This window comes from Bacillus sp. R86525 (assembly GCF_042466195.1).
Classification (GTDB): Bacteria; Bacillota; Bacilli; order Bacillales; family Bacillaceae_G; genus Bacillus_A; species Bacillus_A nitratireducens.
The window spans coordinates 5,167,501-5,282,843 of record NZ_JAXHPX010000007.1; the positions used below are offsets into that span (position 1 = coordinate 5,167,501).

General features: G+C 37.0%; 118 protein-coding genes, 20 tRNA genes, 3 rRNA genes, 4 pseudogenes and 3 riboswitches (2 of these 148 only partly in view). Of the genes and pseudogenes, 29 read left to right on the plus strand and 116 right to left on the minus strand.

Annotated elements, in window-relative coordinates; genetic code table 11:
* From SJY24_RS29105 to SJY24_RS29160, 12 genes are all read right to left on the minus strand, one after another.
* Positions 1-16: transfer RNA gene (locus SJY24_RS29105), tRNA-Pro, on the minus strand; it reaches 61 nt to the left of the window's first position.
* Positions 17-19: 3 nt separating this feature from the next.
* Positions 20-96: transfer RNA gene (locus SJY24_RS29110), tRNA-Arg, on the minus strand.
* Positions 97-194: 98 nt separating this feature from the next.
* Positions 195-277 (minus strand) — tRNA-Leu (locus SJY24_RS29115).
* A gap of 16 nt (positions 278-293) precedes the next feature.
* A tRNA-Lys gene (locus SJY24_RS29120) sits at positions 294-366 on the minus strand.
* A 5-nt stretch (positions 367-371) separates the two neighbouring features.
* Positions 372-446 (minus strand) — tRNA-Gln (locus SJY24_RS29125).
* An 87-nt stretch (positions 447-533) separates the two neighbouring features.
* Positions 534-609, minus strand: a tRNA-Asp gene (locus SJY24_RS29130).
* 3 nt (positions 610-612) lie between these two features.
* Positions 613-689: transfer RNA gene (locus tag SJY24_RS29135), tRNA-Met, on the minus strand.
* 24 nt (positions 690-713) lie between these two features.
* Positions 714-789: transfer RNA gene (locus tag SJY24_RS29140), tRNA-Val, on the minus strand.
* 4 nt (positions 790-793) lie between these two features.
* A tRNA-Glu gene (locus tag SJY24_RS29145) sits at positions 794-868 on the minus strand.
* Between the two features lie 8 nt (positions 869-876).
* A tRNA-Ser gene (locus SJY24_RS29150) sits at positions 877-967 on the minus strand.
* 3 nt (positions 968-970) lie between these two features.
* A tRNA-Asn gene (locus SJY24_RS29155) sits at positions 971-1,045 on the minus strand.
* A 114-nt stretch (positions 1,046-1,159) separates the two neighbouring features.
* On the minus strand, positions 1,160-1,621 hold the full coding sequence (locus tag SJY24_RS29160; RefSeq protein WP_377867108.1) for a SprT family protein: 462 nt from the start codon (positions 1,619-1,621) through the stop codon (positions 1,160-1,162).
* Positions 1,622-1,831: 210 nt separating this feature from the next.
* On the opposite strand from SJY24_RS29160, the gene cmpA reads away from it, so the two are divergent.
* On the plus strand, positions 1,832-1,948 hold the full coding sequence (gene cmpA / locus SJY24_RS29165; RefSeq protein ID WP_001143642.1) for a cortex morphogenetic protein CmpA: 117 nt from the start codon (positions 1,832-1,834) through the stop codon (positions 1,946-1,948).
* Between the two features lie 57 nt (positions 1,949-2,005).
* Here the strand turns inward: cmpA and SJY24_RS29170 are convergent, their stop codons facing one another.
* The 6 genes from SJY24_RS29170 to acpS all read right to left on the minus strand — a co-directional run bounded on the left by SJY24_RS29170 (position 2,006) and on the right by acpS (position 7,951).
* Positions 2,006-4,174 carry a Tex family protein gene (locus SJY24_RS29170; RefSeq protein WP_377867320.1) on the minus strand — a complete coding sequence of 723 codons (2,169 nt, stop codon included), beginning with the start codon at positions 4,172-4,174 and terminating at the stop codon, positions 2,006-2,008.
* A 68-nt stretch (positions 4,175-4,242) separates the two neighbouring features.
* Entirely contained in the window at positions 4,243-4,593 is a 351-nt protein-coding gene (gene ndoA / locus SJY24_RS29175) for a type II toxin-antitoxin system endoribonuclease NdoA (protein WP_000635965.1), read from the minus strand.
* Between the two features lie 4 nt (positions 4,594-4,597).
* Positions 4,598-4,885, minus strand: a complete 288-nt coding sequence (locus SJY24_RS29180; RefSeq protein WP_000004570.1) for an antitoxin EndoAI — start codon at positions 4,883-4,885, stop codon at positions 4,598-4,600.
* A 311-nt stretch (positions 4,886-5,196) separates the two neighbouring features.
* Complete coding sequence (gene alr / locus SJY24_RS29185) at positions 5,197-6,366, minus strand: alanine racemase (RefSeq protein WP_377867109.1); 1,170 nt, start codon at positions 6,364-6,366, stop codon at positions 5,197-5,199.
* A gap of 118 nt (positions 6,367-6,484) precedes the next feature.
* The gene (locus SJY24_RS29190; protein WP_002100392.1) at positions 6,485-7,435 is read right to left on the minus strand and encodes a LolA family protein; all 951 of its coding nucleotides are present in this window, start codon (positions 7,433-7,435) and stop codon (positions 6,485-6,487) included.
* A 156-nt stretch (positions 7,436-7,591) separates the two neighbouring features.
* Positions 7,592-7,951 carry a holo-ACP synthase gene (acpS, locus tag SJY24_RS29195; protein ID WP_000635042.1) on the minus strand — a complete coding sequence of 120 codons (360 nt, stop codon included), beginning with the start codon at positions 7,949-7,951 and terminating at the stop codon, positions 7,592-7,594.
* Positions 7,952-8,043: 92 nt separating this feature from the next.
* On the opposite strand from acpS, the gene SJY24_RS29200 reads away from it, so the two are divergent.
* On the plus strand, positions 8,044-8,592 hold the full coding sequence (locus SJY24_RS29200) for a rhomboid family intramembrane serine protease (RefSeq protein WP_377867111.1): 549 nt from the start codon (positions 8,044-8,046) through the stop codon (positions 8,590-8,592).
* A gap of 69 nt (positions 8,593-8,661) precedes the next feature.
* Here SJY24_RS29200 and uvsE read toward each other — a convergent pair whose 3' ends face one another.
* The 14 genes from uvsE to SJY24_RS29270 all read right to left on the minus strand — a co-directional run bounded on the left by uvsE (position 8,662) and on the right by SJY24_RS29270 (position 20,503).
* Positions 8,662-9,624 (minus strand): UV DNA damage repair endonuclease UvsE, encoded by a 963-nt coding sequence (gene uvsE, locus SJY24_RS29205; RefSeq protein ID WP_377867113.1) that lies wholly within the window; start codon positions 9,622-9,624, stop codon positions 8,662-8,664.
* A 93-nt stretch (positions 9,625-9,717) separates the two neighbouring features.
* Complete coding sequence (gene cshA / locus SJY24_RS29210) at positions 9,718-11,316, minus strand: degradosome RNA helicase CshA (protein ID WP_377867114.1); 1,599 nt, start codon at positions 11,314-11,316, stop codon at positions 9,718-9,720.
* A 304-nt stretch (positions 11,317-11,620) separates the two neighbouring features.
* On the minus strand, positions 11,621-12,997 hold the full coding sequence (murF, locus tag SJY24_RS29215) for a UDP-N-acetylmuramoyl-tripeptide--D-alanyl-D-alanine ligase (protein WP_377867115.1): 1,377 nt from the start codon (positions 12,995-12,997) through the stop codon (positions 11,621-11,623).
* Positions 12,998-13,059: 62 nt separating this feature from the next.
* Positions 13,060-14,148, minus strand: coding sequence for a D-alanine--D-alanine ligase (locus SJY24_RS29220; protein ID WP_377867116.1), 1,089 nt, complete (start codon positions 14,146-14,148; stop codon positions 13,060-13,062).
* 302 nt (positions 14,149-14,450) lie between these two features.
* Complete coding sequence (locus tag SJY24_RS29225; protein WP_377867117.1) at positions 14,451-15,725, minus strand: MDR family MFS transporter; 1,275 nt, start codon at positions 15,723-15,725, stop codon at positions 14,451-14,453.
* Between the two features lie 233 nt (positions 15,726-15,958).
* Positions 15,959-17,131 carry a homogentisate 1,2-dioxygenase gene (locus SJY24_RS29230; RefSeq protein ID WP_098501236.1) on the minus strand — a complete coding sequence of 391 codons (1,173 nt, stop codon included), beginning with the start codon at positions 17,129-17,131 and terminating at the stop codon, positions 15,959-15,961.
* The gene (locus SJY24_RS29235) at positions 17,097-18,053 is read right to left on the minus strand and encodes a fumarylacetoacetate hydrolase family protein (RefSeq protein WP_377867118.1); all 957 of its coding nucleotides are present in this window, start codon (positions 18,051-18,053) and stop codon (positions 17,097-17,099) included. The genes SJY24_RS29230 and SJY24_RS29235 overlap by 35 nt, the downstream gene beginning before the upstream one ends.
* A gap of 66 nt (positions 18,054-18,119) precedes the next feature.
* Positions 18,120-19,238: a 4-hydroxyphenylpyruvate dioxygenase gene (hppD, locus tag SJY24_RS29240; protein WP_377867119.1), complete on the minus strand. Its 1,119-nt coding sequence runs from the start codon at positions 19,236-19,238 to the stop codon at positions 18,120-18,122.
* 386 nt (positions 19,239-19,624) lie between these two features.
* Entirely contained in the window at positions 19,625-19,735 is a 111-nt protein-coding gene (locus SJY24_RS29245; protein ID WP_001083699.1) for a DUF3948 family protein, read from the minus strand.
* A 42-nt stretch (positions 19,736-19,777) separates the two neighbouring features.
* Complete coding sequence (locus SJY24_RS29250; RefSeq protein WP_000664237.1) at positions 19,778-19,885, minus strand: DUF3948 family protein; 108 nt, start codon at positions 19,883-19,885, stop codon at positions 19,778-19,780.
* Between the two features lie 43 nt (positions 19,886-19,928).
* Positions 19,929-20,045: a DUF3948 family protein gene (locus SJY24_RS29255; protein ID WP_000654250.1), complete on the minus strand. Its 117-nt coding sequence runs from the start codon at positions 20,043-20,045 to the stop codon at positions 19,929-19,931.
* Between the two features lie 34 nt (positions 20,046-20,079).
* Positions 20,080-20,190, minus strand: a complete 111-nt coding sequence (locus tag SJY24_RS29260; protein WP_001058533.1) for a DUF3948 family protein — start codon at positions 20,188-20,190, stop codon at positions 20,080-20,082.
* Positions 20,191-20,232: 42 nt separating this feature from the next.
* Complete coding sequence (locus SJY24_RS29265) at positions 20,233-20,343, minus strand: DUF3948 family protein (RefSeq protein WP_001058534.1); 111 nt, start codon at positions 20,341-20,343, stop codon at positions 20,233-20,235.
* Between the two features lie 43 nt (positions 20,344-20,386).
* Positions 20,387-20,503 carry a DUF3948 family protein gene (locus SJY24_RS29270; protein ID WP_025988984.1) on the minus strand — a complete coding sequence of 39 codons (117 nt, stop codon included), beginning with the start codon at positions 20,501-20,503 and terminating at the stop codon, positions 20,387-20,389.
* A gap of 443 nt (positions 20,504-20,946) precedes the next feature.
* Here SJY24_RS29270 and SJY24_RS29275 point away from each other — a divergent pair, with 443 nt between their 5' ends.
* The gene (locus tag SJY24_RS29275; protein ID WP_377867120.1) at positions 20,947-21,819 is read left to right on the plus strand and encodes a Cof-type HAD-IIB family hydrolase; all 873 of its coding nucleotides are present in this window, start codon (positions 20,947-20,949) and stop codon (positions 21,817-21,819) included.
* 39 nt (positions 21,820-21,858) lie between these two features.
* On the opposite strand, the gene SJY24_RS29280 is transcribed toward SJY24_RS29275, so the two are convergent.
* The 5 genes from SJY24_RS29280 to SJY24_RS29300 all read right to left on the minus strand — a co-directional run bounded on the left by SJY24_RS29280 (position 21,859) and on the right by SJY24_RS29300 (position 27,536).
* Complete coding sequence (locus SJY24_RS29280) at positions 21,859-22,824, minus strand: ABC transporter ATP-binding protein (RefSeq protein WP_377867121.1); 966 nt, start codon at positions 22,822-22,824, stop codon at positions 21,859-21,861.
* Positions 22,821-23,801: an ABC transporter ATP-binding protein gene (locus SJY24_RS29285; RefSeq protein WP_377867122.1), complete on the minus strand. Its 981-nt coding sequence runs from the start codon at positions 23,799-23,801 to the stop codon at positions 22,821-22,823. The genes SJY24_RS29280 and SJY24_RS29285 overlap by 4 nt, the downstream gene beginning before the upstream one ends.
* 10 nt (positions 23,802-23,811) lie before the next feature.
* Positions 23,812-24,735, minus strand: coding sequence for an oligopeptide ABC transporter permease (gene opp4C / locus SJY24_RS29290; protein WP_377867123.1), 924 nt, complete (start codon positions 24,733-24,735; stop codon positions 23,812-23,814).
* Positions 24,736-24,748: 13 nt separating this feature from the next.
* Positions 24,749-25,705: an ABC transporter permease gene (locus SJY24_RS29295; protein WP_377867125.1), complete on the minus strand. Its 957-nt coding sequence runs from the start codon at positions 25,703-25,705 to the stop codon at positions 24,749-24,751.
* A gap of 103 nt (positions 25,706-25,808) precedes the next feature.
* Complete coding sequence (locus SJY24_RS29300) at positions 25,809-27,536, minus strand: ABC transporter substrate-binding protein (RefSeq protein WP_377867126.1); 1,728 nt, start codon at positions 27,534-27,536, stop codon at positions 25,809-25,811.
* A 351-nt stretch (positions 27,537-27,887) separates the two neighbouring features.
* Here SJY24_RS29300 and SJY24_RS29305 point away from each other — a divergent pair, with 351 nt between their 5' ends.
* Positions 27,888-28,085 carry a hypothetical protein gene (locus SJY24_RS29305; protein ID WP_377867127.1) on the plus strand — a complete coding sequence of 66 codons (198 nt, stop codon included), beginning with the start codon at positions 27,888-27,890 and terminating at the stop codon, positions 28,083-28,085.
* Between the two features lie 14 nt (positions 28,086-28,099).
* On the opposite strand, the gene SJY24_RS29310 is transcribed toward SJY24_RS29305, so the two are convergent.
* The 7 genes from SJY24_RS29310 to SJY24_RS29340 all read right to left on the minus strand — a co-directional run bounded on the left by SJY24_RS29310 (position 28,100) and on the right by SJY24_RS29340 (position 35,718).
* On the minus strand, positions 28,100-29,278 hold the full coding sequence (locus SJY24_RS29310; protein ID WP_377867128.1) for an ABC transporter permease: 1,179 nt from the start codon (positions 29,276-29,278) through the stop codon (positions 28,100-28,102).
* 11 nt (positions 29,279-29,289) lie between these two features.
* Positions 29,290-30,486 (minus strand): ABC transporter permease, encoded by a 1,197-nt coding sequence (locus SJY24_RS29315; protein ID WP_377867129.1) that lies wholly within the window; start codon positions 30,484-30,486, stop codon positions 29,290-29,292.
* Positions 30,487-30,501: 15 nt separating this feature from the next.
* Positions 30,502-31,434, minus strand: coding sequence for an ABC transporter ATP-binding protein (locus tag SJY24_RS29320; RefSeq protein WP_377867130.1), 933 nt, complete (start codon positions 31,432-31,434; stop codon positions 30,502-30,504).
* 138 nt (positions 31,435-31,572) lie between these two features.
* Entirely contained in the window at positions 31,573-32,229 is a 657-nt protein-coding gene (locus SJY24_RS29325) for a response regulator (RefSeq protein WP_377867131.1), read from the minus strand.
* Positions 32,226-33,419, minus strand: coding sequence for a sensor histidine kinase (locus SJY24_RS29330; protein WP_377867132.1), 1,194 nt, complete (start codon positions 33,417-33,419; stop codon positions 32,226-32,228). The genes SJY24_RS29325 and SJY24_RS29330 overlap by 4 nt, the downstream gene beginning before the upstream one ends.
* A 153-nt stretch (positions 33,420-33,572) precedes the next feature.
* Entirely contained in the window at positions 33,573-35,459 is a 1,887-nt protein-coding gene (gene abc-f / locus SJY24_RS29335; RefSeq protein WP_377867133.1) for a ribosomal protection-like ABC-F family protein, read from the minus strand.
* Positions 35,460-35,583: 124 nt separating this feature from the next.
* Complete coding sequence (locus SJY24_RS29340) at positions 35,584-35,718, minus strand: RAxF-45 family protein (protein WP_079999070.1); 135 nt, start codon at positions 35,716-35,718, stop codon at positions 35,584-35,586.
* A gap of 420 nt (positions 35,719-36,138) precedes the next feature.
* On the opposite strand from SJY24_RS29340, the gene SJY24_RS29345 reads away from it, so the two are divergent.
* Both SJY24_RS29345 and SJY24_RS29350 read left to right on the plus strand, forming a co-directional pair.
* A complete protein-coding gene (locus SJY24_RS29345; protein ID WP_098501249.1) occupies positions 36,139-36,267 on the plus strand; it encodes a spore coat protein B in 129 nt (42 codons plus the stop codon).
* Between the two features lie 135 nt (positions 36,268-36,402).
* Positions 36,403-37,197: a DUF4931 domain-containing protein gene (locus SJY24_RS29350; RefSeq protein WP_483861731.1), complete on the plus strand. Its 795-nt coding sequence runs from the start codon at positions 36,403-36,405 to the stop codon at positions 37,195-37,197.
* 11 nt (positions 37,198-37,208) lie between these two features.
* On the opposite strand, the gene SJY24_RS29355 is transcribed toward SJY24_RS29350, so the two are convergent.
* Entirely contained in the window at positions 37,209-37,742 is a 534-nt protein-coding gene (locus SJY24_RS29355) for a transglycosylase SLT domain-containing protein (RefSeq protein WP_377867135.1), read from the minus strand.
* Between the two features lie 247 nt (positions 37,743-37,989).
* Here SJY24_RS29355 and SJY24_RS29360 point away from each other — a divergent pair, with 247 nt between their 5' ends.
* Complete coding sequence (locus SJY24_RS29360; protein WP_377867136.1) at positions 37,990-39,639, plus strand: DUF2334 domain-containing protein; 1,650 nt, start codon at positions 37,990-37,992, stop codon at positions 39,637-39,639.
* 31 nt (positions 39,640-39,670) lie between these two features.
* Here the strand turns inward: SJY24_RS29360 and SJY24_RS29365 are convergent, their stop codons facing one another.
* The 5 genes from SJY24_RS29365 to SJY24_RS29385 form a co-directional block, all read right to left on the minus strand.
* Positions 39,671-40,441, minus strand: coding sequence for a TatD family hydrolase (locus SJY24_RS29365; RefSeq protein ID WP_377867137.1), 771 nt, complete (start codon positions 40,439-40,441; stop codon positions 39,671-39,673).
* A gap of 747 nt (positions 40,442-41,188) precedes the next feature.
* Positions 41,189-41,545 carry a YxeA family protein gene (locus SJY24_RS29370; protein WP_377867138.1) on the minus strand — a complete coding sequence of 119 codons (357 nt, stop codon included), beginning with the start codon at positions 41,543-41,545 and terminating at the stop codon, positions 41,189-41,191.
* A 138-nt stretch (positions 41,546-41,683) separates the two neighbouring features.
* Complete coding sequence (locus SJY24_RS29375) at positions 41,684-42,520, minus strand: YitT family protein (protein ID WP_098501255.1); 837 nt, start codon at positions 42,518-42,520, stop codon at positions 41,684-41,686.
* Positions 42,521-42,637: 117 nt separating this feature from the next.
* Entirely contained in the window at positions 42,638-42,967 is a 330-nt protein-coding gene (locus SJY24_RS29380) for a PH domain-containing protein (protein WP_377867139.1), read from the minus strand.
* A gap of 160 nt (positions 42,968-43,127) precedes the next feature.
* Positions 43,128-44,105, minus strand: coding sequence for a LacI family DNA-binding transcriptional regulator (locus SJY24_RS29385; RefSeq protein ID WP_377867140.1), 978 nt, complete (start codon positions 44,103-44,105; stop codon positions 43,128-43,130).
* 306 nt (positions 44,106-44,411) lie between these two features.
* Here SJY24_RS29385 and SJY24_RS29390 point away from each other — a divergent pair, with 306 nt between their 5' ends.
* Entirely contained in the window at positions 44,412-44,522 is a 111-nt protein-coding gene (locus tag SJY24_RS29390; protein WP_377867141.1) for a DUF3948 family protein, read from the plus strand.
* A gap of 80 nt (positions 44,523-44,602) precedes the next feature.
* On the opposite strand, the gene SJY24_RS29395 is transcribed toward SJY24_RS29390, so the two are convergent.
* Positions 44,603-45,208: a lysophospholipid acyltransferase family protein gene (locus SJY24_RS29395; protein WP_000277793.1), complete on the minus strand. Its 606-nt coding sequence runs from the start codon at positions 45,206-45,208 to the stop codon at positions 44,603-44,605.
* A gap of 336 nt (positions 45,209-45,544) precedes the next feature.
* On the opposite strand from SJY24_RS29395, the gene SJY24_RS29400 reads away from it, so the two are divergent.
* On the plus strand, positions 45,545-45,640 hold the full coding sequence (locus SJY24_RS29400; protein ID WP_098501259.1) for a DUF3948 family protein: 96 nt from the start codon (positions 45,545-45,547) through the stop codon (positions 45,638-45,640).
* A gap of 60 nt (positions 45,641-45,700) precedes the next feature.
* Here the strand turns inward: SJY24_RS29400 and SJY24_RS29405 are convergent, their stop codons facing one another.
* Together SJY24_RS29405 and SJY24_RS29410 are read right to left on the minus strand one after the other, a co-directional pair.
* On the minus strand, positions 45,701-45,841 hold the full coding sequence (locus tag SJY24_RS29405; RefSeq protein WP_377867142.1) for a YrzO family protein: 141 nt from the start codon (positions 45,839-45,841) through the stop codon (positions 45,701-45,703).
* A 21-nt stretch (positions 45,842-45,862) separates the two neighbouring features.
* Complete coding sequence (locus SJY24_RS29410; protein ID WP_377867143.1) at positions 45,863-46,831, minus strand: DMT family transporter; 969 nt, start codon at positions 46,829-46,831, stop codon at positions 45,863-45,865.
* Between the two features lie 128 nt (positions 46,832-46,959).
* Between SJY24_RS29410 and SJY24_RS29415 the strand changes: the two genes are divergently transcribed.
* Positions 46,960-47,826, plus strand: a complete 867-nt coding sequence (locus SJY24_RS29415) for a LysR family transcriptional regulator (RefSeq protein WP_377867145.1) — start codon at positions 46,960-46,962, stop codon at positions 47,824-47,826.
* Between the two features lie 255 nt (positions 47,827-48,081).
* Positions 48,082-48,183 (plus strand): DUF3948 family protein, encoded by a 102-nt coding sequence (locus SJY24_RS29420; protein ID WP_001021632.1) that lies wholly within the window; start codon positions 48,082-48,084, stop codon positions 48,181-48,183.
* Positions 48,184-48,248: 65 nt separating this feature from the next.
* On the opposite strand, the gene SJY24_RS29425 is transcribed toward SJY24_RS29420, so the two are convergent.
* Entirely contained in the window at positions 48,249-49,196 is a 948-nt protein-coding gene (locus SJY24_RS29425; RefSeq protein WP_377867146.1) for a substrate-binding domain-containing protein, read from the minus strand.
* Positions 49,197-49,329: 133 nt separating this feature from the next.
* Between SJY24_RS29425 and modA the strand changes: the two genes are divergently transcribed.
* From modA to SJY24_RS29460, 7 genes are all read left to right on the plus strand, one after another.
* Complete coding sequence (modA, locus tag SJY24_RS29430) at positions 49,330-50,136, plus strand: molybdate ABC transporter substrate-binding protein (RefSeq protein ID WP_377867147.1); 807 nt, start codon at positions 49,330-49,332, stop codon at positions 50,134-50,136.
* Between the two features lie 5 nt (positions 50,137-50,141).
* Complete coding sequence (gene modB / locus SJY24_RS29435) at positions 50,142-50,816, plus strand: molybdate ABC transporter permease subunit (protein ID WP_377867149.1); 675 nt, start codon at positions 50,142-50,144, stop codon at positions 50,814-50,816.
* 300 nt (positions 50,817-51,116) lie between these two features.
* Entirely contained in the window at positions 51,117-51,968 is an 852-nt protein-coding gene (locus SJY24_RS29440) for a GRP family sugar transporter (RefSeq protein WP_088265795.1), read from the plus strand.
* Between the two features lie 212 nt (positions 51,969-52,180).
* Complete coding sequence (gene proC / locus SJY24_RS29445; protein WP_377867151.1) at positions 52,181-52,984, plus strand: pyrroline-5-carboxylate reductase; 804 nt, start codon at positions 52,181-52,183, stop codon at positions 52,982-52,984.
* 1 nt (position 52,985) lies between these two features.
* Positions 52,986-53,819 carry an aldo/keto reductase gene (locus SJY24_RS29450; RefSeq protein WP_000176914.1) on the plus strand — a complete coding sequence of 278 codons (834 nt, stop codon included), beginning with the start codon at positions 52,986-52,988 and terminating at the stop codon, positions 53,817-53,819.
* Between the two features lie 152 nt (positions 53,820-53,971).
* Positions 53,972-54,076: riboswitch (SAM riboswitch) on the plus strand.
* A gap of 134 nt (positions 54,077-54,210) precedes the next feature.
* Positions 54,211-55,851, plus strand: coding sequence for a peptide ABC transporter substrate-binding protein (locus SJY24_RS29455; protein ID WP_377867152.1), 1,641 nt, complete (start codon positions 54,211-54,213; stop codon positions 55,849-55,851).
* A 328-nt stretch (positions 55,852-56,179) separates the two neighbouring features.
* The gene (locus tag SJY24_RS29460; RefSeq protein ID WP_377867153.1) at positions 56,180-57,820 is read left to right on the plus strand and encodes a peptide ABC transporter substrate-binding protein; all 1,641 of its coding nucleotides are present in this window, start codon (positions 56,180-56,182) and stop codon (positions 57,818-57,820) included.
* A gap of 41 nt (positions 57,821-57,861) precedes the next feature.
* Here the strand turns inward: SJY24_RS29460 and SJY24_RS29465 are convergent, their stop codons facing one another.
* From SJY24_RS29465 to SJY24_RS29475, 3 genes are read right to left on the minus strand one after another with little or no spacing between them, the layout of a single operon-like run.
* The gene (locus tag SJY24_RS29465) at positions 57,862-59,001 is read right to left on the minus strand and encodes a YhgE/Pip domain-containing protein (RefSeq protein WP_377867154.1); all 1,140 of its coding nucleotides are present in this window, start codon (positions 58,999-59,001) and stop codon (positions 57,862-57,864) included.
* A gap of 58 nt (positions 59,002-59,059) precedes the next feature.
* Positions 59,060-59,641, minus strand: coding sequence for a TetR/AcrR family transcriptional regulator (locus tag SJY24_RS29470; protein ID WP_377867156.1), 582 nt, complete (start codon positions 59,639-59,641; stop codon positions 59,060-59,062).
* A gap of 55 nt (positions 59,642-59,696) precedes the next feature.
* Positions 59,697-59,891, minus strand: a complete 195-nt coding sequence (locus SJY24_RS29475; protein WP_377867158.1) for a hypothetical protein — start codon at positions 59,889-59,891, stop codon at positions 59,697-59,699.
* A gap of 153 nt (positions 59,892-60,044) precedes the next feature.
* Between SJY24_RS29475 and SJY24_RS29480 the strand changes: the two genes are divergently transcribed.
* Positions 60,045-60,512: a YusW family protein gene (locus tag SJY24_RS29480; protein WP_044739090.1), complete on the plus strand. Its 468-nt coding sequence runs from the start codon at positions 60,045-60,047 to the stop codon at positions 60,510-60,512.
* Positions 60,513-60,528: 16 nt separating this feature from the next.
* Here the strand turns inward: SJY24_RS29480 and SJY24_RS29485 are convergent, their stop codons facing one another.
* The 5 genes from SJY24_RS29485 to SJY24_RS29505 are packed head-to-tail and all read right to left on the minus strand — an operon-like array spanning position 60,529 to position 65,828.
* Complete coding sequence (locus SJY24_RS29485; protein WP_377867159.1) at positions 60,529-62,139, minus strand: peptide ABC transporter substrate-binding protein; 1,611 nt, start codon at positions 62,137-62,139, stop codon at positions 60,529-60,531.
* A 13-nt stretch (positions 62,140-62,152) separates the two neighbouring features.
* Positions 62,153-62,926 (minus strand): ABC transporter ATP-binding protein, encoded by a 774-nt coding sequence (locus SJY24_RS29490; RefSeq protein WP_377867160.1) that lies wholly within the window; start codon positions 62,924-62,926, stop codon positions 62,153-62,155.
* Positions 62,923-63,933: an ABC transporter ATP-binding protein gene (locus tag SJY24_RS29495; protein WP_377867162.1), complete on the minus strand. Its 1,011-nt coding sequence runs from the start codon at positions 63,931-63,933 to the stop codon at positions 62,923-62,925. Before SJY24_RS29495 ends, SJY24_RS29490 begins: the two co-directional genes overlap by 4 nt.
* The gene (locus SJY24_RS29500; RefSeq protein WP_377867163.1) at positions 63,890-64,894 is read right to left on the minus strand and encodes an ABC transporter permease; all 1,005 of its coding nucleotides are present in this window, start codon (positions 64,892-64,894) and stop codon (positions 63,890-63,892) included. Before SJY24_RS29500 ends, SJY24_RS29495 begins: the two co-directional genes overlap by 44 nt.
* A gap of 16 nt (positions 64,895-64,910) precedes the next feature.
* Positions 64,911-65,828, minus strand: coding sequence for an ABC transporter permease (locus SJY24_RS29505; protein WP_377867164.1), 918 nt, complete (start codon positions 65,826-65,828; stop codon positions 64,911-64,913).
* A gap of 136 nt (positions 65,829-65,964) precedes the next feature.
* Positions 65,965-66,069, minus strand: a riboswitch (SAM riboswitch).
* Positions 66,070-66,241: 172 nt separating this feature from the next.
* On the opposite strand from SJY24_RS29505, the gene SJY24_RS29510 reads away from it, so the two are divergent.
* Positions 66,242-66,457 carry a DUF3951 domain-containing protein gene (locus SJY24_RS29510; RefSeq protein WP_000371386.1) on the plus strand — a complete coding sequence of 72 codons (216 nt, stop codon included), beginning with the start codon at positions 66,242-66,244 and terminating at the stop codon, positions 66,455-66,457.
* Between the two features lie 18 nt (positions 66,458-66,475).
* Here SJY24_RS29510 and SJY24_RS29515 read toward each other — a convergent pair whose 3' ends face one another.
* From SJY24_RS29515 to SJY24_RS29540, 6 genes are all read right to left on the minus strand, one after another.
* On the minus strand, positions 66,476-66,970 hold the full coding sequence (locus SJY24_RS29515; RefSeq protein ID WP_377867166.1) for a hypothetical protein: 495 nt from the start codon (positions 66,968-66,970) through the stop codon (positions 66,476-66,478).
* Between the two features lie 232 nt (positions 66,971-67,202).
* On the minus strand, positions 67,203-68,462 hold the full coding sequence (locus SJY24_RS29520; protein ID WP_377867168.1) for a multidrug effflux MFS transporter: 1,260 nt from the start codon (positions 68,460-68,462) through the stop codon (positions 67,203-67,205).
* Positions 68,463-68,579: 117 nt separating this feature from the next.
* Positions 68,580-70,298: a DUF3981 domain-containing protein gene (locus SJY24_RS29525; RefSeq protein WP_377867321.1), complete on the minus strand. Its 1,719-nt coding sequence runs from the start codon at positions 70,296-70,298 to the stop codon at positions 68,580-68,582.
* Positions 70,299-70,376: 78 nt separating this feature from the next.
* On the minus strand, positions 70,377-70,910 hold the full coding sequence (locus SJY24_RS29530; protein WP_002115372.1) for an MFS transporter: 534 nt from the start codon (positions 70,908-70,910) through the stop codon (positions 70,377-70,379).
* Positions 70,907-72,343 carry an FAD-binding protein gene (locus SJY24_RS29535; protein WP_377867170.1) on the minus strand — a complete coding sequence of 479 codons (1,437 nt, stop codon included), beginning with the start codon at positions 72,341-72,343 and terminating at the stop codon, positions 70,907-70,909. Before SJY24_RS29535 ends, SJY24_RS29530 begins: the two co-directional genes overlap by 4 nt.
* Before the next feature lie 118 nt (positions 72,344-72,461).
* Positions 72,462-73,226, minus strand: a complete 765-nt coding sequence (locus SJY24_RS29540; RefSeq protein ID WP_377867172.1) for a hypothetical protein — start codon at positions 73,224-73,226, stop codon at positions 72,462-72,464.
* Positions 73,227-73,383: 157 nt separating this feature from the next.
* Between SJY24_RS29540 and SJY24_RS29545 the strand changes: the two genes are divergently transcribed.
* From SJY24_RS29545 to SJY24_RS29560, 4 genes are all read left to right on the plus strand, one after another.
* Positions 73,384-74,292 carry an NAD(P)-dependent alcohol dehydrogenase gene (locus tag SJY24_RS29545; protein WP_377867174.1) on the plus strand — a complete coding sequence of 303 codons (909 nt, stop codon included), beginning with the start codon at positions 73,384-73,386 and terminating at the stop codon, positions 74,290-74,292.
* A gap of 80 nt (positions 74,293-74,372) precedes the next feature.
* Positions 74,373-74,486, plus strand: a riboswitch (SAM riboswitch).
* Between the two features lie 85 nt (positions 74,487-74,571).
* Complete coding sequence (locus SJY24_RS29550; RefSeq protein ID WP_377867175.1) at positions 74,572-75,384, plus strand: MetQ/NlpA family ABC transporter substrate-binding protein; 813 nt, start codon at positions 74,572-74,574, stop codon at positions 75,382-75,384.
* Positions 75,385-75,396: 12 nt separating this feature from the next.
* The gene (locus SJY24_RS29555; protein ID WP_377867176.1) at positions 75,397-76,437 is read left to right on the plus strand and encodes a methionine ABC transporter ATP-binding protein; all 1,041 of its coding nucleotides are present in this window, start codon (positions 75,397-75,399) and stop codon (positions 76,435-76,437) included.
* Complete coding sequence (locus SJY24_RS29560) at positions 76,412-77,080, plus strand: methionine ABC transporter permease (RefSeq protein WP_377867177.1); 669 nt, start codon at positions 76,412-76,414, stop codon at positions 77,078-77,080. Before SJY24_RS29555 ends, SJY24_RS29560 begins: the two co-directional genes overlap by 26 nt.
* A gap of 48 nt (positions 77,081-77,128) precedes the next feature.
* Here SJY24_RS29560 and SJY24_RS29565 read toward each other — a convergent pair whose 3' ends face one another.
* Positions 77,129-77,905 carry an SDR family oxidoreductase gene (locus tag SJY24_RS29565; protein ID WP_377867178.1) on the minus strand — a complete coding sequence of 259 codons (777 nt, stop codon included), beginning with the start codon at positions 77,903-77,905 and terminating at the stop codon, positions 77,129-77,131.
* 460 nt (positions 77,906-78,365) lie between these two features.
* Between SJY24_RS29565 and SJY24_RS29570 the strand changes: the two genes are divergently transcribed.
* The 3 genes and pseudogenes from SJY24_RS29570 to SJY24_RS29580 all read left to right on the plus strand — a co-directional run bounded on the left by SJY24_RS29570 (position 78,366) and on the right by SJY24_RS29580 (position 80,934).
* Positions 78,366-79,667, plus strand: coding sequence for a DUF5068 domain-containing protein (locus tag SJY24_RS29570; RefSeq protein ID WP_377867179.1), 1,302 nt, complete (start codon positions 78,366-78,368; stop codon positions 79,665-79,667).
* A 152-nt stretch (positions 79,668-79,819) separates the two neighbouring features.
* A pseudogene (locus SJY24_RS29575) lies at positions 79,820-80,176 on the plus strand (anti sigma factor C-terminal domain-containing protein); the annotation flags it as partial.
* 251 nt (positions 80,177-80,427) lie between these two features.
* Positions 80,428-80,934 carry a DoxX family membrane protein gene (locus tag SJY24_RS29580; RefSeq protein ID WP_377867180.1) on the plus strand — a complete coding sequence of 169 codons (507 nt, stop codon included), beginning with the start codon at positions 80,428-80,430 and terminating at the stop codon, positions 80,932-80,934.
* A 181-nt stretch (positions 80,935-81,115) separates the two neighbouring features.
* On the opposite strand, the gene SJY24_RS29585 is transcribed toward SJY24_RS29580, so the two are convergent.
* The 22 genes and pseudogenes from SJY24_RS29585 to SJY24_RS29690 form a co-directional block, all read right to left on the minus strand.
* Complete coding sequence (locus SJY24_RS29585) at positions 81,116-83,080, minus strand: S9 family peptidase (RefSeq protein WP_377867181.1); 1,965 nt, start codon at positions 83,078-83,080, stop codon at positions 81,116-81,118.
* 78 nt (positions 83,081-83,158) lie between these two features.
* Positions 83,159-83,387: pseudogene (locus tag SJY24_RS29590) on the minus strand (hypothetical protein); the annotation flags it as partial.
* A gap of 111 nt (positions 83,388-83,498) precedes the next feature.
* The gene (gene glmS / locus SJY24_RS29595) at positions 83,499-85,301 is read right to left on the minus strand and encodes a glutamine--fructose-6-phosphate transaminase (isomerizing) (RefSeq protein ID WP_377867182.1); all 1,803 of its coding nucleotides are present in this window, start codon (positions 85,299-85,301) and stop codon (positions 83,499-83,501) included.
* 12 nt (positions 85,302-85,313) lie between these two features.
* Positions 85,314-85,498: pseudogene (locus SJY24_RS29600) on the minus strand (hypothetical protein).
* 285 nt (positions 85,499-85,783) lie between these two features.
* Positions 85,784-87,130, minus strand: coding sequence for a phosphoglucosamine mutase (glmM, locus tag SJY24_RS29605; protein WP_002151225.1), 1,347 nt, complete (start codon positions 87,128-87,130; stop codon positions 85,784-85,786).
* On the minus strand, positions 87,123-88,610 hold the full coding sequence (locus SJY24_RS29610; protein WP_377867183.1) for a CdaR family protein: 1,488 nt from the start codon (positions 88,608-88,610) through the stop codon (positions 87,123-87,125). The genes glmM and SJY24_RS29610 overlap by 8 nt, the downstream gene beginning before the upstream one ends.
* Positions 88,603-89,424 carry a diadenylate cyclase CdaA gene (gene cdaA / locus SJY24_RS29615; protein ID WP_001115704.1) on the minus strand — a complete coding sequence of 274 codons (822 nt, stop codon included), beginning with the start codon at positions 89,422-89,424 and terminating at the stop codon, positions 88,603-88,605. Before cdaA ends, SJY24_RS29610 begins: the two co-directional genes overlap by 8 nt.
* 252 nt (positions 89,425-89,676) lie before the next feature.
* Positions 89,677-90,570, minus strand: coding sequence for an arginase (gene rocF / locus SJY24_RS29620; RefSeq protein WP_000711584.1), 894 nt, complete (start codon positions 90,568-90,570; stop codon positions 89,677-89,679).
* A 268-nt stretch (positions 90,571-90,838) separates the two neighbouring features.
* A complete protein-coding gene (locus tag SJY24_RS29625) occupies positions 90,839-91,984 on the minus strand; it encodes a glycerate kinase (RefSeq protein WP_377867184.1) in 1,146 nt (381 codons plus the stop codon).
* Positions 91,985-92,111: 127 nt separating this feature from the next.
* Positions 92,112-92,184, minus strand: a tRNA-Ala gene (locus tag SJY24_RS29630).
* A 10-nt stretch (positions 92,185-92,194) separates the two neighbouring features.
* A tRNA-Gly gene (locus SJY24_RS29635) sits at positions 92,195-92,266 on the minus strand.
* Between the two features lie 5 nt (positions 92,267-92,271).
* A tRNA-Lys gene (locus tag SJY24_RS29640) sits at positions 92,272-92,347 on the minus strand.
* A 5-nt stretch (positions 92,348-92,352) separates the two neighbouring features.
* A tRNA-Gln gene (locus SJY24_RS29645) sits at positions 92,353-92,427 on the minus strand.
* A gap of 65 nt (positions 92,428-92,492) precedes the next feature.
* A tRNA-Tyr gene (locus SJY24_RS29650) sits at positions 92,493-92,576 on the minus strand.
* Positions 92,577-92,592: 16 nt separating this feature from the next.
* A tRNA-Val gene (locus tag SJY24_RS29655) sits at positions 92,593-92,668 on the minus strand.
* A 5-nt stretch (positions 92,669-92,673) separates the two neighbouring features.
* Positions 92,674-92,748, minus strand: a tRNA-Glu gene (locus tag SJY24_RS29660).
* A 24-nt stretch (positions 92,749-92,772) separates the two neighbouring features.
* Positions 92,773-92,845: transfer RNA gene (locus SJY24_RS29665), tRNA-Thr, on the minus strand.
* Between the two features lie 4 nt (positions 92,846-92,849).
* Positions 92,850-92,924 (minus strand) — tRNA-Asn (locus tag SJY24_RS29670).
* 9 nt (positions 92,925-92,933) lie between these two features.
* Positions 92,934-93,049 (minus strand): 5S ribosomal RNA (gene rrf, locus SJY24_RS29675).
* 90 nt (positions 93,050-93,139) lie between these two features.
* Positions 93,140-96,060 (minus strand): 23S ribosomal RNA (locus SJY24_RS29680).
* A gap of 146 nt (positions 96,061-96,206) precedes the next feature.
* Positions 96,207-97,758 (minus strand): 16S ribosomal RNA (locus SJY24_RS29685).
* Together the 16S, 23S and 5S rRNA genes with 9 tRNA genes alongside form the textbook arrangement of a ribosomal RNA operon.
* 224 nt (positions 97,759-97,982) lie before the next feature.
* Positions 97,983-98,201, minus strand: coding sequence for a hypothetical protein (locus tag SJY24_RS29690; protein ID WP_377867185.1), 219 nt, complete (start codon positions 98,199-98,201; stop codon positions 97,983-97,985).
* A 193-nt stretch (positions 98,202-98,394) separates the two neighbouring features.
* Here SJY24_RS29690 and pdaB point away from each other — a divergent pair, with 193 nt between their 5' ends.
* A complete protein-coding gene (gene pdaB, locus SJY24_RS29695; RefSeq protein WP_377867186.1) occupies positions 98,395-99,159 on the plus strand; it encodes a polysaccharide deacetylase family sporulation protein PdaB in 765 nt (254 codons plus the stop codon).
* Between the two features lie 128 nt (positions 99,160-99,287).
* Here the strand turns inward: pdaB and kbaA are convergent, their stop codons facing one another.
* Positions 99,288-99,899 (minus strand): KinB signaling pathway activation protein KbaA, encoded by a 612-nt coding sequence (kbaA, locus tag SJY24_RS29700; protein WP_377867187.1) that lies wholly within the window; start codon positions 99,897-99,899, stop codon positions 99,288-99,290.
* Positions 99,900-100,038: 139 nt separating this feature from the next.
* On the opposite strand from kbaA, the gene gerD reads away from it, so the two are divergent.
* Positions 100,039-100,644: a spore germination lipoprotein GerD gene (gene gerD / locus SJY24_RS29705; protein ID WP_377867188.1), complete on the plus strand. Its 606-nt coding sequence runs from the start codon at positions 100,039-100,041 to the stop codon at positions 100,642-100,644.
* Positions 100,645-100,696: 52 nt separating this feature from the next.
* Here the strand turns inward: gerD and SJY24_RS29710 are convergent, their stop codons facing one another.
* The 24 genes and pseudogenes from SJY24_RS29710 to rpsH form a co-directional block, all read right to left on the minus strand.
* On the minus strand, positions 100,697-101,764 hold the full coding sequence (locus tag SJY24_RS29710) for an Mrp/NBP35 family ATP-binding protein (protein WP_071747335.1): 1,068 nt from the start codon (positions 101,762-101,764) through the stop codon (positions 100,697-100,699).
* Between the two features lie 143 nt (positions 101,765-101,907).
* Positions 101,908-102,621 (minus strand): N-acetylmuramoyl-L-alanine amidase CwlD, encoded by a 714-nt coding sequence (cwlD, locus tag SJY24_RS29715; RefSeq protein WP_000822448.1) that lies wholly within the window; start codon positions 102,619-102,621, stop codon positions 101,908-101,910.
* 66 nt (positions 102,622-102,687) lie between these two features.
* Positions 102,688-103,116, minus strand: coding sequence for a YbaK family protein (locus SJY24_RS29720; protein ID WP_001101006.1), 429 nt, complete (start codon positions 103,114-103,116; stop codon positions 102,688-102,690).
* Between the two features lie 162 nt (positions 103,117-103,278).
* Entirely contained in the window at positions 103,279-103,671 is a 393-nt protein-coding gene (gene rpsI / locus SJY24_RS29725; protein WP_000079986.1) for a 30S ribosomal protein S9, read from the minus strand.
* 21 nt (positions 103,672-103,692) lie between these two features.
* On the minus strand, positions 103,693-104,130 hold the full coding sequence (rplM, locus tag SJY24_RS29730) for a 50S ribosomal protein L13 (protein WP_001260795.1): 438 nt from the start codon (positions 104,128-104,130) through the stop codon (positions 103,693-103,695).
* A 152-nt stretch (positions 104,131-104,282) separates the two neighbouring features.
* Complete coding sequence (gene truA, locus SJY24_RS29735; RefSeq protein ID WP_002094769.1) at positions 104,283-105,026, minus strand: tRNA pseudouridine(38-40) synthase TruA; 744 nt, start codon at positions 105,024-105,026, stop codon at positions 104,283-104,285.
* Positions 105,027-105,040: 14 nt separating this feature from the next.
* Positions 105,041-105,835, minus strand: a complete 795-nt coding sequence (locus SJY24_RS29740; RefSeq protein ID WP_377867189.1) for an energy-coupling factor transporter transmembrane component T family protein — start codon at positions 105,833-105,835, stop codon at positions 105,041-105,043.
* Entirely contained in the window at positions 105,823-106,704 is an 882-nt protein-coding gene (locus SJY24_RS29745; RefSeq protein WP_377867190.1) for an energy-coupling factor ABC transporter ATP-binding protein, read from the minus strand. The genes SJY24_RS29740 and SJY24_RS29745 overlap by 13 nt, the downstream gene beginning before the upstream one ends.
* On the minus strand, positions 106,680-107,522 hold the full coding sequence (locus tag SJY24_RS29750) for an energy-coupling factor ABC transporter ATP-binding protein (protein WP_377867191.1): 843 nt from the start codon (positions 107,520-107,522) through the stop codon (positions 106,680-106,682). Before SJY24_RS29750 ends, SJY24_RS29745 begins: the two co-directional genes overlap by 25 nt.
* 103 nt (positions 107,523-107,625) lie before the next feature.
* On the minus strand, positions 107,626-107,988 hold the full coding sequence (gene rplQ / locus SJY24_RS29755) for a 50S ribosomal protein L17 (protein WP_000331490.1): 363 nt from the start codon (positions 107,986-107,988) through the stop codon (positions 107,626-107,628).
* Positions 107,989-108,023: 35 nt separating this feature from the next.
* Positions 108,024-108,967: pseudogene (locus SJY24_RS29760) on the minus strand (DNA-directed RNA polymerase subunit alpha).
* Positions 108,968-109,147: 180 nt separating this feature from the next.
* Positions 109,148-109,537 carry a 30S ribosomal protein S11 gene (gene rpsK / locus SJY24_RS29765; protein WP_002009745.1) on the minus strand — a complete coding sequence of 130 codons (390 nt, stop codon included), beginning with the start codon at positions 109,535-109,537 and terminating at the stop codon, positions 109,148-109,150.
* A gap of 24 nt (positions 109,538-109,561) precedes the next feature.
* On the minus strand, positions 109,562-109,927 hold the full coding sequence (rpsM, locus tag SJY24_RS29770) for a 30S ribosomal protein S13 (protein WP_000090792.1): 366 nt from the start codon (positions 109,925-109,927) through the stop codon (positions 109,562-109,564).
* A gap of 21 nt (positions 109,928-109,948) precedes the next feature.
* The gene (rpmJ, locus tag SJY24_RS29775) at positions 109,949-110,062 is read right to left on the minus strand and encodes a 50S ribosomal protein L36 (protein ID WP_000868344.1); all 114 of its coding nucleotides are present in this window, start codon (positions 110,060-110,062) and stop codon (positions 109,949-109,951) included.
* A 35-nt stretch (positions 110,063-110,097) separates the two neighbouring features.
* Positions 110,098-110,316, minus strand: coding sequence for a translation initiation factor IF-1 (gene infA, locus SJY24_RS29780; RefSeq protein ID WP_001029884.1), 219 nt, complete (start codon positions 110,314-110,316; stop codon positions 110,098-110,100).
* A 68-nt stretch (positions 110,317-110,384) separates the two neighbouring features.
* Positions 110,385-111,131, minus strand: coding sequence for a type I methionyl aminopeptidase (gene map / locus SJY24_RS29785; RefSeq protein ID WP_377867192.1), 747 nt, complete (start codon positions 111,129-111,131; stop codon positions 110,385-110,387).
* Positions 111,131-111,781: an adenylate kinase gene (locus SJY24_RS29790; protein ID WP_377867193.1), complete on the minus strand. Its 651-nt coding sequence runs from the start codon at positions 111,779-111,781 to the stop codon at positions 111,131-111,133. Before SJY24_RS29790 ends, map begins: the two co-directional genes overlap by 1 nt.
* A gap of 56 nt (positions 111,782-111,837) precedes the next feature.
* Entirely contained in the window at positions 111,838-113,139 is a 1,302-nt protein-coding gene (secY, locus tag SJY24_RS29795; RefSeq protein ID WP_000490151.1) for a preprotein translocase subunit SecY, read from the minus strand.
* Positions 113,139-113,579 (minus strand): 50S ribosomal protein L15, encoded by a 441-nt coding sequence (gene rplO, locus SJY24_RS29800; RefSeq protein ID WP_000766083.1) that lies wholly within the window; start codon positions 113,577-113,579, stop codon positions 113,139-113,141. Before rplO ends, secY begins: the two co-directional genes overlap by 1 nt.
* A gap of 33 nt (positions 113,580-113,612) precedes the next feature.
* Entirely contained in the window at positions 113,613-113,795 is a 183-nt protein-coding gene (gene rpmD, locus SJY24_RS29805) for a 50S ribosomal protein L30 (RefSeq protein ID WP_001085231.1), read from the minus strand.
* A gap of 13 nt (positions 113,796-113,808) precedes the next feature.
* Positions 113,809-114,309 (minus strand): 30S ribosomal protein S5, encoded by a 501-nt coding sequence (rpsE, locus tag SJY24_RS29810; RefSeq protein ID WP_000554646.1) that lies wholly within the window; start codon positions 114,307-114,309, stop codon positions 113,809-113,811.
* A gap of 21 nt (positions 114,310-114,330) precedes the next feature.
* Complete coding sequence (rplR, locus tag SJY24_RS29815) at positions 114,331-114,693, minus strand: 50S ribosomal protein L18 (protein WP_100062073.1); 363 nt, start codon at positions 114,691-114,693, stop codon at positions 114,331-114,333.
* A 31-nt stretch (positions 114,694-114,724) separates the two neighbouring features.
* Complete coding sequence (gene rplF / locus SJY24_RS29820; RefSeq protein ID WP_002115328.1) at positions 114,725-115,264, minus strand: 50S ribosomal protein L6; 540 nt, start codon at positions 115,262-115,264, stop codon at positions 114,725-114,727.
* A 32-nt stretch (positions 115,265-115,296) separates the two neighbouring features.
* Positions 115,297-115,343 carry the 3' portion of a 30S ribosomal protein S8 gene (gene rpsH, locus SJY24_RS29825; protein WP_002009764.1) on the minus strand. It continues 352 nt past the right edge of the window, so only the last 47 of its 399 coding nucleotides appear in the window; its start codon lies off the right edge, out of view — the gene reads right to left on this strand; the stop codon is at positions 115,297-115,299.

Consider the following 115,343-nt stretch of genomic DNA (forward strand, 5'->3'; position numbering starts at 1 on the left):
GCTGAGCCACTTCCCGTTATGGCGCGCCCGAGAGGAGTCGAACCCCTAACCTCTTGATCCGTAGTCAAACGCTCTATCCAATTGAGCTACGGGCGCTTATTCATGATGTTTTTTCTTCGTCGTCTTTTGGCGACTCAATCATCTTATCATACTACATTTTCAAATGCAAGTACTTTTTTAAAAAGATTTTTTGATGCGGCCGAGAGGACTTGAACCTCCACGGGGTTTCCCCCACTAGGCCCTCAACCTAGCGCGTCTGCCGTTCCGCCACGACCGCGCGGAAAAAACAAAAGTGAGCCATGAAGGATTCGAACCTTCGACCCTCTGATTAAAAGTCAGATGCTCTACCAACTGAGCTAATGGCTCGTAAATGGCTGGGCTAGCTGGATTCGAACCAGCGCATGACGGAGTCAAAGTCCGTTGCCTTACCGCTTGGCTATAGCCCATCGAAATACTTATCTTCTTTTCAAAGACAAATGTTATTGTACCATAATGTCCAATAAAAAACAACTGCCATATAGCAGAAGTTAAAATGGCGGTCCCGACCGGGGTCGAACCGGCGATCTCCTGCGTGACAGGCAGGCATGTTAACCACTACACCACGGGACCATTTGGTTGCGGGGACAGGATTTGAACCTGCGACCTTCGGGTTATGAGCCCGACGAGCTACCGTACTGCTCCACCCCGCGATAATATTACTTATATAATTTATATGGTGGAGGATGACGGGATCGAACCGCCGACCCCCTGCTTGTAAGGCAGGTGCTCTCCCAGCTGAGCTAATCCTCCGAAGTGGTGACCCGTACGGGATTCGAACCCGTGTTACCGCCGTGAAAGGGCGGTGTCTTAACCACTTGACCAACGGGCCAATATGTATGGCAGAGAAGAAGGGATTCGAACCCTCGCACCGCGTTAGCGATCTACTCCCTTAGCAGGGGAGCCCCTTGAGCCACTTGGGTACTTCTCTGTATGGCTCCGCAGGTAGGACTCGAACCTACGACCGATCGGTTAACAGCCGATAGCTCTACCACTGAGCTACTGCGGAATAATGAAGACAATTTGTATCTTATAAAAATTATCACCGTAAGTCAAGAAGTTTTTTCACAACATCTTGTGCAAACGTGACATGTTTATAATATACTGGATTGCGTTTTCACTGTCAAGATGTTTTCACTACCAGTTTTAGTTGCCCTTTACACTTTCCACATACATATCTTTGTGTATTTATTTGACGCCTTCTTACATATTGAAGTGAGCATCCCGTACATTCATACGTATAAACTTTTGTTTCCTTCTTCTCTTCATTAATCATTCGTTTACAAAAACGGGGTGCCCCTACCTTCTTTAATAACTCACGAAAATCTCTATCTCGGTGCTTATACCCTTTTCCTGTGATATGTAGGTGATAATGACAAAGTTCATGTTTAACAATCCCGACTAAATCTTCTTTGCCATACATTTCGTAATATCGATAATTCAGTTCTATATTATGAGTATTCAATAGATAGCGCCCACCAGTTGCACGTAACCTACTATTAAACATCGCTTTATGTAAAAACGGCATCCCAAAGTATTGTAACGATACCTCTTCCACTAACCTCTGAATTTCTTGCTCATCCATTCCTCATTCCTCCTAAACAAAAAAATATTTTTACACTTTTCTCCCTTCCTATACATATATTAAATAGTACATATACCCATCCTCATTCAAGAAGCGTGATTTCTAAAAATAAAGCATTGATAGAAATCCACTCACCAACCTCTCATCAATATTTCTTTAACTAATTAAGAAGAGATGTTTGAGAGCAGGATTAAACAAGGAGGGATTCCTATGCCTACATGGCTAAAGAAACAAATGCAACGTGCATACTTCGAAAAAAACCGGTATCAAATCAAATTACTAAATGAATGCTGGTTTTATTATAGTAAAATACATCAAAGCTCATAATCAACGAAACTTTCCTATCCATAAAAAGAGAGCAGTTTCATCTGCTCTCTTTACTTACTATTCAATTGGTAACATCGATAATGCAACACGACCTTTTTTCGTATCAATATCATCTACCCATACTTTTACAATTTGCCCTACGGATACAACATCTAACGGATGCTTTACAAACTGTTTGCTGATTTTAGAAATATGCACTAAGCCATCTTGCTTTACACCTATATCAACAAAGGCACCGAAATCAACAACATTACGAACCGTTCCCTCTAACTCCATACCACGCTTTAAATCTTCTAATTTCAAAATTCCTTTTTTCAGAAGTGGTTTTGGCAACTCATCCCTCATATCTCGTTCTGGACTAATTAAAGCATCGATAATATCAACCAAAGTCGGCTCGCCAATCTCCGTCTCTTGAGATAATTTAGAAACATCTACTCCCTCTAAACTCTTCTGCAAGTTCGATTTACCTACATCATTCTTTGATAATCCTAGACTTTTTAATAGCAATTCAACATTTTTATATTGTTCTGGATGAATCCCTGTGCGATCTAACGGATTCGCCCCTTCTAATATACGTAAAAATCCAATACATTGTTCATATGTTTTCGCACCTAAACGAGGAATTTTCTTTAATTCAGTACGCTTCGTAAATTTCCCATCTTCCTCACGCTTAGCTACAATATTTTTTGCAACTGTTTTTGATAATCCCGAAACATATTGTAACAATGCAACTGAAGCTGTATTTACATTAACACCAACTTGGTTAACAGCTGTCTCTACCACAAATGTTAACGATTCATTTAATCTTTTTTGTGATACATCATGTTGATATTGTCCTACCCCTACAGATTTAGGGTCAATTTTCACTAGCTCAGCAAGCGGATCTTGTAGACGTCTCCCAATAGAAACGGCACTTCTTTCTTCAACCTGTAAATCCGGGAACTCCTCACGAGCTAAATCAGATGCTGAATATACACTAGCACCCGCTTCATTTACAATAATATAAAATACATCACGTTTTACACTTTGTAGTACATCTACTATAAATTCTTCCGTTTCTCTGGAAGCTGTACCATTTCCAATTGCTATCATTTCAACTTGATATTTATCTATAATTGAAAGAACTTTCTTTTTTGCATCCTCATATTTACGAACAGGTGGATGCGGATAAATAACATCTATGTTAAGAACTTTCCCTGTATCATCTACTACTGATAATTTACAACCTGTTCTATATGCCGGATCTACCGCTAGCACAACTTTCCCTTTCATTGGAGGCTGTAATAATAAATTACGTAAATTCTCAGAGAAAATATGAATCGCTTGTTCTTCAGCGATTTCTGTTAATTCTTTACGAATTTCTCTTTCTATTGAAGGTTGGATTAATCGTTTATATCCATCTTCAATCGCTAATTGTACATAGTGCGCACTTTTAGAAACTTCATCACGAATCATTTTTTTATGTAAAAACTGATTAATTTCCTCAGTCGGTGTAACAACAGAAACTCTTAATACATCTTCCTTTTCACCACGATTCATCGCTAACACTCGATGAGGCACTATTTTTTGCAACGGCTCTTCATAGTCATAATACATTTCGTATATATTCTTTTCATCTTTTTCTTTATCTTTTACAGATGAAGACATAATCCCTTTTCGGAAAGTAGTATTCCGAATCCAACTACGATATGACGCATTATCCGAAACAAGTTCCGCAATAATATCTTGCGCACCCTGCAACGCATCTTCTGCAGATTCCACTTCTTTTTCTACATCAACAAATTCCATAGCCTTCTCTGCTGGATTTTCTTTTTTATATAACAATAGCCACTCAGCTAACGGTTCTAATCCCTTTTCTTTAGCGATTGTAGCTTTCGTTCTTCTTTTTTCTTTATAAGGACGATATAAATCTTCTACTTCCTGAAGTTTTGTTGCAGCAACAATATGACGACGCAATTCTTCGGTTAGTTTCCCTTTTTCACCAATAAGACGAAGAACCTCTTCTTTCCTATCTTCTAGTTGCATCATATATTGCCATCTTTCTAAGATTGCACGAATTTGCACCTCATCTAGAGATCCTGTCCATTCTTTTCGGTAACGAGCGATAAATGGAACTGTGTTACCTTCTTCTGTTAATTGAATAACATGACGAACTTGCTTTTCTGTAAAGCCTAATTCTTTCACTAACATTTTCATTAACCCTTGTCGATTATCTACCATTTCCATATCCAACCGTAACCTCCTCTATAATAAAAAAAAGTTGCCCTGTAAAGAGAGCAACTTAAACTGCCGATTTAAAAATCTATTAGTCCTAAACTAATTTGTAACGCTTCATCTACACGACTCATCATCACTTCATCCAAATGAGTGATTTTGTCCGTTAAGCGTTGCTTATCGATTGTTCGAATCTGCTCAAGTAAAATAACAGAATCTCTCTCAAAACCGTACTTTTTCGCATCAATTTCCACATGAGTGGGTAATTTCGCTTTTTGAATCTGTGCAGTAATAGCCGCTACAATCACAGTCGGACTAAAACGATTTCCGATGTCATTTTGAATGACAAGAACCGGACGAACGCCTCCTTGCTCAGAACCAACAACTGGGGAAAGGTCTGCAAAATACACGTCGCCGCGTTTTACAATCAAAATATTACCCCCCGCTAACTAAGCGTTCTACTGTATGAGCTGCTTCATACTCTGCTAAGAAAGCTTCAGATGCAATACCAAGATTAATTTTTCCCATTTCAATATACCCACGTCGCATTGATTCATGTTGGTAGCGTTTCTTCGTCTTATGTTGACGCAATAACAGTTGTGTTGCCTGGCAAATTAGTTCATGGCGATTCTTATTCTCTTGTTTTCCAATTCCGTCCAATTCCGTTACCATTTGCTTTGGCAACCGAACCACGATTTCAGTAGTTACACTTGATTCGGACACAAAAATACACCTCCACCGTCAACTACACACCCAAATATATATATGACACCTATTGTAATAATACCATTGTATGGAGCCTGTTGCAAAGACTTCCTTATTCCTTGCTTATGTTTTCCAATTCATAAATAAAACATTCATCTTCTTTTACTTTTTATCTCTTTCAAACAAGAAATAAAGCAATCCTTCAGTAATATTTCATTGTAACTTATATTAATAACAATTATAAAAAGAAGCTCTCCAGCGAAAAAGAGCCTATTCTTTATTAGTGAAACTCCTCCAAATGACGAGATGCTGAGTAATAATACCTTCTTCTATATATTGTTCAAATAATTGATTACTTCTACAATTTTACCATGTCGTATAAATATTCTCGGTACACGGAAGCTTATCGTTGCGATAATTTCATAATTAATAGTCCCGGAATATTCAGCAACCTCGGTAGCACTAATATACTCATCACCTTGGCTTCCAATGAGTGTAACTTTCGTACCAAGTGGCACTTCACAAGGCAGATGTATCATGAATTGATCCATTGTTACTCGCCCTACAATCGGTACCCTTTCACCATTTACAAGCACTTCAAATCCTTGCAATCTTCTAAGCCAGCCATCTGCATACCCAATCGCAACTGTCGCAATCCATTCTTCGGTTTTCGTTCGGTATGTGACATTATAACTAATCCCATCCCCTTTAATCACTTGCTTAATATGAGCAACTTTCGTATGAAGTGACAACGCCGGTTCCAATTTAAATGGTAAAAAAGGACGTATTTCTACAGATGGGGATAGTCCATACATCGCAATACCAATTCGCACTGCATTAAATGTAATCCCTTGAAACCTTAACGTTGCAGCACTATTGGCTGTATGGACAAATTTAGGGTTCACTCCAAATTCTTTCAACCAACTTAACTGCTGCAAGAACGTATTATATTGCTTATCAAAGTAAGAAGTCTCAACCTCATCGGATGTTGCAAAATGTGTATATACTCCTTCTAACTCTAAAAATGGCGCGCCTTCTAAACTCTTTAAGAACCCCTTTAATTCTTTGCACTCGCGTATTCCGATTCTCCCCATACCACTATCAAAATTAATATGGAATTTCATTATTGATGAACCATCCCAGAGCTTTATCGCGTCTTCTACCCATTCTTTTTGAAAAACAGTTAATGCTACATCATTTTCAGCAGCAACATTTACATCACGGGGAGGGGAAGGACCTAATACTAAAATCGGTGCAGTAATACCAGCCCTCCGAAGTACTAAAGCTTCATCTAAAAAAGCAACTGCTAATCTTGTTGCCCCTGCTTCTAATGCGGTTTTAGCTACCGGTACATAATCGTGCCCATATGCATTCGCTTTAACTACAGCAAAAATTTCTACATCACTTGGAATGAACTCTTTAATATGCGTAACATTGTTATAGATCGCATCTAAATCCACTTCCACCCAAGTGTCACGGTAAAACGGTGCTTCTTCCATAAATACACTTCCTTATACACGATATGCGAAGCTTATTCTTTTATATGCTTCTTTTTATGAAATCCACCTTCAAACTAAGAAAAGACGTGGTGCACATATATCACCACGTCTAAGAAGTTTACTTCACCTGCTTCGCTGTAACCGATCGAGCAACCATCAATAACTCATTCGGCTCTAAACCTTTAGACACGAGCATATATTCTACTCCATTATGCGACCATGTTACAGAATCTTTCGTCAATGCACCAATCGTGAAGCCAAGGTCAACTGGCTCTCCACTTACACTTACCGCTGATGAAGCCTCTGCAACTTTTGCCTTTTCTTGTATTAAAGTAAAAGATTTCTTACCTCCAGTATATGTGAGTATCGTACGCTTGCCACTGGCTGTCTTCAACTCTTCTTCCTCTTTCAACGTCATACCTTGCGGCGTGTCACGTGGATACAAAATAGCAAACGGTTTGTCTTCTTTCGCTGTTGTTTGAACATCTACTTGTGCTCTGGACATATTTTGTTTCGTATCAAATGCACCTTTATCAAACTTTGTATCAAACTTTACTTTAGTGAAATCTACTTTTACAAGGACATTTTGATCATTATCCATCAGCTTCACGGAAACTGGCGTTAAATCACTCTTCTTCAATGTAATCTCTTGTTTCGGTAACATATTTTGATGTTGATAGTTTGTTTTTGTTTTGAAAATATAATACTTATCTGTTTTCTCGAAAGTAAGGTTTTTCTTATCCTGCAAAATATCTCTCACAAGTGATTCATATAGGTAAGCCTGGCTACTATTTTGCGGCCAATCACTTTGAAAACGGAAGCTCTTATTAAGCGCAGGTGTTAATACAAATACGCCTTCATCATTTCTTAAAATAATTTGACTCTGATCCTTTTTCGCATTCTTTAAATTCACACGATAATACGAAGGTTCTTTATGCCAAATTTCTACACTATACTCCTGTGGCTCATTTCCTGTTTTAATAGATAATTTCGCTTCAGCTTGATAACTCTTCATACCTTTAACTTTTGCCTCTAAATCTCTCACAACATCTTCCTGTTTCTTTTCCATACAGCCCGCCAACACAAAAACGGTCAATAAACCGATGAGAACTAAAAACAGACGCCTTTTCATCACTTCAGCCCCTTTGCCCCTATAAATGAATGGAAGATATGCCTTCCTTATCGCTACCTCAAATATATGAGACAAAGATATAAAATATGCAGACTAGCGTGACGAGCTTTCTAAAACAACTTGGCTAACAGCAAATTCTTTACTATGGCTAATTGATAAATGAACAATATGCTCTGTATTTGCAATAAGAATCGGCTTACCTCTATCATCATTTCTTACTTCTATATCTAAAAAACTAACTTCTTTCCCAATTCCAGTCCCTACCGCCTTAGAATACGCTTCTTTTGCTGCAAATCTTCCTGCCACAAATTCTGTAAGACGACTTCCTTTCAGCTCCTTGGCAACATTACGTTCACTTTCAGTTAAAATACGTTCCATAAATTTAAGCTTTCCATCTAGCATTTTTTCAATTCGATTCAATTCAATAATATCGATTCCAATCCCTACAATCATTTCAAAATCCCCTTCTTCTATTTAGCTTTCTGCATTCATATTGTAAGAATAACAGAGAATCTTTCTGATGCAAAAGGAGTGATACTAACAACATGCTAATACCATCTACTCGTATGCTATTACAACCAGTCATCCTCTCTTTACTTCTTATACAATTAGTCACGATTATATTGGGTGACTTTTCCCTCTTTCACATGGCAGCCTACAATGAATATATCGCTAAAGGAGAATGGTGGCGTGTCATAACTTCCCTACTTGTACACGTAGACTTACAACATTTTCTTTCCAATAGTATTTGTTTATTTGTTCTTGGTTCTTCTATTGAAAAACAACTAGGACATTTTTCTTTCATCATTATTTTTTTCCTTTCTGGCATTATCGGCAATATTTCTTCTTATATTATTATGCCTCTTGAATATATTCACGCCGGAGCATCTGGTGGTATTTTCGGATTACTAGGCGCACAATTATTTTTATTGTATAGTCGGTATCGTTCTTCAAAACCAAGGGACATCGCTATTTTTTCAATCATGATACTTCTATTACTGCTATTTACTTTCTTTAATCCTTCTGCCAATCCTATAAGCCATTTAACCGGCTTAATAATCGGCGGCATTTGCACCCCTTTTTTAATAAAGTGAAACTTTAATCAGTGGGGGTTTTACGGGCAGCCCACAAATAGCGGGACAAAAAAATCGATGGTGCAGAGCTCATTTAATATAGAAGCTCGCACCATCGATAATTTCCACCTCTGTTTGTTTACTTAACTCTCTCATTAATTGAAATAAAGACTCATCCTTCTTCTTTGCCTCAATCATACAATCAATTTGCGGAACACTCCCCTTTATCTTTTTCAAAAAAGATAAGAAGGTATCTACATCAATAAAATCCGCATGTGCTCTCGGATCCTTTTCATCTCTAGGACTAGAGATGTGCATTTTAACTGGTAACAAAGACGATTCCCACGTATGTACAACACGTGCCCAATCTTCATGCCAATCTTCCTTGTCATTATTCATCATATGATGATGCAAATCAAACACGACTGGAATATCTAATTTCTCTCCTAAATACAATGTTTCTTCTAAAGAAAAAGTCGTATCATCATTTTCTAATATAATCATCTCTTGAATACCTCTTGGAACGGTTGACCAATTTTCTATAAAGCGTTCTAATGCGAGCTCCTTATCGTTATAACCTCCTCCCACATGTAATACACATCGTTGCTTATGTTCAATTCCCATACCCTTTAACAATTTTTTGTGCATCTGCAATGTCTTTACAGATTGTTTGAAAATACTCTCCTCGGGTGAATTTAGTACAACAAAGTGATCCGGATGGAAATCAATTCGCATATTCATACGAATAGCGTACTCACCTAGTACTTTTAAATTTTCTTTTAAGGGGCGAATATAGTTCCACTCTAATAACTCCTCATGATTCGCTAAAGGAATAAGCTTGGAACTAAGCCGAAAGAAAGATATATCATGCCCTTTATTATGCTTTAATAATCGTAAACAATTTTCCAAATTCGAATTAGCAATTCTTTCGAGCTTACGAATCGCAGCCTCTCGATCATCAATCCGCTGAAACTGTGCATATGTCATCGTTTGAGATGGAGATGCATTCTTCAAATGTACACTCATCGCAACATACCCGAGTCTTACAAGCATATGGCACCCCTTTTCTATACGAGTTATTATGTAGTATGCACAATTACAGAAATAAAAAAAGAGAATGCCAGCAAAGGGCATTCTCTTTTTTTATTAAGCTTGTGGACGGCTATGATGTTTTCTTTCGCCGCGTCCATTTGAAGAAGATCCAGGGCGACCTTGACCTTCACCTCTACGACCACGGTTACCATCACGGCTACCAGCATCACGATTGCGATCACGGTTACGGCCATCGCCACCGCCGCGTCCGTCACGATTGCGATCACGGTTACGACCATCGCCACCGCCGCGTCCGTCACGACTACGATTACGGTTACCATCACGGTATCCGCCTCCGTTACCACCGCGTTTTTTAGAACCGCCACCTCTTGAAACAACTGGTGGTTCTGATGTTAAAGCGATTGGAGTTGTGTCCGGCTCTTTTGTCATCATTTTTAAAGCAGCAGCTACTACAGTTACAGAGTCATTCTCTTCTAACATTTCTTCTGCAATACGCTTGTAGTATGATAAGTTATCATTTTCAATTGTGCTTTGAAGTTTTTCAGCGATTAAACGTTGTTGACCTTCTAATGCCTCGTCAAGTGTCGGTGCTTCCATACGGTCAACCTTACGGTTTGTTGTACGCTCGATATTTTTTAATTGTCCTGATTCACGTGGTGTTACAAATAACATTGCAATACCTTTTTTACCTGCACGGCCAGTACGACCGATACGGTGAACGTATGATTCTGGATCTTGTGGGATATCGAAGTTGTATACGTGTGTTACGCCTGAAATATCAAGACCACGTGCAGCAACGTCCGTTGCAACAAGAACTTCAATAGCACCTTCTTTAAATTTACGTAATACAGACATACGTTTCGCTTGTGTTAAATCACCATGAATACCTTCTGCTGCATAACCACGTAAGTTTAATGCTTCTGATAATTCATCAACACGACGCTTTGTACGACCGAATACGATTGCAAGCTCTGGAGATTGAATATCTAGTAAGCGTGTTAACACGTCAAACTTTTTCTTTTCTTGCACTTCTAAATAGAACTGCTGAATGTTTGGCATTGTTACTTCTTTTGCTTTTACTTTAATGTGTTGAGGCTCAGTCATGAAGCGCTCAGCAATACGACGGATTGGATCTGGCATTGTCGCTGAGAATAATAATGTTTGATGTGTTTCTGGCACATCTGTTAAAATCGCTTCAATATCTTCAATGAAGCCCATGTTTAACATTTCATCCGCTTCATCAAGAACAACAGTCTCAACGTTTTGTAAACGAAGTGTTTTACGGTTAATATGATCTAAAATACGACCCGGCGTACCAACAATAATGTGTGGGTGTTTTTTTAGAGCACGAATTTGGCGGTTAATATCTTGACCACCGTAAATTGGTAAAATACGAACACGTTTATGTTTACCAATTTTGTATAGCTCTTCTCCAACTTGGATTGCTAATTCACGCGTTGGCGCGATAACAATACCTTGAACTGCTTCTTTACGAGTATCTACTTTATCTAATAGCGGTAATCCAAATGCTGCTGTTTTCCCTGTACCTGTTTGCGCTTGCCCAATAATATCTTTACCTTGCAATGCATGTGGGATTGTTTCAGCTTGAATCGGCGTAGCCTCTTCAAAGCCCATACTTTCAACAGATTGCAATAAAGATTCACTTAATCCTAATTCTCGAAATGTTGTCAATGTTACTTCTCCTTTTCTATCCTATACTTATCATTTAAAAAAAGGCATTTTCCGAATTGGCGGAAAAGCCCTTTTCCTGAATGCTCACGTATATAAACGGGCGTATTTCTACACGAAAATACTTCTAAACGTTATTACACTTTATCAATTATAAGTTTTGTATGTGCAAAAAGCAAACCCAACTGTTACCTTATTTTCATATTCAGAGCTTTTTTCTTCACTTTTATTTTTTTATATTTACTGTAAGCGCTTATTATAAGTTTCCTCTATTTTCGTAACTATCATCCCTGTTTATATACACCAATTATTTCAACATCGTAATTACTTCTTCTAATTTCATGCCACGAGATGCTTTTACTAATACAACATCTTTCACATCAACCACTGCTTGTAACTCTTTTACTAGCTCTTCTTTATTATCATACGCCTTTACACGTTCATTAGGGAAGTTAATTTTCGCTCCTTCAGCAATTTGAGCCCCTAATCTACCATATGTGAATACATATGAAATTTTTGCTGGGTCGATTAATTTACCTACCTCATAATGGAATTGTACTTCTTGATCACCAAGTTCTAGCATATCACCAAGTACAACAATTTTTTTAGCAAATCCATCTAAACCATTCATTAGGTGGAACGCTGCTTCCATAGCCGTTGGACTTGCATTATAAGCATCATTGATCATTGTTAAACCACTATTTGTTTTTACAATTTCCATACGCATGCCTGTCATTTGAAGTGTTACTAAACCCTTTTTCATTTCTTCCCACGTTACACCAAAATGTTTCGCAATTGCCATTGAAGCAAGTGTATTATACACATTATGTTTCCCTAACACTGGTATATAGAATGAAATATTTTCTTCTCTATTCATTTTAAAATGCGTTCCAGTTGCCTGTAATGTTACAGTAGTTGGATAATAATCATTTGCTCTCGCATCACCAAATGTAACTGTTTCAGCTGCTAAATTCATTTCTGGGACACGATTCGTTAATAATGGCTCATCTCCATTGTATACGAATACTCCACCTTCTTGTAAGCCTGTAACAATTTCTAACTTCGCTTCTGCAATTGCCTCACGAGAGCCTAAATCCATTAAATGCGCCTCACCAATATTCGTGATAATAGCTGCATTAGGACGAGCTAACTTAGATAGGAATTCAATTTCTCCGCGGCTTGACATACCCATTTCTAATACAGCTACTTCTGTATTTTCTTCTAGGTTTAAAATAGTAAGAGGTAAACCGATATGATTATTGAAATTACCTTCTGTTTTTTGAACTTTAAATTTAGTTGCAAGAAGACTCGTTACAATATCTTTCGTAGACGTTTTACCGTTACTACCTGTTACACCAACAACTTTAACATCCAGTTGATCGCGATAGTTTTTCGCTAACGTTTGTAACGCTGATAGCGTATCCTCTACAAAAATAACAGGAAGATTCTCAGGCGGATTTGCTACACCTTTCATCCACAATGTAGCAACAGCTCCACTTTCAACAGCTCTATCTACAAAAGCATGTCCATCGAAACGTTCACCTTGAATCGGAACATATAAGTTTCCCTTTTCAATTTTTCTCGTATCAATAGACACTCCTTTTATAGTAATCCCCTCATACTGCTTTGCTAATCCAGTACCATTTATCATCTGTTCTACTTGTTTTAACGTTCGGTTTATCATATAGAAACACTCCTTACATAGAGGAAGCACTATTCCTTCGAATAGTGCTTCCTCCTTTTTTGTTAGATTGTATATTTAATTTTTTGTTTTTCTTCGTGACGCTCAATTGCTAAATTAATTAGCTCTTCAATTAATTCTGGATACGGTAATCCAGTATGTTGCCATAATAAAGGGAACATACTAAACGGCGTAAATCCTGGCATTGTGTTCACTTCGTTAATATATACTTCTCCGTCTTTCGTTAAGAAGAAATCAGCTCGTGTTAAGCCAGCACCATCTAATGATTGGAATGCAACGATTGCATCTCGCTTAATTACATCAGACTCTTCTTCTGTCATTTCAGCTGGAATAATTAGTGCTGTATCACCATCGATGTATTTCGACTTATAATCATAGAAGTCCTTTTTCGGTACGATTTCACCTACAACTGAACATTTTGGCTCATCATTACCTAATACACCAACTTCTACTTCACGCCCAACAATATTTTCTTCTACAATAATTTTGCGGTCAAATTGGAATGCCTCTTCGAATGCATTCTCAAGCTCTTCACGATCTTTACACTTATTAATACCAACACTTGAACCAAGGTTTGCTGGTTTTACGAAGCAAGGATATCCTAATACTTCTTCTACTTTTTCATACGCTGTTTCACGATCTTTTTCCCATGCGCTACGAATGAAAGATGCATATTTCGCTTGTTTTAAACCAGCTTCTGCAAAGATATTTTTCATAACGACTTTATCCATCCCAGCAGATGATGCTAATACACCGTTACCTACATATGGAATGTTTAGTAATTCTAATAACCCTTGTACTGTTCCATCTTCACCATTCGGTCCATGTAATAATGGGAAAATAACATCAATTACATCTTCTTGTTTAGAATTTGCAGTTGGAATAATTTCTGTACTTAATGATACCGGAGAAATTGTATTTTCTTCCCCACTCATTTGTAATGCCTCAACATTTTTTACTTCGCCTTCAATACGCTCTCCACGCATCCATTGGCCTTGTTCTGTAATATAAATTGGATGAATCTCGAATTTATCTTGATTTAATGCTTTAATAGCAGCAAGAGCCGTTTGTAACGAAACTTGATGCTCAGCTGATTTTCCACCGTATAATAAACCTAATTTAATTTTTGTCACTGAAATCACCCTAACCAATTGTTTTCATTTTTCTATTTTAGCACTTTTTATAAAAATAGGTAGTTCCTATTTGAAATAAAATGTAACTTCCACAAATAATTAAAAGACACCACTTATTGGTTTTCTACACTTTTCCTCTTTAATTTTCTACACACCTAAACAAAATTAAACTTTACAGTAAGATTGCTATCTAATCTGGTTATGTACCTAAAATATGTAGAAATCCACTTTTTGTGTATGTCATCTATATTACCCTACCATTTGTGGAGAATGAAAAAAGCACTGATTAAAGTTTCATTTTATTAAGAAGACTGTTTTGTAAGCGTATCTTTTTGCCTCTGCTCAACAAGACGATCTAAAGAAACATATACAAAGCCTGCAACTACACACCCTACACTTAAAATTGTAAATAAGTAGTGACCAAGTAAACGATCCAATAGAAAACCACCAAGAAGTGGACCGAATGCACTTCCTGTAATCCACTGCAAACTCGCCGCCCCCATATAGGTTCCTCTCAAATGCTCAGGGGCCAAATTCGCTACAAACGTCATCTGTACAGGCGACATAATCATCTCGCCTAACGTATATATGGCATAAACAAACATTAACGTCATTAAAATAATTGTGGCATTTGTATCAAATTCTCCAAACCACTTCGGTAACCACCCTATAAAAAACAAACCAATTCCGAACAAACACGCACCGTATAACATCGTCTTTCCAACAGGTTTATCTGTCGCCCATTTTGAAATTTGAAATTGAAATAAAACAACTAGTAGACCATTTAATGCCATTAAATATGGGTATGGATTGTTGACTCCAAAAATATCCTTCATTTCGTTATCAAAGTGAAGCGGTAACATGCCTTCTGTTTGAGAGAACCCCATAGAAATAATGATCCCCGCTAACAAATAAATCATTAACGCCTTATCTCTCATTAAAATTTTCCAAACTGATCCAGATTCCTTCTCTTTATTTTTTTCCGTCATATCCGTAATTTTTGGCATTGTTTCTTTAATAAGTACTAACACTAGTAGCGCATAAAACAACATAGCGGATGAAGCAATAATAAACACGAGGTTCTTTGATAAAACAACTACCGATGCTCCCATTATCGGTCCAATTGCAGCGCCAATATTGTGTCCCATTCGCAATAAACCATATGCTTCTGTTCTTTTTTCTGGCGCCGTCACATCTGCAACCATCGCTGATGCCGCTGGGTGAAATAGCGAATTACTTAACCCTAAAAAAATAGATAAAATGGCATATGGAATAAATCCTTCTATAAATAAAAAACCGAGCATTAGTAATGCATTACTCGCCATTGAAAATATCATAATTGGCTTTCTTCCATATATATCAGCTATTCTTCCGCCTATAAGCGAACCAAAACTTGCAGCTATTGGAGAAAGCGCCATAATGATTCCAACTTGTAATAAAGAATCTACCTTATCTTTTAAATATAGTGCAAAAAAAGGCATTAACATCATCATCGCAATTCCGTTCAATGTCTCACCGATAAATCGAATCCATACGTTACGATCCATCTCTCTTAGCTCACGCCATGTATTTTTCATAAATTCCCCCTTAGTTCCCCAACAATTATATTATATATAATTAGAAAAATGTAAATTTTCAAACACAAAAATCCAACCACAACAATCCCTGTCGAAATAAGTAGAAATTCTTCTGAATATGCACGATCTTTATCACCCTTTCTATATATCTTTCTATAACTTTTTTTGGTATTATTATACATGTCGATTCCATAAAAGAGGCATGCTCCCTTAGTGAGCATGCCTCTTTTTACTTATTTCACAGTATATGAACCCTCTTCAATCCAGCTATACATATATTTTTCATCTTCCGTCTCATGTGCTTGTTTTACAATACGAAGCGGACGGAATGTATCTATCATAACAGCCAGTTCAAGTGTCTCTTTCTTCCCTATACTCGCTTCTGTTTTCCCTGGATGTGGCCCATGCGGGATCCCGCTTGGATGAAGCGTAATAGAACCTTCTTCTACACCTTTTCGGCTCATAAAATTACCTTCTACATAGTACAGTACTTCATCACTATTCACATTACTATGATAATATGGTGCCGGAATAGATTCTGGATGATAATCGTATAAACGCGGTACGAAAGAGCAAATAACGAAATTATGTCCTTCAAATGTTTGATGTACTGGCGGTGGCTGATGAATGCGACCTGTGATCGGTTCAAAGTCCTCTACATTAAAGACCCATGGATATAAATACCCATCCCATCCAACAACATCTAACGGATGGTGCCCTAACACATGCTTGTGCATATAACCTCTCGACTTTGTCATTACAACAAACTCACCTTTGTCATCATATGTCTCCAATTTTTCCGGACCACGAATATCCCTTTCACAAAACGGACTATGTTCTAACAATTGCCCATATTCATTGCGATAGCGACTTGGTGTTGTAATTTGGCTATTTGCCTCTACAACAAGAAACTTAGTCTCTCCCTCATCTGGAATAACACGATAAATCGTTCCAATTGGAATTGTTACATAATCACCTTTTCTATAGTGAATCGTTCCAAACATCGTTTCAATTTTTCCTGTTCCATAATGAACAAATAACATTTCATCGCCATCACCATTACGGTAAAAATAATCCATTTTTTCTGTTGGACTCACTACTCCAATTAATAAATCCTCATTCCCAAGCATAAAGTTTCTTCCGCTTACTGCATCACCAGTTTTTTTATTTTCTTTCGTACGGAAGTGGCGATGAGCAAGAGCAACATCTTCTTCATACTGCAACTGACAAGAATGAGATAATGCCGCATGCCCTACTTCTGTTGGCATATAATGATGATACAAAATAGACTGGGTACCAGAGAAACCTTTTGTCCCCATTACCTGTTCACGATAAAGTGATCCATCTTTTTTACGAAATTGTACATGTCGTTTATGAGGTAGCTCCCCCATGTGACGATAAAACATGCCCATCACCTGCTTCCATTTCTTTTTTGATCGTATTACGTAACGTACCTAAACCAGTAATCGACAGTTCTACAACATCTCCATCTTGTAGCCACTCTTCTGTACCAAGTTCTAAAATACATCCTGTCCCTACTGTTCCAGAACCAATCACATCTCCTGGATATAACGTAACGTCTTCCGAAGCACGCTCAATCATTTCAGCGAATGTATAATAAATATCTTGGAAATTTCCTTTTGATAACAGTTGCCCATTTACATGAGCAGTCATCTCTAAATCATAACGATCACCATTACGATAAACTTCTAATTCCTCTTTCGTAACGAGATACGCTCCTAATGAAGTTGCAAAATCTTTTCCTTTTGCTGGACCGAGTCCCACTTTCATTTCTGTTGCTTGTAAGTCCCTTGCACTCCAGTCGTTCATAATGCAGTAACCAAAAATATATTCCTCTGCTTGTTCACGAGAAATGTTTCGTCCTTCTTTCCCAATTACGCAAGCAATCTCTAACTCATAATCAAGCTTTTTAGACTTCTTCGGACCAATAACAAAATCATCTGGCCCAATAACAGCACGATGGTTCGTAAAATAAAAAACCGGGATATCGTACCATTCAGGTACAACATCTAGCCCTCTTCGTCCGCGGGCTGTTTTTACATGCTGTTCAAATGCATAAAAATCTCGAATGCTACTCGGGTTAGGAATTACCGCTGCTAATTGTACTTCCCCTAAAGAATATATACCCTTTTCAGGATTCTTAATATTACGCAATACTTCTGCATACTCATCCGCTTTCTCTAAAAAGGCGAACATAGAAGAAGGTAATTTTCCATCACTCGCAAGATTCATATCGATTACTTTGTCACCTTCAAGCCATCCAGCTCGCATTTCTTTCGAAGGAAGACGAAATGTAACAAATTTCATCATGATTCCTCCCTATGAAAATGAAATTTCCACCAGCAAAAGAATTCTTGCTGGTGGATACAAATTTTATAAATTTCCGCGACGCTCTTGTTCTCTTTCAATTGATTCAAATAATGCTTTAAAGTTTCCTTCACCAAATCCACGAGAACCTTTACGTTGGATGATTTCAATAAATAAAGTTGGACGGTCTACAATTGGTTTCGTAAAGATTTGTAATAAATAACCTTCTTCGTCACGGTCTACTAGAATCTTCAATTCTTTTAATTTATCAATTTCTTCATCAATTTTCCCCACTCGCGCAGTTAACTCATCGTAATACGTATCCGGCGTATCTAAAAACTCAACACCATTCGCACGAAGTACTTCAATTGTTTTTACAATGTCACTTGTTAATAAAGCGAGATGCTGTACACCCGCTCCATTATAGAATTCAAGATATTCTTGAATTTGTGATTTTCTCTTTCCATCTGCTGGTTCGTTAATAGGGAACTTAATACGACTTCCATTCGTCATAACTTTTGACATTAACGCCGAATACTCTGTACTAATATCATCATCGTCGAAATGGATCATTTGTTTAAAGCCCATAACATTCTCGTAATAACTAACCCACTCTTCCATTTTCTCAACGTTACCAACTACATGGTCTACAGCAATTAAACCAGACTCTTCAAATGGAATATTAAACTCAACCTTTTGGAATCCTGGCATAAATGTTCCTTTATAATTTTTACGCTCTACAAGCGTGTGAATTGTATCACCATACGTACCAATAACCGCTTTTTTCAATGTACCGTCCTCATCTGTTAACTCCTCAGGTGGAGCAATCGCAACAGCGCCACGCTTCACAGCTTCCGAGTATGCTTTGTCAACATCGTCAACAAGTAAAGCAACATCTTTTACACCATCACCATGTGTCTTTACAAATTCTGCGATACGATTATCGCTGCTTAAAGCTCCAGACACAACAAAACGCATATTTTTTTGCACAAGAACATAAGATACCTTTTCACGGTTTCCTGTTTCTAATCCAGAATAAGCTACAATTTTGAATCCAAATGCTCTCGCAAGATAATAACTTGATTGTTTTGCATTCCCTACGTAAAACTCCAAATGATCTACATCACGTACCGGAAAAAAATCCTCCATTTGTGCAGCTAGCGTATCCATAGATTTTTGTTTCATAATATCTTCATCCCCCTGTAAATAGATTAAATGGTCCATACTTAAAACCAATCGAAAACGCTTCCAACATCAATTAATAGAAATTAGTTAGCAAGCTAACAAATTCTGACTTTTAAAATTTTCTATCTTTTCTGTCAAATTCCTCTTTTTTTCTTACATATAAAATTCGACTTTTTTCTCCTTAAAATAAAGTGAAACTTTAATCAACGGGGGTTTTCATCGCCACTGGATTATTAGCCCACACCAATCGGGCTTTTACGTGATAAAGGAAGACCATTAATACTTAGAGGGATATATAGAAGAAAAACAAAAAAGACTCCAACATATTAACTACTTACTAATACGTTAGAGTCTTTATTTTTTTTGAATGATTGTATTTATATTTCTCATACTAATATATTTGCAAGGAATAGAATAAATGATGTTAATACTACCGCTCCACCTAATGATCCTAATAAATCTGTTTTTGTTACTTGTAACACTTGTTCACTGTTCATATTCCTCATTCTCCTTTCATTTTGTATGATTTAAAACTTCTATTATACTAATACACTTGATAGAAATACGATTAATGCTGTTAATACTACCGCTCCACTTGCTGATCCTACGAAGTCACCTTTTGTTACTTGTAATACTTGCTCTTTCATATCTTTCATTCTCCCTTCTTTTTCTTTTATTACAAAACTTCTATTACACTAATACGCTTGATAGAAATACGATTAATGCTGTTAATACTACCGCTCCACTTGCTGATCCTACGAAGTCACCTTTTGTTACTTGTAATACTTGCTCTTTCATATCTTTCATTCTCCCTTCTTTTTCTTTTATTACAAAACTTCTATTACACTAATACGCTTGATAGAAATACGATTAATGCTGTTAATACTACCGCTCCACTTGCTGATCCTACGAAATCACCTTTTGTTACGTTTAATACTTGCTCGTTGTTCATAATTTTCATTCTCCCTTCTCTTATTTTGTTACAAAACTTCTATTATACTAATACGCTTGATAGAAATACGATTAATGCTGTTAATACTACCGCTCCACTTGCTGATCCTACGAAGTCACCTTTTGTTACTTGTAATACTTGCTCGTTATTCATAATTTTCATTCTCCCTTCTCCTATTTTTGTTACAAAACTTCTATTATACTAATACGCTTGATAGAAATACGATTAATGCTGTTAATACTACTGCTCCGCTTGCTGATCCTACGAAATCACCTTTTGTTACTTGTAATACTTGCTCTTTCATATCATTTATCCTCCCTTTGAATAAGTTTTCTATATGTAATTTCTAAGAAATGTTTTTTTCATAGTTTTTATGTTATCGTTACATTAAAGTTGATAACGTAACGTTTGTAACACTAATGTAACATAACTATTATTACGTTGCAATATAATTACGTAAATTTTATTACATTTTTTTTACGTTTTTTTATAAACACCATTAAAAACCCTGTTTTAATGCATTTTCTACTACGTTCACGTTTGTAACATTCATGTAATATTACAGTCATAAAACGAAATATAACCATATCCCTTTCTACTTTTGTTACAAATCAAGGTGAATCTTTAATAAGTAAGGCTGAATCTACTAGGTTTTCACTGGCTGGTACACTGTAGGATAAAATACTATCTTTCCAAGATAAGTTTATATGTTTCCTCTATATAACTATGTATAATAAAAACAAAGAGGTGGTCATTTTGAAATTAATCGCACTAGATATGGATGGTACACTACTATCATCTAATCTTGAAATCTCCAAAGAGAACTTACAAGCTATCCAAACCGCAAAAGAAGCTGGTCATATTGTAATGATTTGTTCTGGCCGCGCGAAAGAGGATGCTTTGAAATTATTGGAAGAATATAAACTATCTCTTCCAGTTGGAGCAAGCAATGGGGCAATTGTTTACGTGGATGGAAAAGTAATTAACTCGCGTTGTTTACAAAACGATAAAGTATACAAGCTTGCAAAATTACTAGAAGCTGAAGGTTTTCCATATAAGCTATATACAAATAAAGGGGTTTACTCTCCTTATACATGGCAAGATCAAGTGATGCAGGCATTCGAAGAAAATAAGCATGCGCTAGATGTTACACTTGAGGAACTTGAAAGAATTACAGAAAAACAAAAGAAATCAAACTTAATTACTGATTTCCAAAAAATCGAAGACGTTGTAAACAATCAAGAACTAGAAATATCTAAATTCTTCATTTTAACGTTCAATGCAGGTCATCGCGCACAGCTATTAAGCATGTTACAAGAAGATACGGATATTTCAGTTACCGCATCAGCTCCTACTAATGTAGAAATTATGGATAAGCATGGTCATAAAGGGAACGGCCTACAAGAAATGGCAGCTTATTTCAATATACCAATTGAAGATACTGTTGCAATCGGTGACAACTTTAATGATGTGCCAATGCTACAAGTAGCTGGCTTATCAGTTGCAATGGGTAATGCTGAAGAAGATGTTAAAAAATTATGTGACGTTGTTACATTAACAAATAATGAAAACGGTGTTGCTCATGCAATTGAGCAATTTGTATTAAAACAAACTTCATCAAGTAAATAAAAAAAGGACTCTTTCACATTTTGAAAGAGTCCTTTTCTTTTACACATGATGACAAGCAACAAAATGATCTTCACCAACATTACGAAATTCTGGTACAGTCGTTTTACAAACATCTGTAGCAAATGGGCAACGTGTATGAAAACGGCAACCTGATGGTGGATTTGCAGGACTTGGAATATCCCCTTCTAGAATAATCCGTTCTCGCTTAACTGTTGGATCCGGTATCGGCACAGCAGATAACAACGCCTTTGTATACGGATGAAGTGGATTAGCAAATAGTTCATCACGTGGTGCTTTTTCCACAATAGTTCCTAAATACATAATTCCAATTTTCGTACATAAGTGCTCCACAACACTTAAATCATGTGAAATGAATAGATAGGATAATCCCTTTTTCTCCTGTAATTCACTAAATAGATTAATGATTTGCGCTTGAATAGATACATCTAATGCCGCAACAGGCTCATCAGCTACAATAAATTCTGGATCTAATACCATCGCCCTTGCAATAACGATACGTTGACGTTGCCCACCGGAAAACTCATGAGGGTACCGGTCAATATGATACGGCGCTAAACCACATAACTCCAATACTTCTATCACCTTTTCACGGACATTTTCTTTCGTCGCTAGCCCGTGAGCCAACATTGGCTCACCAAGTGCTTCTCCAATTCTCATTCTAGGATTTAATGAGCTAAATGGATCTTGGAACACGAGCTGCATATTAGGACGGTGCTTTCTCAGCTCCTCTTTTGATAAAGCATGAACATCTTGACCTTTAAACTTCACTTCACCTTCTGTTTTTTGAACGAGACGGAGAATTGTTTTCCCTATCGTCGTCTTCCCACTTCCAGACTCTCCTACTAGGCCAAACACTTCTCCTTTATCAATTGTAAAGCTTACCCCATCTACCGCTTTCACATGTCCAATCGTTCTACTAAATACGCCGCCCTTAATCGGAAAATACGTTTTTAAGTTCTTCACTTCTAATAATGGTTCACTCATTGCCCAGCACGCTCCTCATATAACCAACAAGCTACTTTATGATCCTCGTCATGCACATTAAGATTTGGCACTTCATTTTTGCATATTTCCATGCAATGTTCACAGCGACCACTAAAGTAGCAAAACTCATCTAAGCCAACCAAATTAGGAACTTGCCCTGGAATAGAATAAAGTTTATCTGTTCGTTGCCCCATTACTGGTTTTGATTTTAGTAGCCCTTGCGTATATGGATGTTTCGGATTTTGAAAGATCTCTAGTACCGGTGCCTCTTCAATAACTTTTCCACCATACATAACGACAACATAATCGGCCATTTCCGCTACAACACCTAGATCATGTGTAATTAATAAGATAGACGTTTTAAATTCCTCTTTTACTTGTCTTAATAAGTCTAATATTTGCGCTTGAATCGTAACATCAAGAGCTGTTGTCGGTTCATCTGCAATTAATAACTTTGGATTACAACTAAGTGCAACAGCAATCATAATACGTTGTAACATTCCACCGCTCAGCTCATGCGGATAAGAATGGACAATTTCATCAGCACGAGCTATACCGACTTTACGAATTAATTCAATTGCCTTTTTATATGCTTCGTTTTTACTAAGTAGTTCATGCTCTCTTAACGTCTCAACAATTTGCTCCCCAACGGTGAAGACTGGATTAAGCGATGTCATCGGTTCTTGGAAAATCATCGCGATATCATTTCCTCTTAAACTACGAAGTTCTTTCTCTTTCATTCCTAAAAGGCTTTTTCCTTCATAAAGAATATCGCCACCAACGATGCCGCCAGATTCAGCAATAAGTCCCATAATAGATAAGGCCGTTACACTTTTCCCACAACCTGATTCGCCTACTACACAAACTGTTTCACCTTCTCGAACTGAAAAGCTAACATGATTGACAGCCTTTACTGTACCTTCTTCTGTCTGAAAGTGTGTTTGTAAATCCTTTAGCTCTACTACTGCTTTACTCACGCTTCCTCACCTACCGCTTCATCTTTGGATCTAATGCATCACGAAGTGCATCGCCAAGTACATTAATTGATACAACTGTTATAAAGATTGCAAAACCAGGCGGTATCCATAACCACGGACGCTTTTGGAAATCGATTAATGAGTTTGCTGCACTAATCATATTTCCCCACGATGGTGTAGGCGGGACAACACCAAGGCCTAAGTAACTTAGTGCAGACTCTCCTAAAATAGAACCCGCAACACCTAATGTTGATACAACAATTAATATCGGCAGAACATTCGGTATTAAATGATATACTATTTTCCGGTAATCGTTTATCCCGAGCACATCAGCAGCTTGCATAAACGATTGTTCCCGTAGCGATAAAATTTGACCTCGTACGAGGCGTGCAAGTCCTGGCCAACCTACTAAACTTAAAATGATCATAATGACATAAAGACGATAATCAGATGGTACTTTCCATTCTGATAAAATAGCTCCCATTATAATAAGCAATGGTAATCCTGGCATCGACATTAAAATATCAGCAAGACGCATTATAATATTGTCGACGATGCCACGGTAAAAACCTGCAATCGCTCCTAATAAAGCACCTAGTATAACGGATAACACCATTGAAGCTAAGCCGATTGTTAATGAAATCCGTCCGGCTTGCATAAGCCTCGTTAAAATATCCCTTCCTAATTGATCTGTACCAAGCCAATGAGAAAAACTAGGTGGTTTGTTAATTAGCGTAACTTGTATTTTCCCTGATGCATACGGCGAAAAGAATGGACCAATAAAACAAAATAAAAACATAAAAACTAATGCGTAAAATCCTATAAGTGCCATTTTATTTTTCTTTATCCTTTTAAAAGCTTGCCTCCAGGGCGATGATTCATTCCTTCTTTTCTTTTTTTCTTTTTTTTCCGTAGTTGCTGTAACAGTTTCCATCTCTTTCCCCCCCTTACTTCAACCGAATACGTGGATCAACAACTGCATATACAATATCCGCTAAAAAGTTTGAAACAATTGTCAAACACGAAAGAAACATCGTAAATGCCATTAATACTGTATAATCACGAAAATTAAGTGCTTCTAATTGAATATTACCGATACCTGGCCAGTTGAAAATTTGTTCTATAATAATTGCTCCTGAAAACAATCCTGGTAATTCAAATGCAAGCAATGTAATAGCCGGCAAAATTGCATTTTTTAGTGCATGTTTATAAATAACAGTCTTCTCCTTTAAACCTTTTGCTCTAGCCGTTCGAATGTAATCTTGGCGTACAACTTCTAACATACTCGTTCTAAAATAACGAGTTAATGAGCCAACTCCAAGAAGAGTCAAAATAAACACGGGTAAAACCATATGCTTTGCAACTTCTATTACGTAAGCAAGCCCAGTCGAATTACTCCCAACATCAATCATCCCGCCTATCGGTAATAGCTTAAAGTCAACCGCAAACACTTTAATTAAAAACAAACCGATAAAGAATGAAGGGAATGACATCGCTGCAAATACACCAATTGTTACAAGCTTATCGAATAAAGAATGTTGCTTTGTCGCTGAAAATACACCGATAATAAGTGCAATTAGCCAAATAAAGAACAATGCAATAACCGCAACAATAAACGAATTCCATATAAATTTATTTAATAATGACGTTACAGATTCTTGATATTGAAGAGAAAAACCAAAGTCCCCCTGCAATGCATTACCGAGCCAGTGAAAATATCGCTCAACAATTGGTTTATTCAATCCATACAATTCCCTAAGTTCAGCTGCTCTTTCCGGTGTAATCTTCGGGTTTGAATCAATATAATCTCCTGGAAGAAGTGCGAACAGGAAGAAGATAATAATCGATGTCCCCAACAGTGTAGGAATCATTTGTAACAGCCTACGAATGATATATGTTTTCACCCTTTTTCTCTCCAATCTTATGCTTAAAATAGAAGAACATTTCTTCAAAGCGGCACACTACTTGCCGAATGAAAAAATGTCTTCTACTTATACATTCTTCTCGTTATTTTTCGATAGATAGAACTGGTAAGTTTGCACTAATACTATTGTATTTTTCAGGGTCAATTCCTTTTATATTCCCGTTATAACCAGTAATTGTTCTACGATAGTTTAATAGAATTACTGGTGGGTCATCACTTAATTCTTTATACAGTTCTTTATAGATTGGTTTACGTTTTTCAATATCCACCGTTTCAATACCTTTTTGAATTAACTCATCTACTTTTGCATTTTTATAACCAAGACTCTTCTCATTGACACCCGACAAATATTCACCAGCTGTTTCACTCGGATCACTTGTAATTGGTGTCGAAACAGAAGCTAAATCATAATCACCTTTGTTTACCTTCGAAAGCATAGTATTAAAGTCCATAAATTCCGGATTAAATTCTACACCTATCTCTTTATAATTCTCTTTTGCAATTGGAATTAATAAATCACTATCTTTAGCCGAACTTGGGCCGAAATAAGAAAGCTTTAATTTTTGACCATCTTTTTCACGAATTCCATCCGAACCAACTTTCCACCCTGCTTCATCTAATAATTTTTTCGCTTTTTCTTTGTCGTATTCATATTTATTAACTCCTTCTTCCGTATAAGCCCAAGAAGTTGGATGAATTGGTACATTAGCTACCGTACCGTATCCTTTCAATGCTGTATCAACATATTTTTTACGATCTAATCCGTAAATAAGTGCTTGACGAACCTTTTTATCCTTTAAGTACGGCTTATTATTATTCATATAAATATAACTAAATGACGCTGCTGTTTCGATTTGGATATTTGCAAATTCTAAAGCCTTAGCCTGTTCAAGAACTTCGTCACCAGTACCTAGGCCAGTGTAGTCAACCTCACCTGTTTGGAATAATTGAAGCTTCGTATCACCAGAAGTAATTTTATAGATGAAGTTTGGAATTTTTGGTTTACCCGCATAATAATTTTCATTTGCTACAAATCGAACTTCTTGCCCTGGGATATACTTTTCAAATTTATATGGACCCGCAGCTATCGGTTTTTCATATAACGCTTTTAAGTAATCTAAACTTGCATTTTGTTTATACTCTTTTCCATAATAAGCTTTTGATAACACCTCTCCACCTAAGGCTGTTAGTGCCTGTGAATTAACTTTTTCAGTTGTAATTTTAATTGTCTGTGGATCAACAACTTGAATTCCTTCAATAGAATTTGCTTTTCCTTCTTTATATTCTTTACCGCCTTTAACAGCATATTGAGCAATGTCTTTGTCACCCTCATATGCCTTATCATGTAAAAGCGTCAATGTGAACGCTACATCATCTGCTGTTAATGGTGAACCATCGCTAAATTTCAAATCTTTGCGTAAATGGAATGTATATGTTAACTGATCAGAGGAAATATCCCACTTCTCAGCTAATTCTGGAGTTGGTTTTCCTTGTTTATCTGTAGATACAAGAGATGCAAAAATAACTGAAGTGACGTTTCCATCCCAACCATTTTGTTGGAAATATGGTAAAAATACGCCGCCTGGTTTACTAATACCAACCACTAACGTATCTTTTCTATTCTTCGCTTTATCTGGTACTTTCGTCTTATCTGTCGCAGCAATATTTTCAACTTTTATATTTTTTAAATCTTGCTGTTTTACTGGTTCTGTAGAAGCCGTATCCTCCTGTCCCCCACAAGCAGATAACACAAGCGAACTACTCAATAATACTGAAAATACACCAGCCCATTTTTTTGTCTTTTTCTTCATTGTCCCCACCCTAACTTTTTTTTTAATAATTACACCTTATGAACTGCTTGCCTTATGTATGCCTCCCACAGCAACATTTTATAGCCAATCGGAAAAGTCGGTTTTAATTATAAAAAAATAGTTATTTTTGAGGGGTAACATTCTTATTCCGACCTTTCCGGTAGACTTTATGGTTATTAGCTTATATCTTTCAGTATATTTTGTCAATTATTTCTATATAAATATTTTGAGAGTTTTTTCAAAATTATTTATCAATCTTTAATTTAGGAAAACTTAGTAAAAAATTCATTCTATTATCTAATAGCCCAGCATAGAATAATAACAATCAACTACCAAAAAGGGGGCGAAAACATGGACAACCTATTCCAATATGTCCTGCACTATATATTATTAACAATTATGATAGTCGGGGCACTATTACTATTTCCGTTCTTCCCAAAGTTCGTCCTCTTTTTAGCTTTTTTCGTTATGCTCGGAATTGCAATTACAATCTCAATAAGGGAAGAAGATGCACAAAAAGAAAGCAGAGTTCAGCGCGTAAAGCTGTAAACTCTGCTTTTTTTTCATTCATAACGTATTCTCGTTAAACCAATTACGAAAAATACTCCTGCAAATAAACTAAGTATACCAATATATCCTCCTATATCTGCTAATGTGCCTCCCCTTACAATTAACTCCGTAAAGCCACGCATCGCCCAAGTTTGTGGAACAAAATTTGCCGCTGTTTGCATCCAAGCTGGTTCAATTTCAACCGGCCAATAAAGGCCACTAATCATACATGTTGAAATTACAACGATATTACCTAGTGCTGACTGCTGTTCTGTTGTTTTTACTATACTTGCCAATAATAAAGCGAGACCAATGACGGCTAATAACAATAATAAAGCGAGACCAATGACGGCTAATAACAATACTGAAACGAGTGTAATAACCCCTAATAAATTTCCCCACTGCACATCAAATAATGAATGCGTTAATATCATTAAAACACCAAATTGAATCCACCCTATTAAAAAGAAGGAAAGGATATAACCTGCTAGTATTTGAACTTTTGAAACTGGTGTCCCTAATAAGCGAGACCAAACCCCAAGTTGTCTAGCTTTCAAAATAGTTCCCGTAGCACTTAACATGACAATCATGACGAATAGAATTGAAAAACCTGCCGCTCGACCTGTAACGTTATTTAACTTTTGATCATCATGTAAAATCGATTCTTTTTGAATCGAAACAGGATTTACTTTTGTATAAATTGCTTCATACATCGTGTCCCACGAAGTGTTACTTTTCTTCTCAAAATCTCTTGCTGCACTAACTTCTATCTCCATCTTTTTTAATGCACTTGCTAATACTTGCTCTACAGAAGTTCCACCAGTGAAATCAGCACTGGCTTGAAATTGAATATTTTCTACCTTTCTATCCAGCATACTCTTTTGAAAATCTTTTGGAATGATGATTATACCAGATGATTTCTTGTTTTCGACCCTCTGTTTCCCTTCCTCATACGTTACCTTCTCTATAGAAATTAAATCACTTTTCTTTATTTCCTCATAATACTTGCTAGATAATACAGAACCATCTTTATCTACTAAACTAATATTTACTTTCTCATTCCCACTTCCACCTAAAAGTCCACCGAAAATAAGTGTGAAAATAATAGGCATTCCAAACATGAGTATATAGCTTTGTGGCTTAATTAAGATTTGTTTTAATTCTAGCCAACAAAGTGCCCAAACCTTCTTCATCATTTCCCCTCCTATCTCGTACGTAAACGTAACGTTCCAATCATAACGGAGATAATTCCTGCACTGCATAAACTTAAAATAATAGGGAGTAGCACATCCCAAGATGTTCCCGACATAATATTTAAGAAGCTTGTAAGTGCCCATTTATTTGGAACAATATTCGCAACTGTTTGAAGTGTATCGGGAAATACGTAAATCGGTAACATTGATCCCCCTAATATAGCTAATATTTGAATGCCGATTCCCCCCATTAAATCTGCCGTTTTTTCCTCACGAATAAAGGCTGCAATTAGCATGGATAAACCAGAAACACAAATTGCATACGAAACCCCCAACACTACTATTTGAGACACGTCTTCGCCCCATTCCACATGAAACATAAAGTGTGTAGCAACTATAAACATTCCAAATTGTATACAGGCAAATAGTAATGTACCTAAAAATTTCCCGAATAAAATCGAAAATGAACTCGTCGGTGTACTGAACAACCGTGCCAACGTTTCGGTTCGTTGCTCTGTTACAACTGACTTCGCACCTACTGTTATGTTATATAGTAAAAACATGACTAACATCGCTGCTGCATAATATTGCATCGCTACAACTGTTTTTTTACCAACTGTTCCTTTTTCGATATGATTCGCACTTGCAGTTGCTATCGTCTGTAGATTTCCACTTACCTCTTTTGCAACTTGTGCCACATCACCCTGCTGGGATTTTACTAATTCTGTTACAACACTTTTAGTAGATACTGCGACTGTTTGAACACGTTCTGAAAAAGAACGAATCATTGATTCAGCAATTTTCGCTTGTATATCTTTGGATGGATCTATAAGCACCTTTGATTCTTTTAACTTTCCATCTTGTACTTGTTCGCTCCATTTATTTGGGATGACAATTCCTACATCGATTTTCTTTTCCTTTAACATATCTTCAAGCTCTTCCTGAGAGTTAACTACCTTTACTTTCACGTCATCTTTTATTTCTTTAGATTGCAATACTTCTTTTCGAAAGACATCTGCAAACTCATCCGTTCCTTCTTGATAATAGCCAATTACTGTTTTCGGTAGTCCACCACTATCAAATACATTACTTAACGCTGAACCTAAAATTGCTGTTAATAAAAGTGGCATAATTAACATCATCATAAATCCGCGCCGATCAATTAAACGGATTTTCAAATCTTTCCATGCAATAATGAAACTCTTCATCTCGCACTAACCTCCTTAATCACGAAGTGAACGTCCTGTTAATTGTAAAAAGAGTGCCTCTAAATTCGGTTCTTGTACTTCCAGTTTTAAAATTTGAACGTTGTTCTCAACAACTACTGAAACAACTGTGCCAATTGCTTCGCCACCATTTAATCCAATATCAATCGTGCTAGTATCTTCATCAAAAATAATTCGTTCAACAACAGGTAGTGCCTTCAGTTTTTGCAGCAGTTCCGTACTATAGCGATTTAGTTGTAATTTCACTATAAACCCATCTGTCAGGCGATTACATAACTCTCTTTTCGTTCCTAATGCAATTACCTTCCCATGATCAACGATGGCAATTCGCTCACATAAATACTCGACTTCTTCCATGTAATGACTCGTATAAATGACAGTCATGCCTTTTTCATTTAATTTTTTAACAGTCTCTAAAATATGATTTCTCGATTGCGGATCAATCCCGACTGTCGGTTCATCCATAATTAATAACTCTGGTTCGTGCATAAGTGCTGCACCAATATTAATACGCCGTTTCATTCCACCCGAAAATGTTTCAATTTTATCCTTCCCTCGGTCCTGTAAACCGACGTAAGCCAACACTTTCTCTGCCCGCTCTTTTGCAATCTTTCCATTTAAACCATACATCTTTCCCCAGAAGATTAAATTTTCCTTTGCTGAAAGTGTCGGATACAGTGCAATGTCTTGAGGGACAATACCGATTTTCTTTTTCGCTTCTAGTGGATACTCTTTTACAGATTTTCCGCCAACTTTTATATCACCACTATCGTATGGAATTAGCCCGCAAATCATTGATATCGTCGTTGATTTCCCCGCCCCATTTGGACCAAGCAACCCAAATGTTTCACCTTTTTTCACTTCAAAAGAAACACTCTTTACAATTTCCTTCTTGCCAAATGATTTCGTAATATGATCTATGACTAACATATTGATTCAGCCCCTTTGTATTCATCTACACTTTCATTGTAGAAAATTTTCTTCTTCTCTCCATCGCTCTTGAGATAGAAATACAAAATAAAAAAGCAGCAAATTTTGCTACTTTTTTACACTTATGTATGCCAAAAGTCATGTGTACATCGTGACGCCATACCTTACTGCGTATATCGCTGCTTGCGTTCGATCTCTCAGTTCTAGCTTACTAATTAAATTAGAAACGTGATTCTTTACAGTTCCCTCTGTAATGAATAGCTTTTTGGCAATCTCTTTATTATTTAAACCAAGTCCAACTTCCCTTAAAACCTCTACTTCACGCTCAGTTAATTGTTCTAGTTGTTCTGGTGGGGTACGCTCTATTACTGTTTTTGTTTTTTTTAATTCCTTTACAATTTGCGCTGTTATATCTTGAGGAAGCACAGCCCCTCCACCATGTACCGTTAAAATTGCTTGAACAATGGCATCTGTCTCCATATCTTTTAATAAATAACCACTCGCTCCTTGCTCTAATGCCTCAAAAATAAGCTCACTATCACTAAAAGTTGTTAACATAAGAACCTTTATATAAGGAAACTTTTCTCTAACTAAACGAGTTCCTTCAACACCATTCATACGAGGCATCCGAATATCCATCAAAATAATTTCAGGCTGTAATTGTTTCACCTTTTGTACGACTTCATCCCCATCACTAGCCGTCCCTACCACTTCCAGTTCCGGACGTAAATTTAATATCATTGCCAATCCATCACGAATCAGTGATTGATCATCAACAATCATAATTCTAATCATAACGCTCCCCCTATTACCCATGTTTTTTCTCGGAGTGGAAATTCGATTTTCAGGCGAAAACCTTTTTCTATTTCACTCTCAAATTGAATGATTCCACCATGCTCCTCTACACGTTCTTTCATATTAAGTAAGCCAAATCCAGGGCTTACTTCATTGACTCCCATACCATTATCCAAAATACATAACTTAACTTGTTCCACTGAACAAACTAAACTTACTTCACATAAACTAGCTTTTCCGTGACGTTTTGCATTTGTTAAAGACTCTTGCATAATACGAAGCAACGTAGGCTGTAGTGACAACGGAATCAAAACCGGATCTCCTTGTAATTGAAAAGATACTTGTACTTTCGTCACTTTAGAATATTCATGTAACATTTCACGCATATTCTCTATTATGTTCCCTAGTTTACTTTCCTCTTTTAAGGCATGCACAGAAGCTCTCACTTCTTGAAGTGATTTTCTAGCTAACCCATGGCATGTATGTAAAACCTCTTCTGTAGCGTCCGATTTTTGTTTCCATAAAACCTCTGCCAGTTGCAACTGAACAAGTAATGCCGTCATATTATGACCAACAGTATCATGAATTTCTCGGGCAATATCATTTCGCTCCCGAACAGCTGTCAATTCTTCTACCTCTTTTGCATATAGCCTTAATTGTTCATGTGCTTCTTTTAAAGCTGTATGAGATAATGCTAATTCCCCATATTGCTCATCTACCATTTGCCGAGCAGCTGTAAGCTTTTTTATTAAGTTTCCAGCTAAAGCACTGAAAATGATAAACATAAAGTTAATTGCATTACTCTCCAATTCCAGACTCTCTGTATGTTGATACGTATGTAGTATATTTATAAACCAACAAAGAAAGAAAAAAGCGATAAAAAAATAAGTCATCCTTTTACGCCAATCATGAATAAATAATCCTATCGCATCAATTCCAAATATAATTAAATACAAACATGTCTCGGGAAATAAAAACCCTAATAACGCTGTGACAATACCGTTTGTGAGCAAGGTATAAAAAACAATTTTCCTACTCCCTTTTGCTTTTACAAGCAAAATATGATTCACAATATAAATCAAAAGTGCACTACCGACAAAAATTTGTAAATTTTCTGTTTCACGTGAAACATGATTTGCGTAAACTAAACAAATCATGACGATTGTAGCAATCCGCGCATATCCTAACATAAAATTCTCCTCACGTTTTAGTAACCTAAAGTTCATTCTCTTGTCAGGTTAACAAGAAAATTATACCAATTTTTCTACTCTCATTATACTAAAAAGAGCAAGCCCTCCCTCAAAATAGGAGAAAACAACTTGCTCTTTTTCATTCTATTTTCTTTACTCCACAATATTCTCTAACTCATTATATAACTCCGCTCGCAAAAACTCTTTTTTCGTTTTTTCTTCATACAATTGTTCAAGCATTTCAACATCAACTACATGTTCCATTTTACATTCGAGTGCATATATATCTTCTTCTATATGCATTAACTCGTTTTCAACTTCCTCTAAATTCCTAGACTCCTTCTTTTTTATAGGCATTACTTTCATCACTTTATTCCCTTGCTGTTGCTGCTTCTGTTTTGCTACTTGTTTCTCAATTCTTTCTTCCCACTTTTGACGGGCCCATGCATAGTTCCCTGCAAACTCAAATAATTTGTGCTCATCAATCCAATATGTTTTTTCAAATAACTTATTTAAGAAATAACGATCATGTGAAACAGTTAAAATCGTCCCATTATATTGTTCAAGGGCTTCCTCTAAAACTTCCCTTGATTCAATATCAAGATGATTCGTCGGTTCATCTAAAATAAGAAAGTTAACATCTTGATACATAAGTTGCGCGAGCCTTAACCTCATTTTTTCTCCGCCGCTCAGTTGCGTTACTTTCTTAAAAACAGCTGGACCATAAAATAAAAAGCGAGCTAATATATGTCTTGCCTCTCCCTCTGTTACCGCCACGCAATCTCTAAAAGCTTCCAATACATTGTTCTTCATATTCCCATACGCATGTTGCGATAAATAACCGATTTTCACACTACTACCAATCCGAATTTCCCCAGCATCTTGCTTCATTTCTTCTAATAGTAATTTTAATAACGTAGTCTTTCCTGTACCATTACGTCCAACGATAGCTGCGCGCTCCTGAAAACGAATATGCAAATTTACTTTCTCGAATAAAGATCGTTCAGCAAATCCTTTACTCACTTCTTTCATTACAACAACATCTTTCCCGCTTCTTTCTTGCCCTTCAAACTGAAGTCCCATCTGTTTTCTATCCAAAATGGGTCTCTTTAGTTTCTCTATGCGCTCTAATGCACGTTCCATATTTCTCGCTCTCTTGTGCAATCCTTCATTCGGTGGATTCGCTTGATTTGCCCATTCACGTAGACGCTTAATTGCTTCTTTCATTTTCTTTATTTTCTTTTGCTGTTCTTGATACGCTTGAAATTCTTGAAGCAACCTTTCTTCCTTTTCCTCAACAAACTGGGAATAGTTCGTATGATATACGTGAATTTCTCCATCTTCTAAATCAAAAATTTTCGTTACAACTTCATCAAGGAAATAGCGATCATGCGAAATGACCATAACTGTTCCTGTATATTCTTTTAGAAATTGCTCTAACCACTCGACTGCAAATAAGTCCAAATGATTTGTTGGTTCATCTAACAAAAGTAAATCTGGTTTCTGCAATAGCATATAAGCAAGGCTTACTTTTGTTTGTTCTCCACCACTTAACTCCATAAATGATCGGGGAAATAGTTCCTTCACCTGTAGACCATTTGCTACCTTCATAATATTCGCTTCTATTTCATAGCCACCGAGAAACGCGTACCTTTCTTGGATTACTCCGTATCTCTCCATCAATTTTTGTAAAGCAGATGATTCCTGTTCTTCCGCCATATTTTTTTCTAAAGCATGCATTTCTATCTCCAACTCTTTCTCCTTTTTAAAAGCGGAGCTTAATACATCATATACATTCATTTCATTATTGAATTTTGGAATTTGTGCTACATGACCGATGCATGTACCTTTCTTCATATGAATGGCTCCCGCATCCAAACTCTCCATTCCTGTTAGAAGCTGCAAGATAGTTGTCTTCCCACTACCGTTACGACCAACTAATCCAATACGTTCACCATTCTTTATTTCAAGCGATATATTTTCAAATATGATGTTTCCACCAAAAGATTTCGTTACATTATTTACACTACAAATTGTCATTTTCCGTACTCCTTTCAATATAAAAAACCATGGGAAAGAAACATTCCCCATGGTTTTTGGCATAGAAAAAGGAAGCCAAATAGCTCCCTTTTCACACGTTTATCAAAAATGGGTGAAGAGACTTCTATCGTTCAATAGCTACTATGCAATTGTTAAAAAAGGGCATACGTATCCCGTTAACAACTACATCATGAAAAATCGCACGACAAAAATAGATATAATCTAAAAATTTGGCACGCGCAGCTAAAGAACGTTTCATCTCATTCACCCCTTTCGTACGGAATTTAATACTACTTCTTTATTATACTTTCCCATTTCATGTTTGAATAGTCATTTTTCTGAAAATAATGAAGATAGACTAAACATTTCAATAAGTGACATCAAATCTTACAAAACTGTTATGTTCACGTAATGGAAAGCGATAGTACGAAAAGATGCCTCCCTATACAATAAAGGTATAAACAAGAGAGACAAAAACAAGGAGGAAAACAATCATGATGAAAGAGATCGTAAAAGCAATCTTTGAGGTATTAGTGAACGGACAAGCAGTTGTAAAAGAACTAAACGAACTATAAAAAGGAGTGAAGGAATATGATGAACATGGTGAAAATGATTTTACACGCTTTAGTCGACGCAAAAGCAGTTAGCCAAGAATTAAACCAACAATAAAAAGGGGTATATGAATATGAAGAAAGCCATTATTGTAATCGCAAGTACGGCAATTACCTTATACACAATAAAAAATAGAAAAAAGAAACAAAATGCAAATGCTCTATATTATCCATACACACTATTGAAGAAAAAATAAAAGACAAGGTAGCCTATTGTAATGAGGATATCTTGTCTTTTATTTTTTCCTATTCCCTTTAAAGGATTTCCTCCTCCTTTCCCCGAATGTATTAAGCGGGATTTTTACACATATTTTAAAGGGGCATATATACAAATGGATACACAACAACTATATTTTTTAAACGATATCGGTAAACAAAAGCCAGAAAGCATTCGGAACAGAAGCGCTGCATGTCCTTTTTGTGACAGAGAAAATTTAACGGGTATTTTAGCAGCTGAGGGCTCTATTATTTGGTTGAAAAATAAATTCCCTACATTAAAAGATACCTTTCAAACAGTGCTAATCGAAACAGATAATTGTGAAGATCATATCGGAACATATACAGAAGAACATATGAGAAAACTAATTCGTTTCTCTATTCACCATTGGTTAAACTTACAGAATAACGAGGAATTTGCATCTGTGATTTTATATAAAAATCATGGTCCATTTTCAGGTGGCAGTTTGCACCATGCACACATGCAAATTATCGGAATGAAATATGTAGACTACCTCGATAACGTAGAACAGGACAACTTCCGAGGAGTAATTGTACAAAAAAACGAACGCATTGAACTCAATATTTCAGATCGTCCTATTATCGGTTTTACTGAATTTAATATCATTATTGCAGATATTGGATACATAGATGAACTGGCAAATTATATTCAGCAAACTGTACGTTACATACTGACAGATTTCCATAAAGGATGTAGTAGTTATAACTTATTCTTCTATTACTTAAACGGAAAAATCATTTGTAAAGTTGTTCCTAGGTTCGTCGTTTCACCATTGTATGTAGGATATAAAATACCACAAGTTTCTACAAAACTAGAAGAGGTGAAAATACAACTAGCGCAGTATTTCATGAAACAAGAAGACAAAATTATTCATAAAAAAATAGAGTAGGTGTCGAAAACCTACTCTTTTATTACGCCTTTATTCCGATAATATACATCTTCTAATCCAACGTTATACTTCATATTGTTATCCGTCCACTCTGGCCCTAGATTCCCTGGCCATCCTGATGTATTTGCTATATATTTCAGTAATGCAAAATCAGTCAAACCCTTTTGCACCCCGCGCTTATATCCTTTCAGTAAGTGCGGCATTGCAATTTGCGCATTTGTACGCGGATCTTTCAACTCTTCATCAGTTAAATGATCTGGTGCAAGCCCACCACCGCGGTGCAATTGAAACAATCCGAATGAAGTTCCGTTATCTCCAACACTTCTTGGATTTAACCTACTTTCATGTTCGGCAATTGTAAGAGGTATCCATTCTGGAAGGTTTACTTTCTTTGCTTCCTCTATAATAATTTGTTTCATCTGTTTTGCTTCCTCTGAATCAACATAGCTTGTCTCATTTATTAGTTTATCCATTCCTTCAGACTTCTCTTGGAAATATAAATACACTCCAAGAACAACTAAAAATCCTACAAAGAATTTCTTCACTACCTCTACCTCTTTCTCCGCTGAAATTTGTCCCCTTTCAGCTTTCCCTTTACAATTACCTACATTCTATCGTTCTCTTACTCTTCCATCATAGCAAATTACTATACATATTATCATCATGCTTTAGACCGATTTTGTGAAAAAACAGTTGGTAAATACGTGCAAAAATGTAACTTACATGGACTATAACTTATTTATTGTATATAATTGTAAATTGAATTCTACATATAGAATAGGAGCACACAAAATGAAAAAATGCCTAATACTCTTGTTCAGCATTTTACTACTCATACCTGTACACACATCCGCACAAACATCATCAAAACCAAAAGTACTTATTTTATATAGTACAGAAAATAATACAGTTACAAACAATGTGCAAATCCTTAATACTCAGTTAGGGCACTTTACAAAAGATATTACAGTAAAAAGTTTAAAAGAGATAAATGAAATTACTAACTCATCTTCTTATACACATATCGTTTATATAGGAGAGAAAACAGAAGATCTTTCTACTGAAGTAAAACAATTTCTGGAAAGCTTCTCAGGTCCAGTATTAGTTTTAGGTCAAAATGTTGAGCAATTATCTAATCGTTTTTCGTTCATTACCTCGGATGAAACTGATATACGAACTCATACTATAGAATATCCGACACACAAATTAAAAAATGAATTACAAGAAGAACGCTTAATGAAGAAAATTGAAGCAAAAGGAACAAATCTTGCTTATGCCTTGAGTGCCGATGGAAACCATCCGTTAATCGTTCACCAAGGAACATCATATTACGTTGCAACTCCAAACCTGTTCGATTGGATGTCTCATTACGTCGGTGAAATGCTATTTTCTTACTTTGAACAAAAGCCGATGACAAATAAAACTTCAGCTTATTTACGTCTTGAAGACGTTCATCCAGCTGTAAATGTAAAGCAATTAAAAGAAATTGCTGAATTACTAAAAGAGAGAAACCTTCCTTATATGATTACTGTTATCCCTGTTTACAAAGATCCCGACACAGGAAAAACAGTACATTTAAAGGATAACTCTGAATTAGTCGATGTTTTACGCTTTATGCAAGATAACGGCGGTTCTATCGTTATGCATGGTTACACCCATCAGTTTTATGATAGTGAAACTGGCGAAGGTTTTGAGTTTTGGGATGTAAAAACAGATCAACCAATTCGCCAACCAAACCATGAAAAACCAAAGACAAAAGAAGATTTTCAGTCTACAGAAGACTATAATAGATACGTAGAAAACGGAAAAGCCTTCGAAGAAAAATATACGAAAGATCATATTGAAAAAGGGATTACAGAGCTTGTAGAAGCGAAATTATATCCAGTTGCCTTTGAGGCTCCGCACTATACAATGTCTCAAAAAGGATATGAAATACTATCACAATATTTTTCAACTTATGTAGGACAACTACAACTAAACGATACAACTTGGAAATCAATGCACTCACCGGCTTATATAAGTACACCGTCATTTTTACATGGGATGAAATTAATTCCTGAAACTGTTGGCTTTATTGAAGAAGATAAACCACAAGCTATAGCAAAAATGAAAGAACGTGCTGTATCTATCGAAAAATTATCTGATGGAATTATCGGCGCATTCTATCACCCTTACTTAGGTGTTCAACCATTAAAAGAAGTATTAAAGGAACTTGAAAGCATTCCAAACGTAGAGTGGATTGATTTACAAAAAGACACGAATGAAGTAAAAATGAAAGATATTCATATTACTACTAATAAAGACGGCATTCACGTTGAAAAACCAACAAGTGCAAATGACATAATTGATTATATAAAACAATATGGGTTCTTCCTTATAATTGGGTTCATTATAATTGTCTTTCTTTTATTATTAAGACGTGCGAAAAAATTAGAGTCATAAAAAAACACCAAGCGAGATGCTTGGTGTTTTTTTATGACTCACTAACTTTATAAAATCGTACCGTATTCGCATATATTTGCTCAGTAACTTTCTCTACTGATATTTTTTTTATTATACTAATTTCTTGTAATACATCTTTTATCATATAAGGATGTGTCATCGTATCCTTCTGAAATTCCCATGGACCATCTGTTTCTACCATCATATATTCAAGCGGATAATACGAAACGATTTTTCTAATTTTCTCCTTATGTAAAACATCCGGTGTGATAGAAATATAATAACCATTCCTCATCATCCGTTTCATTGTCTCTTCACTTCCTTTAAACCAATGGAAGTGTGCACGTGAAATTTTATATTCTTCAAGAAAATCACATACAGTGTCAGCATCTTCATAAACCGCATGCAATATAATTGGTAAATCGTATTTACTAGCTAGTTCTACAAACTTTTTTAACACCGCTATGTATGGATCAATAGCAATATTTTCATCTTCTTTCCTTAAATAATATGGCAAGCCCACTTCACCAATCGCAACGATTTCCTCTACATGATCTTCAATTAATTTATAAATTTGCTCACATTCCTCTTTATGAATCGGCTGCTCCGGATGAAAACCTATTGCTGGATGTACAAAAGGATATCGCTTTGCTAAAGATAAAGTTTCTAGGCATGATTGATAATTCATAGATACTGCAATAAGCCATTGTATCTCTTTACTGTTTTCCACATCTTTAAGTAATCTACTTTTCTCTTCATCCTGATATTGATCAACATGTATATGGCTATCAATCCATTTCATCTTTATGCCCCCATAAAAAAAACAAGAAAGGGTCTCCCTTCTTGTTTTATCATCTATATTAGTTAACAATTAAATTTGTTATTATATCAAATAATCCAATACATACTATGGCAACAGTAAAGTAGCTACAGAAATCTTTAATTGGAAACTTCACTACTTCTTCTTTACGCATCCCAATTTTCTCCCTTCTTACTATATCCCTAATTATTTTTTATCTATTTGTATCTATTATGCAAAAAATATGACAAAATTACTATCGAATTAACTTACGTAAACCTTACAATGTTGTAAGGTTTATAAAAAGAGCCCCATCTAAATAGAGATGAGGGCTATTAAAAAGTAGTTGGTTTTTCATTCTTCATTAACATTACAAACAGAAAGTAATACAGTGCGACTTTCTAATTACACTATATGAAATTTACTATCTATTAACCATCGAATTACATTACAGAAGGCTTACATGTTTGTAAGCCTTCTGTAATGTAATTCGATAGTTTCCCTTACCTACATCTCGTACAATAAAGTTAGAAAGTAAGCCCAATAAGAAGAACACTCACATAACCAAATTGCATTGCTAGTAGCCGACTCTTCTTATACCTTTCACTCATGCTACTACAATGTACCCCCTTCCCCTTTATATAATAAAAAAAGCCTTAGTCCATATGGACTAAGGCTTTTTCATACACTTCAAAATACCCCTACCTAGTATTTTTATTTTCGACAAAAAATAGGTGGGGGTATAATCCGCTATCTCGTCGTTAAAAGTTTACTCTTCGCATTAATAGGAATATTTACAGCTTCAATTTCTTCAATCGCCTCGCCGTAGCGTCCTTTTGCGTACACTTTTAATGCTTCATCTCTCTTTAACATATGCTTAACGGTCTTCTTTACTTTTTGTTCTTTTCCACGTTCGTCAAATGCAATAAATTCATATTCATACCATTCATCACCAATATGCTGACCAATTGTATTCACAACCGTATAATATTCTTTCGTCTTATAAAGTGGATTATATTTATCTATAACTGGTCCAAGTTTCGTAGGCAGTAACATTACTACTATCACTATCATCGCTATTATAGTAGTGATCATTTTTTTCTTCATAATAAACATTCCTCCTCCGCAGGATATATATACATCCATTTTAAAAAGAAGGAATAAAATCTACTATTGAATCTCATTACATTACACTTACATTTTTGTAAGAATTAAAAAAGGCGAACGAATTTACTCGTTCACCTTTTAGCTCGCTTTAAAGCCACCACCAAGTACATCACGTACATCGTGAATAACAACGAAAGCATCTTCATCTACTCGGCTAATAACTTGCTTTAACTTAACAAGCTCTTGTTTATTAATAACGATATATAATACTTCTTTATTTTTACCAGTATATCCGCCGCGCCCCTCTAATACAGTGACACCGCGTGTCATGTTTTTCGTAATAGTTTCACGTATTAAATCCGGTTGATTCGAAATGATTGTAACAGCTGTTTTTGTATCCATTCCTTCTACAATGAAATCAATTACTTTCGCTCCGATAAATACAGCAACGAGTGTATACATTGCCTTTTCTTGCCCTATTATAAATACAGAACCGGCAATTACAACGATATCAATAATAAGTACGCCTTTACCAACACTCCAACCTAAGTATTGATTAGCTAACTGCGCTAAAATTGCCGATCCTCCTGATGTACCTCCAGCTTTGAACATACACCCTAATCCGATACCTACAAATAAACCAGCGAATAGAGCTGCTAATAACGTATCACTATTTACATGATACTCAATATGTTCCGTAACATATAAAAACAAGGATGTTTCTACAATACCTAAAATTGTATAAACCATCGTTTTCTTATCAAAAAATTTATAACCAACAGCCAGTAAAATTGCATTTATAGCAAAATTGACAATCCCTGGCGACCAACCAAATAAATAATACGTAACAACCGTTACACCAATAATGCCACCTTCTGATAAACGGTTTGGAATTGCAAAATAATTAATACCGATTGCGAATAACAATGAACCAATTGTAATTAATGTTATTTCTTTTATACGTTGATTAACCATAGTTCATACCTCCCCCCATTTGACATTGTATCACTATCTCCTAGAGGTTTAGAAGTTGTTTTTATTCCGCATTTTTCCTCACAAAGACCAAGATATTATGTTTAAACAAAGGGGTGATTAATTATTCATATTCGCTCTAACTGTACGGACAAATCGCTCCACATTACCTTTCTGAATATACTTAGCTGTTACCGTTTCCTGATTACAAGTAAACACTAATTGCGGATGAAAATTTATGTCATCTATATGCAAATACGAATACGTTTCAAATGTTGATGGATAGTACGGAATTCCTCCATAAAAGAGGAGACGTCTAGTAGTAGCAACGAAAATCCCATGCCGATATGATAAGGTAAAATCATCTTTCTCAAATATCCCTATCACAAATGCTAAAATTTGTTCATCATCCTCTACATACTTTTTCATACTTAATAAAAGTTCATTCATACATATCCCTCCAAATTCTATTCATTGCTTTAACACTTGAAAAGAATCCATGGATTATTACAAACCGGTGTAACTCTTTTATAAAGTATGAAATGCGTTTCCTGTCAAAGACATTTCAAAAAATAATCCGTTATGTGATTATACACATAACGGATTATCGCTAAACTGTAGAGCGTTCCACAAGTTTATACGGAATTTCCATCTTTTCTTGTTTAGAACCCTCATCACTTACTCGTCTGTAAAACATTTCAAAAGCCGTCTTACCTATTCCCTTTAAATTTTGGTCAATAGTTGTCAGTTGTAAAACTTGAGAAATCGGTTGATTATCAAAACCAATAATCGCTAAATCTTCAGGAACTTTAATACCTAGTTTATTAACTTCTGTCATGATCCCAATAGCGACCTCATCTCCTGCCACTATTAATGCTTCAGGCGGATCCTCCATCTCCTTAAATTGATGCGCAACTCTTACACCATCTTCTAATGTAAAGCATTCTGTGAAAATCCAATCTTCCATCACTTCTTCATCTATTAATTGTAGCTGTTGTTTATAAGCATCAAAACGTTTCTTACTACTTGGTCCTAACTTTCTTCCCGTACAATATCCAATCTTCTTATAACCTTTTTCAATAAGGTAACTCATCCCTAATTGAAAGGCATTAAAATGATCTGTATATACACTCGATATACTTTCAATATCATTATCCTCACAAGCAATAACTGCCCCATACGCTGCATACGGCTCTATAATTTCCCACTCATTAGCACGAGAACAAATGATCAGACCATCTAGTTGCTTCGTTTTCAACATATGTAAACTTTTCATTTCTTCTTTTTTATTGTAGTTCGTTTGACAAAGAAGCACTTTGTAATTATGAGCTAACGCAACTTCCATTATTCCACCCACCATCGCATCAAAAGACGGATGATTAATATAAGGTAAAATTACACCAACAATATTCGTCTTCCCTTTTGATAAATGAACAGCATTTGCATTTTGTGAGTAATTCAATTTCTCAACTATTTCTAAAACAACTTGCCTCTTTTCTTCACTTACATATGGATGATCATTTAATACCCTCGAAACAGTCGTAACTGAAACCCCAGCCATCTTTGCAATATCTTTAATATTAGCCATACACTCACCTCTACTTTTAACTTAATAAATCACATGAACATATGTCAAATCTTCTCATCATGACACTTTCATTCATTTTTCTTACAAAAGTGTAATTTTCCTGTAAGCTAATTCGATAGTGACTCTCCGCTATATTTCATACAATTAAGTTAGAAACAGGGCAACAACCATTCGAAAAGGAGCGGATCTAATATGATGAACAAAATGAAATCAAACAAGTTCTTAAACACAATGGGCATGGTATTATCTGCTCTTATCGATGCAAAAGCTGTTGCTTCTACATTAAACAAGTAAGGAGAATATATTATGAACAACATCACTTTTAACAAATTAGATTTTTTAGGACTTGCTAGCGGCTCGGTTCTTCTTACTGCCTGTAAAAGCCCGATTGGTTCAACTAATAATCAGTGGGGATGAACAAAACCCCCACTGATTAAAGTTTCACTTTATATAAATAGTAATAGAAAAGACGACCGTCTATGCCCGGTCGTCTTTTCTTACTTTTGATTTGATTGAAGAGCTTCCTTTAGTTCTTCAAACTTTTCATTTAATTGATCTGTCATCATTTTCATAGCCGTTTTTCGATCTATTTGTTCTTCAGCATCAATTTGAATTGGGTCTCCAAAAACTAATTGCGCTTTTTTTCCTTTTATCAATTCTTTTACACTTGATGGACCAACATAAGCTGCCGGTATTAACGGAACGTTAGAACGCATTGCAATCGTAACAGCCCCAGCTTTTAATGAAACATCTTCTGATGATCTCGTTCCACTCGGGAAAATACCTACTACTTTTCCCTCTTTTAATAAACGCGATGGAATTTTCAATGTGCTTGGCCCTGGATTCGCACGGTCTACAGGGAATGCATTTACATTTTTAAAAAACCAATTTTTAAATTTCCCTTCAAACAATTCTTTTTTTGCCATGTAATGAATTTGGGTTGGGTACATTCCTGCCGCTAACATTAAAACATCCATAAAACTTGTATGTGTACACGCAACAACGTAAGGGCCATCTTCCGGTAATTTCTCTCTCCCTTGCACTTCTACCTTCCCAGCCATTTTAAATATATATTTCAACGAAAATGTAATTGGTTTATACATTTGTTTCGTTCCTTTCTGAATATCCGAAGTATAATCATTTTCTTACAACGATTATAACACTAAGTTTTAGGAGTTGGTAATAAAAATAAGTATTTATTGTTAAATTTCAATTCTTACAAAAGTGTAAGTTTATTGTAAGCTAATTCGATAGTGACCTCCTCCACTATCTTATACAATTAGGTCAGAAAGTAACAACAACCATTCGAAAAGGAGCGGATCTATATGATGAACAAAATGAAATCAAACAAGTTCTTACATACAATGAGCATGGTATTTTCCGCTCTTATCGATGCAAAAACTGTTGCTTCTACATTAAACAAGTAAGGAGAATTTATAATGAATAACCTGACTTTTAACAAATTAGATTTTTTAGGACTAGCTAGCGGATCAATTCTTCTTACTACTTTTATTTATGCCGCAACGCTTGTATAACTTTGTGTCCCCTTTCCCCTTTATATAGAAAAAGACGACCGTCTATGCCCGGTCGTCTTTTTAATTTTTTCCTTCCTTCAACTCTCTTAAAAGCTGTATCAATTCAGCTTGTTGTTTTATATTCTTACGACCGTTTCGATTAATTGCCGCAAGCTCGCAGGCAACTCCAGCAGCAAAGAAAAACAATAAACTTTCTAACATATAAAATCCTCCAGTTGCCTATTAAACAGCTTGGCGCAATTGCTTTTCTTGCAACATTTGTTTATTTGCATTTTCTTCTTTTCTCTGACAAACATTATTACGAATAAGCGCTGCAATAACAAATAATGTCCCTACAATATCAAATGTTGTTATTTTATACCCTTGCATCATCATAATAGCTAAAGTAGTAATTGGCACAAAGTTAATAAATAAAATACCATTAATGGATGATAAGATTTTCACACCGTAGTTCCAAGCAAGTAGTGCTACGATACCTGGTAATGTCATCATAAATAACAAATCATACTTCACAATAGAAATCGTTTCCATACTTGGAACAGATACATATCCAAGCACTGTAATGACTACAGTTATAATCCCTGTGACAGTTGTACCCAATACACATGTCAAAGTAGAATAGCGTAATGTTGACCAATCGCTACACGTTTGACCACCCATCGTATAAATTACCCATCCTACAACACCAACAAATATAAATGCTAGCGAAAACATGTTATCTTTCAATGTTAAAAAGAAACTCATATCACCTTTCGTAATAACAAATATAGCCCCTACAAACGCGATAATCATGCTCGTTATCATATACTTCTTCGGCTTTATATTTTTATATCCCCATAAAATACAAATTGAAATCATCGGCATCAGTGCCTCCATAATAGAAGCTACCATTACACCTGATTTTCCCATTAACATTTGTCCTAGAAAAATTAATACATTATATACGGTAAACGCCATTGTTCCAAAAAAGACGAGTAACTTTCCTCTTCCTTCTAAACGAAATGCCTTCTTACCTTCCTTTATTAGCAATAATACAATCAGTACAATTGCTACCGCTCCATAGCGAATAAGTGAAAAATAAAATGGATCTATGTATTCTAACGCATGATCAGCAACCGGAAACATTGCTCCCCATGACATACTTGCAATTAAACATGCTAAAGCCCCTATTATCATTTGACCTCTTCTCACCACAATCCCCCCACTTCTTTCTATTTGCACAAAGAGAATTGTAAAAGAAAAAATATATCACGTAAAATGATTCAAAATGATGTTAACTATCATTTATAATGATAGTTAACATCAAGGAGGATCGTACTATGGAATTAAGAGACTTACAAATCTTCCAGAGCGTTGCCGAACAAGGTAGTGTAAGTGGCGCAGCAAAGGAATTAAATTACGTACAATCAAATGTAACCGCACGTATTAAACAATTAGAAAACGAGCTGAAAACACCGCTCTTTTACCGTCATAAACGAGGCATGACTTTAACAGCTGAAGGAAGAAAAATGCTCGTTTATGTTCATAAAATTTTGCAAGGTGTTGAAGAGCTAAAACAAGTGTTTTTAGATAGCGAAACGCCATCTGGTATATTAAAAATTGGTACAGTCGAAACAGTAAGCACATTGCCTACCATTTTGTCTTCTTACTATAAGAGCTATCCAAATGTCGATTTATCATTACAAGCTGGTCTAACAGAAGAACTTATTAGAGAAGTAATCGATCACCAATTAGATGGTGCATTTATATCAGGTCCTATTAAACATCCATTAATTGAACAATACGATGTTAGTACCGAAAAATTAATGCTTGTTACACAAAATAAAGCTTTTCATATAGAAGAATTCACTACGACGCCCCTACTCGTTTTTAATCAAGGATGTGGATACCGTTCCAAGCTAGAACGTTGGCTTAAAGATGAAGGTTTGCTGCCAAAAAGAATTATGGAATTTAATATATTAGAAACAATACTAAACAGTGTTGCACTCGGCCTTGGTATTACACTCGTACCGCAGTCTGCTGTCCACCATCTTTCTAAAGCTGGTAAGGTACATTGTCATGCAATCCCTGAAAAATACGGTAGTATTTCAACGGTTTTCATACGCCGTAAAGATAGCTATATGACGAATTCAATGCGTAGCTTTTTAAAAACAATTGAAGAGCATCATCATATCAATATGCTTTGAAGGACATTCTTACACGAATGTCTTTTTTTCTTACAAAAGTGTAAGTCTCCCGTAAGCTAATTCGATAGTTGTAACTGATCATATTTCCTATAATTAAGACATAAAGCAGGGCAACAACAATTCGAAAAGGAGCGGATACGCATGATGAACAAAATGAAATCAAACAAATTTTTAAATACAATGGGCATGGTGCTATCCGCACTTGTCGATGCAAAAGCAGTTGCAACTACATTAAACAAATAAGGAGAGATTATTATGAACATCATTACATTTAACAAATCAGACTTTATCGGACTTGCAAGTGGAGCAACTCTTCTTACAGCTTTCATTTACACACTTGCTCAAAGTCTCGTTTAACACTTTGCTTCCCCAAACCCCTTTATATATAGAAAAAGCTGCTCGTCTTATAGACAAGCAGCTTTTTAGTTCGTTCCATATATAATTTGCCCTGTTTTCGTAATATCGTATCCGCCAATCGCTTTTAACTCATTATGAAATTCTTCCGATTGCAGAATGTCTTTCATAAACTCAATAAGCTCTTCATTTTCTTTATTCTTCAAAATTACTAAATCATACTGTTCTTTCATTATTGGAATAAAGTCTACATTTACAATTTGCGAAAACTTTTCTGACCCTACTCCAACATCAGCTTTTCCATTCGCAACTTGCGAAGCAACACCAAGGTGATTCGATTCTTCCCATTCATAACCGCTAATATCTTCTTTATTTATTTTTTGAATTCGCAATTGCTCATCCACTAATACCCTAATACCGGAACCCTTTTCTCGATTTATAAATCGTATAGATGACTGAGATAAATCCGCCCATGTTTTTATATTTTTTGGATTCCCTTTTTGCACATAAAACCCAACATTCCTTGATAATAAATTAATCATAATACATGGTTGTCCGACTAAAATACGTTTTACGTAAGGAACATTATACGTACCCGTTTCTCCATCAAACAAATGCAGGCTAACGACGCTTCCTTCTCCTTGGTACATCTTCACTAAACTCGTTAAACTACCTTGATACGCTCTTAATATATTAGAATTTGGCATACGATTTTCTATATGTTTTGCCAACATATCTAACGTTAGTTCTTGCCCGCTAATAATACATGTATTCAAGGTACTATTACCATCGTTCTTTACAGGAGCAACTTGCACCTTACCAGTTTTCATTTGCTTTATATATTGTTCTAAATCCGCTGCATCAATACGCATCTGTCTACCAACTCTATAAGAAGGCAGTTCTCCTTTTTTAATTAAGTCGTATACAGTTAGTTTTGATACTTTTAATCGCTTTGCTACTTCTTCCGTTGTGTAGGAATGATGATCCATAGACGATTCCTCACTTTCTTCTTTCATTGTAACAAAGAAAAGAATATTTCTCCTATTTTTTAAAAATAGCTATATGTTCAAATTATATTCAATTATAACTAGTTATAATTAGTTATATTTAGTTATAATTGAATATATCAAAACAAAAGGGGATTTTTTTATGAATAAGTTTACATTACGATCCATTGGGGCACTTATACTTTCTTTTCTTCTTATATTTAGTGCTGCATGTACAAGTGGAGCAAAGAAAGAGAAATCAACTGCTAAAGAAGGAAAAACAGTAGAACTTACTATATCCGCTGCCGCAAGCTTACAAGATGCACTAAAAGAAATTGAAACAAAATATAAAGAAAAAGAACCTAATATTAAACTTTCTTTTAACTTCGGTGCTTCTGGTGCACTTCAACAACAAATTGAACAAGGTGCGCCTGCTGATTTATTCTTCTCAGCAGCAGAAGATAAATTCCAAACTCTTGTTAAAAAAGGATTCATTGATGAAAAAGAAGGGAAAAATCTTCTTGAAAATGAACTCGTTTTAGTCGTCCCAAAAGATAGTTCTCTTACAAAATTTCAAGATTTAAAAGATGAAAAAATCAAGAAAATCGCACTTGGTACACCTGAATCTGTACCTGCGGGAAAATACGCAAAAGCTTCTCTCACACATGAAAATCTTTGGAACGAAGTTCAAAATAAAATCGTATTTACAAAAGATGTTCGCCAAGTGTTAACATATGTAGAAACAGGTAATGTTGATGCTGGTATTGTATATAAAACAGACGCTCTCATTTCAGACAAAGTAAAAATTGGAGAGACGGCAGCAGTTAATTCCCATGAGCCAATCCACTATCCTTTAGGTGTTATAAAGGAATCTAAGCACAAGAAAGAGGCGACTTCATTTTATGAGTATTTGCAGTCAAAAGATGCACAATCTATTTTTAAGAAATATGGATTTACAATCCTGCCATAATTGCTATGAGCTTTGATACCATTTTGTCACCTATCTTTCTATCCTTACGAGTAGCTGCGTGCGCCACTGTTATCGTTACGATTTTGGGAACGATTATTGGACGGGCGTTAGCACGCTCCTCGTGGCGATATAAAGTACTACTAGAAACTATTTTCTTATTACCAATGGTACTTCCGCCAACTGTAATCGGCTTTTTTCTCATTATCATTTTTGGAAATAATAGTCCCATTGGCACGTGGATAGAATCATTATTTCAGCAGTCTATTATGTTCACATCTACTGCTGCGATCATTGCTTCTACAGTTGTTGCATTTCCGCTCATGTACCAATCAGCAAAAACAGGATTTTCTATTGCGAATATGCAAATTGAAGAAAGTGCTCGTGACCTTGGTGCCAGTGAATACCAAGTTTTTCTGCATGTTACACTTCCACTTGCATTTCCTGCCTTACTAAGCGGAATGATTTTGAGCTTTGTTCGTGCACTCGGTGAGTTTGGTGCTACACTCATGTTTGCTGGGAACATTCCTGGTAAAACACAGACCATCCCAACTGCAATTTACATGGCGATTGATGCAAGTAACATGCAACTCGCCTGGACACTTGTAGTTATCACTATTAGTATGTCACTCCTATTTCTGCTATGTATTCAGCTTATTAATAAAAGATTTACTAACTCTTAAAGCAGCTTTTTTCGAAGCTGCTTCTTTATTTCTTAGGAAATAAAATATACCATCGGGAAATAACTGAATTTTAACTTTTATTAAAATATACATTTTATTTGAATTCACTTTCTAAAATAGGCAATTTCCTGTTATTATATGGAGGTGTTTCAAAAAATGAAGAAATGAAAACGCATTTATATCGTAAGTTCTTCATCCTGTTTTAGCGATCGGTAATCTTCTACTCTATTAGTGGGGCATTACCGATCGTTAGAACGATATGTAATTATATTGGTATAGAAAACCGAAGGGAGTCTTGTAATGGACATTTTATTAGCGCTTCTTCCTGCAATCGCATGGGGAAACATCTTATTAGTAAGCGTAAAAATGGGCGGTGGTGCATATAGCCAAACGGTAGGTATGACAATCGGTGCTCTATTCTTCGCAACAGTTATGTATGTATTTACTCAACCAGCTTTAACAATGACAGTCTTGATCGTTGGTTTTATTTCAGGTTTATTCTGGGCTTTAGGACAAGTAAACCAATTAAAAACAGTTGAAAAACTAGGTGTTTCAACTACTGTAACGATTTCTACTGGTATGCAACTTGTTGCAACCTCTATCTTTGGGGTTATCGCTTTCCGTGAGTGGACTACTACAACAACGATTGTTCTGGGAACGATTGCAATCCTATTAATCGTAGTTGGTGTTGTATTCACATCACTAGATGACAAAGAAAATGCACAGCCACCAGGACAATTGAAAAAAGGACTTCTTACTTTAATTGTTTCTACTTTCGGCTACCTTGTATATGTAATTATTATTCGTTGGTATAATATCGATGGTTGGTCTGCTATTTTACCACAAGCAGTTGGTATGTTTGTTGGTGCGGTTGTACTGACATCTAAACATAAACCATTTAACAAATATGCAATCCGTAATGCTTTATCTGGTTTACTATGGGGAACTGGAAACTTATTCTTACTTCTTTCATTACCACGTGTCGGAGTAGCAACAAGCTTCCCATTATCTCAAACTGGAATCGTTATCTCAACATTCGGTGCGATTGTATTCTTAGGTGAAAAGAAAACAAAACGTCAATTGATCTTTATTGCACTAGGTAGTGTTTTAATTATCGGCGGCGCTGTATTGCTTGGTATGACGAAAGCATAAGCTTATAATCTATTAATCCCTGAAGCAATTATGCTTCAGGGATTTTTTACTACAACTATTTTTTAAGTATAATAATATTTATAACCTTATTTGTATTACCCCTCCTCCCTCCATCTTCATCTTTTTCACGATAAGCCTTTTCTTTTTACAAAATTCTCTTAAAAATGGTATCGTTTTTTATAACATATCTCCACTAGAAAGGAATAAAGGATATGCTAACTAAACATCGAATTCTATTTATTGGTGCTGGTCGTATGGCAGAAGCTATATTTTCCGGATTACTTAAAACAAGCAAAGAATACATCGAAGAAATTATTGTTTCCAACCGAAGCAACGTAGAAAAGCTAGAACAATTACAAGGGCGATATAATGTGTCTACTGCAACAGATTGGAAGCAGCATGTTACATCTGTTGATACGATTGTTTTAGCAATGCCGCCTTCTGCACATGAAGAATTATTAGCAGAGTTATCTCCGTTACTATCGAATCAACTTGTCGTAACGGTAGCTGCTGGCATTGGCCCATCTTATTTAGAAGAAAGACTTCCCGGGGGAACACCTGTTGCTTGGATTATGCCAAATACAGCTGCTGAAATCGGAAAGTCTATCTCTTTATACACGACGGGAAATTCCGTAGAGGAACGACATCATGAAACGTTACAACTTCTTTTAAGAGGTATCGGTACCTCGCAGTTTTGTACCGAAGAGGAAGTTCACCAACTTACCGCAGTTACTGGTAGTGCACCTGCTTTTCTCTATCACTTTGCTGAAGGTTTAATTGAAGCAACGAAAAGCTATGGAATTGATGAGGAAACCGCAAAACATCTTGTCATTCAAATGATCGCTGGCTCTGCCACTATGCTCCAGCAAAATCAGGATCCAGCTATGTTACGTGAACAAGTAACAACACCAGGAGGTTCAACGGCTGAAGGTTTAAAAGTTCTATATGAAAATAATTTTTCAGAAGTCATTCAACAAGCAATTGAAGCGACCAATAAAAAAGCTAGGGGGAATTAATATGACTTTAACAAGTTTAAACGACTACACAACATTACATAACGGCGTAAAAATGCCTTGGTTCGGTTTAGGTGTTTTTAAAGTAGAAGACGGATCAGAAGTAATTGATTCTGTAAAAGCAGCTATTAAAAATGGATACCGTAGTATCGATACAGCTGCCATATATAAAAATGAAGAAGGCGTTGGACAAGCAATCCGTGAATCAGGTATTCCACGTGAAGAATTATTTATCACATCAAAAGTATGGAATAGTGATCAAGGTTACGAGTCAACATTACAAGCATTTGAAACTACATTAGAAAAATTAGGTCTAGAATATTTAGATTTATATTTAGTACATTGGCCTGTAAAAGGGAAATATACTGAATCATGGAAAGCTTTAGAGCAACTTTATAAAGATGGTCGTGTTCGCGCTATTGGCGTGAGTAATTTCCATATTCACCATTTGCAAGACGTATTTGAAATTGCTGAAATTAAGCCTATGGTTAACCAAGTGGAATACCATCCACGTTTAGCACAAGAAGAATTGCATACTTTCTGTAAAGAGCATGGTATTCAGCTTGAAGCTTGGTCACCATTAATGCAAGGACAACTACTAGATCACCCAACATTACAAGAAATTGCTACAAAATATAATAAATCGACTGCACAAGTGATTCTACGCTGGGATCTACAAAATGAAGTTGTAACGATTCCTAAATCAATTAAAGAACACCGCATCATTGAAAATGCGAACATCTTTGATTTTGAATTAAGCTCGGATGATATGAAAGCAATTCAAGCTTTAAATGAAAATCACCGCGTTGGTCCAGATCCGGATAACTTTAACTTCTAATAGGGAAACCACTGCCATATGCAGTGGTTTCTTGTTTTAATAAAACTGAAAATTTAAACTATATTCCATTTGATTGACACTTCATTATCTAAGGTGTAAGATTTTGAATTATCAAAGAAACACAAAAATTAATAAAACTTATTCGTTTACTCATTGTATCAAGAGAGGTGGAGGGACTGGCCCTTTGAAACCTCGGCAGCAGGTTCATTTTGAATACTGTGCCACTTCCTGCAAGCTTTGTGCTTGAAAGATAGAATGAGGGACTTCGTTTATATACGGGTGCATAACTTGTACGTAAAAATCCCTCTTTCTCAATACGAAAAGAGGGATTTTTTATTTTTCATTCCCTCATCATCATCCAATTTTATTAACTATTTAGGAGGAAAATCAAATGAAAAAGAAGTTTGTACCCGGTATTGCATCCGTTGTAGGAGTAAGTATTTTATTATCTGGTTGCGGTAGTTATAAAAACGAAGCAAGCGGAGCAAATGCAAAAGACGAGGCACCTAGTAAACAGGTCTTAAACTTATCTTCACCTACTGAAATACGAACAATGGATACAGCTCGTGCTACAGATACTGATTCTGGTCAAGTAATGAGAAACGTATTTGAAGGTTTGTATAATCTTGGCCAAGGTAACAAACCTGTCCCTGGCGTTGCAAAATCTCATGAAGTAAATGGCGATAAAACGAAATACACATTCCATTTACGAGATTCAAAATGGTCAAACGGCACTCCTGTTACAGCGAAAGATTTTGTCTTCGCTTGGCAAAGAGCTGTCGATCCAGCAACAGCCTCTGAATATGCATTTCTATTCTTTGATATTAAAAATGCAACAAAAATTAACAACAAAGAACTTCCAGCCGATCAACTTGGTGTAAAAGCAATTGATGACCATACGTTTGAGGTAGAATTAGAACGCCCTGTTCCGTACTTTATTAGCTTAACAGCGTTCCCAACATTTCTACCAATTAACGAGGAATTCTTTAAATCACAAGGTGATAAGTACGCTTTAGAAGATAACAAAATCTTGTACAACGGAGCTTTTACACTAAGCGATTGGAAGCATGAACAAAGCTTTAAATTTAAGAAAAACCCTACCTATTGGGATAAAGATAATGTCAAACTCGAAGAAATCAATTTCAACGTTGTGAAAGAGAAATCAACAGAAGTAAATTTATTCGAATCCAAACAATTAGACCGTATAAAACTAACATCTGACTTCGTTGATAAATATAAAAAGGATGCTAACTTCAAAGAACGTCCGAACGTAGGGGTACAGTTTTTACGTATGAATCAACAAAACAAAGTACTTCAAAACGTTTCTGCACGCCAAGCAATCGATCAAACAATTGATCGAAAATCCTTTGTAAATACGTTATTAAATGATGGCTCTACACCAACCTTTAGTCTCGTGCCGAAAAACTTTGCAAAAGGGCCTGATGGAAAAGACTTCCGTACTGCAAACGGCGATTTAACAAAAGTTGATACAACATCTACACAAGAATTATGGAAGAAAGCAAAAAAAGAACTTGGTTCTGAAAAGATAACATTAGAATTATTAACAAGTGATGGTGACCTTGAGAAGAAAACTGGTGAGTTCCTAAAAGGGCAACTAGAAAAGAATTTAGATGGCTTAACAGTAAATATAAAACCGCAACCACGTAAACAACAAGTTTCACTCTTATTAAAAGGTGACTACGAAATTGGAATTGACGGTTGGAGCCCTGACTTTGCTGATCCAATTACATTCCTTGAACTATTTACGACGAATAACCCTTACAACTTAGATCATTACTCTAATAAAGAGTTTGATGACACAATTGAAAAAGTTAAAACTACCTTGGCTGGTGATGAAAAAGCTCGCTGGGAAGCGTTACTAGAATCAGAAAAAATCTTATTTAAGGACTCTGTTATCGCTCCTCTTTACCAAAAAGGAGAATCTTATCTAGAGCGTTCTTATGTAAAAGGAATTGTACAAGTTGACTTTGCAGGCCAGTTAAACTTCAAGTGGGCAAAAATCGAAAGGTAGATTAATAGAAACAGATTCCCCGATACAAGGGAATCTGTTTCTTAATATATTATTCCAAGAAATTAATACTCTTTTTTTATTATTGACATATAGTTCTTTCCAGTGTTAATATTCTAAATAATCAAAGAGACGAAATATTTAACCATCAAAATGTAATGTCTACAAAGTTGAAACATATAACGTCAGATTATAGTTCAACATGTATATACATATAGAACACCTGATTACCTATATACACATATTTATAATAGGTTTTCTCTTCTGTAGCTACACTTCAAGACATGGACATTATGGCGTTACGAACAACACATTTAGGGAGGAAAGAACAATGAAGAAAAAAGTTGTACCTGTTGTTGCATCTGTTTTAGGGGCAAGTCTACTACTAACTGCTTGTGGGGGAAATAAAGATAATGCAAGCGGAGCGAAAGCGAACGATAAAGCACCTGATAAACAGACAATTAACTTATCATTCGCTTCAGAAATTCCAACAATGGATGTTGCAAAAGCAACGGATGGGGAATCCATGAACGTAATGCGAAATGTTTTTGAAGGTTTATATGCAATAGGAGAAGATAATAAACCGATTCCTGGTGTTGCTGAGTCGGTTGACGTTAGTCCCGATAAAACAAAATATACATTCCACCTGCGTGATTCAAAATGGTCAAACGGTACTCCTGTAACAGCAAAAGACTTTGTCTTCGCTTGGCAACGTGCCGTAAACCCTGAAACAGCAGCTGAATATGCATTCTTATTCTTCGATATACAGAATGCAAAACAAATAAACCAAAAACAATTACCAGTTAATCAATTAGGCATCAAGGCTCTTGATGACAAAACTTTAGAAGTACAACTAGATCGCCCTGTTCCCTACTTCTTAAGCTTAACGACATTCTCAACATTCTTACCAATTAATGAAGACTATTTAAAATCTCAAGGCGATAAATACGGTTTAGAAACAAATCACTTAATTTACAATGGTGCTTTCACATTAGATAACTGGAAACACGAACAAAGCTTCCAATTGAAGAAGAACCCTAACTATTGGGATGCTAAAACTGTAAAACTAGAAGAAATCAACTTCAATGTCGTTAAAGATAAGTCTACAGAAGTTAACTTATATGATTCAGGACAAATTGATCGTGTTGCTTTAACTGCGGAGTTTGTTGATAAGTATAAGAACGATTCAAACTTCAAGGAACGCGCTGAAGTCGGCATCCAATTCTTACGACTAAATCAGAAAAATGCAGTATTAAAAAATCAACATGCACGCCTTGCTATTAACGGAGCAATGAATAAAAAAGCGTATGTAGAAACAATTTTAAATAACGGTGCAATTCCAGCAGAAGGAATGGTTCCTGCGAAATTCGCAAAAAGTCCAGACGGTAATGACTTCCGTAAAGAGAATGGAAATCTAGTCAAAGATGATGTGAAAACAGCGAAAGAAAACTGGAAAAAAGCGAAGCAAGAACTTGGTACTGACAAAGTAACAATTGAACTATTGACAAGCGATAATGCTTTAGCTAAAAAGACTGGTGAATATTTAAAAGGTGAATTAGAAAAGAACCTAGATGGATTAACAGTGAATTTAAAACCGCAACCACGTAAACAACAGTTAAAACTACTATTAAGTGGTGATTACGAAATCGGAATCGATGGCTGGGGCCCTGACTTCGCTGATCCAATTACATTCTTAGATTTATTTACAACAGATAGCGCTTATAACTTCGATAAATACTCTAACAAAGAGTACGACGAGCTTATTCGTAAAGTAAAAACTGATTTAGCTGGTGATGAAAAAGGTCGCTGGGAAGCAATGAAGCAAGCTGAAAAAATCTTATTACAAGATGGCGCTGTCGCTCCTTTATACCAACAAGGCCGTTCTTACCTACAACGTGGATTTATTAAAGGACTTGTAACAACTGACTTCGGCGGTGAATTTAACTACAAGTGGACAGAAGTTGCAAAATAATAAAATAAAAAAGGTATCCTTCGTGGGATACCTTTTTTATTTTATACTTCTTTAACTACATGACTTCTTCTCTTTACTATTCCTTTTATAGCTACAGTAATTACTGCTACCAATTGTGTAACCAATATAATAACTAATAATGAAATAACATTTTTCTCCAAACTAACTCCGCCGAATATTATTGTATAATAACCATTTGCTGCATATGTTGCGGGAAATAATTCGCCGGTCGTTTGATATGTTTTAGAAAGCATTTCATGTGGTACGATAACACCTGAACTCACAAGTTGTAATGAGAGTGAGATAATATTAAAAATCATACCTGCATTTCCGAAAACAGTTATGAACATTTGTGTTAATGAAAGAAATGCGAAGAAGACTATTGCTTGAAACACCCATATACTCCATACTGTTTCATGCATTTCAATTTGAAATCCTTTCATTAAACCAATTGTAATACATGCAAGTAAAATTGATACTGTACCGTTAATGATTTGTCTTGATACGAAATTACTCCAACCGTTCTTTACTTCCTTTGCAACTTTTGATAGTTCCATACTCATGATCATTGCTCCTACAAATGAAGCTAATACAACCATTAGTGGTACCATATTAGCCGAAAATCCTTTTGCATCATTTACTTTGTGAACTGTAAAGCCAATTGAATCTTCGGTTAAACCTTTTATCAGTTCTACATTCTCAGTTCCTACAGCTTGTAATTTTCCAACAATCGCTTGTTTCTTATAACTTGCTATCTCTTTATTTACGTTGTCTCGAATTTGTTTTGCAGCCCCTTCCATCATTTGCTTTGCCATCATGGCATTCGCTTGATTAATGTGGAAGTTTAAATTTGTTTTTCCTGTTTCATTTATATCTTTTGAAAAAGAAGTAGGAATTTCAATAATCATATCGTACAAATGGTCATTCATTTCTTTATTTGCTTTTTCCACAGACTGTTCCGTTTTCACCTTAAATGGTAAATTTCTCTGCAAGCCTTCTGCTATTTTACTGCCTATATTTCCATCCTCATTCACAATAGCGATACGCATTTGATCTGCTCTTTCATTCACTCCATCATATGCCGTTAACCAAACACAAAAGAAAATAAGTTGGAACGATAGCGCTACTACCATTCCTACATACGTACCTGGTCGCTTTAAAAATTGTTTTAATATATCCATCTTCCCGCTCTCCCATTTAGCAAGCAAGTGCTTACTTGCATTTCATTTTAAATAAATACTAGGGTCTTAAAGCCCTAGCATATAAAACTATATTATTCTCGATAAATTTCTCATCATCGATTTCCATAAGTCGGTTTTCAAAACGCAATTTAGATAGGAAGTAACCAAAGTTAATCCATATAAAATTCATTACTTGTGCTTCAATATTTGTATGAATAATCTTTCCCTGTTCTTGCATCTTGGCAAAATAAATTATTAATTCCTCTTTTAATCCTTTTGGAATTTTAGAGATTTCCTCATCTAATTCTGGAAATTCTCTCGCATCACGTATACCGATAGAAATAATATCTTTTATGCTATTTAAAAATTTATGATAATGCCTCGCTAAGTTCTTTAAATCCGTTTCTAATTCCCACACAATTTCTGTTTGTAAAAACTGTTTTAAATGCGGTACATATGAAAATTCAGCAACCGCGGCTTCAATAACACCCTTCTTACTTTTAAAATTGCGGAATATCGTTACTTCATTAACACCAGCACGCATTGCAATTTCTTTCGTTGTCGCTGCTGTATATCCCTTTTCTTTCACTAATTCAATTGCTGCTTGGATGATTTTTTCTGCTGTCTTTGAGCGCGCCATAAAATCCTCTCTTCCTCATGCAAGTGATCACTTACATTTAGATTATATACCTTTTCTAATCATTGTCAATAATCTTCTTGTACTTCTTTTGCATTGAAGTAAAGCTCATAATAAATATAAACATCAAATATGTTTTCCATGTCAAAGAAAGTATATGCCCTGACCAAAGGTAACTAATTAAATAGCTGATTCCCCTAATACATGAGGATACTACTAGACTTATACTTATTAGTTGTACATATTTGAGCATACTTTTCCTCCTTACTTTTTTATTTTTCTACTTCTTCAAATTGCGGATTAATCCTTAAAGCTATAAGTAAATAATTTATTTTCAACACATACATAATTACATGAAATTGGGAAAAACTTGTATAGAACAAATTTACATAAGGAGGAATTTATAATGAGAATTTTACTATCAATTTTATTAGCTCTTATGCTAGTACCTGCATTAACAGGATGTAAAGCTCCTGCAAAAGAAGATACAACTTCTAATAAAAAGACTACAGAAGAGGCAAAAAACGAAGCTCCTGCTGATTTAAAGCTAAACTTCAATGAATTCGATTTAAAAGCGGACTATCAGGATACAAAGAAAGACTACGAAGCTGATTATAAAAATGTAGCAGCCGATAAAAAAATGGAAGCAAAAGTTGAAGACCATAAAGCAGATGTAAAATTAACAGGCGACGAGGCTATTACAAAATTAAGCCCACTTCTACAAGAATTAAAATTTGATAAAGATACTCCTGACCAAGAAGTAATTGATCAAGTAGTAAACGTGTTCAAACTTGATAAAGACTACCAAAAATTCGATTTAGAAGTTGTCTTCTCTGATGGAACGAAAAAAGAATATAAAAGAGAAATAAAATAAAGAAGTAGGCGATTGCCTACTTCTTTATTTTTGCATATCTTAGTTCTGGACTAGACCCAATAATGAATTGGACGCCAGATACTGATGATTTTTGTAAATACGAAGCACTTGGGAAAATAATTGGGATTAATGGTGTATCATCAAACATAATGTCTTCTGCTTTATGCAATAAGTCAAAACGTTTATTTTCATCTTGTTCTGTTTTTGCTTGATTAATTAAATTATCAAATTCTTTATTGTACCACTTCGCATAGTTACTCGGACCATCACCTGCATATAATTCTAAACGGGCACTAGGGTCTAAGTTAGAACCTCCCCACCCCATATAAGCTAATTGGAAATCACTTTGCTTGTATGTGTCGATGTAACTCTTCCACTCTTTATTTTCTAATTTAAGATCTACACCAAGGTTTTTCTTAAACATTTCTTGCATTGCTTCTGCTACTTTTTTATGTTGTGTATCTGTAGTGAATTTTAATGTTACTTCAGGTAAAGTAGACCATCCTTGCTCTTTCATACCTTCTTCTAATAGTTTTTTCGCTTCCGCTGGATCAAATTTTACGTAATCGCCTTTTTCTTTACGGAAATCACGGCCACCTTGTGTTTTTGCCCCTTCTGGAACGAATGCATATGCTGCTTGTGCATTATTTTTATACAATTTTTCAACGATAAATTTACGATCAACTGCTAATGAAAATGCTTTACGTACTTTTGCATTTGTAAATGGCTCTTTTTCTACGTTAAAGGAATAAATATAAGATGAAAATCCTGCAACACGTTTATATTCTTTATTTCCTTTTTCTTTCTCAATCATCTCTTGTGGTAAACCACTTAGTAAATCCAATTCTTTTGATTTAAATAATTGATACGCTGTTTTAGAGTCTGGAATAATACGAAACTCAATTTCTTTTAATGTTACCTTTTTATCATAGTATTCTTTATTTTTTTGTACTGTAATTGCTTGGTTATGCTTCCATTCTTTTAATGTGAATGGTCCGTTCGTAATTAACTCTTTTGGATCTGTTTTTAATTTATTATTATCATCAATTGATTTTTTAGATAATGGAATAAATAATGAACTTGCTAGTTTTTGTTTGAAAGAAGCAACTGGATATTCAAGTGTTACTTTTAATGTTTGAGGATTAACGACTTGAATCCCAACTTGTCCCTCTTCACCTTTTCCAGTATTATATGCCTCTGCTCCTTTAATAAAATACATTTCTGTCGCATTCATAGAACCTGTTTTCGGATCTAATAATCGCTTCCATGCAAACTCAAAATCATTTACTGTAATAGGAGAACCATCTGACCATTTAACATCTTTCTTTAAATGAATTGTATATTCAGTCCCATCAGCATTTACTTCTTCTTTATCCGCTAACTCATTATGGATTTTCCCATTGTTATCCTCAGTATATAGACTTGAAAATAAATTCCCAATTACATATCTCGAAGTAGTATCCGTCGCAATAGCGGAATCAAGCGTATATGGATCACTACCAATATTCGTTACTAATCGATCTCCTTCTCCCTTACCAGCACTCGCCTTTTGCGTCTCTTTCTTACCGCAAGCGACAGAAGTAATTGCTAAAACAGTCATAATGACAAACAGTAAAAACTTCTTCATCCTACATTCTCCTTTAACCTGAAATTTTTGGTGTTGATGCTAATAATGTTTTTGTATAAGAATGTTGTGGATTACGGAACACTTCGTCCGTATTTCCAAATTCAACAAGTTCTCCTTTATATAGGACAGCCACTTTTTCACATAAATAGTGAACCATCGGTAAATCATGTGCGATAAATAAATATGTATAGCCTTGTTCCTTTTGAATCTTTTGCAGCAAATGTACAATTTGGATTTGCAGTGAAACATCTAATGCTGAAATTGGTTCATCAAGGATTAAAACTTCTGGCTCACATAATAACGCTCTTGCAATAGCGATACGTTGACGTTGTCCACCGCTAAACTCGTGTGGGTAACGGTCAATATATCGTCTATCTAATCCAACACGCTCTAGTGCATCACCTGCCACTTTATCTTTCAATCCTTTATCGCCTAAACCGAATGAAATATAGCCTTCCGTTACAATATCGCGTACTTTCCAGCGCGGATTTAATGCAGCTGTGGAATCTTGAAAAATAAACTGTACTTTCTGTAAGAAATTTCGCTTATTAGCTGACTTCATCGTGTGAACAACTTGACCGTTATAATCAATTTCACCAGACGTTGGACGCTCGATCCCAGCTATGAGCTTACCAAGTGTTGTCTTTCCAGAACCACTCTCTCCAATAATGCCCAGCGTTGTTCCTTTTGGGATAGAAAGTGATATACCTTTTAACGCTGCGATTTCTTTATTTTTACTTCCATACGTTTTCGTTACTTGCTTTACAGTAATTAAATCTGTCGTCATGAGGCATTCACCTTCTCTTTTGATTTCGCTTTATTATGCTCCAGAATATGTTGCCAGCAATGTGAACTATGCTCCTCAGAATATGTTGTTCTCTCTGGGAAGCGATGAATACATTCTTTTATCGCTACAGGACAACGATTCACAAACGGGCATCCAAAACTATTTAACGTTTCAATTGAAGGCGTTGTTCCCTCAATTGCTCTAAGTACCTTTTCTGAATCATCCATATTCGGAATAGCTTGTAATAAACTTTTCGTATACGGATGCTTAGGTGAACCTATTACTTCTTGTATAGTTCCTTTTTCAACAACACGGCCCCCGTACATAACTACTACTCGGTCAGCTACTTCACGTACAAGTGCCAAATCATGTGTAATTAATAAAATACTCGTATTTTGTTTTTCTTTTCTTTCTTTTAACAACTCCATAATTTGCTTTTGAATCGTTACATCTAATGCCGTTGTAGGTTCATCTGCAATAACAAGCTTCGGGTGACAAGCAAATGCAATTGCTAAACAAATACGCTGCCTCATACCCCCGCTCAACTGATACGGGTATTGTTCAAAGCGTTTCTCTGCTTCATGTATCCCTAAATCATTTAGTAAGTTAATTGCAATTTCTTTTGCCTCTTTCTTCGATTTCTTTTCATGCTGCAAAATTACTTCTGTAATTTGCCTTCCGACCTTCATCGTCGGATTTAAAGATGAAAGCGGGTCTTGAAAGATAAAAGAAATATCTTTCCCACGAATTTGATTCCATTCTGATTCTTGTAAACTAGTTAATTCCTTTGATTTGAAAGATACATTTCCATCATCAATATGAATTGATTCTTGATTTAAGCCGATAATAGATTGTGCTGTAACACTTTTTCCTGACCCACTTTCTCCTACAAGTGCAACTATTTCACCTTCGTTAATAGAAAAGGAAACATGCTTCACAATCGCTTGCTTACTATTCTCTTTTTCAACGGCCAACGTTACGTTTTCTAAAGATAAGATTTGTGCCATGTTTTTTCTCCTTTCGATTACGTTTTACGATTTTCGGATCAATTGCATCTTGCAAACCATCACCAATTGCATTAAATGCGAACATGATGAGTGCAATCATGATTGCCGGGAAGAATAGTTGCCACCATTCTCCGCTTAGTAATGTCCCGAGTGCATCGTTCGTCATCGTGCCCCAGCTTGCCGCTGGTGATTGTACTCCAAGTCCGATAAAACTTAAAAATGATTCTGAGAAAATAGCTGCTGGAATTGTAAATGATAAATTTACGATAATAATCCCCGTTAAGTTTGGAATTAAATGCCCATATATAATTTTCATATGAGATGTACCTAATCGCTCTGCTGCGATAACAAATTCTCTTTGCTTTAAAGATAAGACTTGCGCTCTAATGAGACGTGCCATGCCAATCCAGCCCGTTAACGCAAGGGCGATTATAATTGTAAAAAGTCCTGGTTTCATAACGATTAATAATAAAATAACAATTAATAAATATGGGATGCCGTATAACACTTCAATTCCTCTTATAATCCACTCATCAATTAATGTTCCAAGACGATTACGTCCTCTCACGTATCCACTAAATCCACCGATAAGTACACCGAGTCCTATATCGAGAGCTGCTGCAACTAGCCCAACTGTTAGTGAAATTTTCCCACCAGCCCAAGTACGCGCCCAAATATCTCTCCCTAAATCGTCTGTTCCGAACCAATGCTCACTACTAGGCGGTAAATTAGTTGCTTCTTTTACTTGTTCACTCGCAGTAAATGACGTTAAACTTTCGCCAATAAGCGAGAAAACAATAATTAGTAATAACGTCCCTGCCCCTAAAACTGCTATAGGGTTTGATATAAACTTGCGAAACACTTCCTTCTTTCGGCTAATCGTTTGCTGATCTTTATTTATCGTTAATTCTTTTTTCTCTTCATTCGTTAATAACTGGTCATTAATTTCATAAGCCCCCATTTAAACATTCCCCTCCTTACGTAATAGAACGAATGCGCGGATCAACAATACCGTGAATGATATCTGTAATAAAGATACATACAATTAATAGCGCACTATAGAAAATGGTTGTTCCCATAATTACCGGATAATCTCGGTTAAAAATACTATCTACAAAATATTTTCCTAAACCAGGAATTGAAAAGATTTTTTCAATAACGAAAGTCCCTGTTAAAAGTCCAGCCATTAATGGGCCAACAAATGTAAGTACCGGAACAATTGCATTTCGAAGAGCATGTCTTATAATGATTTTCTTAATTGGTATACCTTTCGCTCTCGCTAGCTTAATATAATCACTCTGCAATACTTCAATCATATTAGAGCGAACAAACCTTGTAATAACCGCGATTGGCCCTAACGCTAATGCGAAGGAAGGTAATACAGTATGCTCGAAGGTTCCCCAAGACGCCACTGGTAGTAATTCAAATTGGATGGCGAATACTTGTATAAATAGTGGCGCTAAAATAAAACTAGGAATAGAAATACCGAGAATCGCAAGCAAGCTCACACTATAATCAATCACTTTTCCATGATATAGCGCGGCAAATGTACCTGCGGCAATTCCGACTAACAGTGAAATAACAAGTGCTTGTAAACCAATAATTGCTGACGGTCCAAAACCGGTTGTTATAATTTCCGATACACCTTGACCTGTCGATTGAACAGATTCACCAAAATCAAAATGAACTACCCCATCCAAATAAGCAACATACTGATTCCATAACGGTTCATCAAGGTGATACTTCGCTCTCATGTTTTGTATCACTTCTTCAGGAAAGATTTTCGCATCTGACGAAAATGGATCCCCTGGAATAATATGCATAATTAAAAATGTTACTGTCGTAATAACCCATAGTGTAAATACCATAACCGATAGTTTTTTTATAACATACACTTCAATAACCCCCTAAACACATAAATTTACTTTGTTTTATTAACGTATTTTTCCCATTACTTCTTTTTCTCTTCCTAGAATACAAAAAGCCTTGATCTTAAAAAATAAGATCAAGGCTTAATAAACAAGGGCCCATCACTTATCTTTCAAGACTTGCTTGCTGGAATTAGCACGGTGTTCTATTACAGAACCCGCTGCTGAGGTGTCATAGGGCCAGTCCCTCTACCTCTCTGGATAAGTAAATTGCTATATTATTATTTGGTTCAAATTGTATATTTTGAATTATAATTCTGAAAAAAAGAAAAGTCAATCAAATTGGATATATTTAGAAAAATCAGTTTTTTAATGTCATTATTTCTTAAAATCACTACTTTAACTTATAATAAAATTAATTACTTTAAAGGAGTTATAAGATGGATCCCTTACTTCTAGCCACCATAGGATTGCCATTAACAATTGTCATACTCGTAATCATCGGCTTCTACAAACTCTTCATTAAGAAGAAACGTATCACTTCTTTTTATACTCCATTCGATAATATTACTGGACAAACAATTTCAGAATTTCACGAAGAACAGAAGGTATTAGTATCCGAGGATGAAGACGGAGATGGTAAGAAGAAAAAATAACCTTGCGCATGCGCAAGGTTATTTTTGGGCCTCTGTTTGAAAACGTTTATAGTATGTCGATGCTGTTGAAAAATGAATTTCTATGTCACGAATCAACGAGGAGTCTTCTTCTGCTGCTAACTTCTGCAATTTTTTCATTGATTGTTCTGATTCATTTAAGAAACCAACATATAATTCATGTTCCTGTTCTTTCGACTTCGGAACACGAATTTCTTTACGCATATGATCAATATCTTCTAACATGCCCGTTGTTACCTGTTTCACGTCTTCCTTATATTTATCATTAGTTATTTCCTTACCGCCCTTTTCTTTTGCCACTTCAAATAACTGTAACGCTTTATTAATTTCTTTGTTCATTTTCACATCATACTTTTCATGTACCTCGTGATACACTTTCATCTCTTTTGTCTGTTCAGTAGATTGCTCCACCTTTTCTTTCGGTTCTTTATTCCCATTACATCCTGCTAGAAGGAGCATACCTCCCATTACAGCAATACCCAAAACCTTCTTCATCTTTAATTCTCCTTTTATCTACAGCTACTTCTAATTATAGTTTCTTTTATCTCCACTTATTTTATTATACCGAGAACATCCTAAATTTTGTACTTAAGATGATTTCTTAATATATATACCCACATTTTTGTCACAGTATCGTCACTTTATGCAAGTAACTTTTGCATGAGTTATTTCAAAGAAATGAAAAAAAGAGCTGATTCAGGGAAATGTTTGAATCAGCTCTTTTTTGTTAAGCCTCTAAATTTTGTTTTTGTTGCAGTTCAAACTGCTTTTCACTTCTTTTTGCCATGAATAAATAACATAACACAGCACCAATTTCACAAAGAGCTATAACAACACCCATAGGAAGTGCTGTATTGCTTCCACCAATACCTACTAGCGGTGCAACAAGCGCTCCTGAAATGAACTGTAATAAACCTAGTAAAGCTGATGCTGTTCCCGCTGCTTGTTTTTGATTTCTCATCGCTAACGAGAAGCCGGTTGTTGATACAACCCCAACACTTGATACAACAAGAAATAGCGAGCATAAAACACCGATTAGCCCTATTCCTAATACGATTGTAAGTAGTAACGATAGACCGCCAACAGCCGCAATAATAATACCAGCAACAAATAAAGTTTTCTCATTAACTTTCCCCGCTAAGCGGCCAGTAACTTGGCTAGCAATAATAATACCAATACCGTTAATTGCAAAGAACAAACTAAACTGTTGTGGTGATGCCCCGTATATATTTTGCAACACAAACGGTGAACCAGAAATATAAGCAAACATTGCAGCTGTTACTAATCCTTGCGACAATGCATACCCCATAAATAAACGATCTTTCAGAAGCTTTCCGTATGTTGCAAGCGTTCCTGATAATCCACCTGTCTCTCTTTCTTCAGGAGGTAATGTTTCACGTAATACGAAAGTAGCTGATATTAGCATGAACACACTAATTGCTCCAAGAACGATAAAAACGCCGCGCCATGATGTGAACTGTAATAATTGTCCCCCGATAATCGGTGCCAAAATAGGCGCTGCTCCGTTTACTAGCATAAGCAGTGAGAAAAACTTCGTCATTTCAGAACCTGAATACATATCACGTACCATTGCACGTGATATAACGATACCAGCAGATCCTGAAGCACCTTGTAAGAAACGTAAAAGCACTAAACTCCAAATCGATGGTGCAACAGCACAAAGTAAAGAAGAAGCAACATAAATAATAAGAGCGATAATAAGAGGTTTGCGTCTTCCGTAAATGTCACTAATTGAACCAACAAATAACTGTCCTACTGAAAGCCCAAGTAAACAAGCTGTCAATGTAAGCTGCGCAAGAGATGCTCCTGTTTGTAAATCATCCGTTAATTTTGGTAAAGAAGGCAAATACATATCAATCGATAATGGCCCAATTGCCGTAAGTGTCCCTAATACAAGAATCATCCATAACCTGTTTGTCTTTACAGGTTTATATACTTCGTGATTAACTCCATTCACTTTTTCCATTCACCCTTTCATATAAATATCGAATCGTAACAATTATAGTTACAACATAAATATACGTCAAGTATACCGTATTTCCCTGTTTAATAATGTAAAAAAAGCGATAGAATCTCTATCGCTTTACTTTTTCAAATTACTATTTGTAAATTTAGATACAGATGCCATCGTTTCTCCTGTGTCTAAATATGTGATTTGAATTGGATCTCCTACTTCTGTAAACATTGCATATGGGAATTTCTTCGCTGGTACCATGAATACTTTTTGCTCGTTTTCTAATAATACGTACACAATCGTATTTTCACCTGATTTTTCTTTATACACACGTTGTACAGTGCCTTCTTTTTGCGCTTCTTTCCCATTTGAAGTCGGTCTAAATGAATCACCACTTCCGTTTAGCGCATTTTTATAGTTCTCAAGTGCTTCTTTTTGCGTCGAACCTGACGCAAACACTTTTGCATTAGAAGCATATATAACAGTATGAGCACGCACTAATCCGCCGTCATCAATAACTGGTACAATCCAAGAAGGTTTACCGTATACGTTATAAATAACTGGCATTGTTCCATGCCATTTCTCTCTCTTAAAGGAATTATCTACTACTTCTGTAGCAGCCGAACCGTCCATAATTCCCTTCACTTCTTTTCCGTTATAGTAATACAACTTTCCTGTACGTGCATCAACTAATGAGTAACCGAGAGCAGAATCTACTCCTTCTTTCGGAGAGGTAAAGTCTGTAAAGTAATACAGTTTACCATCTTTTCCGAAGATCGGCGTAACGCCTTCCTTCGTCCCCCACTCAGTCGGAATCTTCATGTCAGTTTGTGAGAATTTCGTATTCCAAAATCCGTGAATGTATTTTCCGAAGTACGTATTTAACGTAGATGCTGTTTCATGATTTAATACACCATCAACGAATTTAGGTGCATTCCCTTTATCATATCGATTCACATCACCTGTTTGTGCATCAACAACGACAACGCCTTCTACTTCAAACCCTGATCTTCCTGAAATAAACTCACCGTATGTCATTGTATAATACGGTTTTCCTTTATCATCAACTTCAAATTTTGGTTTCCCTTTAAAAACTAAATCTGGCTCTGCTTTTCGAACGACACGTTCTAATTTATTACCGAAAAACATGCTTGGTACATACTTCATTTTATATCCAAGATGTAATTTCGCTTCCGCATCAGGGTTTGTACCTGACATTGTTACGTAACCTGGAATTGTTTCTGCTTTACGTGCTTTAAAAAATCCCGAAACTTCTATCGGTGCTACATACAAGGCTTCACCATTTACCATTTGTGGCGTTAATTCCCCTAGTTCAAAATAAGCTACTTTCGGAATATCACCAAATACCTTTTTCATTTTATTTTCCGCTGTTTTAGGCGGAACTGTAAACGGTTGGTCATTTTCAGTAAATGTCTCTGAAATATCTTTCTCTACCTTAACAACAGAATCATATTTCTTTTGCGAGATTACTATATCGTGCAAATAACCAAAATAGCCGTAACTTGCGAGTAAAACAAACATTAGAAGTCCTTTTAACGTACCTTCTAATTTCCCTACCTGCTCTTGTGAAAATAAAACAAGCCCAATTAAAACCGCTACTGCAACAGAATAATGAGTAAGAATAGAATCTGCTCGATCATCAATTAGCCAGAAATATTCATAGATTGCAATACCTATCCAAAATAAAACAGGAATAACTAAAATAGATGATTTCTTACCCTTTACAACTTTCTCATTTCCTCCTTTATCCACCGCACGAATTTTATTACCGCTTCTAGTCCATGGAATCAAAAACAAAGTGAGAATAGCTAAAACTATAAATTTCATCAAAGGCAATGTCCCCTTTTCTTTTGTCTTCTCCATAAGTATAACAAATAAAGGGTAATCAGGTAAAAATGGGTATGATTATATTTTTTTGCTACTTAATACAATTCCACTCACTGCATATAAAATAGATGCTATATAAAAAATGGTGCCAATCGTAAAGAAATCTACTAAATATCCCGTTGCAATAACTGCTACTGCTCCTCCAACCGATGTCCACACATGATATTTTCCAATTTCATAACCAGCTTTTTTCTGTTCTACCTTTCGTGCTAACGACGTCTTCTCCGTATTGCGCTGCACAGCACCTAAAATACCCATTAAAATTTGGAGAATGTATACATGCCAAACTTCTGTTGCAATAGGGAAACAAAGCATTAATATAGCCATGGACCATGCGTATATAATTAATAACTTTCTATCACCTACTCTATCAGAGATTCTTCCAACTAACGGATATACTAGAGCTGAAGTTAAGGCAAATAAGCCGTACGCCCAGCCAAATTGCGAGAAGCTATTCCCAACATTTCGAAGCAATAGAATGTAAAAAGGGAATACCATACTTCCCGCCATCATAATTATGCTTTGTGACGCTACAAATCTTCTATATGTCATTTGCTATACTCCTTATAAAATAAATTCACAAACCTTTCCTCTGGGTCTACTTCCTTCTTCTTCTGAAGGAATTCTTCTATACGAGGATACGCTTTCTTTAGTTGCTCCTTTGCCGGATAAGAATAATACGGTAAATAATAACTTCCATTATGCTTTAAAGTAACATCAATCATCTTCTGAATGACCACTTTTGTTTTCTTTATTTCATCCTCAGAACGCCCTTGATTAATTAGAAGCACAAGCGCAAACATATCATCTTTCGCATAAGATAGCACCGCATTCTCATTCTTCTCTACATAGCGGATTGTAATGTTAAGAAGGTTTAATTCCTCCTCATTTAAAACACTTCGCAAATCATCTATATACTCTGCAAAACCATCTATCGGTACAAAGTACTCTTGTAAAACTTCGGTCAAGTTTGGATTATCGTATTCCATAAAAGCACTATCAGATCTCATTACGTTATTTCGAGTTTCGTACTTACCATCTGTACGTTCAAAATAACTTCTTTGTATATCCCAAAATGCGCCCTTTCCCCAGTCACTATAACGTGATAACCCAAGTAAGAATTTCGGCGCAGCTATAATATTTTCTTCCTTTAATTTGCTGTACTCTTTCAACTTCTGTTGATCTTCTGCCAGTACATAATCTGTCACATACATCTCTTTTAAAAATGAATTTGGAGCAACAGAAATACGTGCTAAATGCATACGTATATTCTCGTCCCTTCGCACTTTATTCTTAAAGTATGAAGAGTATTCTTTATAATCTAGTACTTTCGTATGCGTTTCATACAATTCATCATTTGTTAACTGTAGCGTCACATCTAAAATTACACCAAACAATCCGTATCCCCCAATTACATACGGAAACAAATCAGCATTTTCTTCTCTACTTACATTACGCACCGTTCCATCTGCCATTAACAATCTGAACGACTCTACTGTATCAATTAATGCTTCATGACGAATATCACGCCCATGTACATTTACACTTAATGAACCACCAACAGTAAAAATATTTTGAGATTGCATCACTTGAACTGCAAGACCATATGGATTGATTTTCTTTTGAATGTCATTCCATGTGACACCGCTTTGTACCCTAATCCTCTTCTTCTCCGGATCGAATTCTAATATTCCATTATACCCTTTCATATCAAGCATCGTACCGTTCGGATAATACGTCTGCCCGCCTTGGCTATGTTGCATACCTGCAATAGAAATCTTCTCTCCAGAAACAGTTGCATCTTGCACTAACTTTTTTAATGAACTTTCATCCTCAGCATTTTCAACACGTTTAATTTTCGTTGGAAGCAACTTCCCTACATCACTCATAATAGGATGATCCAGTTGCTCTTTGTATGTATATACAGATGTCGCGAGCAACACTGTATACGCTACAATAACAACTGCTATCTTTCTTTTTTTCAAATGGCACTCTCCTCTTCTAACGTTCTTCCTCTTCATATTGTACCTACTTTCCTACGAAGAAGGTATTAACAAAAAAGAGAGAGACCCTTTATTTTAGGTCCCTCCCTCATCCAGACTGTTACTTTACTGCTGGCAGCTGTATTGGCTCAAACTTTTCGTACGATGTATATTTTGCATTCGTAATAATGTGTGCCTTATCCTTACCATTACTACTCATAATCATATCTATCTTCGCTGATTCATATTTAAAATCTTTTGTAATGATATATTCTGCATCCACTTCTTCTATCTTTGCGTTTTGTGCTTGTAGCATTTTCTTCTGCGTTTCATCCATGCTAGTTAACATACTCTCTGTTTCTTGCCCTTTTAATATAAACGTCAGCTTATATTTATCTCCGCTTTTCTCCATCTTCATTTTATCTAAAACTACTGCTGGCACTTCTAAATTATCTATAATATCTTGAGTAGCTTTCATTCCGCTAGCATTTAATTGCTCCTCCGGTACAGATATAACTTCTCCTGTATTAGGATTTTTCACCTGACCAGCAACTTTACCATCCACAGCATACACTACAACATCTGTACCAGAAACATTCATTTCAGAACGAGAATTCTTTTTCTTTGGCTCTAACTGCATTTTAGCCTTTAGTACATCCATCTCTGTTCCTTCAGCTTTTATCCCTACATCATATGTCATCGTTACATGTTCTTCATTTTTAAAAGCCTCATTCGCTTTCTTGAAAACATCCTTCGCTGCTAATTCCTTCTCCTTTTGCACCGATTCTTTTTTCGGTTCATCCGTCTTTGTTGTTTTCTCATTACTACAACCTGCCCCTAAAATAACTGCAAGGACTAAACTAGAAGTTAAAATAAGTTTTTTCATAATTCCCCCTCCTTTTCCAAAAGGATACCATCTATTTTCCTTTGAAATCTATATGATTTTTAATATTTCTATTTAATTTTATCCCTCCCCTAACAACATGATTAAAGGAATACCTAAATATGATGTAAATAAAGACAATTAAATTCAGGAGGTCATTATGAAAGCAATTATGTGCACAAAGTATGGGCCACCTAACGTTCTTCAGCTTCAAAATATAGAGAAACCTACACCTAAAAAGAACGAAGTATTAGTTAAAATTCACGCAACAAGTGTAACAACTGGAGATTGTAGAATGCGAAGCTTCACTAGTCCTCTTTTATTTTGGATTCCTATGCGAATTGTATTAGGTTTTAGAAAACCAAGAAAGCCTATACTTGGTGTAGAATTATCTGGTGAAATTGAGGAAGTAGGAACAGATGTAACTCAATTCAAAAAAGGAGATTACATCTTTGCATTAACAGGACTTAACGTTGGTGGTTATGCTGAATACGCATGCGTACATGAAAGTGGATTGATAGCATTAAAACCTCCCAATGTGACGTATGAAGAAGCGGCAGTTATTCCTTTCGGCGGAACTTCAGCATTACATTTTCTGAGAAAAGGGCACATAAAACAGGGACAACAAGTCCTCATATATGGCGCTTCCGGATCAGTAGGTACCGCTGCTGTGCAACTTGCTAAATATTTCGGTGCGACTGTTACAGCTGTTTGTAGCAATTCAAATTTTGAGTTAGTACAATCTTTAGGAGCTAATCACGTAATTGACTATACGAAAGAAGATTTTACAAAGCGGGATGAACGCTACGATATTATATTTGATGCAGTTGGAAAAATTAAAAAATCCTATTGCAAGAGCGCATTAACAGCTAACGGTAAATACGTGTCAGTCAACGGAACGATGGCAAAAGTAAGCAAAGAAGATATGCTTCTACTAAAAATGCTAACGGAAGAAGAAAAATTAAAGCCAGTTATCGATAAAACTTACCCGTTAGAAGAAATTTCAAAAGCTCATACGTACGTAGAGACCGGACATAAAAAAGGTAATGTTTCCATTACCTTAAAATAAAATATATTCAGAAAATAACATTGACAATTCTTTTTGTAAGATTTACTATTAGTACCATATTTAAAAACTACATACACATACTCTTATCAAGAGTGGCGGAGGGACTGGCCCGATGATGCCCGGCAACCGAGCTTATAACATATAAGCTAAGGTGCTAATTCCTGCAGAACGATTTTCGTTTTGGAAGATAAGAGAGGAACCTATTTCGTCTATTCGGCACCTCTCTTATTTTTGAGAGGTGCTTTTTATTTTGGAACGTATATTAAGGGGGAATTATAGATGAAAAAGGTATTATTAAGTATTGTAAGTGGAGCTGTATTATTGTTAGGTGCATGTGGTGCTAATTCTGATAAAGAGGTAAAAGCATTAGATGAGAAAAAGATTACCGTTGGTGTAACAGGTGGACCGCATGAACAAATTTTTGAAAAGGTGAAAGAAGTTGCAGCAAAAGATGGTCTCGAAATTGATGTAAAGGTATTTAATGATTATGTAGCGCCAAACGTATCTTTAGATGAAAAAAGCCTCGATGTAAATAGCTATCAAACTAAATCTTATTTAGACGTATTTAAAGCTGAACGCAACATGAAATTAACTGAAGTATTTTCCACAGTAACATTCCCTATGGGTGTATATTCTAAAAGCTTAAAAGATGTAAAAGAATTAAAAGAGGGCGATGCAATCGCTGTCCCAAATGACCCAACAAATGAGCTTCGTGCTTTAAAGCTATTTGAAAAAGCAGGGGTTTTAAAAGTTGATCCAAAAGCTACAGAAAAAGCGACTGCAAAAGATGTAATTGAAAATCCGAAAAATTTAAAGATTGTTGAATTAGAGGCATCTCAATTACCAACGCAGCTAAGTGAAGTGAAAGCAGCTGCAATTAATACAAACTTTGCATTAGGTGCAAAATTAAGCCCTGCGAAAGATTCTATCTTCCGTGAAGGAAAAGATTCACCATATGTGAACTGGGTCGTTGTTCTTACTGAAAATAAAGATGATGCTGTTGTAAATAAATTAAAGAAAGCTTATCAATCTAAAGAAGTAAAAGATTTCATTGAGAAAAAATTCGATGGTTCTGTTTTACCGTCTTGGTAGGAGCTGACTATAATGATTGAATTAAAAAACGTCTCCAAAGTATTTACAACAAAAAAAGGGAATGTTGAGGCTCTTAAATCAACTTCCCTTAAAGTAAAAAAGGGCGAAGTATTTGGAATCATAGGATATAGTGGCGCTGGTAAAAGTACATTAATTCGTTGTGTAAATTTATTAGAAAAACCAACGACAGGAGATATCATTGTAAATGAACAAGAGTTAACAACCTTATCGACAAAAGAACTCGCAAAGGCGAGAAAAAAGATCGGCATGATTTTTCAAGGATTCAATTTACTTAAAACCGTTACCGTTTATGAAAATATCGCTCTACCCTTACGTCTATCTGGTCTCTCCAAAAATGAAATTGAAAAAAGAGTAGAAAAGTATTTACGTATTGTTGATCTCTTTAATAAAAAAGATGCCTATCCAAGTGAATTATCTGGTGGTCAGAAACAGCGTGTTGCCATTGCACGTGCACTATCACATGAACCTGAAGTTTTATTAAGTGATGAAGCAACGAGCGCTTTAGATCCAGAAACAACCGATTCTATCCTTGATTTATTATTAAAGATCAACGAAGAAATCGGAATTACGATTTTGCTAATTACACACGAAATGAATGTCATCCAGCGTATATGTGATCGAGTCGCTGTTATGGAGCATGGGGCGGTAGTCGAAAGTGGAACCGTAAAAGATATTTTCACAAACCCACAACATGTAACAACGAAGAAATTTGTAAATAGCGCATTTGCAGCTAAAATTCCAGAAGAGGTACAGAAAGAGCTACAAAGTACTGGAGAAATTGTAACACTTTCATTTATAGGGACCGCTTCAGGAGAACCAGCGTTAGCTGTCGCTACAAAACGTTTTCAAGTATATCCTAATATTTTATCAGGCAATATTACGCAGTTAAAACATGAGGCATATGGGAAACTGGTTGTTCATATGCAAGGTGAAAACAGTGAAGTACACCGTGCCTTATCATTTTTACAAGAACAAGGGATCATCGTAGAAGGAGGTAGAACAGATTATGGGAAACAAGTCCTTTTTGGATGAGTGGGGTAACGTAATATGGGAAGCAACCATTCAAACATTTCAAATGACATCTATTTCACTATTTATCTCTATCCTTATTGCATTACCACTTGGCGTTACACTTGTTTTAACGAGACCTGGTGGACAGCACGAAAATAAAATCATTTATCCTATTCTTAATACAATTATTAATATCATTCGCTCTCTTCCATTTATCATTCTATTATTCTTCATTTTACCTTTTACAAAGTTTCTAATGGGAACGTCCATTGGCGTGCAAGGTGTTATCGTACCACTTGTTGTCTTCACAGCCCCTTACATTGCCCGTTTAATGGAAACTGCTTTATTAGAAGTGGATCGCGGTGTCATTGAAGCATATCAAGCAATGGGAGTCTCTACTTTAAAAATCATTTGGCACGTTATGGTTAAAGAAGCTCGCCCATCTCTCGTACTTGGATTAACAATCGCAACGATCGGCTTAATCGGTGCAACAGCAATGGCTGGACTTGTAGGTGCTGGCGGCCTAGGTGATTTAGCATATCGGTTCGGACATTTACGCTACGAACCTGAAGTGATGTATGCAACAGTCTTTATTTTAATCATTCTCGTTCAAGGATTACAGTCGTTAGGGAATGGTATAGCGCGAAGATTGAAGAAAGATTAAAAAGAAGGTATCTCACCGAAATGAGATACCTTCTTTTTATTTATAAACTTATCTCTTAAATCCACCTTCTGAATGAATAACTTGCCCTGTAATCCACCCGGCTTCTTCACTTACTAAAAACTTAATAAGCCTTGCTGCATCCTTCGGCTCACCAATTCTACCAAAAGGAAACATCGGCTTTAATCCTTGCTTTATCTCTTCAGTCATCCATCCTGTACTAGTTGGACCTGGGTTAATTGCATTCACTGTTATTCCTAAATGAGCTATCTCAGCTGACAACGTACTAGTAAGAGCATCAATAGCTCCCTTCGTTGTTGCATACGCTAGTTCTCCTGCCATAGGTCCTTTAAACTGTCCCGACGTCATATTCACAATTCTACCACCAGATTTCTTATCAAACCCTTGGGCAAATTGACTACTTAACAACGTAGTCGCACGAACATTTACCATGTAGTGCTTATCTAATTCTTCAGCAGTCAAATTAGAGAAATCATTATTCGTAGAATACGCTGCATTATTAATTAATATATGAGGGTACCCTAGTTGTTCAGTAACTTTATTTATAAGCTCTTTTGGTGCATCATTCTGAGTTAAATCTAACTCCATACTCGATACTTTAACACCGCTTTTTAGTAACTCTTCTTTTAATTGTGTTTGTTCACTTTGATCAACGCCCCAAGGCATCTCTTTATCGTACGCTGTCCAATACGTAAAAAATATATCGTATCCTGCTCCAGCTAATTCTTTACAAATCGCTGCGCCTATACCATCTAGACGACTTACACCTGTAACAACTGCTATTTTATTTTTTAATTGATTCATCATATACTCCTCCAATTTTACAGGACGCATACTTTATATAAGAGATATGAATTTCCCTATACATTATCCTTACAAAAGGGATGTACAAGCCAAATATGCAGTCCTTGAATGATTTACAGATAGCTAAATAAACCCTCACTTATGAGAGAAAAATTTATCTATCTAGTTTCTAATCATTACAAACTCATCCACATATTAAGTCCTTGTCTCCTTTCCATATATCTCTATTTCTATCATACCAATATGATGTAATATTTCAAATGATAAAAAAATAAAATTCAATATTCATGCCGATCTTCTACTAATTTCATTATATTACAATAACTAAATAATTAAAATGATCAGAAAAACACTGGTAAATACTGGCTTTATTTTTTATAATAAAATGTGGGGCTACTGTGAGAGTTGTAAACGGTCTGATTATACAGACTCAACTAGTTTTAAACAAATAGGGGGAAGAAATGTGTCAAAAAAATTACTTTCTTTATTTTCTACAGTAATCGTAGCAGCTTTTGTAATAACTGGCTGCGGTCAAAGTGATACGACAAATAAAGAACAAAAAGAAAATGCAACAAAAGAAAGCAAAACAGAAAAAACGGATACAACGAAAGAAAATAAACCTGTTGAAAAAAAATCCGAAGATAAAAAAACTGAAGAGAAAAAGCCTGAAAATACAGCTACTAGCTCAAGCGATTACTCTAAGCTGATTTCCTATATGGAAAAAGAAACAGGTGGTAAAACAAAAGTTCTTTTTGAAAATAAGGAATCACAAGTGTATAAAGCTGAAGATGTTTCAGTCTCAATGAACAGTTATACGTTAGTTGAATTAAATGGATTCCATACAAACTTCGACATTCCATTTAACCGTCAAACAGAGGGCGGAGTTATTCTTGTGAACTATAGCGTAAAAAATAGTTCAGCTAAAGATATTTATTATATGCCAGCATTGGACATGTCATTTACTGGTGCGCAGAAAGTATATAGTAACTATAAAGATTTAATTCCAAAAGAAGATCAGCTACCAACTAAGCTTGCTCCGACGAATGATTACTTAGTAAAAGCAGGAGAAACTATTTCTGGTTATATCGCGTATCCATTCGGAAAAGATGATTTAGCGAAAATTTCAAGTCTCTCAACAGTCTCAGTCTCAGTCCCAACTGCACAAGCTAATAAAGGAAAATTTGATGCTCCAATCGGAAGCCCTGGAAACTTTTCATTAAGTTTAAACAAACAAGGCGCTGAAAAGGTTGCAACAGATAACACTTTCTACCACGATAAAGCTACAGCTAATAACATGGGCGATAAAAAAATGTTAAAAGAGAAATCAAGTATTAATAACAGCCAAGAATTAGGCGCTGTTAATGTTACATTGGATGGATACCAATTTACTCAATTCACACCAAATTCCGTCGAAGCTCCACGCTTTGCAAATTTTAAAAACGGTCTTGTTCTGTTAACAGTAAAATTCAAGCTTGATAACAAAGATGCTCAAGACGTTTCACTATCTCCTATAAGCTCTACATTAAGAGTGAATGATGGTACACAATATACGATTAATGAAGGTATGCTATTAAATTACGACTATAATGCTTCAGTCAAAACAGGAACATCTGGAGAGTTACTACAAGTATATATTTTAGATCAAGAGCAGTATGAAAAGATTTGGAAAGACAAAAGCTTTGAGATTGAGTTAGGACCTATGAGAAATAAAGAAGCTAAAGATATTTCACAAGGTAAAAAAGCTAAATTTACATTACCTAAATAAATTACTAAATATATAATAGAAAAGGCATATAACATATGATTGTTATATGCCTTTTCTATTTTTATAAAGAACAAAACTTTTATTTAAGTGTATACATTTATCATTACCTATTCGTTGTATAAGTGTAGGGAGGACAAATGATGGGAAAAGAGAAAATTCCAGACAACTTAAACATTGTATGGCTATATATGACATCACCAATTGGAGATGAAAGTAAGGGGCCTGCTGGTATGCCCGTTTACGGATTTAATCCAGAAAAATCCCCTGAAGAAGCGTACAAAGGGTTCGTTGATTCACTTAAACAATATGATGATGATGGACATAACGAAGATATTCAGAAGTTTTTAAAATCAAACAAAAACAAACCATTCGATCAAGTGAAAATTTTAGGTGTTATGCTAACCGGGAAAACAGAAAACTTTAAGGCGTTAGAAAACCAAGACTTTGTTCGTGGTGCTTCTGTAGGAGTTACTGCGCAAGTAGCTCCTTATATAAAACCAGAGAAATAATAAGGAAAAGATAAGATAAACTAATAGTAAATAGTTAAAAGAACGTTTATTAATCTATTTATTATAAGAGTTATCTATTTTAGTGGAAAGCTCCCATCCCTCATTTATTGTTCATCCTCCAAAAAATAAATTTCCAAACACTTTATGTACAAATGAAAAATCATAATTTTTGTTCACATTATATCCATTGTGAATTTATTCACAATGGATATATAATAAACATGTAAATACAATACATTGGAGGGATTTCAATGGTTATCAATTTTTTAAGAACTGATAAACGCGCTACTTTCATATTATTATTTTTACGACTTTACATAGGATATGCATGGCTTGCTGCTGGAATAGGAAAAGTTTTTGGACAATCTTTTGACGCAAGTGGTTTTCTAAAAGGAGCTATCGCTCAAGCATCAGGTGACCACCCTGCAGTACAAGGTTGGTGGGCAGATTTCCTTCAACATTTTGTTCTTCCAAACGCAGACCTATTTAGCTTTTTAGTTCAATGGGGAGAAATTTTAGTAGGACTAGGTTTGATTTTAGGTGGATTAACAAAAACAGCTGCATTTTTCGGCATCATAATGAACCTTTCATTTTTATTAAGCGGAACTGTTAGTGTAAACCCAAACCTACTTATTTTAACTATGTTCATTTTAGTTGCAGGACAGAATACTGGACGTATTGGCTTAGATGGTTATGTTTTCCCAAAACTTTTCAAAAAAAATAACCATGAAGCATATAAATTAAGTAAAACTGCATAAGAACAGTTCATCTTTTAAATATAAATAAGGAAAGAGCCTACATTCAGGCTCTTTTCTCATTTACACCAAAATATTTCACAGTTTTCCTTATCCGAAATATTAAACTCAATTATATATAACTGGATAAATGTGTACGACTTTATTTCAAGCACCTAAAAAGCTTAAAGACTAAAACAAGCCATTATAAAACCCTAAAACCTTCCATACTTTCTCCAAGAATATAGTGTGAAAACCACATCAAATTCTGCTTCATAATAGCCACATGAATTCCTGGCTGGTCAGAACTATATGCCATTCCTTTAAATATAATTAATTCTGTATCAACTTCCATATCCCTTAATCCTTCATATAGCTCATATGCATTTGTAATTGGAATTCTCGCATCCTTTTCTCCATGTTGAATTAAGGTAGGTGTACATGCTGATTTAATATATGTCATTGGCGATGTTTTCCTATATATCTCTGGATCATTCCATGGAGTATTTCCTAAATGCATTCTAATAAAGTAAGGGATATCTGTATTTACATAATGAGTACCCCAGTTAGTAATTCCACCTCCAACTGAAATAGCTTTAAATCTACTACTAAATGTAGAACAGAAAGCTGATATATATCCCCCGTTACTCCATCCCATAACCCCTACTCTATCTTTATCTGCAATCCCTTTTTCAACTAGTTTATCCACTCCAGATATAACATCATCGTAGTCAGCAATTCCCTGTTTTCTATAGTTTGCTTTTAAGAATTCATTACCATAACCAGAACTTCCCCTATAGTTTGGTTCTAAAACTATAAAGCCTTTTTCGATAAACTGCTCAATAGGATATTTTTCATTAAAGCAGTCTGAAAATATTGGGAAGGATGCCCAAGCCGGACCACCATGGATTACTACTAATAAGGGATGTTTTTTACTTGCATCAAACTCTACTGGAGTTGATAAAACACCTTCTATTTCAAGACCATCGCTACTTTGCCATGAGATGATTTCCCTGTTACTTTTAAGTTTCCCTTTGAAAAAGCTATTTTCATCCGTTATTTTCTTATCGTCTAAATAGATTTCAAAGATTTCATTTGTTATAGCCTTATTGTAGGATATATGTTTTCCATCCTTTGTTATAGAGGCATCCATTATAAAGCTATCTACGTTTTCACTTAACATTTCTACAGTGCCATCCTCACATAGCAACCCAATAAGATAATTCGTTTTATCCTGCCATCTAATTAAAATTCCTTTAGCTGTCCACTGTACTGGCATAACCGTACTATCAAAATCTAGTAAAGGTCGAATTAGCTCTCCATTATTCATATCATAGATTTCTAATGTACTGTCTTGTATATGAGTCTTATAGTACTCCTTCTCCCTTATGCTTGCCGAGTAACATATTTTGCTGCCTTCAGGAGAAAAGCAAACGCTCCCTCCCAACAACTTATCTGTATTCATCTTTTGTAGCTCTCCAGCTTTAATATCTAATATGTATAGATCTCCATTCATATAATCTTCCATATTTGAGCTTGGTGTAGCCATAAATACAGCCTTTTTCCCATCATTTGAAATATCAAATTCATGGATATGAAAATCCTTCCCATCAGTTAGTTGATAAGCAACTCTGTTCTCGTGTTCATATGTATCACTTTGTATTACTTTTTCTATTTCAATGTAATATAAACAATTATTTTGATGTTCCTTACCTAAATGTTGAAAATCTCCATATAGGTCCTTACGTTTCTTTATCGCCTCACATTCTTTTGACTGCGTAACATAATAAAGACCCTTGCCAGTAGGCTCCCATTTGAATGTACTGACCCCTTCTTTCTCATCAGTAATTTGAACCCCATCATAACCATCTAGTGACTTAACAAAGATTTGATTTTTCCCATCACCAACTGGACTAAGATATGCGATACACCTAGCATCTGGAGACCATAATGGATGTATACTATCTATATCTCCAGTTGTTAATGGGTAACTCTGCTCCTTATCTTTTTCATATATCCATATATGATTCCTATATGTATTGTCTTTCCAGTTAGCTGTCTTCTTAACAAATGCTACGTTTTTGCCATCATCACTTATGTTTGTACTTGATAAAGCTGGTAATGAAATAATCTCTTCTATACTTAAATATGTTTTTTCTTTAACCTTCATTAATAAACCCCCTTGTAATGTCTAGTAATCTAATTTGTTCAATAAAGTGAAACTTTAATCAGTGGTTTTTTTCCATCAACGAATATCCGAAATGACAACAGAAAATTCAGTTAAATAAAAGTAGTTCCGTCCCAAATCCGATAAAAACTCATGTTGTCTGGCGGTTTTTATACTTTTTAAATCCTACTGACCAATCTAATGAGGGATCGTCTTGAATTTCAAGACAAGGCTGATAATCTCTCCCACTGCCAGTTCCTTTCCTCTCTTTAATCCACTTATCGATATTAGATGTTCTTTTTTTCGACACAAAAATGCCCCTTTAGATAATCATATCCAAAGGGGCAAAGCTTCACAACTTTTTTATAAACGTCGTGACTTTATTTTAAATTTACCATAATCTAGTTACTCTACCAATCTCCTACTCAACAGTAACAGACTTAGCTAAGTTACGTGGCTTATCAACGTCACACTCGCGGTGAAGTGCTGCGTAGTATGAGATAAGTTGGAATGGAATAACTGCTACTAGCGGTGCTAGTGCTTCGTGTACAGCTGGTAATACGAAGCTGTCACCTTCCATTTCTAAGCCTTTCATTGAGATGATACATGGGTTAGCTCCGCGTGCTACTACTTCTTTCACGTTACCACGAATTCCAAGGTTTACGTGCTCTTGTGTAGCAAGTGCGATAACTGGTGTACCGTTTTCGATTAAGGCAATTGTACCGTGTTTTAATTCTCCTCCAGCAAATCCTTCTGCTTGGATGTAAGAGATTTCTTTTAGTTTTAACGCACCTTCTAAACCTACGAAGAAGTCTACGCTACGTCCGATGAAGAAGCAGTTACGCGTTGTTGCTAAAAATTGTTTTGCTAATGCGTCCATCTCTTCTTTTTGATCACAAAGTACTACCATTGCATTTGCTACAAGTCCTAATTCGTGAGTTAAATCGAAATCAAGAACCTCACCTTTTGCTTGTGCAATGTCAGCCGCTAAGATTGAAAGTACTGCAAGCTGTGCCGTGTAAGCTTTCGTTGATGCAACTGCAATTTCTGGTCCCGCATATAACGGAAGTGTATAATCAGCTTCACGAGAAAGCGTAGAACCAGGTACATTTGTAATCGTTAATGCTTTATGACCCATTTCATTTGTTTGCACAAGTACTGCACGGCTATCAGCTGTTTCACCACTTTGTGAAATGTAAATGAAGAATGGTCTTTCTGTTAATAATGGCATGTTGTAAGAGAATTCACTTGCTACATGTACTTCAACTGGTACTTTCGCAAATTTCTCAATGAATTGCTTTCCAACAAGACCTGCATGATAACTTGTTCCACATGCAATGATGTAAATGCGATCGCTATCTAAAATTGCATTACGGATATCTTGATCTAATTCAATTTCGCCATTTTCATCTTGGTACTTTTGAATAATATTACGGATTACAAGTGGTTGCTCGTCGATTTCTTTTAGCATGAAATGAGGATACGTTCCTTTTTCAATATCACTTGCGTCTAATTCCGCTGTAAACGGTGCACGTTCAATCGTTTCACCTTGTAAGTTTTTAATTGTAATGCTTTCTTTCGTTACGATTACCATTTCTTTATCCATTAACTCGATAAATTGATCTGTAACTTGTAACATCGCCATAGCATCGCTTGCAATAACATTAAAGTTATCACCAGCACCTACTAATAGCGGGCTTTTGTTTTTAGCAACATAAATCATGTTTGGATTTTCAGCATCAAGTAATCCGATTGCATAAGAGCCATGTAAAAGAGATAGCGTATTACGGAACGCTTCTTCTACACTTAGTCCTGTGCTCACTTGTTGTTCCATAAGCTGTACGATAACTTCTGTATCTGTCTCACTTACGAACGTTACATCTTGTAAATATTCCTTTTTCACTAACTCATAGTTTTCAATTACTCCGTTATGAACTAGTGTAAAACGTTTTGATGTACTTTGATGCGGATGCGCGTTTACTTTGCTTGGAACACCGTGTGTAGCCCAGCGTGTGTGACCGATTCCCACGCTTGCTGCTACATTCTCTTCTACGACTTCGCGAAGTTTTGCAATACGGCCTTTTTCTTTGTATACAATAACACCGTTCTCTGCTTGTACTGCAATACCTGCTGAATCATATCCGCGATATTCTAGCTTTTCTAAACCTTTTAATAAAATTTCCTTTGCATCTTGCTCTCCAATAAATCCTACGATTCCACACATGTTTAGTCGCCGTTACAAATGCTTACACTGCTTTGCGAACATGTAACGACATAGTCCGATACCATTTAGTTATATTAAAAAAACGGATTACATATTGCTAGCCCTGTAAGCTTGTAACGGCTTTCACCTTCCTCTCGATTGGGTTAAAGTCCGTATATACTTATACAGCTAGTATTCATCCGTTCCTTTTCTCTCATCACACTTTCACCTTTGTCCACTAAGTCACCTTAATGTTTTAAGTAAAAGATTGCGGTTGTGATGAACAACCGGGAGTCATCCGCCGAAATCTCGATAAACTCCACCTCGTCAACTACACTACTTGTAGTTCTGGCGCTTTTATAATTTACAATATTTCCTTTGAGAAAAAGAACAAGACCATCGTATAACAAACAATATAAATCGTCAATGAAATTTTTTTCATTGTCTATAAAACATATGAAAAAGGAGCACTTTTTGTGCTCCTTTTAAATAAAATCGGCGAATTATTCAACGCCAACTTCAGCTTTCACAACTTCTACAATACGATGTACATACCCATCACAAATTTCTTGTGTCGGTGCTTCTGCCATTACACGAATAAGTGGTTCTGTTCCAGATGGACGAACAAGAATACGACCGTCTCCGTTCATCTCTTCCTCTACAACACGAATAATTTCTTTAATTTTCTCGTTTTCTAATGCTAGTTTTTTATCTGTTACACGAACGTTTACTAGTAATTGTGGGAATTTTGTCATCTCGCCTGCAAGCTCAGATAATGGCTTTTTCGTCATTTTCATGATGTTTACAAGTTGAAGTGCACTTAACATTCCATCACCAGTTGTAATGTAATCAAGTAAGATAATGTGACCTGATTGTTCTCCGCCCAGGTTATATCCACCACGTTTCATTTCTTCCATTACGTAGCGGTCACCAACTGCTGTTTTATCACTTGTAATATTGTTTGCTTCAAGTGCTTTGTAGAAGCCTAAGTTACTCATAACTGTTGAAACAACTGTATTATGTTTCAATTGACCAGTTTCTTTCATATACTTCGCACAAATAAACATAATTTGATCGCCATCAACGATGTTTCCTTTTTCATCTACCGCGATTAAACGGTCGCCATCACCATCAAAAGCAAGTCCGATATCAGCACCTTTTTCTTTTACTAATTCAGCTAAGACTTCTGGATGTGTAGATCCTACGCCTTCGTTAATATTCATACCGTTTGGAGAAGTTCCCATCGTTGAAATATCAGCTTCTAAGTCTGCAAATAAGTATGGAGCTAAAGAAGAAGTCGCACCGTGTGCGCAATCTAAAGCAATATGTAAACCAGAGAAATCTTCCTCTACAGTTTGTTTAATGTATTGTAAATACTTTTGTCCACCTTCAAAGTAATCACTCACTTGGCCAAGGTTAGTACCTGTTGGACGTGGTAACTCGTCAACTTCTTTGTCTAATAATGCTTCAATTTCAGCTTCTTGCTCATCTGTTAATTTGAAACCATCTGAACCGAAGAACTTAATTCCATTATCTTGTACTGGATTATGAGATGCAGAAATCATAACACCCGCTTGTGCATCTAAAGCTTTTGTTAAATAAGCCACACCTGGTGTAGAAATAACACCAAGACGCATTACTTCTGCTCCAGTTGATAATAGACCTGCTACTAAAGCTCCTTCTAACATATGTCCAGATACACGTGTATCACGGCCAATAATTACTTTTGGACGATCTGTATCTTTTGTTAATACATAGCCGCCAAAACGTCCAATTTTGAATGCTAATTCAGGTGTTAATTCCTTATTTGCAACCCCGCGTACTCCGTCTGTACCAAAATATTTACCCATTATTATTCGCTCCTTTTTCGTGCTCTTTTTGATTATCTACTGTTGGTTCTTGGCTCGTTTCTTGGCCATTTTCTTTATCTTTATCTTTTTCTTTGTCTTTATCTTTTTCCTGATCCTTTTCTGGATCAGGTTCAGGATTTTTTGGTTTTTCAGTCTGATTTTCTTTATTGTTTGTTGAATTTGGTTGTTCAATATTACCCTGTACTTCTTTATCCTGCTTTTCTTTCTTCACAATTGTGACTTTAGCACTTTTTTGTTTTGGTTCTATTGAAATATTACCAGGACCGCTCACTTGAATAGAAACATCCTTGGTCCCCGGAGGTACATTTTGCAGATTAATCGCAGCTGTTATTTGAGCAGCTGTTATTTTATCTACTATACTTGCTTCTCCTGAAATATCAACGCTTATCTTTCCATCTTGTGGCGAAAGTAGCTGCGCAGTAACATCATTCGGAATTCCACTTTTTTGAATTGGGATACCATCAATAGTTTTACTTTTCGTTTGTTTTACCTTTTGTACCCCTACGGAAACCTTCACTTGATTTGGTTTTGCACTTGTTACACCTTTTGGCAATAAAACAGAGGCATCGAATGTTGTAGAATCCGTCAATTGACTAAGATCTACCTCGACCCCCTCTATAGATTGTATATTATCCAAAATGTCTTTTGGACCTGCTATCGTTACTTCTTTTGGTTCAACACTAATATTTGTAACAGCTAAACCTTCTGGTAAATTCCCTTTTTTCGAATATGTTAAAGGCACTGTTTTTTCGACGTTATTTGCTGTAGCTTGCGTCACCACATTCAACGTTACACTAATTTTAGATGGACTTGTTCTTACATTTAAACGTTTTCCTTCTTTATTGTATAATGTAACTTCGGGTGTTTTTGTAACAGTTTTATTAACACCTTTCAAATCAATATACGCCTTAGCAGATGAAATACTTTCTATTTCTTCTTTCGTCCCAACTACCTCAACAGTATCAGGTTTAATGTTTGATTTTTCAAGAGTAGCACCCGCTGGCATCTGATCTTCATTTGATAATTTCAAGTCTACATGAACATACTTTTTCGCTTTTTCATGCAGAGTGACTTTGATTGTTGCTGGTTGGACTGTTCCTTTCACATCATCTGGAAGCCCATTCGCTTTTAAAGAAACTTCATAAGTTCCTTTTGGACTATCTCGCAAATCAACTGATATATCAAATTGTTTTTTTGCTTTTGCTGTAGCAACTGCTGATTTTGGACCTTCCAACTTCACCTTGACTCCACCTGATGGAATACCACTTACAATATATTTCTCTTCATCATACTTAAGGGTAATAGGATAATCAGTTAATGTTTCTTTCGTTTCATTTACGAAAGGTAATATACTCGATGTCGTATTTTTTTCAGTTAAAGTTGCTGACATGAAAAGCATACACGCCAATAGTAATGAGATTCCTTTTAAAAACCAATGATTCTCCATTAACTTATCCATGACGCTTTCTCCTCCAATTCCATAAAGACGAAGAAGTCGTTTTTTCGTTCCCACTAAATTCTGCTAACAACATATCCTTCAGCTGCTCTGTCTTCAAATCACGATGTAACTCACCGTTTTTCGTTAAAGAAATTTGACCCGTTTCTTCCGACACAACTACTGTAATACTATCAGTAACTTCACTAACTCCCATTGCAGCGCGATGCCTTGTTCCTAACTCCTTAGAAATAAACGGACTTTCTGATAGCGGAAGATAACATGCTGCTGCTTTAATTGTACTTCCCTGCATAATTACTGCTCCATCATGAAGAGGCGTATTAGGGATAAAAATATTAATGAGTAATTCTGATGACACATTTGCGTTCAGCGGAATACCCGTTTCCACATAGTCACCCATCCCAGTCTCTTTTGACAACGTAATTAATGCACCTATTCTTCGTTTTCCCATATATTCCGTAGCTTTCGCTATCGCTGTTGCAACAATTTCAGGTTCATCTTCCTCGTGAGTTCCCACACGCGAAAACAGGCTACCTCGTCCTAGCTGCTCAAGTGCTCTTCGCAATTCTGGCTGGAAGATAATAATAACAGCTAAGAATCCCCACGTTAATACTTGTTCCGTTAGCCAATATAGCGTATGCAATTCAAGTAAAATACTGATCATCCGGACGACAATAATAACTGTAATACCTTTTAAAAGTTGAACAGCCTTCGTGCCCCGGATTATAAGAATTAGCTTATATATAATAAACCATACAACAGCAATATCTAATGCCGTACTAAGATATTTCAAAATGGTCGTATCTTCAAAAGGCATGCTAACCCTTCCTCCTACTTACGAGCAATTCTATCCATATATTGAAATATTGTTTTATGCTCTATCTGTATGTATTTCCAACAACTAGTTAATTATACCATACATGAAACAAACGACAATTACAAACGCCCCGCCCCCTTTAGCCTAAATTGGTAAGATGTCAAACTTTCTTACCATACAGTATAATATAAGTCATTATTATACGCCTATTTTCCAATAAAAAAAGCAACTTCACAGTTGCTTTTCTTACATTTATTTCAGTTTTTCACCGAATAAAGAACCCATTAAAGCAACCGCTGTTGTTGCTGTTCTGTTTCTCTCATCTAAAATTGTATTTACTTCAACAAACTCAGCAGATGTAACAATATCAGCTTCTGCTAACATCTCCATCGCTAAGTGGCTTTCACGATAAGATAGACCACCAATTACAGGTGTTCCAACTCCTGGTGCGTCATGAGGATCAAGCCCATCTAGATCTAATGATAAATGAACGCCATCCGTATGAGATAAATACGCAATTGTTTCTTCCATAACAGCCGTCATACCCATACGATCGATTTCATGCATTGAGAATACTTTAATGCCTTCATCGCGAATAAAGTCTTTTTCTCCTTCATCCAATGCACGTGCACCGATAATTACAACGTTCTCTTTCTTCACCTTTGGATATGCTTCATATAAGTCTACAAGCGTCGGATGTCCATAGCCTAAACTTGCAGCAAGTGACATACCGTGAATATTTCCAGATGGTGAAGTCTCTTCTGTATTTAAATCACCATGTGCATCATACCAAATAACACCTAAATTTTTATAATGTTTCGCTACACCAGCTAGCGTACCGATAGCAATACTATGGTCACCGCCTAATACAAGTGGAAAACGACCTTCTTCTATAATATGATCAACCTTACTAGCTAATTCATTACATACAGTTGCAACTTGTGTAAGGTTTCTTAATTTTGTATTTTCATCTACTTCTTTTTCTCTCTCAATACATATATCTCCCAAATCTTTAACGTCATATCCAATTTGTTCAATTCTTTCAATTACCCCTGCATAACGGATCGCGCTTGGTCCCATATCAACCCCGCGACGCATCTGTCCTAAATCCATTGGAACTCCAATAACTGAGATTTCTTTTTTCATAGATAGTATCCCCCTTTTATGCCTTCCTAAATATTTTAAATCTTTTATATAGTCTGACTCAACTCGACATTTTTCTGCATGGATATACAATATATTCACTTGTACTCTCCTTAAAACCTAAATTTTAAGCCTATTCTATGTATAAAGTTAACTTAATGAAACAACTGACCTTTCTATCAGCTAATATTTTTATAAGCACTTTTCTCCATCATCACTCAGGATTATGCAAAATATCATCAAATAAATGAATTAAAAAACACTTCTACATTTAGAAGCGTTTTTCTGATGCTAGTTTCCACACTACTGCAATATTTCTTGCTGTCATTTCGATATTCTCTTCTGCCCTTTTATATGCTTCTTCTAATGTCATTGGACCCGCTGTAATACTAAACACTGCATCAATCCCCTTTTCGTAAACAGCCGTATAATTCGAGGATACAGATCCACCAATAGCAATTACAGGAATATGACGACATTTCGCCCGCTTCGCGACACCAACAGGAGCTTTTCCATACGCTGTTTGTTCATCTATTCTTCCCTCACCAGTTACAATCAGGTCGGCACCCTCTATACACTTATCAAAATTTGTATAATCTAATACAATTTCAATTCCTTTTCTTAACTGCCCCTTTAGAACTGCAACGACAGCTGCTCCCATTCCTCCAGCTGCCCCCGCCCCTGGCATTTCAGATACATCTAAAGACACATGTTGTTTAAGTATAGTAGCATAATGTTTTAAATTCTCATCTAGCTCTTTCATCATCTCTACATTTGCACCCTTTTGTCTCGCAAATACAAAAGATGCCCCGCTAGCTCCAACTAAAGGATTATCTACATCACACGCCGCTTCTAACTTTAGATCCTTTAGACGTGAATCAATCCTAGAAAGGTCAACAGTAGTAATCAAATGTAATGTCCCTCCAGAGGGGTCTATTACTTCACCTTTCCTGTTTATAAACCTTGCGCCTAAAGCAGATAGCATACCAGCTCCACCATCATTTGTAGCACTTCCTCCAAGTCCTAAAATAATGTGTTTCACTCCTTGATCTAATGCATGTAATATAAGTTCACCTGTCCCTTTTGTTGTTGTAATAAGTGGGTTTCTCTTTTCAATTGGAACGTGTTGTAATCCTGATGCTGCTGACATTTCAATAAATGCTGTCTCCTTATCCTTAGACATACCATAAAAGGCTTGCACGCTCTCTCCAAGCGGCCCTGTCACATTAAGTGATATAATTTCCCCCATTGTAGCACCAACAAGAGATTCGACCGTTCCTTCACCTCCATCTCCAATTGGTACTTTAACGTACTCTGCTTTAGGAAAAACTGCTGCAAAACCTCTTTCAATAGCTTCACATACCTCCATAGCTTTCAAACTTTCTTTATATGAATCAGATGCAATGACAACTTTCATAATTATCCCCCGTTCCTTATTTACACCTTTTCTTCATTTTAAACGACAAATATGAAAGTTGCCTTTCCCAATAAAATTTAAACACAAAAAAGCTTACATCAAATGATGTAAGCTTTTCCTATTTATATGGAGCCTAGCGGGATCGAACCGCTGACCTCCTGCGTGCAAGGCAGGCGCTCTCCCAGCTGAGCTAAGGCCCCGTAGTAATAAAGCGGAAGACGGGATTCGAACCCGCGACCCCAACCTTGGCAAGGTTGTATTCTACCACTGAACTACTTCCGCGAAAATGGTGAGCCATGAAGGATTCGAACCTTCGACCCTCTGATTAAAAGTCAGATGCTCTACCAACTGAGCTAATGGCTCGTAAATGGCTGGGCTAGCTGGATTCGAACCAGCGCATGACGGAGTCAAAGTCCGTTGCCTTACCGCTTGGCTATAGCCCATTAATATTTACTAGTATGGTTATCTTCTCAAAAAAATAAACCCTTTCAGGTTATTTTAAAGAAAATGGTGGAGGGGGGCAGATTCGAACTGCCGAACCCGAAGGAGCGGATTTACAGTCCGCCGCGTTTAGCCACTTCGCTACCCCTCCGACATTTAAATATATATGGTGGAGGATGACGGGATCGAACCGCCGACCCCCTGCTTGTAAGGCAGGTGCTCTCCCAGCTGAGCTAATCCTCCAAAAGTGGTGACCCGTACGGGATTCGAACCCGTGTTACCGCCGTGAAAGGGCGGTGTCTTAACCACTTGACCAACGGGCCAAAAAAAAATCAAAACTTTTCTCAAGCTTCCAACCGGGCTTGAACCGGTGACCTCTTCCTTACCATGGAAGTACTCTACCAGCTGAGCTATGGAAGCATAATGGCTCCGCAGGTAGGAATCGAACCTACGACCGATCGGTTAACAGCCGATAGCTCTACCGCTGAGCTACTGCGGAATAATACAAGCCTGGCAACGTCCTACTCTCACAGGGACAAGGTCCCAACTACCATCGGCGCTAGAGAGCTTAACTTCCGTGTTCGGTATGGGAACGGGTGTGACCTCTCTGCCATCATTACCAGACTTTTATCATTATACACATTCTTTTCAGAATGTCAAGAAGAAATCTAAACATATATTCCTTCAAAACTAGATAACATCGCTACATATTATATGGTTAAGTCCTCGATCTATTAGTATTCGTCAGCTCCACATGTCACCATGCTTCCACCTCGAACCTATCAACCTGATCATCTTTCAGGGATCTTACTAGCTTACGCTATGGGAAATCTCATCTTGAGGGGGGCTTCATGCTTAGATGCTTTCAGCACTTATCCCTTCCGCACATAGCTACCCAGCTATGCCCTTGGCAGAACAACTGGTACACCAGCGGTGCGTCCATCCCGGTCCTCTCGTACTAAGGACAGCTCCTCTCAAATTTCCTACGCCCACGACGGATAGGGACCGAACTGTCTCACGACGTTCTGAACCCAGCTCGCGTACCGCTTTAATGGGCGAACAGCCCAACCCTTGGGACCGACTACAGCCCCAGGATGCGATGAGCCGACATCGAGGTGCCAAACCTCCCCGTCGATGTGGACTCTTGGGGGAGATAAGCCTGTTATCCCCGGGGTAGCTTTTATCCGTTGAGCGATGGCCCTTCCATGCGGAACCACCGGATCACTAAGCCCGACTTTCGTCCCTGCTCGACTTGTAGGTCTCGCAGTCAAGCTCCCTTATGCCTTTGCACTCTACGAATGATTTCCAACCATTCTGAGGGAACCTTTGGGCGCCTCCGTTACACTTTAGGAGGCGACCGCCCCAGTCAAACTGCCCACCTGACACTGTCTCCCGGGTCGATAAGACCCGTAGGTTAGAATTTCAATACAGTCAGGGCGGTATCCCACCAGCGCCTCCACCGAAGCTAGCGCTCCGGTTTCAATGGCTCCCGCCTATCCTGTACAAACTGTACCAAAATTCAATATCAGGCTACAGTAAAGCTCCACGGGGTCTTTCCGTCCTGTCGCGGGTAACCTGCATCTTCACAGGTACTATAATTTCACCGAGTCTCTGGTTGAGACAGTGCCCAAATCGTTACACCTTTCGTGCGGGTCGGAACTTACCCGACAAGGAATTTCGCTACCTTAGGACCGTTATAGTTACGGCCGCCGTTTACTGGGGCTTCAGTTCAGAGCTTCGCTTACGCTAACCCCTCTCCTTAACCTTCCAGCACCGGGCAGGTGTCAGCCCCTATACTTCGCCTTACGGCTTCGCAGAGACCTGTGTTTTTGCTAAACAGTCGCTTGGGCCTATTCACTGCGGCTTTCCGTTAAGAAAGCACCCCTTCTCCCGAAGTTACGGGGTCATTTTGCCGAGTTCCTTAACCAGAGTTCTCTCGCACACCTTAGGATTCTCTCCTCGCCTACCTGTGTCGGTTTGCGGTACAGGCACCTTTTATCTCGCTAGAAGCTTTTCTTGGCAGCGGGGAATCAAAGACTTCGCTCCATAAGGAGCTTCCCCATCACAGCTCAGCCTTCACGATAAGCGGATTTGCCTACTTATCAGCCTAACTGCTTGGACGTGCACAACCAATCGCACGCTTCTTCTATCCTTCTGCGTCCCTCCATTGCTCAAACGATAAAGAGGTGGTACAGGAATATCAACCTGTTGTCCATCGCCTACGCCTGTCGGCCTCGGCTTAGGTCCTGACTAACCCTGAGCGGACGAGCCTTCCTCAGGAAACCTTAGGCATTCGGTGGACGGGATTCTCACCCGTCTTTCGCTACTCATACCGGCATTCTCACTTCTAAGCGCTCCACCAGTCCTTCCGGTCTGACTTCACTGCACTTAGAACGCTCCCCTACCACTGATACATAGGTATCAATTCGCAGCTTCGGTGGTGTATTTAGCCCCGGTACATTTTCGGCGCAGAGTCACTCGACTAGTGAGCTATTACGCACTCTTTAAATGGTGGCTGCTTCTAAGCCAACATCCTAGTTGTCTAAGCAACTCCACATCCTTTTCCACTTAATACACACTTTGGGACCTTAGCTGGCGATCTGGGCTGTTTCCCTCTTGACTACGGATCTTATCACTCGCAGTCTGACTCCTAAGGATAAGTCATTGGCATTCGGAGTTTGACTGAATTCGGTAATCCGATGAGGACCCCTAGTTCAATCAGTGCTCTACCTCCAAGACTCTTACACTTAAGGCTAGCCCTAAAGCTATTTCGGGGAGAACCAGCTATCTCCAGGTTCGATTGGAATTTCTCCGCTACCCACACCTCATCCCCGCACTTTTCAACGTGCGTGGGTTCGGGCCTCCATTCAGTGTTACCTGAACTTCACCCTGGACATGGGTAGATCACCTGGTTTCGGGTCTACGACCACGTACTAAACGCCCTATTCAGACTCGCTTTCGCTGCGGCTCCGTCTCTTCAACTTAACCTTGCACGGGATCGTAACTCGCCGGTTCATTCTACAAAAGGCACGCCATCACCCATTAACGGGCTCTGACTATTTGTAGGCACACGGTTTCAGGATCTCTTTCACTCCCCTTCCGGGGTGCTTTTCACCTTTCCCTCACGGTACTGGTTCACTATCGATCACTAGGGAGTATTTAGCCTTGGGAGATGGTCCTCCCAGATTCCGACGGAATTTCACGTGTTCCGCCGTACTCAGGATACATTCAAGAGAGAACGAAGTTTCGACTACGGGGTTGTTACCCTCTGTGACGGACCTTTCCAGGTCGCTTCGTCTACCTCGTTCCTTTGTAACTCCGTATAGAATGTCCTACAACCCCAAGAGGCAAGCCTCTTGGTTTGGGCTAGATTCCGTTTCGCTCGCCGCTACTCAGGAAATCGCATTTGCTTTCTCTTCCTCCAGGTACTTAGATGTTTCAGTTCCCTGGGTCTGTCTTCCATACCCTATGTATTCAGGTAAGGATACCATACCATTACGTATAGTGGGTTTCCCCATTCGGAAATCTTCGGATCAAAGCTTACTTACAGCTCCCCGAAGCATATCGGCGTTAGTCCCGTCCTTCATCGACTCCTAGTGTCAAGGCATCCACCGTGCGCCCTTTCTAACTTAACCAAACTAAAATTAAAAAAATATGAGCTACACTGTTATCTAGTTTTCAAAGAACATACATTTAAACTTGAGAGATAGTTCTCTCAAAACTGAACGAAACGAAACAAGTCAACGTTTATTGATGAACTGCGTTCATCAATTCTCCATAGAAAGGAGGTGATCCAGCCGCACCTTCCGATACGGCTACCTTGTTACGACTTCACCCCAATCATCTGTCCCACCTTAGGCGGCTGGCTCCATAAAGGTTACCCCACCGACTTCGGGTGTTACAAACTCTCGTGGTGTGACGGGCGGTGTGTACAAGGCCCGGGAACGTATTCACCGCGGCATGCTGATCCGCGATTACTAGCGATTCCAGCTTCATGTAGGCGAGTTGCAGCCTACAATCCGAACTGAGAACGGTTTTATGAGATTAGCTCCACCTCGCGGTCTTGCAGCTCTTTGTACCGTCCATTGTAGCACGTGTGTAGCCCAGGTCATAAGGGGCATGATGATTTGACGTCATCCCCACCTTCCTCCGGTTTGTCACCGGCAGTCACCTTAGAGTGCCCAACTTAATGATGGCAACTAAGATCAAGGGTTGCGCTCGTTGCGGGACTTAACCCAACATCTCACGACACGAGCTGACGACAACCATGCACCACCTGTCACTCTGCTCCCGAAGGAGAAGCCCTATCTCTAGGGTTTTCAGAGGATGTCAAGACCTGGTAAGGTTCTTCGCGTTGCTTCGAATTAAACCACATGCTCCACCGCTTGTGCGGGCCCCCGTCAATTCCTTTGAGTTTCAGCCTTGCGGCCGTACTCCCCAGGCGGAGTGCTTAATGCGTTAACTTCAGCACTAAAGGGCGGAAACCCTCTAACACTTAGCACTCATCGTTTACGGCGTGGACTACCAGGGTATCTAATCCTGTTTGCTCCCCACGCTTTCGCGCCTCAGTGTCAGTTACAGACCAGAAAGTCGCCTTCGCCACTGGTGTTCCTCCATATCTCTACGCATTTCACCGCTACACATGGAATTCCACTTTCCTCTTCTGCACTCAAGTCTCCCAGTTTCCAATGACCCTCCACGGTTGAGCCGTGGGCTTTCACATCAGACTTAAGAAACCACCTGCGCGCGCTTTACGCCCAATAATTCCGGATAACGCTTGCCACCTACGTATTACCGCGGCTGCTGGCACGTAGTTAGCCGTGGCTTTCTGGTTAGGTACCGTCAAGGTGCCAGCTTATTCAACTAGCACTTGTTCTTCCCTAACAACAGAGTTTTACGACCCGAAAGCCTTCATCACTCACGCGGCGTTGCTCCGTCAGACTTTCGTCCATTGCGGAAGATTCCCTACTGCTGCCTCCCGTAGGAGTCTGGGCCGTGTCTCAGTCCCAGTGTGGCCGATCACCCTCTCAGGTCGGCTACGCATCGTTGCCTTGGTGAGCCGTTACCTCACCAACTAGCTAATGCGACGCGGGTCCATCCATAAGTGACAGCCGAAGCCGCCTTTCAATTTCGAACCATGCAGTTCAAAATATTATCCGGTATTAGCCCCGGTTTCCCGGAGTTATCCCAGTCTTATGGGCAGGTTACCCACGTGTTACTCACCCGTCCGCCGCTAACTTCTTGAGAGCAAGCTCTCAATCCATTCGCTCGACTTGCATGTATTAGGCACGCCGCCAGCGTTCATCCTGAGCCAGGATCAAACTCTCCAATAAAGTTAGTTTGTCTAGCATCTAAAAATAAAAATTGACGTTCACGTTGTTTGTTTCGTTCAGTTTTCAAAGAACTACTTAGTCGCTTATTTGCGACTTCCTTATGTTAACATCCTCGTTTTTCGATGTCAACTAAGTTTTTCAATTTCTTTTTTGTCGTTTGCTGCGTTTCTGCATCAGCGACGGTTATTAATTTATCATATACTTACTCTTAACGTCAACACTTTTTAATAAAAAATTCTTTTTCTTATATAACGAATACATTCTTCCCTATTAGCAACTCTCCGAAATAAACAAAAAATGATTTTATATCTTTCTTCCATCGCCTTTTTCACAACGCTATGTATACGCTCATCTTCAAAATCAAATAAAAGTTCCTCTAACTCCCTCTTCAATATGTATTCCATTTCTTTTCTCTCTTCCTTCGTTAACATAATCCCAAGCAAATTATCACCCCAATAGTTCCTTACATATATCAATAAACGCCCCACTCATTTTCAATTACCAATAATGTATCATCTAAAAATAAAATTCTATCATTCATTATATCCACCACTTACGATGTTAATCCCTTGTTCTCTTTTTTAAATTTAAAGCATATATGTAACTGAAAAGGATTGGACAAAGGGGCGTAATATTATGTTTTTCTTTTTTATTACGAGTAAAAGAACATTTAAACACATTAGCTTAATAGTCGTACTTTCCTTATTTACAGCATGGTTACTCTTTTTAAAAACATATTCACATGAATCTGCTTTTTCAACTGCTACTGGTCCTAAAGTGATTTACAAAGGGGACACCGCAAAAAAACAAGTTGCATTCACGTTCGACATTAGTTGGGGAGATAAAAAAGCTATTCCAATCCTTAATACACTCAAAGAAAGAGAAATTAAGAATGCAACCTTCTTTCTCTCTGCTGCATGGGCCGAAAGACACCCTGATATTGTCGAACGAATCATGAAAGATGGACATGAGATTGGTAGTATGGGCTATAATTACACATCCTACAATTCACTAGAAGCAAATGAAATACGAAGGGATCTTTTGCGCGCGCAAGATGTTTTTACGAAACTTGGTGTAAAACAAGTCAAGCTATTACGCCCACCTAGTGGCGACTTTAACAAAACAACCCTTAAAATAGCAGAATCACTCGGATACACCATCGTTCATTGGAGTAACAATTCAAATGACTGGAAAAATCCCGGCGTAAATAAAATCGTTTCCACAGTCTCTAGCAATTTAAGGGGTGGGGATATTGTCTTATTACACGCTTCTGATTCTGCTCTTCAAACAAATAAGGCTTTACCATTACTCTTACAAAAATTAAAGAGCGACGGATATGAACAAACCTCTGTATCACAACTTATTTCCAACACAAGTACGCAAAGCGAAGATATTAAGTAATTCCTTTCTACACAATTCCTCACACATAAAAGCTCTGCTATCTTAATGAAAGATAGCAGAGCTTTTTTATCCTGGTATTTACAAATGATAAGAATCTGGCTAATTACAAATCCACTCTCCTCATTAAGTTAAGCTGACTTACTTTTTTGTCCGATTAAACGATGCAATACAAGTAACTGATATGTATTACATAATAGGAGTGGTATCACCATTAAATACAACCAATCTGTATCATTAATCCGGAGCGCTGGTACCCATTCAAGAATTGTTACAACAACCATAAAGAACAGAGCGGGCACAAATGCTTTTTTATTCGTTTCTTTACTCTTTATGTATGCGACAATTGCCCCAAACACAAATAACATCCCCGCAACAAGTATGTTATTCCCTAATGAAACTTCCCCATTCGCAATAAGTACTGACCTTAAATAAACGAAATCAAACAATACGAACGCAATAAAGAAGAGTTGCACCGCATTCCATAAAGACGATGATCGAAACATCCCTAATCCAAAACGATGGATTGTTAAATACGCAAAGAACCCCATTTGACTTATAACACTAAAAATAAATCCTACGCCCATCAACCAAAAAGAAATTGCTAAAATCTCTTTTCCGTCGAAATTTTGAAAAAATTTAGCGTACTTGTCCCACTCTAAAACAAATCCAATAATGACTGTGCTAATCCCACCCAGAAATAACGTCGTAAAAAATAGTCGTACCCACTTGCGGCTATTCACAACACATCCCCCATTATTCTTATATTTCTAATTAAATTGTATCAATGACAATTTCAAAAAGCTAGCCATGTTAATGTATAAATTCCTTAAAGAGATTTATATTAAAAAAAGAGAACTGTGCTGAAAGGAGCTCCAATTTATGAAACGGCTGCTGCTCGTTTTGATTTCTTCTTTTCTATTTATCGCACTAGTGGCATGTGCACAAGAAAAAGAAGCAAAATCCGAACTTGATTATGATCAAACAAAAAAAATGATTGTTGATATTTTAAAAACAGATCAAGGAAAAAAAGCGATCCAAGATGTATTAACTGATGAAAAAATGAAACAAGCACTCATACTAGATGAAACAGTAGTAAAGAAAACGATCGAAGATGCGATGGTATCTGAAAAAGGGCAACAATTCTGGGAAAAGCTCTTTAAAGACCCTGAGTTCTCATCAAAATTTGCTAAAAGTATGGGAAAAGAACAAACAAACTTAATGAAAACTTTACTAAAAGACCCTGAATACCAATCAGGTGTTATAGAGATTATGAAAAATCCTGAAGTAGAAAAAATTATGTTACAAACAATGAAGAGTAAAGAGTATCGTCAATATTTACAACAAGTACTAACCGAAACTGCCGAAAGTCCACTCTTCCAGGCTAAGATGATTGACATCATTAGTAAAGGTGTACAAAAAGCTGAAAAAGGCGGGTCTGATAAAAAAGGTGCAGGCGGTTCTCAAGATGGGAACAAAGAACAATAATAAAAATTATAGTAACGAGTGGACAATGATATATTGTCCACTCGTTACTACTTTACTTTTGTGTAACAGCTGTTTTATCAATAACTGTCTCAGCTATCGAACGATAAATAAGACCAGTTGTATGTGTATCCTCATATACTGACGGCGCAAAGTCCTCTTTATTCCAATCCGGTTGTTGAAGTGGAATTCGGCCAAGCACATCTGTTTGGAGTTCCGTAGCTAATTTATCTCCTCCACCTCTTCCAAACACATACTCTTTTTCACCAGTTGCTTTACTTTCAAAATACGCCATATTTTCAACAACACCAAGAATACTATGTTCTGTACGTAAAGCCATAGCTCCAGCACGCGCTGCTACAAATGCAGCTGTTGGATGCGGCGTTGTTACAATAATCTCTTTGCAAGCCGGCAACATCGAATGCAGATCTAGAGCAACATCACCCGTACCTGGTGGTAAATCCAATACTAAGTAATCTAAATCACCCCATTCTACTTCTGTGAAAAAGTGATTTAACATTTTCCCAAGCATCGGTCCTCTCCAAATAACGGGTGCGTTATCTTCTACAAAGAATCCCATTGAGATTACTTTCACACCTAGACGCTCCACTGGTATTATCTTATCCCCTCTTACGATTGGGCGTTTTTCGATGCCCATCATATCAGGTACACTAAAACCGTAAATATCCGCATCAATGATACCGACTTTTTTTCCTAGACGAGCTAAAGCAATTGCAAGGTTAACGGAAACAGTCGATTTCCCTACTCCACCTTTTCCACTTGCCACTGCTAAAAATGTTGTATGTGAGTTCGGCGATAATAAAGATTCACTTTTCTCTTCCTCTTGCGGTGGTGCAAACTGAGCTAATTCCTCTTCTGTAAATTCTGCAAAACGAAGTCCAACTGTTGTTGCCCCAAGTTCTTTTACTAACTTTACAATTCCAGACTGCAACTGCATTTGTTCCGCTGTACCTGTTTTTACAATTGCAATTTTAACACTTACATGTTCCTTCTCAGGCTTGACTGTTACCTCTTTAATTGCATTTGTTTCTTTTAACGTTTTATGTAAAAATGGATCTACAATCCCTTCCAACGCTTCCACTACCTGCTCTTTTGTTACCATAATTAGCCCAGCCCCCTGTATGAAAAATAACGTAATGTTAATTGAATTTATCTCTCTTTATTTTTGAAATAAATGCGTTTACATTTCCAGTATAACATATTTTCGGAAAACTTCGTTAACGAGAGAAACTCGAAAAATCCTCCTTATTCCGGAGGATTTCCTTTTTCTGTGAAATAACGTAATATACCACGATATATTGCAGCTGCTACTTTTTGCTGGTACTTCTCCGAATTTAGCATATACCTTTCATTCACATTCGACAAAAAGCCGGCCTCAATTAAAGCACCCGGTTTTTTAGCATACTTCAATAAGTACACGTGAGGAATTGTTTTAGCAGAACGATTCGTATTTTCTAAGCTCGTTCTCAATTCAGCCTGAATAAATTTCGCAGCCCGTTCATTTTCAATTAAAGAACGGTAGTAGAACGTTTGTGCGCCTTTAGATCCACTGCTAGTTAGAGCGTTTAAATGAATGCTTGCAAAAAAGTCTACATCAGGCTTATTAATAATCTCTACACGCCTTTTTAAGTCCTCTGCTTTACGCCTACTATATGACTTTGTATCTTTGTTAGCTAAATCATAATCTCCTTCACGAGTTAAAATAACTAACGCACCTTGTTCTTGTAAATAATCTTGTACTTTTTTTGTAATCTCGAGCGTAATATCTTTTTCTACAATATCCTTTCCACCAACAGCCCCTCCGTCTGGACCACCATGCCCAGCGTCGAGTACAATCACTTTCCCTGATAAGGGTAAATTCCATGCTCGCCACGATTTTGTAATTTGAAATTCTTGTTTGACTAAAAAAAACAAAACAACCGCAGCGAGCGCAAAAGAGATAATTCGAATTCTCTTCATACCTTTCCTCCTCCAGCTAGTCCCTCTAATTACTTATATGGGACAAGAGGAAAGTTTATGCTTGTCTTAATGCAGCTTTAATCGATATCTTCGTTCACCTTTTTCATACCCTTCCTGCCACCACAGGCCGATAAACTGCTGGCAAGATTCAAAAAGTAATTCCTCGTCTTGCAATTTAATTTCACGCATAGTCATACTTGTTAAAAATTGAAATAATGTTTCAGTTAATTGTTGCTCTTCTTCTAAGGCTCTATATTTCACATCAAAGAATGATTCACCATAATAACCAAATTTACTGTATCTCGCTCCTAATAAATAAGATTCTATCCCTAGTTCAATACAATAATCTTCATACTGACGATGAAGTTCTTGCATCTGAAAGGCATCACGAATATTTGAGCGCAATGTTTTTAATGATAATTCTCGTAGCATCTTCCGCTCGTATTTTAACTGCTTTTCTTTTTGTTTTTCTTGTAAGCTGACAATGACATTCATAGTACTTATAAACCTCCCTAATACGTATTAGTCTAAGCTTCTAAAGAAGAAGCATACGCGAGGCCCTAGCACTAAAATATTCCAAACTAAAAAAATTGTAAAAGAGGAATTAAACACAAAAAAACCCCAACCAAAATGGTTGGGGTTTGTAGTTCGCAAAAATTAACGTTTTGAGAACTGAGGTGCACGACGTGCGCCTTTAAGACCGTATTTTTTACGCTCTTTCATACGTGCGTCACGAGTTAATAGACCTGCACGTTTTAGTGTTAGACGGTATTCTGGATCAGCTTTTAATAAAGCGCGAGAAATACCGTGACGAATAGCACCAGCTTGACCAGTGTATCCACCACCATTTACGTTTACAAGTACATCGTAGTTACCTAAAGTTTCTGTTGCAACTAGAGGTTGTTTCACTACTTCACGTAATGCAGCAAATGGGATATAGTTTTCAAAATCACGACCGTTAATGATAACGCGTCCTTCGCCTGGAACTAGGCGCACGCGCGCTACTGAACTCTTACGACGTCCAGTGCCATAGTATTGAACCTGTGCCAAAGTAAGCCCTCCTTTAATTGATTATCCGCGAAGTTCGTAAACTTCTGGTTTTTGTGCTTGGTGTGGATGCTCTGCTCCAGCATACACGTTTAATTTCTTAGATACTTGACGTCCTAAACGTCCTTTTGGAAGCATCCCTTTAATTGCAAGCTCTAACATTTGTACAGGGTAGTTTGTACGCATTTCTAGAGCTGTTCTTTGCTTAAGTCCACCTGGGTGGTTAGTGTGACGGTAGTAAATTTTATCGTTTAATTTATTACCTGTTAAATGAATTTTCTCAGCGTTAATAATAATTACATGATCACCCGTGTCAACGTGTGGTGTAAATGTAGGTTTGTTTTTACCACGTAAAATGGATGCTACTTCCGTAGATAGGCGACCTAAAGTTTGACCTTCAGCATCAACCACATACCATTTACGCTCAACTTCGTTAGCTTTTGCCATAAAAGTCGTACGCATGTGTTTCCCTCCTCGTTATCTTTTCCATAGAAAAAATCTATTGTTTATCTTAAACACGATTTCCTTCCGGGGCTAATCGTGGTTTTAGAAACAATACCATATGTTATGATATACTTTTGAGTTTCTAATGTCAAGCAAATGTTACACCAGGATTAGTTGTTATAGTTTACCTGCCATAAGTAAAGTCCATGACCTGGAGCCATCTTTCCAGCAAACTGGCGATTTTGTTTCGCTAAAATCTCTGGAATGCTATCAGGATCAAGCTTTCCTTGCCCTACGTTAAGTAACGTACCAACAATAATTCTGACCATATTATATAAAAATCCATTACCTACAAAACGAAAAATTAATTCATCGTCTTGCTCAATTAACTCAATTTCATAAATTGTTCGCACTTTATCTTTTTTGTCAGTTTTTGCCGAACAAAAAGAAGTGAAATCATGCGTTCCAATAAAATAAGGAATCGCTTTTCTTATAGAGTTTATTTCAAGTGGATATGGATATTGATATACGTAATTTCTACGGAATACATCCGCAGTCTTTGATAATAATACACGATAACGATATTCTTTTTTCTCGACACCGTAACGCGCATGAAATTCTTCTGTTTTTTTCTCTACCTGTCTGATAACAATATCATCTGGCAACATTGTGTTTAAAGCATTACTCCATTGCCACTCTGCAAGAGACAAAGGGGTATCAAAGTGTATCACTTGTCCTTTTGCATGAACGGTAGAATCTGTTCTGCCCGATGCTTGAACACGAACAAGTTCTCCTTTATGCAATTTCTGCAATGCTTTCTCTATCTCTTGTTGAACAGTACGATGCTGCGGCTGAATTTGATAACCACAAAAATGCATGCCATCATATGCAACCGTACATTTTATTCTATCCATTTCTTTATTCTCCATTAAGATCGCACCCATGCCAAAATACAAGCTAAACAAAGTAAACTCATAATCGTTACTGTATCACTTGTTTTCCAGCGTAGTTGCCTAAATTTAGTGCGTCCTTCGCCACTTTGATATCCACGAGCTTCCATCGCAATCGCCAAGTCCTCTGCCCGCTTAAAAGCACTAATAAATAGCGGAACGAGTAGTGAAATAATAGCTTTCATCCTATCTTTTATCGGTCCCCCGGCGAAATCAATGCCACGTGACGCTTGTGCTTTCATAATTTTACTCGTTTCATCCATTAATGTCGGGATAAAACGTAGTGAAATTGACATCATTAATGCGATTTCATGAACAGGAACTTTTATACGCTTCAACGGCTTTAATAACGTCTCCAACCCATCTGTAATTTCAATAGGTGTCGTCGTTAACGTTAATAATGTCGTCATTAAAATAATAACGAAGAATCGTATAGAAATGTATATCCCTTGCTCTAATCCTTTTTCATGTATCGAAAACCAACCAAGCTGGAATAGTACTTCCCCTTCTTTATTTGTAAAAATATGCAGGAAAAATGTAAAAAGAAAAATCCATAGAATTGGTTTTAAGCCCGAAAGTACATAACGAATCGGCACTTTTGCAAAAAATAAAGCAATGAGTGCATACAAAAATAAAAATCCATATGAAATCGCATTATTTGCTAAAAAAACAACAAATACATATAAAAAGACAATCAACAGCTTCGTACGAGGATCAAGTTTATGAATGACTGACTGACCTGGAATGTATCTCCCAATGATCAACTGCTGCATGATTCATGACCACCTTTTCGTAACACCTGTACAACTTCATGAGTAAGATCCTCTAAAGATAAGGTAGCCTTCGAAATTGAAATACCAAACTTTTCTTCAATTGCACGTTTATACTTTAAAGACATCGGAAGATCCACACCAATTTTCTCTAATTCCTCTGCATGTGAAAATACTTCCTCTGCTCTTCCTTGCAAAAAGACCGTTCCTTTATGCATGACCACAATTTGATCTGCATACTTAGCAGCATCCTCCATATTGTGGGTGACAAGAATGACTGTAAGCCCCTGTTCCTTATGAAGCTTGTAAAACATCTCCATGAGCTCGTGCTGTCCTTTAGGATCAAGCCCTGCTGTAGGCTCATCTAATACAAGCACTTCGGGTTCCATCGCAAGTACGCCTGCTATTGCAACGCGCCTCATTTGCCCACCGCTTAACTCAAACGGAGAACGTGCTAATAAATCTATGTCCAATCCAACAAGCCGGATTGCATCTTTCGCCTTTTGTTTTGCCTCTTCTTCAGATACACCAAAATTAGTAGGTCCAAAACAAATATCCTTCTCAACTGTCTCTTCAAATAGCTGATGTTCTGGGAACTGAAAGACAACCCCTACTTTTTTTCGTAGTGGTTTAAGTTTCTTTTCTTTCTTACCTGCTGAAATTAAATGTTCGCCAATTTGAACCGTACCATTTGTCGGCTGTAATAAACCATTTAAATGTTGAATCATCGTCGACTTTCCTGAACCAGTATGACCAATAATGGCATAATAGCCCCCACTTGGAAACGACACGTCTACATCATAAAGTGCGCGTCTTTCAAATGGAGTTTTATATTGATAACGATGTTCTACTTTTTGGAATGTAATCTCCAAAGTTCGTTCACCAAGCTTTCCATTGTAAGATGCGTATTTTGCAAGTGAATTTCATTTCTTTTTAATAATTCTGCTATTTTGACCGAAAAAGGTACATCTAATCCAATCTCTTGGAGCATATGAGAGGATTTGAAAATTTGCTCTGGAGTACCTTCCTCTAATATTTCTCCCTTGTTCAAAATAATAATACGGTCTGACTGTGCCGCTTCTTCTAAATCGTGCGTAATCGATAACACCGTAATACCCTTTTGATTAACAAGTTGTCTAACCGTTTCTACTACTTCAAGTCTCCCCTGAGGGTCTAACATTGAAGTTGCTTCATCTAGTATTAAAATAGATGGCTGAAGTGCTAAAACACCTGCTATTGCGACTCGCTGTTTTTGTCCGCCAGATAACGAATGGGGTTCATCATTAAGAAAATCTTCCATACGGACCAGTTGCAGGGCTTGTTCTAGTCTTTCTACCATCTGCTCCCTTGGCATTCCGATATTTTCTAGACCAAATACAACGTCATCTTGTACTGTCGTTCCAACAAATTGATTATCAGGATTTTGAAATACCATCCCAATTTGTTTTCGAACATCCCATACCGTTTCCTCTGATAAAACCACTGTATCATTTACAGTAATGGTCCCTGATTCCGGTAAAAACAAACCATTCAATAATTTTGCAAGTGTAGATTTACCTGAACCATTTTGTCCAATAACAGATACCCATTCTCCTTCATATAAGGAAAATGAAACATCTTTTAATGCATAAGAGGCTGCCCCAGGATATTGAAATGATATATTTTCTGTCCGAAGTTTCACTTTTTTCAATACAAGGCACCCTTTCCTTCGCCAAGTTAGCCTTTTTTATATTTAAAAAAAAAGGGCCATGACCAGTTACTTGAAAAGAACTGTCCTGCCCTTTTAATCATCATTATACTAACTCGATAATTACCATTGGTGCTGCGTCTCCGCGACGTGGACCAATTTTTGCAATACGAGTGTATCCGCCTTGGCGCTCAGCATAGCGTGGAGCTACATCAGCGAATAATTTTTGAAGTGCATCTTGACCAGTCTCAGCGTTAGCAACTTCATTACGGATGAAAGCTGCTGCTTGACGACGAGCATGAAGATCTCCGCGTTTACCTAAAGTGATCATTTTTTCCACTACAGAACGAAGTTCTTTTGCACGAGTTTCTGTCGTTTGGATGCGCTCATTGATAATTAAATCAGTAGCTAAATCACGTAACATAGCTTTACGTTGCGCGCTTGTACGGCCTAATTTTCTGTATGCCATTCGTAGTTCCCTCCTTTGTTGATGGGTTTAAATCCTCAGTCGTCTTTACGTAAACCTAAACCTAATTCCTCAAGTTTATGTTTAACTTCTTCTAAGGATTTACGTCCTAAGTTACGAACTTTCATCATATCTTCTTCTGTTTTGTTCGCAAGCTCTTGTACAGTATTAATTCCTGCACGTTTTAGGCAATTATAAGAACGAACAGAAAGATCTAGTTCTTCGATAGTCATCTCAAGAACTTTCTCTTTTTGATCTTCTTCCTTCTCGACCATAATCTCAGCATTTTGTGCTTCATCAGTTAAACCAACAAAGATATTTAAATGCTCAGTTAAGATTTTGGCACCTAAAGAGATAGCTTCTTTTCGCCGATGCTTCCATCCGTCCATACATCAAGCGTAAGCTTATCATAATTAGCCACTTGTCCGACACGTGTCTTTTCCACTTGGTAAGTCACACGTGATACTGGAGTATAAATAGAATCAATAGGAATTACTCCTATTGGTTGATCTTCGCTTTTATTTGCATCAGCTGGCGTATACCCACGGCCACGCTTTGCAGTTAAACGCATGCGGAAATGCGCATTTTTTGCTAACGTCGCAATGTGTAAATCTGGATTTAAGATTTCAACATCACTATCGTGAGTAATATCAGCAGCTGTGACAATACCTTCGCCCTGTACATCGATTTCCAACGTCTTCTCTTCTTCAGAGTAGATTTTAAGAGCTAACTTTTTCAAGTTTAAGATGATCGTCGTAACGTCCTCTACTACGCCCTCAACTGTTGAAAATTCGTGTAAAACGCCATCGATTTGGATAGCAGTTACAGCGGCACCAGGGAGTGAGGATAAAAGAATACGACGTAAGGAGTTACCCAAAGTAGTACCATATCCACGCTCAAGCGGTTCAATCACGAATTTGCCATACTTAGCATCTTCGTTAAGTTCAACCGTTTCGATTTTCGGTTTTTCGATTTCAATCATTAACTAAACCCTCCTTCAAAACGTCGAAACCCCGGTTAAACAAAGGACAAGCCTCTGTTTAACCGAAAGTCCCCCTTAGGCAGTTCCCGATTGTGCACAACAAGCGATGTTTCTGTACGAAATTTCTCGATAATGCATCATATCCATTATAGACAAAAGGGAAAATTCTATACAGAAAAATTACACACGACGACGTTTTGGTGGACGACATCCATTATGAGGAACTGGAGTAACATCTCTAATTGCTGTTACTTCTAGACCTGCAGCTTGAAGAGCACGAATTGCAGCTTCACGACCAGCACCAGGACCTTTAACAGTAACCTCTAAAGTTTTTAAACCGTGCTCCATTGCAACTTTAGAAGCAGCTTCAGCAGCCATTTGCGCAGCGAATGGAGTAGATTTACGAGATCCACGGAAACCAAGTGCACCAGCACTAGACCAAGAAAGTGCGTTACCGTGAGTATCTGTAAGTGTTACGATTGTGTTGTTGAAAGTAGAACGAATATGAGCTATACCAGCTTCAATATTCTTTTTCACACGTTTTTTACGAGTGTTTGTTTTACGTGCCATTGTTAGTTCAACCTCCTTTACTTATTATTTCTTTTTATTTGCTACTGTACGACGTGGACCTTTACGTGTACGAGCATTGTTTTTAGAGTTTTGACCACGAACTGGTAAACCACGACGGTGACGAAGACCACGGTAAGAACCGATCTCCATTAGACGTTTAATGTTAAGAGATACTTCACGACGAAGGTCTCCCTCAACTTTAATACGATCGATAACATCACGGATACGTCCTAGTTCGTCTTCCGTTAAATCACGAACTCGTGTTTCTGAAGAAATACCAGCTTCAGTAAGAATTTTTTCAGCAGTTGTGCGACCAATGCCGAATACGTAAGTTAAAGAAATAACAACGCGTTTGTCTCGAGGAATATCTACACCTGCGATACGTGCCATTCTGAATGCACCTCCTTCTGATTAACCTTGTTTTTGTTTATGTTTAGGGTTTTCACAAATAACCATTACTTTTCCACGTCTACGAATAACTTTACACTTTTCGCAGATTGGTTTAACTGACGGTCTTACTTTCATGTCTCGAACCTCCTTAAAGATTACGGAGTGCTATATTATTTAAAACGGTACGTAATACGACCACGATTTAAATCGTACGGAGATAATTCTACCGTAACTTTGTCTCCTGGTAAAATACGAATGAAGTTCATACGGATTTTACCAGAAACGTGAGCCAATACGACATGCCCATTCTCTAATTCTACTTTGAACATAGCATTTGGCAACGTTTCAAGAACGGTACCTTCGACTTCAATTACATCATCTTTAGCCATTCAATAGTTCTCCCTTCTTCAAATCAGTAACATTTTACACTGCTCTGAAATCCCGGAGAGCCAGCTACTTATAAAGTGGTAAGGATTTCGTATCCTGCTTCTGTAAGAGCAATCGTGTGCTCAAAATGTGCACACCATTTACCATCTACCGTTACCACTGTCCAGTCATCAGATAGTGTTTTTACATATCGTCTTCCTTGATTCACCATCGGCTCAACACAGATGACCATTCCCGGCTTTAATCTAGGGCCTCTATTTGGTGGACCATAGTGCGGGATTTGAGGGTCCTCATGTAAGTCTTGCCCGATTCCGTGACCAACATACTCCCTAACGATCGAGAATCCATTCTCTTCAGCATGGGTTTGAACCGCATGTGAGATATTTGATAATCTTTCGCCTGGTTTTACTTGTTCTAGACCAAGATACAACGATTTTTCTGTGACATCAAGTAGCTTTTGAACAGATTCAGAAATGTTTCCAACCGGATACGTCCATGCAGAATCTCCATGGTACCCATTGTATTTCGCACCAATATCGATACTGATGATATCGCCCTCTTGGAGCTTTCGCTTCCCTGGAATTCCGTGTACAAGCTCTTCATTTACAGAAGCACATATGCTCCCCGGAAATCCGTTGTATCCTTTAAAAGATGGCGTAGCACCATATTTTTGAATCGTCTTTTCCGCTATTTGATCGAGCTCTTTCGTTGTAATTCCTGGAGTAATATGCTGTTTCAACTCTTGATGAGTTAAAGCAACGATCCTGCCAGCTTCTCGCATGATTTCTATCTCGCGAGGAGTTTTGCAGATGATCATTACGCTAAGCCTCCAATGAGAACATCGATATCAGCAAATACTTTATTGATATCTTGCTCACCATTAATGCTTTGTAAGTAACCAAGCTCCTCGTAGAAATCAAGCAAAGGTTTTGTTTGCTTAATATTTACATCTAAACGATTTGCTACAGTTTCTTCATTGTCATCAGAGCGTTGGTATAAATCGCCACCACATTTATCGCACACATCAGCTTTCGCTGGTGGATTGAATTCTAAGTGGTAAGTCGCACCGCACTCTTTACAAATGCGACGGCCTGTAAGGCGTTTTAATAATAACCCTGAATCCACATTAATGTTTAAAACATAGTCGATTTTTTTGCCAAGCTCTTTCATAATCTCTTCAAGAGCTGATGCTTGTGCAACAGTTCGTGGGAAACCATCTAATAAGAAACCTCTTACGCAGTCTTCTTGACTTAAACGTTCACGAACGATTCCGATTGTAACTTCATCTGGAACAAGTGCACCTTTATCAATAAAAGATTTTGCTTGTAAACCCATTTCAGTTTCAGCCTTCATAGCTGCACGGAACATATCTCCTGTTGAAATGTGAGGGATGTTATACTTGGCAACAATCTGTTCGGCTTGTGTACCTTTACCAGCACCAGGAAGCCCCATTAAAATTAAGTTCATCCTTGTTCCCCCTCAGAGTACATGAGCATGTAGGGAAGACAATTCTTCCCACTTACTCACTGCTTGATAAACCCTTTGTAATGGCGTTTTACCAGTTGGCTTTCTAGCTGCTTCATTGTTTCTAAAGCAACGCCGACAACGATTAACATACTCGTTCCACCAATCTGTGCAGATGGAGGAAGATTTCCCAGCTTCGTAAAGATAACTGGTAAGATTGCAATCGCTGCTAGGAAAATTGATCCTACAAAGGTCAAACGATACAAGATTTTTGTTAGATATTGTTCCGTATTCTTACCCGGACGAATACCTGGAACATATCCACCTTGCTTATTTAGATTCTCTGACATTTGCTCTGGATTAACCTGAACAAACGCATAGAAATATGTGAAGGCTACAATGAGCGCAACATATATGATCATTCCCACTGGGTGAGAATAGTTAAAGTTAGCAATGATCCACTGCGATACATCATGATTCGGGAAGAACTGTGCAATAGTTGGAGGCGTAATTAAGAATGAAACAGCAAAAATGACCGGAATAACACCCGCACTATTTACCTTAAGCGGTAAATGTGTGTTTTGTGCTCCAGCATGATTCCCATTCCCTCCTGTTACACGCTTCGCATATTGAATTGGGATCTTTCTAACAGCCTGTTGAATGAAAATAACACCAACAATAACTGCTAGCACAGCTAGTAAGATCAATGCAACTTTAACGATACTCATGAACAATTGATCTCCGATATTTTGAAACTGTTGTTGATACACTTGAGATATAACACTTGGGATCGCTGCGGCAATACCGCCAAAGATAAGGATGGAAATACCATTACCTACACCTTTAGCTGTAATCTGTTCACCTAACCACATTAAAAATGCAGTACCAGCAGTCAGTACCGTAGCAATGTATAAATAAGTGCTCCAACCAGGATTCAAAATTAATTGCCCACCTACCATACCATTAAAACCGATTGACATACCAAACCCCTGAATAAACGCAAGAACAATTGTAAAGTAACGCGTAAATTGCGTTAGTTTACGACGGCCCATTTCACCTTGCTTCGACCATTCCGAAAATTTAGGAACAACATCCATCTGCAATAATTGCACGATGATGGATGCTGTAATATACGGCATGATTCCCATCGCGAAGATGGAGAAGTTTTTCAAGGCGCCACCGCCAAATGTATTTAGGATACCTAAGGCATTTAATTGATCTTGTGCTTTCAGTACGTCTCCATTTGTAAATGGCACTGGGATAAACGTGCCAATCCTGAATACGACTAACATCGCTAAAGTGAATAATATTTTACGTCTTATCTCAGCAACGCGCATAAAGTTGGAGATTGTACGAAACATTAGATCACCTCAACTGATCCGCCAGCTGCTTCAATTGCTTCTTTAGCACTTGAAGAGAACTTGTGCGCTTTAACAGTTAATTTTTTCTCTACTGCTCCGCTTGCAAGAATTTTAACACCGTCGTTTAACTTGCTGATAACGCCAGTTTCCAGCAATAATTCAGGTGTTACTTCTGTACCATCTTCAAAACGATTTAACGTTGATAAGTTTACAATAGTAAACTCTTTACGGTTAATGTTTGTGAAGCCGCGTTTTGGTAAACGACGGAATAATGGAGTTTGACCACCTTCGAAGCCAAGACGAACACCGCCACCAGAACGTGCGTTTTGTCCTTTATGACCTTTACCAGCAGTTTTACCGTTACCAGAACCGATACCACGACCGACACGGTTACGTACTTTACGAGAACCTTCTGCAGGTTTTAATTCATGAAGTTTCATTCCCAGGCACCTCCTTATATTAATGAGTTATCCTTAAGCTTCTTTTACAGTTATAAGGTGAGAAACTTTGTTGATCATACCAAGAATAGCAGGAGTTTCTTCCTTAACTACAGTTGAATTCAACTTTTTAAGACCTAAAGCTTCTACCGTCGCACGTTGATCTTGTGGACGACCAATTACACTACGAGTGAGGGTAATTTCTAACTTTTTCGCCATTTGTTTTCCCTCCTTAACCTAGTAGCTCTTCTACAGATTTACCGCGTAATTTTGCAACATCTTCAGCGCGCTTAAGTTCGCTTAATCCGTTCACAGTAGCGCGAATCATGTTGATTGGTGTGTTAGAACCAAGAGATTTCGAAAGAATATCTTGTACACCAGCTAATTCAAGTACCGCACGAACAGGTCCACCAGCAATAACACCAGTACCCTCAGCAGCAGGTTTTAAGAATACTTCACCAGCTCCAAAATGACCGTTGATTGTGTGTGGAATTGTTGTACCAACTAATGGTACAGCGATTAGGTTTTTCTTAGCGTCTTCGATAGCTTTGCGAATTGCGTCTGGTACCTCTTGTGCTTTACCAGTACCGAATCCAACATGACCGTTTTTATCGCCAACTACAACTAGTGCAGCAAAGCGGAAACGACGACCACCCTTAACAACTTTCGCGACACGATTTATCGTAACTACACGTTCTTCAAGTTCTAATTTACTTGGGTCAATGCGATGCATCAATTTTCCCTCCTTTGACCATTAAAATTGTAATCCAGCCTCACGAGCAGCTTCAGCTAGAGCTTTAACACGGCCATGGTATAAGTAACCACCGCGATCGAATACTACTTCTTTAACGCCTTTCTCTACAGCACGCTTAGCAACTGATTCTCCAACTTTCGTAGCAGCTTCAATATTGCTAGTACCGTTAAGAGCAAGGTCTTTATCAAGAGTAGATGCACTTACTAATGTTACACCATTTACATCATCAATAACTTGAGCGTAAATATGTTGGTTAGAACGGTACACGTTTAAACGTGGACGTTCTGCAGTACCAGTAAGTTTAGCACGTACACGTGCATGTCTTTTCTTACGAGTCGCATTTTTAGCAGCTTTAGTGATCATTCTTGTCACTCCTTTCTTTCACCTAACGGGTTTACTTAGCAGTTTTACCTTCTTTACGACGAACAACTTCGCCTTCGTAACGAATACCTTTACCTTTATATGGCTCAGGAGCACGTACAGCACGGATGTTAGCAGCAAATTCGCCAACACGTTGCTTGTCGATACCTTTGATTACGATTTTAGTTGGTGCAGGTACTTCAACTTCAAGACCTGCTTCCGGAGTCATTTCTACTGGATGAGAATAACCTACGCTTAAAACAAGTTTATCTCCTTGTTTTTGAGCACGGTAACCAACACCGACTAATTCAAGTCCGCGTGCGAAACCTGCAGTTACACCTTCAACCATGTTTCCGATTAAAGCACGAGTTGTACCGTGTAATGCACGGTGTTCCTTCTGTTCAGATGGACGCTCAACTGTTAGTGTATTTTCTTCAATTTTGATAGACATATCAGCATTGAATGTACGAGTTAATTCACCTTTAGGGCCTTTTACTGTTACAGTATTGTCTTCTGCAATTGTAATAGTAACACCTGCAGGGATTTCAAGAATCTTTTTACCAATACGAGACATGTGGTCACACCTCCGTTCGTTTTAAATATATATTACCAAACGTATGCTACTACTTCTCCACCAGTTTGTAATTGACGAG

Bases quoted from the DNA above. Each gene is read 5' to 3' on its own strand.
- SJY24_RS29790 (WP_377867193.1), bottom strand. From the start codon at position 111,781: ATGAACTTAATTTTAATGGGGCTTCCTGGTGCTGGTAAAGGTACACAA.
- SJY24_RS29525 (WP_377867321.1), bottom strand. From the start codon at position 70,298: ATGAAATTTATAGTTTTAGCTATTCTCACTTTGTTTTTGATTCCATGG.
- SJY24_RS29530 (WP_002115372.1), bottom strand. From the start codon at position 70,910: ATGACATATAGAAGATTTGTAGCGTCACAAAGCATAATTATGATGGCG.
- gerD (WP_377867188.1), top strand. From the start codon at position 100,039: ATGAAACGGCTGCTGCTCGTTTTGATTTCTTCTTTTCTATTTATCGCA.
- SJY24_RS29455 (WP_377867152.1), top strand. From the start codon at position 54,211: ATGAAAAAGAAGTTTGTACCCGGTATTGCATCCGTTGTAGGAGTAAGT.
- hppD (WP_377867119.1), bottom strand. From the start codon at position 19,238: ATGAAACAAAAATCTATGGATACGCTAGCTGCACAAATGGAGGATTTT.
- proC (WP_377867151.1), top strand. From the start codon at position 52,181: ATGCTAACTAAACATCGAATTCTATTTATTGGTGCTGGTCGTATGGCA.
- rplO (WP_000766083.1), bottom strand. From the start codon at position 113,579: ATGAAACTTCATGAATTAAAACCTGCAGAAGGTTCTCGTAAAGTACGT.
- cmpA (WP_001143642.1), top strand. From the start codon at position 1,832: ATGCCTACATGGCTAAAGAAACAAATGCAACGTGCATACTTCGAAAAA.
- infA (WP_001029884.1), bottom strand. From the start codon at position 110,316: ATGGCTAAAGATGATGTAATTGAAGTCGAAGGTACCGTTCTTGAAACG.
- SJY24_RS29490 (WP_377867160.1), bottom strand. From the start codon at position 62,926: ATGACGACAGATTTAATTACTGTAAAGCAAGTAACGAAAACGTATGGA.
- SJY24_RS29315 (WP_377867129.1), bottom strand. From the start codon at position 30,486: ATGAAGAGTTTCATTATTGCATGGAAAGATTTGAAAATCCGTTTAATT.
- SJY24_RS29565 (WP_377867178.1), bottom strand. From the start codon at position 77,905: ATGATGAATCAATTAAAAAATAAAATAGCAGTTGTTACAGGTGTAAGT.
- SJY24_RS29325 (WP_377867131.1), bottom strand. From the start codon at position 32,229: ATGATTAGAATTATGATTGTTGATGATCAATCACTGATTCGTGATGGA.
- modA (WP_377867147.1), top strand. From the start codon at position 49,330: ATGAATAAGTTTACATTACGATCCATTGGGGCACTTATACTTTCTTTT.
- rplR (WP_100062073.1), bottom strand. From the start codon at position 114,693: ATGATCACTAAAGCTGCTAAAAATGCGACTCGTAAGAAAAGACATGCA.
- glmM (WP_002151225.1), bottom strand. From the start codon at position 87,130: ATGGGTAAATATTTTGGTACAGACGGAGTACGCGGGGTTGCAAATAAG.
- SJY24_RS29280 (WP_377867121.1), bottom strand. From the start codon at position 22,824: ATGAGTGAACCATTATTAGAAGTGAAGAACTTAAAAACGTATTTTCCG.
- SJY24_RS29480 (WP_044739090.1), top strand. From the start codon at position 60,045: ATGAGAATTTTACTATCAATTTTATTAGCTCTTATGCTAGTACCTGCA.
- rpmD (WP_001085231.1), bottom strand. From the start codon at position 113,795: ATGGCGAAAAAGTTAGAAATTACCCTCACTCGTAGTGTAATTGGTCGT.
- SJY24_RS29610 (WP_377867183.1), bottom strand. From the start codon at position 88,610: ATGGATAAGTTAATGGAGAATCATTGGTTTTTAAAAGGAATCTCATTA.
- opp4C (WP_377867123.1), bottom strand. From the start codon at position 24,735: ATGGAAACTGTTACAGCAACTACGGAAAAAAAAGAAAAAAAGAAAAGA.
- SJY24_RS29265 (WP_001058534.1), bottom strand. From the start codon at position 20,343: ATGAATAACGAGCAAGTATTACAAGTAACAAAAGGTGACTTCGTAGGA.
- SJY24_RS29320 (WP_377867130.1), bottom strand. From the start codon at position 31,434: ATGTTAGTCATAGATCATATTACGAAATCATTTGGCAAGAAGGAAATT.
- SJY24_RS29260 (WP_001058533.1), bottom strand. From the start codon at position 20,190: ATGAACAACGAGCAAGTATTAAACGTAACAAAAGGTGATTTCGTAGGA.
- SJY24_RS29365 (WP_377867137.1), bottom strand. From the start codon at position 40,441: ATGAAATGGATTGATAGCCATATACATGTTGATCAATATCAGGATGAA.
- SJY24_RS29460 (WP_377867153.1), top strand. From the start codon at position 56,180: ATGAAGAAAAAAGTTGTACCTGTTGTTGCATCTGTTTTAGGGGCAAGT.
- murF (WP_377867115.1), bottom strand. From the start codon at position 12,997: ATGATAAACCGAACGTTAAAACAAGTAGAACAGATGATAAATGGTACT.
- SJY24_RS29585 (WP_377867181.1), bottom strand. From the start codon at position 83,080: ATGAAGGTTAAAGAAAAAACATATTTAAGTATAGAAGAGATTATTTCA.
- SJY24_RS29310 (WP_377867128.1), bottom strand. From the start codon at position 29,278: ATGAAGAAGGTTTGGGCACTTTGTTGGCTAGAATTAAAACAAATCTTA.
- SJY24_RS29255 (WP_000654250.1), bottom strand. From the start codon at position 20,045: ATGAAAGATATGAAAGAGCAAGTATTACAAGTAACAAAAGGTGACTTC.
- SJY24_RS29470 (WP_377867156.1), bottom strand. From the start codon at position 59,641: ATGGCGCGCTCAAAGACAGCAGAAAAAATCATCCAAGCAGCAATTGAA.
- SJY24_RS29545 (WP_377867174.1), top strand. From the start codon at position 73,384: ATGAAAGCAATTATGTGCACAAAGTATGGGCCACCTAACGTTCTTCAG.
- SJY24_RS29245 (WP_001083699.1), bottom strand. From the start codon at position 19,735: ATGAACAGTGAACAAGTGTTACAAGTAACAAAAACAGATTTATTAGGA.
- SJY24_RS29380 (WP_377867139.1), bottom strand. From the start codon at position 42,967: ATGAATGAACTTTTATTAAGTATGAAAAAGTATGTAGAGGATGATGAA.
- rplQ (WP_000331490.1), bottom strand. From the start codon at position 107,988: ATGGCATACAGAAAATTAGGCCGTACAAGCGCGCAACGTAAAGCTATG.
- acpS (WP_000635042.1), bottom strand. From the start codon at position 7,951: ATGATTGTAGGGATTGGAATCGATATTATTGAATTGAATCGAATTGAA.
- SJY24_RS29370 (WP_377867138.1), bottom strand. From the start codon at position 41,545: ATGAAGAAAAAAATGATCACTACTATAATAGCGATGATAGTGATAGTA.
- SJY24_RS29330 (WP_377867132.1), bottom strand. From the start codon at position 33,419: ATGTTAGGATATGCGCGGATTGCTACAATCGTCATGATTTGTTTAGTT.
- alr (WP_377867109.1), bottom strand. From the start codon at position 6,366: ATGGAAGAAGCACCGTTTTACCGTGACACTTGGGTGGAAGTGGATTTA.
- secY (WP_000490151.1), bottom strand. From the start codon at position 113,139: ATGTTTCGTACAATCTCCAACTTTATGCGCGTTGCTGAGATAAGACGT.
- rpmJ (WP_000868344.1), bottom strand. From the start codon at position 110,062: ATGAAAGTAAGACCGTCAGTTAAACCAATCTGCGAAAAGTGTAAAGTT.
- SJY24_RS29540 (WP_377867172.1), bottom strand. From the start codon at position 73,226: ATGAAAAAACTTATTTTAACTTCTAGTTTAGTCCTTGCAGTTATTTTA.
- SJY24_RS29160 (WP_377867108.1), bottom strand. From the start codon at position 1,621: ATGGATGAGCAAGAAATTCAGAGGTTAGTGGAAGAGGTATCGTTACAA.
- SJY24_RS29500 (WP_377867163.1), bottom strand. From the start codon at position 64,894: ATGGGGGCTTATGAAATTAATGACCAGTTATTAACGAATGAAGAGAAA.
- SJY24_RS29465 (WP_377867154.1), bottom strand. From the start codon at position 59,001: ATGGATATATTAAAACAATTTTTAAAGCGACCAGGTACGTATGTAGGA.
- SJY24_RS29200 (WP_377867111.1), top strand. From the start codon at position 8,044: ATGCTAATACCATCTACTCGTATGCTATTACAACCAGTCATCCTCTCT.
- SJY24_RS29740 (WP_377867189.1), bottom strand. From the start codon at position 105,835: ATGCAGCAGTTGATCATTGGGAGATACATTCCAGGTCAGTCAGTCATT.
- SJY24_RS29440 (WP_088265795.1), top strand. From the start codon at position 51,117: ATGGACATTTTATTAGCGCTTCTTCCTGCAATCGCATGGGGAAACATC.
- SJY24_RS29300 (WP_377867126.1), bottom strand. From the start codon at position 27,536: ATGAAGAAAAAGACAAAAAAATGGGCTGGTGTATTTTCAGTATTATTG.
- SJY24_RS29550 (WP_377867175.1), top strand. From the start codon at position 74,572: ATGAAAAAGGTATTATTAAGTATTGTAAGTGGAGCTGTATTATTGTTA.
- SJY24_RS29350 (WP_483861731.1), top strand. From the start codon at position 36,403: ATGGATACACAACAACTATATTTTTTAAACGATATCGGTAAACAAAAG.
- SJY24_RS29495 (WP_377867162.1), bottom strand. From the start codon at position 63,933: ATGGCACAAATCTTATCTTTAGAAAACGTAACGTTGGCCGTTGAAAAA.
- SJY24_RS29425 (WP_377867146.1), bottom strand. From the start codon at position 49,196: ATGAAAGAAGAAAGTGAGGAATCGTCTATGGATCATCATTCCTACACA.
- SJY24_RS29395 (WP_000277793.1), bottom strand. From the start codon at position 45,208: ATGTATAAACCAATTACATTTTCGTTGAAATATATATTTAAAATGGCT.
- SJY24_RS29475 (WP_377867158.1), bottom strand. From the start codon at position 59,891: ATGCTCAAATATGTACAACTAATAAGTATAAGTCTAGTAGTATCCTCA.
- SJY24_RS29375 (WP_098501255.1), bottom strand. From the start codon at position 42,520: ATGGTTAATCAACGTATAAAAGAAATAACATTAATTACAATTGGTTCA.
- SJY24_RS29390 (WP_377867141.1), top strand. From the start codon at position 44,412: ATGAACAACATCACTTTTAACAAATTAGATTTTTTAGGACTTGCTAGC.
- cdaA (WP_001115704.1), bottom strand. From the start codon at position 89,424: ATGCCTTTTGAAGATACGACCATTTTGAAATATCTTAGTACGGCATTA.
- SJY24_RS29305 (WP_377867127.1), top strand. From the start codon at position 27,888: ATGGACAACCTATTCCAATATGTCCTGCACTATATATTATTAACAATT.
- SJY24_RS29625 (WP_377867184.1), bottom strand. From the start codon at position 91,984: ATGAAAGTTGTCATTGCATCTGATTCATATAAAGAAAGTTTGAAAGCT.
- SJY24_RS29405 (WP_377867142.1), bottom strand. From the start codon at position 45,841: ATGTTAGAAAGTTTATTGTTTTTCTTTGCTGCTGGAGTTGCCTGCGAG.
- modB (WP_377867149.1), top strand. From the start codon at position 50,142: ATGAGCTTTGATACCATTTTGTCACCTATCTTTCTATCCTTACGAGTA.
- SJY24_RS29230 (WP_098501236.1), bottom strand. From the start codon at position 17,131: ATGTTTTATCGTCACATGGGGGAGCTACCTCATAAACGACATGTACAA.
- SJY24_RS29520 (WP_377867168.1), bottom strand. From the start codon at position 68,462: ATGGAAAAAGTGAATGGAGTTAATCACGAAGTATATAAACCTGTAAAG.
- SJY24_RS29710 (WP_071747335.1), bottom strand. From the start codon at position 101,764: ATGGTAACAAAAGAGCAGGTAGTGGAAGCGTTGGAAGGGATTGTAGAT.
- SJY24_RS29190 (WP_002100392.1), bottom strand. From the start codon at position 7,435: ATGGAAAAGAAACAGGAAGATGTTGTGAGAGATTTAGAGGCAAAAGTT.
- SJY24_RS29340 (WP_079999070.1), bottom strand. From the start codon at position 35,718: ATGAAACGTTCTTTAGCTGCGCGTGCCAAATTTTTAGATTATATCTAT.
- SJY24_RS29345 (WP_098501249.1), top strand. From the start codon at position 36,139: ATGAATATGAAGAAAGCCATTATTGTAATCGCAAGTACGGCAATTACC.
- cwlD (WP_000822448.1), bottom strand. From the start codon at position 102,621: ATGAAGAGAATTCGAATTATCTCTTTTGCGCTCGCTGCGGTTGTTTTG.
- SJY24_RS29510 (WP_000371386.1), top strand. From the start codon at position 66,242: ATGGATCCCTTACTTCTAGCCACCATAGGATTGCCATTAACAATTGTC.
- SJY24_RS29485 (WP_377867159.1), bottom strand. From the start codon at position 62,139: ATGAAGAAGTTTTTACTGTTTGTCATTATGACTGTTTTAGCAATTACT.
- SJY24_RS29450 (WP_000176914.1), top strand. From the start codon at position 52,986: ATGACTTTAACAAGTTTAAACGACTACACAACATTACATAACGGCGTA.
- glmS (WP_377867182.1), bottom strand. From the start codon at position 85,301: ATGTGTGGAATCGTAGGATTTATTGGAGAGCAAGATGCAAAGGAAATT.
- SJY24_RS29385 (WP_377867140.1), bottom strand. From the start codon at position 44,105: ATGGCTAATATTAAAGATATTGCAAAGATGGCTGGGGTTTCAGTTACG.
- SJY24_RS29170 (WP_377867320.1), bottom strand. From the start codon at position 4,174: ATGGAAATGGTAGATAATCGACAAGGGTTAATGAAAATGTTAGTGAAA.
- SJY24_RS29420 (WP_001021632.1), top strand. From the start codon at position 48,082: ATGAACATCATTACATTTAACAAATCAGACTTTATCGGACTTGCAAGT.
- SJY24_RS29400 (WP_098501259.1), top strand. From the start codon at position 45,545: ATGAATAACCTGACTTTTAACAAATTAGATTTTTTAGGACTAGCTAGC.
- SJY24_RS29235 (WP_377867118.1), bottom strand. From the start codon at position 18,053: ATGAAATTTGTTACATTTCGTCTTCCTTCGAAAGAAATGCGAGCTGGA.
- rplF (WP_002115328.1), bottom strand. From the start codon at position 115,264: ATGTCTCGTATTGGTAAAAAGATTCTTGAAATCCCTGCAGGTGTTACT.
- rpsE (WP_000554646.1), bottom strand. From the start codon at position 114,309: ATGCATCGCATTGACCCAAGTAAATTAGAACTTGAAGAACGTGTAGTT.
- truA (WP_002094769.1), bottom strand. From the start codon at position 105,026: ATGGATAGAATAAAATGTACGGTTGCATATGATGGCATGCATTTTTGT.
- SJY24_RS29225 (WP_377867117.1), bottom strand. From the start codon at position 15,725: ATGAAAAATACATGGCGTGAGCTAAGAGAGATGGATCGTAACGTATGG.
- SJY24_RS29560 (WP_377867177.1), top strand. From the start codon at position 76,412: ATGGGAAACAAGTCCTTTTTGGATGAGTGGGGTAACGTAATATGGGAA.
- SJY24_RS29515 (WP_377867166.1), bottom strand. From the start codon at position 66,970: ATGAAGAAGGTTTTGGGTATTGCTGTAATGGGAGGTATGCTCCTTCTA.
- SJY24_RS29360 (WP_377867136.1), top strand. From the start codon at position 37,990: ATGAAAAAATGCCTAATACTCTTGTTCAGCATTTTACTACTCATACCT.
- SJY24_RS29415 (WP_377867145.1), top strand. From the start codon at position 46,960: ATGGAATTAAGAGACTTACAAATCTTCCAGAGCGTTGCCGAACAAGGT.
- map (WP_377867192.1), bottom strand. From the start codon at position 111,131: ATGATCATCTGCAAAACTCCTCGCGAGATAGAAATCATGCGAGAAGCT.
- rplM (WP_001260795.1), bottom strand. From the start codon at position 104,130: ATGCGTACGACTTTTATGGCAAAAGCTAACGAAGTTGAGCGTAAATGG.
- SJY24_RS29580 (WP_377867180.1), top strand. From the start codon at position 80,428: ATGGTTATCAATTTTTTAAGAACTGATAAACGCGCTACTTTCATATTA.
- rpsK (WP_002009745.1), bottom strand. From the start codon at position 109,537: ATGGCACGTAAAACAAACACTCGTAAAAAACGTGTGAAAAAGAATATT.
- pdaB (WP_377867186.1), top strand. From the start codon at position 98,395: ATGTTTTTCTTTTTTATTACGAGTAAAAGAACATTTAAACACATTAGC.
- SJY24_RS29250 (WP_000664237.1), bottom strand. From the start codon at position 19,885: ATGAAAGAGCAAGTATTACAAGTAACAAAAGGTGACTTCGTAGGATCA.
- SJY24_RS29555 (WP_377867176.1), top strand. From the start codon at position 75,397: ATGATTGAATTAAAAAACGTCTCCAAAGTATTTACAACAAAAAAAGGG.
- rocF (WP_000711584.1), bottom strand. From the start codon at position 90,570: ATGAAAAAAGAAATCTCAGTTATTGGAGTTCCAATGGATTTAGGACAG.
- rpsM (WP_000090792.1), bottom strand. From the start codon at position 109,927: ATGGCACGTATCGCAGGTGTAGATATTCCTCGAGACAAACGCGTTGTT.
- SJY24_RS29720 (WP_001101006.1), bottom strand. From the start codon at position 103,116: ATGAATGTCATTGTCAGCTTACAAGAAAAACAAAAAGAAAAGCAGTTA.
- uvsE (WP_377867113.1), bottom strand. From the start codon at position 9,624: ATGCTTGTAAGACTCGGGTATGTTGCGATGAGTGTACATTTGAAGAAT.
- abc-f (WP_377867133.1), bottom strand. From the start codon at position 35,459: ATGACAATTTGTAGTGTAAATAATGTAACGAAATCTTTTGGTGGAAAC.